General features: G+C 62.9%; 101 protein-coding genes and 1 riboswitch (2 of these 102 only partly in view). Of the genes, 45 read left to right on the forward strand and 56 right to left on the reverse strand.

What is annotated here, in order from left to right; translation table 11 throughout:
• A protein-coding gene (locus BLS41_RS22080) for an ATP-dependent DNA ligase (RefSeq protein WP_074768686.1) crosses the window boundary here: on the reverse strand, positions 1–335 show its start. Its footprint begins 1,342 nt before the window's first position; 335 of the gene's 1,677 nt are visible here — the first part of the coding sequence; its start codon is at positions 333–335; the stop codon falls past the left edge of the window.
• Complete coding sequence (locus tag BLS41_RS22085) at positions 332–1,444, reverse strand: ligase-associated DNA damage response exonuclease (protein WP_143026340.1); 1,113 nt, start codon at positions 1,442–1,444, stop codon at positions 332–334. Before BLS41_RS22085 ends, BLS41_RS22080 begins: the two co-directional genes overlap by 4 nt.
• Positions 1,445–1,701: 257 nt before the next feature.
• Between BLS41_RS22085 and BLS41_RS22090 the strand changes: the two genes are divergently transcribed.
• The 5 genes from BLS41_RS22090 (at position 1,702) to BLS41_RS22110 (ending at position 8,355) form a co-directional block, all read left to right on the forward strand.
• On the forward strand, positions 1,702–2,604 hold the full coding sequence (locus tag BLS41_RS22090) for a YihY/virulence factor BrkB family protein (protein ID WP_074768688.1): 903 nt from the start codon (positions 1,702–1,704) through the stop codon (positions 2,602–2,604).
• 58 nt (positions 2,605–2,662) lie between these two features.
• Entirely contained in the window at positions 2,663–3,475 is an 813-nt protein-coding gene (locus tag BLS41_RS22095; RefSeq protein ID WP_074768690.1) for an alpha/beta fold hydrolase, read from the forward strand.
• A gap of 13 nt (positions 3,476–3,488) precedes the next feature.
• Entirely contained in the window at positions 3,489–5,810 is a 2,322-nt protein-coding gene (locus BLS41_RS22100) for a hybrid sensor histidine kinase/response regulator (RefSeq protein WP_253189729.1), read from the forward strand.
• Between the two features lie 148 nt (positions 5,811–5,958).
• On the forward strand, positions 5,959–7,044 hold the full coding sequence (gene zapE, locus BLS41_RS22105; RefSeq protein WP_074768694.1) for a cell division protein ZapE: 1,086 nt from the start codon (positions 5,959–5,961) through the stop codon (positions 7,042–7,044).
• A gap of 225 nt (positions 7,045–7,269) precedes the next feature.
• On the forward strand, positions 7,270–8,355 hold the full coding sequence (locus tag BLS41_RS22110; RefSeq protein WP_074768696.1) for a hypothetical protein: 1,086 nt from the start codon (positions 7,270–7,272) through the stop codon (positions 8,353–8,355).
• 82 nt (positions 8,356–8,437) lie between these two features.
• Here BLS41_RS22110 and tkt read toward each other — a convergent pair whose 3' ends face one another.
• The 3 genes from tkt to BLS41_RS22125 all read right to left on the reverse strand — a co-directional run bounded on the left by tkt (position 8,438) and on the right by BLS41_RS22125 (position 11,864).
• The gene (gene tkt / locus BLS41_RS22115) at positions 8,438–10,516 is read right to left on the reverse strand and encodes a transketolase (protein WP_074768698.1); all 2,079 of its coding nucleotides are present in this window, start codon (positions 10,514–10,516) and stop codon (positions 8,438–8,440) included.
• 365 nt (positions 10,517–10,881) lie between these two features.
• Positions 10,882–11,427, reverse strand: a complete 546-nt coding sequence (locus BLS41_RS22120; RefSeq protein WP_074768700.1) for a cupin — start codon at positions 11,425–11,427, stop codon at positions 10,882–10,884.
• Between the two features lie 176 nt (positions 11,428–11,603).
• Positions 11,604–11,864: a hypothetical protein gene (locus BLS41_RS22125; RefSeq protein WP_074768702.1), complete on the reverse strand. Its 261-nt coding sequence runs from the start codon at positions 11,862–11,864 to the stop codon at positions 11,604–11,606.
• Positions 11,865–12,030: 166 nt separating this feature from the next.
• Between BLS41_RS22125 and BLS41_RS22130 the strand changes: the two genes are divergently transcribed.
• On the forward strand, positions 12,031–12,267 hold the full coding sequence (locus BLS41_RS22130; protein ID WP_074768704.1) for a hypothetical protein: 237 nt from the start codon (positions 12,031–12,033) through the stop codon (positions 12,265–12,267).
• Between the two features lie 78 nt (positions 12,268–12,345).
• Here the strand turns inward: BLS41_RS22130 and BLS41_RS22135 are convergent, their stop codons facing one another.
• The 5 genes from BLS41_RS22135 to BLS41_RS22155 form a co-directional block, all read right to left on the reverse strand.
• On the reverse strand, positions 12,346–12,591 hold the full coding sequence (locus BLS41_RS22135; protein WP_074768706.1) for a DUF6723 family protein: 246 nt from the start codon (positions 12,589–12,591) through the stop codon (positions 12,346–12,348).
• Positions 12,592–12,938: 347 nt separating this feature from the next.
• Entirely contained in the window at positions 12,939–14,225 is a 1,287-nt protein-coding gene (locus tag BLS41_RS22140) for a c-type cytochrome (protein ID WP_074768708.1), read from the reverse strand.
• A gap of 2 nt (positions 14,226–14,227) precedes the next feature.
• Entirely contained in the window at positions 14,228–15,847 is a 1,620-nt protein-coding gene (locus BLS41_RS22145) for a GMC family oxidoreductase (RefSeq protein WP_074768710.1), read from the reverse strand.
• Positions 15,847–16,329 (reverse strand): sugar dehydrogenase complex small subunit, encoded by a 483-nt coding sequence (locus BLS41_RS22150; protein WP_074768712.1) that lies wholly within the window; start codon positions 16,327–16,329, stop codon positions 15,847–15,849. Before BLS41_RS22150 ends, BLS41_RS22145 begins: the two co-directional genes overlap by 1 nt.
• 267 nt (positions 16,330–16,596) lie before the next feature.
• The gene (locus BLS41_RS22155; RefSeq protein WP_083380045.1) at positions 16,597–17,682 is read right to left on the reverse strand and encodes a porin; all 1,086 of its coding nucleotides are present in this window, start codon (positions 17,680–17,682) and stop codon (positions 16,597–16,599) included.
• 562 nt (positions 17,683–18,244) lie between these two features.
• On the opposite strand from BLS41_RS22155, the gene BLS41_RS22160 reads away from it, so the two are divergent.
• Both BLS41_RS22160 and BLS41_RS22165 read left to right on the forward strand, forming a co-directional pair.
• The gene (locus BLS41_RS22160; RefSeq protein WP_074768716.1) at positions 18,245–19,489 is read left to right on the forward strand and encodes an AAA family ATPase; all 1,245 of its coding nucleotides are present in this window, start codon (positions 18,245–18,247) and stop codon (positions 19,487–19,489) included.
• 5 nt (positions 19,490–19,494) lie between these two features.
• A complete protein-coding gene (locus BLS41_RS22165; protein ID WP_074768718.1) occupies positions 19,495–21,264 on the forward strand; it encodes a cobaltochelatase CobT-related protein in 1,770 nt (589 codons plus the stop codon).
• 36 nt (positions 21,265–21,300) lie between these two features.
• Here BLS41_RS22165 and BLS41_RS22170 read toward each other — a convergent pair whose 3' ends face one another.
• Together BLS41_RS22170 and BLS41_RS22175 are read right to left on the reverse strand one after the other, a co-directional pair.
• Positions 21,301–22,134, reverse strand: a complete 834-nt coding sequence (locus BLS41_RS22170; RefSeq protein ID WP_074768720.1) for a class II glutamine amidotransferase — start codon at positions 22,132–22,134, stop codon at positions 21,301–21,303.
• Positions 22,135–22,173: 39 nt separating this feature from the next.
• Positions 22,174–22,851: a MarC family protein gene (locus BLS41_RS22175; protein WP_074768722.1), complete on the reverse strand. Its 678-nt coding sequence runs from the start codon at positions 22,849–22,851 to the stop codon at positions 22,174–22,176.
• A gap of 370 nt (positions 22,852–23,221) precedes the next feature.
• On the opposite strand from BLS41_RS22175, the gene BLS41_RS22180 reads away from it, so the two are divergent.
• The 4 genes from BLS41_RS22180 (at position 23,222) to BLS41_RS22195 (ending at position 27,261) form a co-directional block, all read left to right on the forward strand.
• Entirely contained in the window at positions 23,222–23,437 is a 216-nt protein-coding gene (locus tag BLS41_RS22180) for a DUF3311 domain-containing protein (RefSeq protein ID WP_074768724.1), read from the forward strand.
• The gene (locus BLS41_RS22185; protein ID WP_074768726.1) at positions 23,434–24,906 is read left to right on the forward strand and encodes a sodium:solute symporter family protein; all 1,473 of its coding nucleotides are present in this window, start codon (positions 23,434–23,436) and stop codon (positions 24,904–24,906) included. The genes BLS41_RS22180 and BLS41_RS22185 overlap by 4 nt, the downstream gene beginning before the upstream one ends.
• A gap of 293 nt (positions 24,907–25,199) precedes the next feature.
• Positions 25,200–26,771: a glycogen synthase GlgA gene (glgA, locus tag BLS41_RS22190; RefSeq protein ID WP_074768728.1), complete on the forward strand. Its 1,572-nt coding sequence runs from the start codon at positions 25,200–25,202 to the stop codon at positions 26,769–26,771.
• A 100-nt stretch (positions 26,772–26,871) separates the two neighbouring features.
• Positions 26,872–27,261: a VOC family protein gene (locus BLS41_RS22195; RefSeq protein WP_074768730.1), complete on the forward strand. Its 390-nt coding sequence runs from the start codon at positions 26,872–26,874 to the stop codon at positions 27,259–27,261.
• 136 nt (positions 27,262–27,397) lie between these two features.
• On the opposite strand, the gene BLS41_RS22200 is transcribed toward BLS41_RS22195, so the two are convergent.
• Positions 27,398–28,231, reverse strand: a complete 834-nt coding sequence (locus BLS41_RS22200; protein WP_074768732.1) for a phytochelatin synthase family protein — start codon at positions 28,229–28,231, stop codon at positions 27,398–27,400.
• A 191-nt stretch (positions 28,232–28,422) separates the two neighbouring features.
• On the opposite strand from BLS41_RS22200, the gene BLS41_RS22205 reads away from it, so the two are divergent.
• The 3 genes from BLS41_RS22205 to BLS41_RS22215 are packed head-to-tail and all read left to right on the forward strand — an operon-like array spanning position 28,423 to position 29,904.
• Positions 28,423–28,698 carry a metal/formaldehyde-sensitive transcriptional repressor gene (locus BLS41_RS22205; RefSeq protein WP_074768734.1) on the forward strand — a complete coding sequence of 92 codons (276 nt, stop codon included), beginning with the start codon at positions 28,423–28,425 and terminating at the stop codon, positions 28,696–28,698.
• Positions 28,699–28,711: 13 nt separating this feature from the next.
• Positions 28,712–29,710: a CDF family Co(II)/Ni(II) efflux transporter DmeF gene (dmeF, locus tag BLS41_RS22210; RefSeq protein WP_074768736.1), complete on the forward strand. Its 999-nt coding sequence runs from the start codon at positions 28,712–28,714 to the stop codon at positions 29,708–29,710.
• A 2-nt stretch (positions 29,711–29,712) separates the two neighbouring features.
• Positions 29,713–29,904, forward strand: coding sequence for a DUF1289 domain-containing protein (locus tag BLS41_RS22215; RefSeq protein ID WP_083380046.1), 192 nt, complete (start codon positions 29,713–29,715; stop codon positions 29,902–29,904).
• On the opposite strand, the gene BLS41_RS22220 is transcribed toward BLS41_RS22215, so the two are convergent.
• Complete coding sequence (locus BLS41_RS22220) at positions 29,899–30,975, reverse strand: GGDEF domain-containing protein (protein ID WP_253189806.1); 1,077 nt, start codon at positions 30,973–30,975, stop codon at positions 29,899–29,901. The genes BLS41_RS22215 and BLS41_RS22220 overlap by 6 nt on opposite strands.
• Positions 30,976–31,021: 46 nt before the next feature.
• The gene (locus BLS41_RS22225; protein ID WP_074768740.1) at positions 31,022–31,816 is read right to left on the reverse strand and encodes a hypothetical protein; all 795 of its coding nucleotides are present in this window, start codon (positions 31,814–31,816) and stop codon (positions 31,022–31,024) included.
• A gap of 481 nt (positions 31,817–32,297) precedes the next feature.
• On the opposite strand from BLS41_RS22225, the gene BLS41_RS22230 reads away from it, so the two are divergent.
• Positions 32,298–33,365: an aromatic acid exporter family protein gene (locus BLS41_RS22230; RefSeq protein WP_074768742.1), complete on the forward strand. Its 1,068-nt coding sequence runs from the start codon at positions 32,298–32,300 to the stop codon at positions 33,363–33,365.
• Between the two features lie 35 nt (positions 33,366–33,400).
• On the opposite strand, the gene BLS41_RS22235 is transcribed toward BLS41_RS22230, so the two are convergent.
• Entirely contained in the window at positions 33,401–33,760 is a 360-nt protein-coding gene (locus BLS41_RS22235) for a cupredoxin domain-containing protein (RefSeq protein WP_171910289.1), read from the reverse strand.
• 33 nt (positions 33,761–33,793) lie between these two features.
• Positions 33,794–34,738 (reverse strand): metallophosphoesterase family protein, encoded by a 945-nt coding sequence (locus BLS41_RS22240; RefSeq protein WP_074768744.1) that lies wholly within the window; start codon positions 34,736–34,738, stop codon positions 33,794–33,796.
• Positions 34,739–35,073: 335 nt separating this feature from the next.
• Between BLS41_RS22240 and BLS41_RS22245 the strand changes: the two genes are divergently transcribed.
• Positions 35,074–35,820 carry an SDR family NAD(P)-dependent oxidoreductase gene (locus BLS41_RS22245; protein ID WP_074768746.1) on the forward strand — a complete coding sequence of 249 codons (747 nt, stop codon included), beginning with the start codon at positions 35,074–35,076 and terminating at the stop codon, positions 35,818–35,820.
• Positions 35,821–35,920: 100 nt separating this feature from the next.
• Here the strand turns inward: BLS41_RS22245 and BLS41_RS22250 are convergent, their stop codons facing one another.
• From BLS41_RS22250 to BLS41_RS22265, 4 genes are all read right to left on the reverse strand, one after another.
• Positions 35,921–36,943 (reverse strand): aldo/keto reductase, encoded by a 1,023-nt coding sequence (locus BLS41_RS22250; protein WP_074768748.1) that lies wholly within the window; start codon positions 36,941–36,943, stop codon positions 35,921–35,923.
• A gap of 117 nt (positions 36,944–37,060) precedes the next feature.
• Complete coding sequence (locus tag BLS41_RS39115) at positions 37,061–37,204, reverse strand: hypothetical protein (RefSeq protein ID WP_171910290.1); 144 nt, start codon at positions 37,202–37,204, stop codon at positions 37,061–37,063.
• Between the two features lie 106 nt (positions 37,205–37,310).
• Positions 37,311–37,949: a glutathione S-transferase family protein gene (locus tag BLS41_RS22260; RefSeq protein WP_074768752.1), complete on the reverse strand. Its 639-nt coding sequence runs from the start codon at positions 37,947–37,949 to the stop codon at positions 37,311–37,313.
• Positions 37,950–38,361: 412 nt separating this feature from the next.
• Complete coding sequence (locus BLS41_RS22265) at positions 38,362–38,976, reverse strand: HAD-IA family hydrolase (RefSeq protein ID WP_074768754.1); 615 nt, start codon at positions 38,974–38,976, stop codon at positions 38,362–38,364.
• Between the two features lie 176 nt (positions 38,977–39,152).
• Between BLS41_RS22265 and BLS41_RS22270 the strand changes: the two genes are divergently transcribed.
• A complete protein-coding gene (locus BLS41_RS22270) occupies positions 39,153–40,241 on the forward strand; it encodes a TIGR03118 family protein (protein WP_074768756.1) in 1,089 nt (362 codons plus the stop codon).
• 35 nt (positions 40,242–40,276) lie between these two features.
• Here the strand turns inward: BLS41_RS22270 and BLS41_RS22275 are convergent, their stop codons facing one another.
• Complete coding sequence (locus BLS41_RS22275; protein WP_074771111.1) at positions 40,277–41,251, reverse strand: hypothetical protein; 975 nt, start codon at positions 41,249–41,251, stop codon at positions 40,277–40,279.
• A 637-nt stretch (positions 41,252–41,888) separates the two neighbouring features.
• On the opposite strand from BLS41_RS22275, the gene BLS41_RS22280 reads away from it, so the two are divergent.
• On the forward strand, positions 41,889–43,334 hold the full coding sequence (locus BLS41_RS22280; protein WP_074768758.1) for a purine-cytosine permease family protein: 1,446 nt from the start codon (positions 41,889–41,891) through the stop codon (positions 43,332–43,334).
• Positions 43,335–43,419: 85 nt separating this feature from the next.
• Here the strand turns inward: BLS41_RS22280 and BLS41_RS22285 are convergent, their stop codons facing one another.
• On the reverse strand, positions 43,420–44,583 hold the full coding sequence (locus tag BLS41_RS22285) for an epoxide hydrolase family protein (RefSeq protein ID WP_074768760.1): 1,164 nt from the start codon (positions 44,581–44,583) through the stop codon (positions 43,420–43,422).
• A 300-nt stretch (positions 44,584–44,883) separates the two neighbouring features.
• Between BLS41_RS22285 and surE the strand changes: the two genes are divergently transcribed.
• Complete coding sequence (surE, locus tag BLS41_RS22290) at positions 44,884–45,663, forward strand: 5'/3'-nucleotidase SurE (protein ID WP_074768762.1); 780 nt, start codon at positions 44,884–44,886, stop codon at positions 45,661–45,663.
• Between the two features lie 63 nt (positions 45,664–45,726).
• Here the strand turns inward: surE and BLS41_RS22295 are convergent, their stop codons facing one another.
• Both BLS41_RS22295 and BLS41_RS22300 read right to left on the reverse strand, forming a co-directional pair.
• A complete protein-coding gene (locus BLS41_RS22295) occupies positions 45,727–46,572 on the reverse strand; it encodes a DUF4148 domain-containing protein (protein WP_074768764.1) in 846 nt (281 codons plus the stop codon).
• Positions 46,573–47,062: 490 nt separating this feature from the next.
• Entirely contained in the window at positions 47,063–47,962 is a 900-nt protein-coding gene (locus tag BLS41_RS22300; RefSeq protein ID WP_074768766.1) for a DMT family transporter, read from the reverse strand.
• A 373-nt stretch (positions 47,963–48,335) separates the two neighbouring features.
• Here BLS41_RS22300 and BLS41_RS22305 point away from each other — a divergent pair, with 373 nt between their 5' ends.
• The 3 genes from BLS41_RS22305 to BLS41_RS22315 all read left to right on the forward strand — a co-directional run bounded on the left by BLS41_RS22305 (position 48,336) and on the right by BLS41_RS22315 (position 51,915).
• The gene (locus BLS41_RS22305; protein WP_253189730.1) at positions 48,336–50,651 is read left to right on the forward strand and encodes a PA14 domain-containing protein; all 2,316 of its coding nucleotides are present in this window, start codon (positions 48,336–48,338) and stop codon (positions 50,649–50,651) included.
• A 172-nt stretch (positions 50,652–50,823) separates the two neighbouring features.
• Entirely contained in the window at positions 50,824–51,225 is a 402-nt protein-coding gene (locus tag BLS41_RS22310; RefSeq protein ID WP_074768770.1) for a GFA family protein, read from the forward strand.
• Positions 51,226–51,336: 111 nt separating this feature from the next.
• Positions 51,337–51,915 (forward strand): alpha-ketoglutarate-dependent dioxygenase AlkB, encoded by a 579-nt coding sequence (locus BLS41_RS22315; RefSeq protein ID WP_074768772.1) that lies wholly within the window; start codon positions 51,337–51,339, stop codon positions 51,913–51,915.
• Between the two features lie 123 nt (positions 51,916–52,038).
• Here BLS41_RS22315 and BLS41_RS22320 read toward each other — a convergent pair whose 3' ends face one another.
• The 3 genes from BLS41_RS22320 to BLS41_RS22330 all read right to left on the reverse strand — a co-directional run bounded on the left by BLS41_RS22320 (position 52,039) and on the right by BLS41_RS22330 (position 54,069).
• Entirely contained in the window at positions 52,039–52,674 is a 636-nt protein-coding gene (locus tag BLS41_RS22320) for a carbonic anhydrase (protein WP_074771112.1), read from the reverse strand.
• 526 nt (positions 52,675–53,200) lie between these two features.
• A complete protein-coding gene (locus BLS41_RS22325; RefSeq protein WP_074768774.1) occupies positions 53,201–53,524 on the reverse strand; it encodes a DUF4148 domain-containing protein in 324 nt (107 codons plus the stop codon).
• A gap of 284 nt (positions 53,525–53,808) precedes the next feature.
• Positions 53,809–54,069 (reverse strand): DUF1488 family protein, encoded by a 261-nt coding sequence (locus BLS41_RS22330; RefSeq protein ID WP_074768776.1) that lies wholly within the window; start codon positions 54,067–54,069, stop codon positions 53,809–53,811.
• A gap of 218 nt (positions 54,070–54,287) precedes the next feature.
• Between BLS41_RS22330 and BLS41_RS22335 the strand changes: the two genes are divergently transcribed.
• Complete coding sequence (locus BLS41_RS22335) at positions 54,288–55,781, forward strand: MDR family MFS transporter (protein WP_074768778.1); 1,494 nt, start codon at positions 54,288–54,290, stop codon at positions 55,779–55,781.
• A 30-nt stretch (positions 55,782–55,811) separates the two neighbouring features.
• On the opposite strand, the gene BLS41_RS22340 is transcribed toward BLS41_RS22335, so the two are convergent.
• Together BLS41_RS22340 and BLS41_RS22345 are read right to left on the reverse strand one after the other, a co-directional pair.
• The gene (locus BLS41_RS22340; RefSeq protein ID WP_074768780.1) at positions 55,812–56,933 is read right to left on the reverse strand and encodes an alpha/beta hydrolase family protein; all 1,122 of its coding nucleotides are present in this window, start codon (positions 56,931–56,933) and stop codon (positions 55,812–55,814) included.
• Positions 56,934–56,935: 2 nt separating this feature from the next.
• Positions 56,936–57,862: an AraC family transcriptional regulator gene (locus BLS41_RS22345; RefSeq protein ID WP_366486612.1), complete on the reverse strand. Its 927-nt coding sequence runs from the start codon at positions 57,860–57,862 to the stop codon at positions 56,936–56,938.
• Positions 57,863–58,072: 210 nt separating this feature from the next.
• Here BLS41_RS22345 and BLS41_RS22350 point away from each other — a divergent pair, with 210 nt between their 5' ends.
• Positions 58,073–59,614: a rhomboid family intramembrane serine protease gene (locus BLS41_RS22350; RefSeq protein WP_074768782.1), complete on the forward strand. Its 1,542-nt coding sequence runs from the start codon at positions 58,073–58,075 to the stop codon at positions 59,612–59,614.
• A 137-nt stretch (positions 59,615–59,751) separates the two neighbouring features.
• Here BLS41_RS22350 and cobM read toward each other — a convergent pair whose 3' ends face one another.
• The 4 genes from cobM to BLS41_RS22370 are packed head-to-tail and all read right to left on the reverse strand — an operon-like array spanning position 59,752 to position 63,676.
• Positions 59,752–60,480, reverse strand: coding sequence for a precorrin-4 C(11)-methyltransferase (cobM, locus tag BLS41_RS22355; protein ID WP_074768784.1), 729 nt, complete (start codon positions 60,478–60,480; stop codon positions 59,752–59,754).
• A 60-nt stretch (positions 60,481–60,540) separates the two neighbouring features.
• On the reverse strand, positions 60,541–61,278 hold the full coding sequence (locus BLS41_RS22360) for a cobalt-precorrin-6A reductase (protein ID WP_074768786.1): 738 nt from the start codon (positions 61,276–61,278) through the stop codon (positions 60,541–60,543).
• The gene (locus BLS41_RS22365) at positions 61,275–62,426 is read right to left on the reverse strand and encodes a cobalt-precorrin-5B (C(1))-methyltransferase (protein ID WP_074768788.1); all 1,152 of its coding nucleotides are present in this window, start codon (positions 62,424–62,426) and stop codon (positions 61,275–61,277) included. Before BLS41_RS22365 ends, BLS41_RS22360 begins: the two co-directional genes overlap by 4 nt.
• Positions 62,426–63,676, reverse strand: a complete 1,251-nt coding sequence (locus tag BLS41_RS22370; protein WP_074768790.1) for a bifunctional cobalt-precorrin-7 (C(5))-methyltransferase/cobalt-precorrin-6B (C(15))-methyltransferase — start codon at positions 63,674–63,676, stop codon at positions 62,426–62,428. The genes BLS41_RS22365 and BLS41_RS22370 overlap by 1 nt, the downstream gene beginning before the upstream one ends.
• Before the next feature lie 84 nt (positions 63,677–63,760).
• Positions 63,761–63,939, forward strand: a riboswitch (cobalamin riboswitch).
• Between the two features lie 90 nt (positions 63,940–64,029).
• Here BLS41_RS22370 and cobG point away from each other — a divergent pair.
• Genes cobG through cobJ form a run of 4 tightly spaced genes read left to right on the forward strand, consistent with a single transcriptional unit; the run spans position 64,030 to position 68,733 of the window.
• A complete protein-coding gene (cobG, locus tag BLS41_RS22375) occupies positions 64,030–65,487 on the forward strand; it encodes a precorrin-3B synthase (RefSeq protein WP_253189731.1) in 1,458 nt (485 codons plus the stop codon).
• Positions 65,480–66,106 (forward strand): precorrin-8X methylmutase, encoded by a 627-nt coding sequence (locus BLS41_RS22380; RefSeq protein WP_074768794.1) that lies wholly within the window; start codon positions 65,480–65,482, stop codon positions 66,104–66,106. Before cobG ends, BLS41_RS22380 begins: the two co-directional genes overlap by 8 nt.
• Positions 66,107–66,838, forward strand: a complete 732-nt coding sequence (locus tag BLS41_RS22385; RefSeq protein WP_074768796.1) for a precorrin-2 C(20)-methyltransferase — start codon at positions 66,107–66,109, stop codon at positions 66,836–66,838.
• A complete protein-coding gene (gene cobJ / locus BLS41_RS22390; RefSeq protein WP_253189732.1) occupies positions 66,826–68,733 on the forward strand; it encodes a precorrin-3B C(17)-methyltransferase in 1,908 nt (635 codons plus the stop codon). The genes BLS41_RS22385 and cobJ overlap by 13 nt, the downstream gene beginning before the upstream one ends.
• A gap of 58 nt (positions 68,734–68,791) precedes the next feature.
• Here the strand turns inward: cobJ and BLS41_RS22395 are convergent, their stop codons facing one another.
• Both BLS41_RS22395 and BLS41_RS22400 read right to left on the reverse strand, forming a co-directional pair.
• Positions 68,792–71,416: an AAA family ATPase gene (locus BLS41_RS22395; protein WP_074768798.1), complete on the reverse strand. Its 2,625-nt coding sequence runs from the start codon at positions 71,414–71,416 to the stop codon at positions 68,792–68,794.
• Positions 71,417–71,426: 10 nt separating this feature from the next.
• A complete protein-coding gene (locus BLS41_RS22400) occupies positions 71,427–72,575 on the reverse strand; it encodes a metallophosphoesterase family protein (protein WP_074768800.1) in 1,149 nt (382 codons plus the stop codon).
• Between the two features lie 284 nt (positions 72,576–72,859).
• Between BLS41_RS22400 and BLS41_RS22405 the strand changes: the two genes are divergently transcribed.
• The 4 genes from BLS41_RS22405 to BLS41_RS22420 all read left to right on the forward strand — a co-directional run bounded on the left by BLS41_RS22405 (position 72,860) and on the right by BLS41_RS22420 (position 78,486).
• A complete protein-coding gene (locus tag BLS41_RS22405) occupies positions 72,860–74,143 on the forward strand; it encodes a DUF445 domain-containing protein (protein WP_074771115.1) in 1,284 nt (427 codons plus the stop codon).
• Positions 74,144–74,325: 182 nt separating this feature from the next.
• Positions 74,326–76,281, forward strand: a complete 1,956-nt coding sequence (locus BLS41_RS22410) for an AI-2E family transporter (RefSeq protein WP_074768802.1) — start codon at positions 74,326–74,328, stop codon at positions 76,279–76,281.
• Between the two features lie 251 nt (positions 76,282–76,532).
• Complete coding sequence (locus BLS41_RS22415) at positions 76,533–78,239, forward strand: FAD-dependent oxidoreductase (protein WP_074768804.1); 1,707 nt, start codon at positions 76,533–76,535, stop codon at positions 78,237–78,239.
• Positions 78,240–78,276: 37 nt separating this feature from the next.
• Positions 78,277–78,486: a hypothetical protein gene (locus tag BLS41_RS22420; RefSeq protein ID WP_074768806.1), complete on the forward strand. Its 210-nt coding sequence runs from the start codon at positions 78,277–78,279 to the stop codon at positions 78,484–78,486.
• 66 nt (positions 78,487–78,552) lie between these two features.
• Here the strand turns inward: BLS41_RS22420 and BLS41_RS22425 are convergent, their stop codons facing one another.
• Genes BLS41_RS22425 through BLS41_RS22435 form a run of 3 tightly spaced genes read right to left on the reverse strand, consistent with a single transcriptional unit; the run spans position 78,553 to position 81,606 of the window.
• A complete protein-coding gene (locus BLS41_RS22425; RefSeq protein WP_074768808.1) occupies positions 78,553–79,533 on the reverse strand; it encodes a 2-dehydropantoate 2-reductase in 981 nt (326 codons plus the stop codon).
• A gap of 38 nt (positions 79,534–79,571) precedes the next feature.
• On the reverse strand, positions 79,572–80,363 hold the full coding sequence (locus BLS41_RS22430; protein WP_074771117.1) for a class II aldolase/adducin family protein: 792 nt from the start codon (positions 80,361–80,363) through the stop codon (positions 79,572–79,574).
• A 43-nt stretch (positions 80,364–80,406) separates the two neighbouring features.
• Positions 80,407–81,606 carry an amino acid aminotransferase gene (locus BLS41_RS22435; protein ID WP_074771116.1) on the reverse strand — a complete coding sequence of 400 codons (1,200 nt, stop codon included), beginning with the start codon at positions 81,604–81,606 and terminating at the stop codon, positions 80,407–80,409.
• Between the two features lie 251 nt (positions 81,607–81,857).
• Here BLS41_RS22435 and BLS41_RS22440 point away from each other — a divergent pair, with 251 nt between their 5' ends.
• Positions 81,858–82,814, forward strand: coding sequence for a LysR family transcriptional regulator (locus BLS41_RS22440; RefSeq protein WP_074768810.1), 957 nt, complete (start codon positions 81,858–81,860; stop codon positions 82,812–82,814).
• A 4-nt stretch (positions 82,815–82,818) separates the two neighbouring features.
• Here the strand turns inward: BLS41_RS22440 and BLS41_RS22445 are convergent, their stop codons facing one another.
• From BLS41_RS22445 to BLS41_RS22465, 5 genes are all read right to left on the reverse strand, one after another.
• Complete coding sequence (locus tag BLS41_RS22445; RefSeq protein WP_074768812.1) at positions 82,819–83,637, reverse strand: helix-turn-helix transcriptional regulator; 819 nt, start codon at positions 83,635–83,637, stop codon at positions 82,819–82,821.
• Between the two features lie 96 nt (positions 83,638–83,733).
• Positions 83,734–84,861: a hybrid sensor histidine kinase/response regulator gene (locus BLS41_RS22450; protein ID WP_074768814.1), complete on the reverse strand. Its 1,128-nt coding sequence runs from the start codon at positions 84,859–84,861 to the stop codon at positions 83,734–83,736.
• Between the two features lie 9 nt (positions 84,862–84,870).
• Positions 84,871–85,527, reverse strand: a complete 657-nt coding sequence (locus BLS41_RS22455; protein ID WP_074768816.1) for a chemotaxis protein CheB — start codon at positions 85,525–85,527, stop codon at positions 84,871–84,873.
• 10 nt (positions 85,528–85,537) lie between these two features.
• Positions 85,538–86,383, reverse strand: coding sequence for a CheR family methyltransferase (locus BLS41_RS22460; protein ID WP_074768818.1), 846 nt, complete (start codon positions 86,381–86,383; stop codon positions 85,538–85,540).
• Between the two features lie 44 nt (positions 86,384–86,427).
• The gene (locus BLS41_RS22465; RefSeq protein WP_074771118.1) at positions 86,428–90,006 is read right to left on the reverse strand and encodes a response regulator; all 3,579 of its coding nucleotides are present in this window, start codon (positions 90,004–90,006) and stop codon (positions 86,428–86,430) included.
• 283 nt (positions 90,007–90,289) lie between these two features.
• On the opposite strand from BLS41_RS22465, the gene treA reads away from it, so the two are divergent.
• Positions 90,290–92,098 carry an alpha,alpha-trehalase TreA gene (treA, locus tag BLS41_RS22470; RefSeq protein ID WP_074768820.1) on the forward strand — a complete coding sequence of 603 codons (1,809 nt, stop codon included), beginning with the start codon at positions 90,290–90,292 and terminating at the stop codon, positions 92,096–92,098.
• Positions 92,099–92,222: 124 nt separating this feature from the next.
• Here treA and katE read toward each other — a convergent pair whose 3' ends face one another.
• From katE to BLS41_RS22485, 3 genes are all read right to left on the reverse strand, one after another.
• On the reverse strand, positions 92,223–94,334 hold the full coding sequence (gene katE, locus BLS41_RS22475) for a catalase HPII (RefSeq protein ID WP_074768822.1): 2,112 nt from the start codon (positions 94,332–94,334) through the stop codon (positions 92,223–92,225).
• Positions 94,335–94,479: 145 nt separating this feature from the next.
• A complete protein-coding gene (locus BLS41_RS22480; protein WP_074768824.1) occupies positions 94,480–95,376 on the reverse strand; it encodes a MipA/OmpV family protein in 897 nt (298 codons plus the stop codon).
• A 373-nt stretch (positions 95,377–95,749) separates the two neighbouring features.
• A complete protein-coding gene (locus BLS41_RS22485) occupies positions 95,750–96,640 on the reverse strand; it encodes a LysR family transcriptional regulator (RefSeq protein WP_074768826.1) in 891 nt (296 codons plus the stop codon).
• A gap of 135 nt (positions 96,641–96,775) precedes the next feature.
• On the opposite strand from BLS41_RS22485, the gene BLS41_RS22490 reads away from it, so the two are divergent.
• Both BLS41_RS22490 and BLS41_RS22495 read left to right on the forward strand, forming a co-directional pair.
• Positions 96,776–97,501, forward strand: coding sequence for a pirin family protein (locus BLS41_RS22490; protein ID WP_074768828.1), 726 nt, complete (start codon positions 96,776–96,778; stop codon positions 97,499–97,501).
• A gap of 86 nt (positions 97,502–97,587) precedes the next feature.
• A complete protein-coding gene (locus tag BLS41_RS22495) occupies positions 97,588–98,001 on the forward strand; it encodes a DoxX family protein (protein WP_074768830.1) in 414 nt (137 codons plus the stop codon).
• An 85-nt stretch (positions 98,002–98,086) separates the two neighbouring features.
• On the opposite strand, the gene BLS41_RS22500 is transcribed toward BLS41_RS22495, so the two are convergent.
• The 4 genes from BLS41_RS22500 to prpR all read right to left on the reverse strand — a co-directional run bounded on the left by BLS41_RS22500 (position 98,087) and on the right by prpR (position 104,049).
• On the reverse strand, positions 98,087–99,241 hold the full coding sequence (locus tag BLS41_RS22500) for an alkane 1-monooxygenase (RefSeq protein WP_074768832.1): 1,155 nt from the start codon (positions 99,239–99,241) through the stop codon (positions 98,087–98,089).
• A 306-nt stretch (positions 99,242–99,547) separates the two neighbouring features.
• Complete coding sequence (gene ahpF, locus BLS41_RS22505) at positions 99,548–101,137, reverse strand: alkyl hydroperoxide reductase subunit F (protein WP_074768834.1); 1,590 nt, start codon at positions 101,135–101,137, stop codon at positions 99,548–99,550.
• Positions 101,138–101,305: 168 nt separating this feature from the next.
• Entirely contained in the window at positions 101,306–101,869 is a 564-nt protein-coding gene (gene ahpC, locus BLS41_RS22510) for an alkyl hydroperoxide reductase subunit C (protein WP_074768836.1), read from the reverse strand.
• Between the two features lie 137 nt (positions 101,870–102,006).
• Complete coding sequence (gene prpR, locus BLS41_RS22515) at positions 102,007–104,049, reverse strand: propionate catabolism operon regulatory protein PrpR (protein ID WP_253189733.1); 2,043 nt, start codon at positions 104,047–104,049, stop codon at positions 102,007–102,009.
• A gap of 167 nt (positions 104,050–104,216) precedes the next feature.
• On the opposite strand from prpR, the gene BLS41_RS22520 reads away from it, so the two are divergent.
• From BLS41_RS22520 to BLS41_RS22535, 4 genes are all read left to right on the forward strand, one after another.
• Positions 104,217–105,098, forward strand: a complete 882-nt coding sequence (locus BLS41_RS22520) for an isocitrate lyase/PEP mutase family protein (protein ID WP_074768838.1) — start codon at positions 104,217–104,219, stop codon at positions 105,096–105,098.
• A gap of 550 nt (positions 105,099–105,648) precedes the next feature.
• Positions 105,649–107,088 carry an MFS transporter gene (locus BLS41_RS22525; protein ID WP_074768840.1) on the forward strand — a complete coding sequence of 480 codons (1,440 nt, stop codon included), beginning with the start codon at positions 105,649–105,651 and terminating at the stop codon, positions 107,086–107,088.
• Positions 107,089–107,123: 35 nt separating this feature from the next.
• Entirely contained in the window at positions 107,124–107,558 is a 435-nt protein-coding gene (locus BLS41_RS22530; protein ID WP_074768842.1) for a GNAT family N-acetyltransferase, read from the forward strand.
• A 369-nt stretch (positions 107,559–107,927) separates the two neighbouring features.
• Complete coding sequence (locus BLS41_RS22535) at positions 107,928–108,602, forward strand: cation diffusion facilitator family transporter (protein WP_074768844.1); 675 nt, start codon at positions 107,928–107,930, stop codon at positions 108,600–108,602.
• Positions 108,603–108,698: 96 nt separating this feature from the next.
• On the opposite strand, the gene BLS41_RS22540 is transcribed toward BLS41_RS22535, so the two are convergent.
• Positions 108,699–109,583 carry a 2OG-Fe(II) oxygenase gene (locus tag BLS41_RS22540; protein WP_074768846.1) on the reverse strand — a complete coding sequence of 295 codons (885 nt, stop codon included), beginning with the start codon at positions 109,581–109,583 and terminating at the stop codon, positions 108,699–108,701.
• A 104-nt stretch (positions 109,584–109,687) separates the two neighbouring features.
• Entirely contained in the window at positions 109,688–110,167 is a 480-nt protein-coding gene (locus BLS41_RS22545) for a nuclear transport factor 2 family protein (protein WP_074768849.1), read from the reverse strand.
• Between the two features lie 246 nt (positions 110,168–110,413).
• On the opposite strand from BLS41_RS22545, the gene BLS41_RS22550 reads away from it, so the two are divergent.
• The 3 genes from BLS41_RS22550 to BLS41_RS22560 all read left to right on the forward strand — a co-directional run bounded on the left by BLS41_RS22550 (position 110,414) and on the right by BLS41_RS22560 (position 113,040).
• Positions 110,414–110,716, forward strand: a complete 303-nt coding sequence (locus BLS41_RS22550; RefSeq protein WP_253189734.1) for a type 2 periplasmic-binding domain-containing protein — start codon at positions 110,414–110,416, stop codon at positions 110,714–110,716.
• Between the two features lie 225 nt (positions 110,717–110,941).
• On the forward strand, positions 110,942–111,565 hold the full coding sequence (locus BLS41_RS22555) for a hypothetical protein (RefSeq protein ID WP_253189735.1): 624 nt from the start codon (positions 110,942–110,944) through the stop codon (positions 111,563–111,565).
• 125 nt (positions 111,566–111,690) lie between these two features.
• Positions 111,691–113,040, forward strand: coding sequence for a DUF2325 domain-containing protein (locus BLS41_RS22560; protein WP_074768855.1), 1,350 nt, complete (start codon positions 111,691–111,693; stop codon positions 113,038–113,040).
• A gap of 49 nt (positions 113,041–113,089) precedes the next feature.
• On the opposite strand, the gene BLS41_RS22565 is transcribed toward BLS41_RS22560, so the two are convergent.
• From BLS41_RS22565 to BLS41_RS22575, 3 genes are all read right to left on the reverse strand, one after another.
• The gene (locus BLS41_RS22565) at positions 113,090–113,485 is read right to left on the reverse strand and encodes a winged helix-turn-helix domain-containing protein (protein ID WP_253189736.1); all 396 of its coding nucleotides are present in this window, start codon (positions 113,483–113,485) and stop codon (positions 113,090–113,092) included.
• Positions 113,486–113,534: 49 nt separating this feature from the next.
• Complete coding sequence (locus BLS41_RS22570; RefSeq protein ID WP_074771120.1) at positions 113,535–114,077, reverse strand: nitrogen fixation protein NifQ; 543 nt, start codon at positions 114,075–114,077, stop codon at positions 113,535–113,537.
• Between the two features lie 157 nt (positions 114,078–114,234).
• Positions 114,235–114,723 (reverse strand): molybdopterin-dependent oxidoreductase, encoded by a 489-nt coding sequence (locus tag BLS41_RS22575; RefSeq protein WP_074768859.1) that lies wholly within the window; start codon positions 114,721–114,723, stop codon positions 114,235–114,237.
• A 207-nt stretch (positions 114,724–114,930) separates the two neighbouring features.
• Between BLS41_RS22575 and BLS41_RS22580 the strand changes: the two genes are divergently transcribed.
• On the forward strand, positions 114,931–115,343 hold the start of the coding sequence (locus BLS41_RS22580) for an NHL repeat-containing protein (protein ID WP_074768861.1). It continues 514 nt past the right edge of the window; only the first 413 of its 927 coding nucleotides appear in the window; its start codon is at positions 114,931–114,933; its stop codon lies beyond the right edge, outside the window.

The raw sequence follows: 115,343 nt of genomic DNA on the forward strand, positions 1-115,343 counted from the left end.
AATGTCAGCACGCGTTGTTCGATCCATTGCGTGAGGCCCAACTCCGAACTACGCTGAGCGGGCGGCAGGATATGAGCGATGGTTTCCGCCAGATCGCCCACCGCGTGATACGACTCCTCGAATAACCACGGCGGCAAGCCTGCGCGTTCACGAGCGATTTCGCTCAGCAAACGCGTCGGCACCGATTGACGCGGCTTGCCGCCCGCGAGGAAATACGACGCCCACGCAGCGTCTTCCGGCTCGGCCACGTCGAAGTAACTCGTGAGCGCTTCGAGTTTGTCGTGCGTCGAAGTGGTGGCATCGAGCGCGGTGTAGAGGGCGGCGAAGCGCTTCATGTGTGACTCGCCGCCGAGGTGTCTGCGCTCGTCGGGGTTTCGTCGGCACCCGCCGCATCGGCTTCGACCGTGTCGTCTCCGTATTGCGTTTCAAAAGCGCCTGCCTGCAAGCCCTGTTCGCGCAACCATCGCACCATCGGCTCCACGGAACCATGGGTGACGATCACGCGTTGTGCGCCGGTCGATTGAATCGCTGTTTGCAGACTGGGCCAGTCGGCGTGATCCGACAGAACAAAACCACGGTCGACACCGCGTCGCCGCCGCGCGCCACGCAGACGCATCCAGCCGGAGGCGAAGGCGTCGCTATAGTCGCCGAATCGCTTGAGCCACGCGCTGCCCTGCGCGGACGGTGGCGCGACGATCAACGCCTGCCTGAACACGGCCTTGTCTTTTGCGGCGACCTCGCTGACCAGACCCACTGGCGGCAAACGCACACCCGCGTCCCGATACGCGCGATTGAGCGGCTCCACGGCGCCATGGCAGAAGATCGGCCCGATCGCCGAGTCGACGCTCGCCAGCACACGCTGCGCTTTGCCGAACGAGTAGCAGAACAGCACAGATGCACGCCCCTCGGCCGCGTTATGACGCCACCATGAATCGATACCATCGAAGACGACTCGCGGCGCATCCCATCGATAAATCGGCAAGCCGAAAGTCGATTCGGTGATAAACGTATCGCAGCGCACGGGTTCGAACGGGTCGCAGGTCGGATCGGGATCGAGCTTGTAATCGCCCGATGCCACCCATACACGTCCCTCGTGCTCGATCCGCACTTGTGACGAACCGAGCACATGTCCGGCGGGATGCAGCGAAACGACCGTGTCGTTGATCGCGAGACGCTCGCCATAGGGCAGCGTTTGCAACGTGATGCCCGGCAAACGCGAGAGCAGCACATTGGCCCCGGCGTGGGAAGCAAGGTAATGCCGATGCCCGAAGCGAGCGTGATCGGAATGGGCATGCGTAATGACGGCGCGTTCGACCGGCCGCCACGGGTCGATATAGAAATCACCGGGCGGGCAATATAGGCCCTCGGGTCGAGCGACGACGAGGTCCGCGGCAAGTTCCGCCTGGTCCGGCACGATGTTCAATGGGTGTTCCAGCGAGTCCATCGGCGAATTCCACAGGTTGGCCGCACAGCGCCGGTCGAAGCGGGCGAATCGCGTAAGAGGAACTCACGCATTCGAACGCCCGTTCGCAGGCCGACGCACAACCCAAGCAAACTGCATTCCCGTTAGCGGACCGGGAACAGAAGCCGCAGGAAAAAGGCAGCCTGTCTGTGGCTGCGTTCTTGCTTGCGGTATAAAGCAGGCAGGCGCGTCGATACGGGCTGCAATCCGGCAATCCCCGACTCGCACCGCGAGGCTCCATGCAAATCATCCTCGACCAGCATGCGTTATATGTGGTGAAACATCCCGGCCGGTTCCTGTTGCAGACGCTCAAGGCATTCCGCGCGAACCAGGGGTTACTGCTGGCCGGCGCGGTCGCGTATTACGCTTTGCTGTCTATCGTACCGCTGCTGATTCTGATCGTTATCGCGTTGTCGCGGGTCGTGCCGCAGCATGTATTGCTCGCCGCGCTCGCGCATCTGCTGCGATGGCTCGTGCCGGGTCAATCGAACGCGCTGGTGCAGGAACTGGCGAATTTCCTCGAGCATCGCGCGGTGATCGGCTGGGTGCTGTTACTGACGATGATCTTCTTCAGTTCGCTCGCCTTCACGGTGCTGGAGAATGCGATGTCGCTGATCTTTGTGCATCGCGTAGCGGTCCGTCGGCGCCACTTTCTGCTCTCCGCTTTGCTGCCATATTGCTACATCCTGTTTCTCGGCATCGGCCTGCTGATCGTCACGTGCGTATCGAACGCGCTCGAAACCATCGGCGCGGAAGGCCTCCAGTTATTCGGCCTGCATGTTTCGTTGCAGGGACTTTCGCGCGTCGTGCTCTATCTGCTAGGACTTGCTGGAGAGATTTTTGTGTTGACGTCGGTATATCTGGTCATGCCGGTCGGTCGACCGACGATCAAACGCGCGCTCTTTGGCGGCATCGTCGCGGCGGTGTTGTGGGAGATCACGCGGCACGTGCTGGTCTGGTATTTCGCCACGTTGTCGCAGGTCAGCGTTGTCTATGGATCGTTGACGATGGCCATCGTGATCCTGCTCAGCCTTGAATGGCTCGCCACGTTGCTGTTATTCGGCGCGCAGGTGATATCGCAATACGAGCGCTTCGGGCACGAGCCCGTTCAGGCGGCGCAACCAGAGATTAAAACCGGTTGAGCGGAGATGTTCTCGCCTGCTGTAACATCCCGGTAGACGCAGAACTCAGGACTCGACGATGAGCAGCACGAGCATTACCCGGCGCAATAGCGTGCAGGTTTCCGGCAGCGGCAAACGGACCATGGTGCTGGCACATGGCTTCGGCTGTGACCAGAGTATGTGGCGTTATCTCATACCCTCGTTTCATGATGACTACCGTACGGTGCTATTCGATCATGTGGGCAGCGGTTCATCCGATCTATCCGCCTACGATGTTCGGAAATACGACTCTCTCGATGGCTACGCTGACGACCTGATCGAAGTCATTCGCGAAGTAGGCGGCGAACCGGTGGTGTTCGTCGGTCATTCGGTCAGCGCGATGATCGGGCTGATCGCGAGCCTGAAGCAGCCTCACCTGTTCACCGCTCATGTGATGGTGGGTCCGTCACCGTGCTACGTGAATGACGGCGACTATATCGGCGGGTTCTCGCGCGAGGACATCGACGACCTGCTGCACACGCTCGAAGGCAACTACCTCGGCTGGTCGAGCAATATGGCGCCCGCCATCATGGGCGCGCCGGAACAACCGGAACTGGGCATCGAGTTGACCAACAGCTTCTGCCGCACCGATCCCGAGATTGCGCGCCAATTCGCGCGCGTCACCTTTCTGTCGGATCACCGTCCGAATCTCGCGCGCAGCACCACGCCCACGCTGATCCTGCAGTGCAGCGACGACATCATCGCGCCGTGCTCCGTCGGCGAATACATGCACCGCATGATGCCCGCCAGCACGCTGCACGTGATCGAGAACGTCGGCCATTGTCCGCATCTCAGCTCGCCGCATGCCAGTTCGGCGGCCATCATCGATTTTCTTGCGCCGATGAGCGTGTAACGCGATGCATAGCATGGACCCCTCGCCGCTACCCGCCGACACGTTGTACGAGCACGCAGCCTGTGGTCTGCTCATCGCCGACGCGGGCGGCCGCATTCAGCGCGTCAATGCCACCTTGTGCGGCTGGCTTGGCTATAGCGCAGACGAACTCGCCGGCGCCAAACTGATTCAGGATCTTCTGAGCGCGGGCGGCAAGGTGTTTTATCAGACGCACTGGGCTCCGCTTCTGCAGATGCAAGGGTCGGTGGCCGAGGTCAAGCTGAACCTGATGCACCGCGACGGCCATATGGTGCCGATGCTGCTCAACGCGGTGCGCCGTCGTCATGGCGAGACGATTTATCTCGAAGTGGCGATGCTGATCGTCGCAGACCGGCATCGATACGAGCAGGAACTGCTGCTTGCACGGCGTAACGCCGAGGCGTCGGTGGCCGCGCATCAGCTTGCGCAAAAAGAGCTGCAGGAAAGTCGCGACGTGCTCAGCCTCGCCATGCGCGGCGCGCGCATGGGCGCCTGGTCACACGAGCCGAAGTCGGACAGATTCTGGTGGAGCCGCGAACTCGAAGCGCTCGCCGGTTACGCCGAAGGACGCTTTTCGAGCATGCCCGGCGGCTTCTTCGACCTGATTCACCCGGGCGATCTGAGCGCGCTCAACGAGGCCGTCGATCATGCGGTTGCGACCGGCGACGACTACGTCGCCGAATTCCGCTTCATGCATGCGAGCGGTGACTGGTGCTGGATGGAAGGCCGCGGCCGCGTGACCTACGACCGCCAGGGCGAACCGGCCACCATCTACGGGCTCGGTATCGACATCACCGAGCGCAAGGAAGCGCAGACCGTGCTGCTGCGTCAGGCGGCGATTTTCGAACACCTGAGCGACGCGATCGTCATCACCGATCTGCGCGGCAATATCACCGACTTCAATGTCGGCGGCGAACGCATGCTCGGTTACCGCACGCGCGAGATTCTGGGCCAGCCCGTGTCGATCTTTCATCCGCCGGAAGACGCGCTACGCATTCGCCGCGAAGCGTTTGCCGCGCTCGCCAGCGAGGGCACGTGGCGCAGCGAATTGACTTTCGTGCGACGCAACGGCTCGCGCGGTGTGTGCGAAACCGTCGTCAAACCGCTGGCGAACGCACGTGGCGATATCTACGGCGCGGTCTGCGTGATTCGCGATATCACTGAGCGCAGGCGTGCCGAGCAGCAATTGCAGCGGCTCAATCTCGAACTGTCGAAAGCCGATCGGCGCAAGGACGAATTTCTCGCCACGCTCGCGCATGAACTGCGCAATCCGCTCGCGCCGATGCGTAACGTGCTGGAGATCCTGCGTTTGAAGGAATTCGCGGATCCGCAATTGAGCTGGTCACGCGATGTGTTCGACCGCCAATTGCAGCATATGACGCACCTGGTCGACGATCTGCTCGAAGTGTCGCGCATCACTCAGGGCAAGCTCGAGTTGCGCAAGCAGCGGCTCGAACTCGCTCGTGCAATGCAATCGGCAATGGAAGCTGCGCGGCCGAGCGTGCAGGCGTCGTCGCATCATCTGAGCGTGACGCTGCCGCGCGAGCCGCTTTATCTCGACGCCGACCCGACGCGCCTGTCGCAGATGATCCTGAATCTGCTGAACAATGCAGCCAAGTACACGCCGGCCGGCGGCAACATTTCGCTCGCGGCCGAACGCGAAGGTGACGAAGCGGTGATCATCGTGCGCGATTCGGGCATTGGCATTCCGCGTGAGCATCTGGATAGTGTGTTCGAAATGTTCTCGCAACTCGCCCCGGCGTTGGACCGCTCGCAAGGGGGACTCGGCATCGGTCTCGCGTTGGTACGCGGCCTGGCTGAACTGCATGGCGGCAGCGTCGCCGCGTTCAGCGGCGGCCCGGGTACGGGCAGCGAATTCGTGATTCGCCTGCCGGTGTCGCAAACCGCCGCCGCACCTGCTGACGACGCCGCGCCGGAATCGTCGCACGCAAGCGGCTTACGCGTGGTGATCGTCGACGACAACGCCGACGCCGCCGACAGCCTTGCGATGGTGCTCGAGCTCGAAGGCCACGAAGTGCGCACGGCGGGCGACGGTATCGCGGGCCTGGCATTGATCAATGAATTCGCACCGCAGGCGGTGATTCTCGATATCGGTTTGCCGTTGCTGAACGGCTATGAAGTCGCGCGACGCATCCGCGTCGATCATCGCGACGCCGGTATTCTGCTGATCGCCGTCACCGGCTGGGGGCAGCAGCAGGACAAGCAAACTGCTGTCGCCGCAGGCTTCGATCATCATTTCACCAAGCCGGTCGATCCGCGCGAATTGCAGAAGGTGCTGACGCGGCAGCGGGTTTGAGCGTTAAGCTCGCTGTTAAAATGGCGCGCTATTTGCAAGCCATCGCCGCACGCAAGTCATCACATCATGTCCAAGCTCACCGCCATTAGTTCTATCAATTCTGTCAGCGTCCGCGCCATGGCGTCACTTGCGGGCATCGTCGTTGCCCATGTTTGACGAAGCGCAGATTACGCGCGCGCTGGCCGCGCGAGGGATTACGCCCGATCCGCGTCAGCGCGACGCTATCGAGGCGCTCGTTACGCTAGTCGGCGCCGACGAGGCGCGCCATCGCAACAGGTCGCGCGCGGCGTCCGCGCTGCAAGGGGTGTATTGCCACGGGTTGCCGGGGCGCGGCAAAAGCCTTGTCGTCGATACCGCCTTCGAGTTGGCAACCTGTAGCAAACGACGCCTGCACTTCCACGAATTTCTGCGTGAGATGAACCGGCGGCTCGTGAGCGAGCCGCGCGGCGACGATCGTTTGGGCTCGGTGTCGCGGCAGTGGCTCGACGGAATCGAACTGCTGTGCTTCGACGAATTTCACGTGCACGATATCGCCGATGCCTTCCTGATGGCGCGCTTTCTCGATACCGCGATCAGCCAGGGCACGCGCATTGTCCTCACCTCCAACTACGCGCCAGACGCGTTGTTGCCGGACCCTGAATTTCACGAACGCTTTCTGCCGACCATCGGGCAGATCAAACGCGGCTTTACCGTGATTCATTTCGACGGCGCGCGCGACTATCGGTTTGGCGGCGAGCAGGCGCAGGTGCCGCGTTTTTTCTCCCCACTCGATTCATCGAGCCGCGACGCGCTGCGGCGAATTTTCGCTATGCACGAAGGCGATCAGAGCGTGGAGCCCGTCACCCTCAGTGCCGCGGGACGGCCGCTCGCGGCACGCGCGGCAGGCGCCTGCGTGCTGTGGGCCGACTTCGACGATCTGTGTCTGGCAAGCCGTTCGCACCTCGATTATCTCGATCTTGCGGAACAGTGGAGCGGCTTGATCGTCGATCATCTGCGCACGGAGCGGCTCGCGAAACCGCAGGTGTTGCAGCGTTTGATCTGGCTGATCGATATTTTCTACGACCGCAAACGCGCGCTGTTCATTGCATCCGATCATCCGGTCGAGGCGGCTTTGAGCGGCCTCGAAGGCGCGCATGATCTGTCGAGAACGTTGAGCCGCCTTGCTGAAATGCAGTCGCGCGCTTATCGCAGCACGCTCGACGATGTGGGCGACATGTCGAACCAGCCCGCGTGAGATTTTTCGGTCTGGATACGCGGCAACGAAAGCGCGATTCGTGCAAATCTTGCAATGCAGCGGAAAATCCTGCGCGCGCGATTTGATTCCAGAATCGCGCCCAACGCCCTATTCATCAGCTGAAAGACAACATTCGCGACGACCGCGCGCCGCGCGGGAATGCGCCCTGCTACCGCCGTTGCGGGCTCATTCATCAGCGGATTAGCATCCGCTCTCATCGTTGCCATGATCAGAACAGCTTCTGTTGCTGCGGCGCTATGCGCGGCTTGCGTTACGTCCGCTTGCGTCCACATCGGACCCGCCCGCCTCAAGGCCGATCAGGTCGACTACGCGCGCGCGTTGGGCGACGCGAAAAAGCGCGAGATTCTCGCTGCCGTAATCGGTCTGCGCTACGGCGATGCCCCCGCGTTCCTGACCGTCAGCAGCATCATCGCGGCTTACACGTTCGACACCACCGCCGGCGCGACGGCCAACGCAGGCTCCGGCAGCATGCCCAACTACGCGACGGCGACGGGCAGCGTGTCCTATTCGAATCATCCGACCTTCACGTTCACGCCGACCACCGGCGAAGCGTTTGCGTCCGCGTATATCCGGCCGCTCGCGCCATCGCTTGTTTTGCCGCTTGCCGAAGGCGGTATTCCTATCGACCTGCTGTTGCGCATCACCGCGCAATCGGTCGGCGGTTTGCAGAACGGCAATGCACTGGGCGGCGAGAACAGCGCTGGCGCGCCCGGCTTCTTCGAACTGCTGCAAGCTCTGCGACGGCTGCAAATGGCCGGCGAGTTGAATGTCGAGTCGCGACAGGGAGACGGCAAAAATGCACCGATGGGCGTCTTCCTGGCGATGGGCGCGACCACCAGTGGCGAGTCGCCGCAAACGGCCGCCGACCTCGCGCATGTGCGCAAACTGCTGCATCTGTCGGCGAATACGCGGACCTATGAGCTGGTGTACGGCCCGTCGTCGACTTCGCAAAAGGGCGACAGGATTCCGATGGTCACGCGCTCGGTGCTCGGCATTCTGACCGACCTCGGCGCACAGGTGCAGGTGCCGGTCGAGCGTATCAGTGATGGTTCGACCAAGCCTACCGTGGGGTTGATCGGCGGAGAAACACGGCCGACGATCATCATTCATTCGGGCAAGGCCGCGCCTGACAATGCATACGTGTCGATTGCTTATGGATCGTCGACATATTGGGTGGAGCGCAACGACTTCGATTCGAAATATGCGTTCACCGTCGTGCAGAATCTGATGGCGCTGGCTGAAGCCGACACCAGCAGTAAAGCGCCGGTCGTCACGATTCCGGCGAATTGATCCTGTAAAAAAGCGGCGGTTCCAGTTTCCCGAAACCGCCGCTCTTGCATAAAACACCTTGTTTCAGGCGCTTATCTGCACGTCACTTCGACCTTGACTCAACCCGGGCGATCTGCTGCTTCGCTGCCTCGTACACATGTTCCGGCGTGAAGCCGAACTTCTTCTTCAGATCGGCAAGTGGCGCGGACGCACCGAACGTATGCATCACGACCTGCGCGCCGTGCCGCCCCACATAGCGGTCCCAACCGAGCGTACCGGCCTGCTCGACAGCGACGCGTGCATCCACGTCCGATGGCAACACCGAATCCTGATACGCGTCGTCCTGACGCTCGAACACGTCCCATGACGGCATCGACACGACTCGCGCCGCAATGCCCTCGCCTTTCAGCTTCTCGTACACGTCGACACAGACTGACAGTTCGCTGCCTGTGGCCATCAGGATCACCTGCGGCTTCTTGCCGTCGGGTGCGTCGGCGAGAATATACGCGCCCTTCTGCACGCCGCTCGCCGCCGCGTAGCGACTGCGGTCCAGCGTCGGCAACGGCTGGCGCGACACGACGATGCACGACGGCCGATGCGGCTGCGACATCGCCACCCGCCATGCTTCGGAGACTTCATTGGCATCGCCGGGACGCAACACGGTCAGACCCGGCACGCCACGCAGCGACGCCAGTTGCTCGATCGGCTGATGAGTCGGTCCGTCTTCGCCGACGCCGATCGAATCGTGTGTGAACACGTAAATGGCGGGCACTTCCATGATTGCCGAAAGGCGGATCGGCGGCTTCATGTAGTCGCTGAAAATCAGGAAAGTCGAACCGTACGGGCGCAGATTCGACAACGCAAGTCCATTTACCGCCGCGCCCATCACGTGTTCGCGAATTCCGAAATGCAGATTGCGGCCACCGTAGTTATCGGCTTCGAAACTACCCGCACCTTCGAATTTCAGATTGGTTTTCGTCGACGGCGAGAGATCGGCCGCGCCGCCGATCATCCACGGAACACGCGCGGCAATGGCATTGAGCACCTTGCCCGACGATTCGCGCGACGCCACGCCCTTCGGGTCCGCTTCGAAAACGGGAATGTCGCTGTCCCAGTCCGCCGGCAATTCATGCGCTTCGATCTGCGCGAACTCGCGGGCGAGTTGCGGATGTTGCTTGCTATAAGTGTCGAGCTTCGCTTGCCATTCGGCGCGCGCCGCCTTGCCGCGTGCGCCGATGCCCTGCGCGAAACGTTCGTGCACGCCGTCCGGCACGTAGAAGAATTTATCTTCCGGCCAGCCGTAGAACTTCTTCGCGAGCGCGACCTCTTCCACGCCGAGCGGTTCGCCGTGTGCGGCGGAGGTGTCCTGCTTGTGCGGCGCGCCCCAGCCGATGATGCTGCGAACGACGATCAGCGTCGGCTTGTCCGTCACGTTTTTCGCTTCTGTGAAGGCCTTTTCCAGCGCGGCGGCGTCGTTCGCGTCGTCGACATGCAGCGTATGCCAGTGATAACCGCGAAAGCGTGTTTCCACGTCGTCGTCATAGGCAAGGTCGGTATGGCCTTCAATCGTCACGCGATTGCTGTCGTAAATCCAGATCAGATTCGACAGTTTCAGATGACCCGCCAGCGACGCGGCTTCGTGCGAGATACCTTCCATCATGTCGCCGTCGCCGCACAGCGCATACACGCGGTAGTCGAACAGCGACGTATCCGGCTGGTTGAAACGGTTTTCATACCAGCGCGCCGCCATCGCCATGCCCACGCTATTGCCGAGTCCCTGTCCGAGCGGACCGGTGGTGGTTTCGACGCCGGTGGTCATCCGATACTCCGGGTGGCCGGGCGTCTTGCTGTCGAGCTGGCGGAAATGTTCGATGTCGTTCAAAGAGACGGCTGGGCCGCCGGTCGGCTTGCCATGTTCGTCGACCGCCTTGACGTTGGCGAGATGCAGCAGCGAATACAGCAGCATCGACGCGTGTCCGACCGACAGCACGAAGCGGTCGCGATTCGGCCAGAGCGGCTCGTCGGGGTCGTAGCGCAGGTGGTTCTGCCACAGATGATAGGCAACCGGTGCCAGTGCCATCGGCGTTCCGGGGTGCCCGGAATTGGCCTTTTGCACAGCGTCCATCGACAGCGTGCGGATCGTATTGACGCACAACTGATCGAGGGCGGGATCGTTTTGCATGGAAGCACTCCTTGTTCGGCGGTTGGGAGAGTGACCGGGAACGCAGCGCCTCGCACTCAATCGCAATGCGCGAAGTATTGGCGTTCGGCAGCGTGAGAGCGAACCCGGCAAACCGTGTTGATGGGGAACAACGCAAGAGAGACCGCAGCAAGACTTCAAGATGATGCGCCGATGCGCGCAAACCTGCACTGCGCTTTACATATCGCATGGGTGGATGCGCTGCACGAGTCATCGTTTGATGAGGGAGCTTTCAGTACGCTTGCGAAAAGCCTTTTTTAAAGGGTAAAAATGATGATGACGCGCTATGCCGACAGCCGCGCTCACTCCTGCCTTAAGGCATCCGAAGCGCACGATTCGTCGCGTCGTCAGGCTGCATGCAGCCAATGTTCGACAAGCGGTCCGTGCACACCATCGACAGGATCGGTTGCAGGAAATGGCAGCGCCTCCATGGTGGCGAGTTCGTCCGGTGTCAGCGCCTCGCGGCGAATGTCCCACTGCTGTCCCTCCGGGTAACCCGCCACCACCTTGAAATGCCGCGCGAACGATTGAAGACAGTGGCCGGTTCCCGCTGGCAGCAACAAGGCGTCGCCCGCCGTAATGGTGACGACCCGGCCGCCCGGCCCGCCGACGATCACCTGCGCGGAGCCGTCGGTCACGCCCAGCACCTCGTGCGCGCTGGCGTGGAAATGGTGGTAATCGAAAATGCCGTCGCGCCATTGCGGTGGCCACTCGTTCTGCTCGAACAACAGTTCGAAAGCTGCAGCGAGGTCGCCGCTGTCCGGTAACAGTGCCCGGCGATAAATAACAACCGGCAATTTGCGGTTATTCGGCACCCAGTCGTGCGGGGGCAACATGAAAACTTCATGGCTGGTCTGAGCCGCTTCGAATCCGTGCTTCGAATCGTTGTACATGTCTGGCTCCTGTTTCTGACACTGCGCCTGCTTCTCTTACCGTCGATGCGACGCGTTGATTCGCCGCGGCGTTGGCCTCTACCGCGCTGGTCGATGCTCGCGGAAATATCAGGCACGCGACTGCAGCCGCCGTCTCTGCAGCGGCGCATAAACCGCGCCTGGGCCGCAAAAAACCGTTAGCCTTTGCGTTGCGATTCGCGCCCGCCGCCGCCCGGAGGTTCGGCATGCTCGCCCGTGCCGAGCGGCACTTCGGCGCTATGAACCGGACGCTCATCCGAACGCGGAGGATTAGTGGCCTTATCGACGCCCGTCTGCACAACCGGCTCGATTCCGAGCGGGCTGGGTTCCACGTAGTGGGTTCCACTTGGCTTGTTGCGCGCTTTTACTTCAGGTGAAACATTTTGCGCGTCGAGATTTTTGCGGGGTTCGTCCTGCATGGCGCTCTCCTTTTTCGTAGGGACGTTATCGATGCAGCAACATCCGGTCCCTCTCCGCCAATTCGCGTGATTTCAGGACACGCGTGGGTTGAAACGAAAATGTGGGCACGTCCGTTGCGGACCTGTTATTGACGGTCCAGACCATACTTGTAAAAAGGAGAACATCATGACGATGACCACCATCAGGGTCTCCGACACCGAGGTTCAGGTAGAACGAACCCTGTACACGTTCGCGAAGAAAGATGACGCCGACGCGTTCCAGCGATGCCTCGCCGATACATCGATCGACAATTGTTATCGGAGCTACCCGCCGTTGACTGCACGGCCGACTGTACCCGACGAACATCCTGACGACCCCAGCCGGGGTAGCACGATTTCGCCATCGCTAGGCGGGATGATTTGACTAAACGGATGTGCGGTTTCTGAATTGGAGTACCGTGCGCGGCATCTGGCAGACCAGGCCGCGCCGCTCAGCAACCCGTCACTTTTCCGGCGACGCACGATCGGCCGCGACGATATTGCGGCCATAATCGACTGCCGCGCGCCGCGCCTCGTCCGCAGTTGCATACGGCCCGATCTCAGGCGCACCGTCGAACGGGAACAGTATTTTCCTGTCAGCTTTTCTGATGACCTTCAGCCCACCTACGTATCGGCCGTCGCCGGTTCCGTGATAGCTGGCGAAAATTTCGAAGTCATCGTCAGCAACGTCGGACTTATGTCGCGCCATGTTCCCTTTCCCTATTCTCTTTTGCCCGCACTGGTTAGTACGCCACTGCGCGCATCCGGTATGAGTGTGCAATGCGTGAAGCCGAATCTGCGTCACGCGTTGACCGGAGTCGAGCAATACGCGTTCCACGCATGAAAACGTGCGTATCCAGCGGGAAAAATGGAAGATGGAGTTGAGGCGAACCCACACAGGACGCCGGTCAGGAAGTACGGCGGACTATTGAAAAGAGGTGGAACGGAAAGTGAATCAGGCGCGGTGTATCACGCGCGATCGGCTGATCAGACTTCGGCGAGAATAAAAAAGGCGGGCAGGACCAATGCCCTGACCGCCTAGTCACATCACCGGACTCAGCGCAACTTCGCGACGTCCTGCGCACTCACTCGCGTGGACGCAGGATTGCCGAACTGCGTGGTTACATAGTTGGTCAACGCGGCGATCTGGTCATTGCTCAACTGCACGGCAAAGCCCGGCATGCCGACATCGCTGTTCGACGTGCTCCGATGCACCCCATGCAGAATCACCTGCATCAGGTTGTTCGGATTCGACGCGCCCACCGTCGTGTTGTGCATCAGCGGCGGATAGTAGCCGTCCGGTGTGCCCTTGCCGACCGCCTGGTGGCAACTCGCGCAATTGCCGAGGAAGAGCCGCGCCGGGTCGATCGACCCTTCGCTCATCGCCACGCCACGCAGACGCGTCACGTCGGTCGCCGGTTTGCCCAACGAGCCGCGCGGCTGCTTGCTGCCGTCTTCCACGGCCGGCACGGTGCGAACGTAGGCCGCGATGGCGGTGACGTCGGCATCGGTCATCTTCGAGAAGCTGTGCTCGACCGCCTCGCCCATCGGCCCTGCTGCGCCGCCCAGACCCTGTACGTGTCCGGTTTGCAGATACTGCTTGAGTTGCTCGGGCGTCCACGTACCGATGCCGCTATTCAACGACGACGTGACGTTGTACCCCTCCCATCCCGCCAGCACCGAACCGCTCAGGAATCCGCTGCCGGATTCATCGAGCGCCACTTCCTGCATCGCAAAACCGCGCGGCGTGTGGCACGTGCTGCAATGCGCGAGACCCTGCACGAGATACGCACCGCGATTCCACTCGACGCTCTGGTTCGACTTGTCCTGATACGGTCCGCTCTTGAGGAACATCGCGTTCCATGCCTTCAGCGGCCAGCGCATGTTGAGGGGCCACGGAATGTCGCTTTGACGCGTGGCCTGCTTCACGGGCGCCACGCCGTAGCGGAAGTACGCGAACAGCGCCTTCACGTCGTCATCGCTGATCTTTGCGTACGACACATACGGCATCGCCGGGTACAGGTTGTGCCCGTCCTTCGATACGCCTCTGCGCAACGCGCCGTCGAAATCTGCGAGCGTCCAGTTGCCGATCCCCGTTTCCGGGTCCGGCGTGATGTTGCTCGAATAGATCGTGCCGAGCATCGGCACCTTCAACGGCAAACCGCCGGCAAACGGTCTGCCTTGAGCGGTCGTATGGCAGGCCATGCAATCGCCGGCTGTCGCCAGATATTCACCACGTTTGATCAGCGCAGTGTCGTTGCTGCCGCCTGACGCATCGGCATGCGCAAGAGAAGGCAGCGCAAACGCAGCGGCGAGCATGCAGAACAGAGTTTTCTTCAGCATGGTCAGACCTCCTTCTTCAACTGGTCGGCCATACGAAGCGCAAGTGCGGCGATGGTCAGCGTCACGTTGACGGTGCCCACGGTCGGCATGGTTGCGCTGCTGGAGATGAACAGGTTCGGGTGATCGAACGTACGGCAATGCTTGTCGACCACCGAATCGCGCGGATCGCTGCCCATGATCGTCGCGCCGGTGATGTGGTTGTTCGGTGCAAATTCGTCCTGATATTCGATCTCGGTGCCGCCGAGAATCTTCGCGGCGGTGGCGTACACCTCACGCGTATGCACCGCGCCACGCTTCACGTAGTCGTCGATCTGATAGGTGATTTCGGGACGCGGAATACCGATCGCGTCCTTCTCGGTCGCGCTCGGCACGATGCGGTTGACCGGCTGCGGCAGGATTTCGTGGAAGCAGTCGAACTCGACGAAACGCGCGGAGCGGTCGCGAATCTGCGCGTCGAGATCGGCGGCCTTGATCAGTTTGCCCTGCTTGAAAATCTTCGCCGACTCCGTATCGATGCGCGACATGTTCGACAGGTGGATCTTTTTGGCCGACTCTGTCGAACGGAACGCGCCGTCGCGAAAGCCGATCAGCGACGTCATTTCCTGCGGGCCACGGCCGGGCCACAGCTTTTCGTCCGCGTAGAACGTGACGCCGGTGCCGGGGTGATCCATCAGATTGCGGCCGACCATGTCGGAGCTGTTGCCCACGCCATGCGGAAAATCGGCGCTGGTGGACATCAGCATGATCTTCGGCGTCTCGATGCCGTTCGCGGCCAGCACGAAATAACGGCCCTCCACGCGATGCTCGACGCCCTGCGGATCCTTGTACAACGCGGCGGTGATGCGTTTGTCCGGGCCGACGTCGAGCTTGAACACGACCGCGTTTTCGATCAGCTTCGCACCCGCGGCCTCGGCCTTTTCGACGTGCACGATGCCGTTGTACATCGCGCCGATCGGGCAAATCGGCATGCAGTTGTTATTGCCGCAGCAGGTCGGGCGGCCGTCGTACGGACGGCTGTTGCGCGCGACCGGTTCCGTCACGACATTGAAGTGCGGATCGTACGCGTTGAGCTTGCTCTTGATGACCTGCTCGTTGTACGAGATCGGCAGCGGCGCCATCGGATACGGCGCACTGCGCGGCGAACCGAGTTGCTCGTCCGAGGGGCCCCATACACCGAGTTCCTCTTCGGCGCGCTGATAGTACGCTTCGAGTTCTTCGTACTCCATCGGCCAGTCGCGGCCCACGCCGTAGACGGTCTTCATCTTGAAGTCGTTCGGCATGAAGCGCCACGCCGACGCCGCCCAGTGCCACGTCGTGCCGCCCACCGCGCGAATGTACTGCGAGTTGAATTTGTGCTCGCCCTTCAGGATCAGGTAATTGTTCGGCGGACCGTATTCGGGATGCGGCGCCCATGCCGTGGACGGATACGGCGCGGAGTTGTCCGACTTGTCGAACTGATTGCGAAACCGCTCGACGGTTTCCCAGCGCGGCATGCGCGGCCCGGCTTCGAGCAGGATCACGGACTTGCCCGCAAGCGCCATCTGATGCGCGACGATCGCGCCCGCGACGCCCGAGCCCACCACGACGACATCGGCTTGTTCGGTCTTTTGTGCGTCGGCCATTAGTCTTGCCTCTCGACGGGTTTCTGCGCCCAGTAACCGGGCTGATTGGCGCAATACGAACGGATCACCAGCGTGTCGGAGACCACGGTGTACATCAGCGCCTGCTCGTACGTAATCACGGTGTTGTCGACCGTGCCGAGATACCAGGCTTCCATGATCTTCAGCGCGAGCGCCTGTTGCGCGTCGTCGGCGGAACCGGCGATCAGCGCGCTGGCCAGCTTCGGCAACTGCTGCGCGAGATCAGGCGTTGACTTCTGCAACGCGGCCAGCAGACGCGCGCCGACATCGCGATCGAGACCGTTCTTCGCGGTCAACGATTGCGACAGGGTCATGAACGCGTCGAGCGGCGGCGCCGACGCATCGTCGGCGATCGCCTTGAGCGCGAGCGAACCGGTGAGACCGGCCATCGTCAGCGCGAGTGCGCCCTGCAGCCAGCGACGGCGGCTGATCGACGACGCTTCACCGAGCGTGCCTGACGACATCCCCAGTGGGGATCAGTCGTGAGAGTCTTGTGGAGTCAATTTTTTTATCCCTTTTATCCCTTGTGAGGCGTTTTTCAATGCTTGCTGCCTGCACTGCATCGGGTCATACACCAGCCAGTACAACGGACGATGCAGCAGCAACCACGCGCGACTTGTGATCCCGTTGTTGCTGTCGGCCTGTGCCACCTGCGCGATGGGCCGGCCTGATCCGGTTGTGCTTCTACTGCGTTATTACCGTGTCACTACGACATCAAACAATGCAATCCGTCAAAACTGATGCAGCATCCCGACATACGCGCCGGTTTGCGACTCACCCACCAGCGGACTCGTGTTGCTCGTCGAATCGCGCGGCGACGCTTCGAGCGAGAAATTCGAATTGCTGCCATTGCGCACATAGCCGACCGTGCCGTACAGGAAGGTGCGCTTGGTGATGTTGTAGGTGGTACCGAGCACGTACATCATCGCGTGACCGGCCGGGTCGTGCGCGACGTCGCCATCGCCTTCTCCTACATGAATGTAGTAGCCGCCTGCCGTCACCGCCCAGCGTTGCGGGAAGTTGTAGGTCGCGCCGAGCCAGTAGTGATCGGCGGTATCGGCGACACCGGCGGGCGAGTCCGGCGCCGAGTAATGCGTGTACGCGCCCTGGACGATCCACGAATCGAAATGCGCCTTGGCGGCGACGAAATATTCGCGCGATGCCTGGAAGACGTTGCTGAAGCGGCCGTTGCTGTCGCGCAGTTCGTCGTAGATGCCGCGCGCGTCGAACAGCGGCGAGTGATAGCTCAGCATGATGCCGTCCGAGCGGCCGAATTCGCCGGGCGCACCGCTATTGAACGAGCCTGGCTGGTTACCGAATGAATATTGACCCTGCACGTCGAAGCCCCAGAACACCGGGCTTTTGTATTCGACGTTGTTGCTGGTCTGCTGCCAGTTGCGGCCACGCACGAGTGACGCCGACGAAAACGCCTGCTGCACGAACGGGTCGAATTCCCACACGCCGTCGCTGTCGATAAAAAGATTACGGCCAGCCTGCAACGTGCCCCACTGCTCGCTTTTCAAACCGACGAACGCGCGCCGCGACCAGAGCCGTCCGCCGCTGGTCGTGCCGTCCATCACCTGCAAACCGGTTTCGAGGTTGAAGATTGCATTGAGGCCGCCGCCGAGATCTTCGTTGCCCTTGAGGCCCAGCATACTGGTGCCCCAATCGCCGCCTTCCGCGCTCCAGCGGCTCGAACTCCCGCCTGCGCCGTCGTTGATGTGATTCAGATATTCCACGCCTGCGTCGAGCCGGCCATACAGGCTCACGCTGGTTTGACCATAGGCCAAAGGACTCGCCACCGCCAGGGCTGCCATTAATTTTTTAGATAGTCGCATTGTTTTGCCGGGAGTTTTTTTCTGTCGCAATGTGAGGCAAAGCGGAGTGCTGCTGAAACCAGACTACTTGACGCGCGCTCCACATGAATCCCTGTCGCGGACTGCAAACGGAAAGGCTATGAGACTTTTCAAAACCCGTTGCGCCGATTGCACCGACCGTGCGCTAACGGCTGGCTAAACGGCTAACCGGTTGTGAACCCATACTGAATTCGCGGCTTAAGGGGCGCCCGGTTCATCCAGGAATCGAACCTGTGCCGGCTTCAATTCAAGGTTGGCTGCATCACGTGATGTTGTAAAACTACATCCGCCAGGCGGTCGAACTATAAGGGGATACACGCTTGATAACCTATCCGTTTGACGCAATAAACTTTTGCGGACGATAAACTCGACAACGAAAAAGCCAGCACGCAATCGGCGTGCCTTGAAGCGCATTGGCGAAGAAGTTTGGAAGCTACCCAAGATAAGATAGTCGGTCCTTTGGCATCAGCCAAATCGAAATGCCACGCTTGTCACTCACTCCCTGACGATCCACCTTGCTGCGATGAACGCGCCCGAACTGACCGAAGACGAAAACCTTGGCCGCCTTGGCATGTACCAACGCGCAACGGACAGCGGCGTGGAATGGTGGCGCGTCAGCGTGGCCGATCGCCCTGAGACCTATCGGCTGGAACATGGTGTCGACCACGCCAACGGCCGCGGATCGGTCGATATCGATCTGGTGGTCGATGCGGAAAATCTGCGCGCGAAATTGAAGAAATGGCGTCGCGAGGGCTTTGCGATCGACGCTGACAATATTGAAAGCGAACAGAGCGCAACGGAACGTGTTGCATTCATGCCGGAATTGCAGCGCGTCGCGACGCTCGCCGCAGCGGCGAAGCAGAAGCTCAAGCTGAATGAAGACGGTGTCGAGACAGTCCGCATCGGCCACCTCGACGTGCCGTGCGGCGCAGACGGTCCGCTCGTGCCGCGCCTGAATCCGGCCTATCTGTTTTCCCAGCGCTTTAACGACATCGTCGAAGACATTGTCGAGAACCGGCGCGTGATGCTGATCGGTCACACCGGCGCGGGCAAAACCAGCCTGATCGAACAGGTCGCGGCGCGCTCGCGGCACGGCGTGTTGCGCTCGAACATGAACGGGCAAACCACGGTGGGCGATTTCGTCGGCTTCTGGACAGTCAAGGGCGGCGAAACATTGTGGGTCGATGGCGTGCTGCCCACGGCGATGCGCGAAGGCCTGTGGCTGATCGTCGATGAAATCGATTTCGCCGAACCGTCGATTCTCGCCGCGCTCACCGCCGTGCTCGAACCGCACGGCCGACTCGTGCTGAAAGAGAAAGGCAACGAGATCGTCGCGCCGCATCCGTCGTTCCGACTCTTCGCGACCGCGAACGCGGTGGGCGCGATGAGCCAGTTCCGTCATCTGTATCAGGGCGCGAATCTGATGAACGAGGCGTTTCTGGACCGTTGGCGCGTGTATCTGCTCGACTATCTGACGCCCGCCGAAGAAGCCGACGTGTTGCTGCGAACGCTATCGCCGAATATGACGCGCCCGCTCGCCGCGACGCTCGCAGCCATCGCCGCCGACTGCCGCGCGGCGTTCGCGCGCGAAGACCTGTCGAGCGCATTCTCGACGCGACGCCTGCTCGACTGGGCAGAACTGATGATGCGCACCGGCGACCCCGAGCGCGCAGCGGGACCGGCGATTTACGCAAAGGTCAGTCCCGAAGATGCGGCGTTGATTCGCGGCATCATCCGCCATCACATTGCACCGGCCGGTTCGGAGTGAGCGCGATGCAGGCCGCGCGCGGAGTCCGCAACACGCGAGAAGCGCGCAATACGCGTGATACGCGCGGTTTCGCGTTCGAATCGACGCTCGGCAAAGTGGCTCGCGTGCTCACCGGACAATACGGCGTGAGCGTCGTATTCAGCCCGGACGGGCCGCGTGTCGAGCCCGGCCGCATTGTGATTCCCGATTACGAACCCGACGGCGAGGTCGAACGCGACGTGCTGGTCGGCTATCTGGACCTGCTGGTCGCGCGCGCCAAACACGCGGCGCTGGATGAACTCGACGCGCTGCCTGCGGGCGTCGCCGCGAATCTCGCCCAGGTGATCGACGATCGCCGTGTGTGCGGACAACTGCTCGACGAGTATCCCGGTGCGCGCTGGTTCATCGGTAAATTGCGCGAGCATGCTGCGGAACGGGTGCGGCAACGCTGGCCGGCCATGCATTGGCGCGACCGTCTGGTGTGGCTGGTCGAGCGCACGCTGTGGGACGAAGCGCCGACCCGCAGCGAGGCGGTCCATTCGCTGCTGGCCGCGTTGCACGCGTCGCAGGACCTGCTGCACGACGCGCGCGGCAGTCGCTCGACCCGCGAGAGCATCGCGGCCGCGCAGGCGCTGGTGGCGCGTGTCAGGGCTTTGTCGGCGGGAGACGTGAACAGCATGATGTTCACCGCCGATGCCATTGAAGATATCGACACGGAATCGGCCGCGTCGGCCTCATTCGACGAAACCAGCGTGCCCGGGCACGACAGCGCCGCCGCGCCACCGTCCGACCGAAGCACTGGCGCACAGGCCGACAGCGCGGTCGGCATGGGGCAGACGCTCGCCGACGCGGCGCAGCCGTCTTCCCGCTCCGAAGGCGAAGCGGGGTCGGTCGCGACGAACCCGACGCGCGCGCGGCTGTCCATTCCGCTCGCTACCGAATTCGACGTCGTCACCGATCTCACCGGTCAGGGCGACAGCGCGACGTGGCGCGCGTTGAAAGCCGCAGCCCGCGCCGATACCGCACCGCTCAAGGAAAAACTCGAACGCGCGCTGAGCGCCGACGAGCGCATCCGCTGGCGTCGCGAACAGGAGCGCGGCGAGATCGACCGCACCGCGCTGGCGAAGCTCGCGACGTCGCCGGGCTACCGCACGCCGTTTCGCACGCAGCGGGCCGCCAAGGGACGCGATGTCGCGGTAACGCTGCTGATCGATCGCAGCGGCTCGATGGCCGGGCGCAAGATCGAACTTGCGCGCCTTTGTGCAACCGCATTGTGCGACGCGCTCACGCAGCTATCGTTCGATTGCGAAGTACTCGGTTATTGCTCGGTCGAATCGCCTGCCATGAAGCAGCTTTATGAACGCCAGCTTGCGGCCGGTGCGGATTTACGGCGTTACAACCGGTTTGTCGAGCGACTCGATCTGAAGGTTTATAAACGCTTCGGTGCAGTCGATCTCAGCGGTATCGCGGAAATCGACTGCGGTCATGAGAATCCCGATGGCGAAGCGCTCGCGTGGGCCGCAACGCGCCTCGCGGATCACCAGGCGGAGCGGCGCATCCTGATGGTGTTTTCCGACGGCTACCCGTCCACCGGCGACGGCGATCCGCAAGTGCTGCGCCATGACCTGCGGGAGCGCGTGGCGGCAATCGGCAAGCGCGGCATCGAACTGGTCGGAATCGGCGTGCTGACCGACGCCGTCGAGGATTTCTATCCGCATAACGTGGTGGTCAGCCGCCTCGCCGAGTTACCGTCGACCGTGTTCTCGGTATTGAGCTCGATGCTGCTGACCCGATAGCGCCGTTCAGATACAGCGCTAGTTTCGTAATGCTGGCTACGCAGCTTGCGGCTTGAACGGATATCGCTCGATCTCTCCGCCGCGCGCGACCACTACCGTGCATTCTGGAATCTCTTCCCAGAACCCCGGCAAATCCCCTAGCGGCTCCGACAGCACCAGAAACGCGTTCTCTCCCGCCGCGACGATGCGCGGATCGTCCGGGTACAACTCGTGCAGATGATGAAACGACGTACTGTGAAACAGCGAGCGCGACTGCCCTTCGCTCGAATAACGGACGGCGACGATCTGCTCGCCATCGGTCGCGCAGACCGTCATGTTCAGCGGTTGCTCCACGCCATGCCTGCGCCCGGTTTCCTCGACAAACGCGACCATCCGTTCGAGCGCCGTAACGGGCGCCAACTCCAGACCAAAGGTCAGCGCGAGAAAAAACAGCACTTCGGAATCGGTCGACCCTTCAATGGACGGAAACAGATCGGGGTCGATCGCGACCATCAGATCGCGGCGCACGGACGGATAGTTGCGCACCAGCCCGTTGTGCGCGAACAGCCAGCGTCCGTAACGGAACGGATGACAGTTGGTTTCCTGCGACGGCGTGTCGGTTGCCGCGCGAATGTGCGCGACGAACAGCGGCGCGTGAATCGCACGCGCGGCTTCCCGCAGATTGCGGTCGCTCCACGCGGGTTGAATACAGCGGTAGCGGAATGGAATGTCGGTCGGATGACCGTACCAGCCGATTCCGAAGCCATCGCCATTCGTGGTGGTATGGCCGAGCCGCGAATGCAGGCTCTGATCGATCAGCGAATGTTTGGTATTGAACAGCACCGTTTCGAGCTGAATCGGATTGCCGGTATAAGCAAGCCAGCGGCACATGGAGCGTCTCCTTTATAAACAGACGGCGTGCCGCGCCGGCTATTTGACCACCGGCGGCATCGTCGCGATTGGGATCAGGAATTCGGACACACCGGTCAGGATAATCTGCACGCCGATGCAAAGCAGCAAAAACGACGATACGCGCATTGCGACCTTGGTTCCTTCGACCCCGAGGTATTTGGCGAACACCGCCGCGCGGCTGTAGACCAGATAGACCGACACCGCGACCAGCAGCGAGATCACCACCGACGCAATGCTCGACGTCACGAACTCCGACAGCTTGTGCGTGCGATTCGCGGTCAGCGCAACGGCGGTCGCGATCGAGCCAGGCCCGGTGGTTAGCGGAATCGTGAACGGGAAGAACGCCTTGGACCTCGCGCTCTCCGCATCGACGCGCTTGACGTTCGACTGATCGATCGGCTGCGTGTCGGGCGCATTGAGCATCTGCCAGCCGCCGACCGCCACCGCGAGCCCCCCGCCGATGCGCAGCGCCTCCATGGAAATACCGAAGAAATGCAGGATCGGCGTGCCGATAAAAAACGCCACCAGCAGCACGATCATCGCGTTGATCGCGATTTGCCGCGCGAGCGCGGTGCGCTCCTCGGTGGTCAGCGATGCAGTCCGGTCGAGAAAAACGAAAGCAATGCCAATGGGGTTGATGATGCTGATCAACCCGGTGAAGCCAAACAGAATGTCCGCGATCAGACTTGCGACCATATGCGTTTTCCGTGTCGGGCCGCGCTCCGGGTGGCATCGCTGATGCCGCTCATTGACCCGGGACGCCACGCCATGTTGATGAACCAGACCGCTTGACGCAATCCGGACAATGCTCGCGCTGCGTGGCCAGATGATATCGCGCCGCGCCAGCCAAAGCCGCAAAAAGCCGGACTTCAACCGGGACCCCATGGCCCGCTGCGCCCCGCGCGCCGCCTTGCGGTGCAGCATCGTGATGCAAAAGGATGTACTCGCAACTTTCAGAAAGCCTACACTTTTTTGACTGACTTTACGTACCTGAAGTATCGGGAATAAAGTCCTCAACGAAGCCGCACTTTCAACGAGACTTGCTCACTGGTTCGAGGAGTTGCCCATGTTGCTTCGTGTACTTGCCGCGCTGCCTTTCATCGGCATTCTGCTCGGCATTCCGTTTGTCAATCGCGTCGAGCCACTGGTGCTCGGCATGCCGTTTGTGCTGGCCTGGATCGTCATGTGGGTGGTGCTGAGTTCGATCATCATGGCGATCATCTATCGTCTGGACCCGACCAACCGCGAGCTGGCTGTCGATAACGAAGAGGTCCGACCATGAGCGCACTCGTCATTATTGCGGCCGTCACGCTGTTTGCCCTGTTCCTCGGCGTGCGTGCGCGCCGTGGTCACGACATGAGCCTCGAACAGTGGAGCGTGGGTGGCCGCAGCTTCGGCACCGCCTTCGTGTTCCTGCTGATGGCCGGTGAAATCTACACGACCTTCACGTTCCTCGGCGGCAGCGGCTTTGCGTATGGCAAGGGCGCGCCGGTCTACTACATTCTCGCGTACGGCACACTTGCCTACATTCTGTCTTACTGGATGCTGCCGCCAATCTGGCGCTACGCGAAAAAACACCGGCTCGTGTCGCAGCCGCATTTCTTCTCACGCAAATACGACAGCCCCGCGTTGGGCACGCTCGTCGCGCTGGTCGGCGTAGCGGCGCTGATTCCGTACCTCGTGCTGCAGCTGAAAGGGCTCGGCATCATCGTCGCCACCGCTTCGTATGGCGCTATCTCGTCGACAGCGGCGATCTGGATCGGCGCGTGTGTCGTGACCGCCTACGTGATCGTCTCCGGCGTGCGCGGCTCCGCGTGGAATTCGGTGGTGAAGGATCTGCTGATTCTCGCCATCGTGCTGTTCCTCGGTATCTACCTGCCGATCCACTATTACGGCGGCTTCAGCGACATGTTCCGCGCGATCGACGCCGCCCGCCCCGGCTTCCTGACCTTCCCGGCGCGCGGATCGAGCGTGACGTGGTTCCAGTCGACCGTGCTGCTGACGGCGCTCGGCTTCTTCATGTGGCCGCATACGTTCGGCTCGATCTTCACCGCGAAGGACGAGCGCATCTTCCGCCGCAACGCGATGGTCTTGCCGCTGTATCAGCTGATCCTGCTGTTCGTGTTTTTCGTCGGCTTCGCGGCGACGCTGCGGGTGCCGGGTCTGAAGGGCGCCGATATCGACCTGTCGCTGTTCCGGCTGTCGTTGCAGACTTTCGATCCGTGGTTCGTCGGCGTGATCGGCGCGGCCGGCATTCTGACCGCGCTGGTGCCCGGCTCGATGATCCTGACCTCGGCGTCCACGCTGCTCGCTAACGACGTGTATCGCGGCATGGTGAACCGCAATGCCACCGACGCCAGCGTCGCACTGCTTGCACGCGTGCTGGTGCCGGTGGTCGCGCTGGTGGCGGTCGGCTTCACGCTGCACGGCGGCGAGACGATCGTCGCGTTGCTGCTGATGGGTTACAGCTTCGTCACCCAGCTTTTCCCGGCGGTGATCTGCAGCCTGTTTCCGCACAACCGTGCGACAAAACAAGGGGCGTTCTGCGGGATTCTTGCCGGGGTCGCCGTCGTGACGCTCACGACCACGATGAAACTGAGCGTCGGCCAACTCATGCCGTTCCTGCCCGACGCGTTGAAGGACGTCAATATCGGCTTCCTTGCGCTGGCGGTGAACGTGATCGTGTTCGCGGCGGTCAGCGCGGTGACGCAACCGCATCCGGTGGAACAGACGCACGCGCCGGTGCATTGAGCTTTAATGCGAATCCTTGACGGATGCGCCAAAGGGGCCGTTCGCTTTAAGCGACGGCCCCTTTTCCGTTTATGCGGCATCGTTATATACAGTCAAATCTACACACGAATGAAAAAACGCCTCGGTTTGTAGCGGCGTTTTAATCCCCTGATGTCCCTCCCCGCACTGCAACACAAACCCCGCCCGCACAGCAAAATAAGAACTCGTCCCCAGGCACACCCCTTGCTGTTTCTTCGCGCTAGCGAATCCATCGCACTGTGCAAGTGCAAAAAATCCCGTCCTTGGGGGCCACTTTGTCGCTCAACGTTCTTCTTGTCGCTTCCGAAGCAGTGCCGCTCGCCAAATCCGGCGGCCTCGGCGACATGGTCAGTGCCTATGCCGCCGCGTTGCGCGATGCCGGCGTCGACGTCTCGATCCTGATGCCCGCTTATCCGGCCGCGCTCGAAAGCGCTGTCGACGTCACTTACGTGGCACGCATGACCGGCCTGCCCGGCGGCGATGCGAAGCTGCTGCGCGGCTTCATGCCCGACAGCGGCGTGCCCGTGCTGCTGCTGCAGATGGATCATCTGTTTGCGCGCGAAGGCCTGTACCGCGATCCGCAAGGGCGTGATTATCTCGACAACCTGACCCGCTTCGCGTCGCTTTCTGCCGCAGCCGTTCGCATCGCGCGTGGCGTGCGCAATGTGAAGCGCCCCGACATCGTGCACGCGCACGATTGGCATGCAGGGCTCACGCCGCTTTATATGCGGCTCGCAGGCGTCGCCGCAAAAAGCGTATTCACGATTCACAACCTCGCGTTCCAGGGCAACCATCCGCTGGCGATGGGCGGCTGGATCGGCGTGCCGCCCGAACTGCTCGCGCCCGCGCTGACCGACGAGCGCAGCATCGAGTTCTACGGGCTACTGAGCATGATGAAAGCGGGCATCGTCCACGCGGATCGTGTGACGACCGTCAGCGAGCGCTATGCCCGCGAGATCCTGACGCCGCATTTCGGCTACGGCCTCGAAGGCGTGTTGCAGGCGCAGGCGGACAAACTGTCGGGCATTGTCAATGGAATCGATATGGCGGCGTGGAATCCGGCGACCGACGAGTTCATCGCGCGCCCCTATTCTGTCGACGACACCGCTGGAAAACAGGCCTGCAAGCGCGAACTGCAGCAGGCATTCGGTTTGACGCGCGATCCGTTTGCGCCGCTCGTCGCGATCGGCAGCCGCCTGACCGAACAGAAACTCGCGGACGTGGTGGTGCGTGCACTGCCAGCGCTGCTCGAACAGCATCCGCGTTTGCAATTCGCGATTCTCGGCCAGGGCGAGCGCGATCTCGAACGGGCGTTGCAGGAGTTGGCGGCGGCGTGGCCTGGACGTGTCGGCGTGCAGATCGGTTACGACGAGACGCGCGCGCACATGCTGCATGCGGGCGCGGATATTCTGCTGCACGGCAGCCGTTTCGAGCCGTGCGGACTGACGCAGCTGTATGCGATGCGTTACGGCACGATTCCGGTGGCGTCGCGCGTGGGCGGCCTTGCGGACACCATCGTCGACTACTCTCCCGCCGATGGGCGCGCGGAAGATCGTGCGACCGGCTTCCTGTTCGACGGCGAATCGACCGGCGACGTTACGCACGCGCTCGGACGCGCGTTGGCGGCATTCGCGCAGCCGTCGTCATGGCATGCGTTGCAGCGCAACGCGATGAGCCGCGACTCCGGGTGGAATTCGTCGACATCGAACTATCTGGCGCTATACGCCGATCTGGTCGATGCGCGTCCGGCACTGCGCGATACGCGCGTGCGCAAGACGCCGGTTCGGGCGCGGGCTTCTGCTGGAGCGCGGGCAACTGGCGTGGAAGAGATGGTGCGCAGCGCGTGATTGATGCCAGTGAGCGGGTGCAGTAGCCGCGCGTCCGACGCGCCGCATTGCCCGTAGCGCGTTATGCTTGGCGGCACATCCATTCTTCGCGGAGTCGCTGATGCAGTCGCCTGTTCTCCGGGTCGCCCGTCCCACCAATGACCTGCGCAAGATCGCGCATTTCTACACGCACGGACTGGGCTTCGACGTACTTGCCCGCTTCGAGAATCATGCCGGTTTCGACGGTATCGTCCTCGGTCATGCGGGCTATTCCTGGCATATCGAATTCACGCATCAGCATGGCGTGACGGTCGCGCGAGCGCCGACCGCAGAACATCTTCTGGTGCTGTATCTGCCCGAGCACGCAGCGTGGAGCGCCGCCGTCGAGCGGCTGGAAGCGCTGGGCGTCACCGCGTGTGAATCGGAGAACCCATACTGGGATGTTCACGGTAAAACGTTCGAAGACCCGGACGGTTACCGGATCGTTTTACAGCATGCAGCGTGGGGTTGAAGGTTTGCATTCACGTGAATCGCACATACCGGTTCGAAGACCCGAACAGGCAGCCTGATACGTTCGCTGCCATCGTTTATCGAATGAACCGGCGCGAATAGTTCGTCGAGCGGCACAACGAAGACACACGCCGGATTCAACCGGCACGTTTACCGACAATCACCAGTCCTCGCGACAAGCCGCTCACGCTATCGACCGCCTGCGCCGCCGCGTAAAGTTGCGCGACCGGCACCCACACGGCCGGATACTTGTACCTGGCGACATCGAGTAGTAACGCGCTGTCGCTCGCGGCATCGTAAGCGGCGAGCGGCGACCAGTGACCGCCGCCGGTTTCACCGATCTCCACCCGCCTGAAGTTGAGCAAAACAAAGCGGTCGTGACGAGCCGCCGTGTCGCGAATCAGGTCGCGGAACCGTTCGAGCGACAGGTCGCTCGCGTGGAATGTCTCGACATCGACCGGAAAACTGCGCAGCGCGGCGCCGAGTTGATCGAGCGTCATGCCCTCTTTCGATACCGTTGCGGCGTTGGCCACCTGCGGGTCGATGATGCGAAAGAAATCCTGCTGCGAAAAGAACGGAAAATCCGGATACAGGCTCGACTCGGGCCGACGAACGCCGAGCGCATTCAACACCATCACCGACGACGCCACCGAGCAATACGCTTCGTTGCGCTGCGTTTCGAAGTACTGCGAAAGCGGCCAGTACGACTGCTGGTACGCCGACGACATAAGCCGCTTCTGGCCCGTGGGCTGCGCCAACGCGATAAGGTTGGGCGGGACGGGCAAAGGCCCGTCGGCGGAGCGCGTCGATTGATTCGGGTTTTGAGCGGCAAGCGGATTCGCGGCTTGCGCCTGGCTCGCAACGGGCGGCACGGGAGACACCGGTGCGCACGCGGCCAGCGCCACCACCACAGTCGCGATCCACGCGAACCTCATGCGCCTCATGGCGCGCATCGATGAATATCTGGACATTGCCCCTTCCGCTACGAATGAATCCGGCATGCATGCGCCCCTCGTGCCGTCCCGGATCGGGCCGGCGAGCTTCGGTTTTTTAACACGAAACCGATTTTCGCGTGCATGTTTGCCCTCGTAGTCACCGGGGGATTAATCGACGCGCATAGTCAATGTTATATACTCCCCGGGGGTATATCGGAGAGATGGTCATGGGCCACACCATTCGTGAAAAACAGAAGCTGCTCAACCGCGTGCGCCGCATCAAAGGCCAGGTCGAGGCAATCGAACGGTCGCTGGAAAGCGAGCGCGGTTGCGCCGACGTGCTTCAGCAGATCACCAGTTGCCGGGGCGCGATGAACGGGCTGCTGGCGGTGGTGCTCGAGGACCACATCCGCAATCATCTGGTTGACGCAACCACTGAGGATGAACACCACGGCAGCGCCACCGAGCAACTCATCGACGTGGTTCACAGTTATTTCAAGTAGACGCGAGGCAGCCATGAGCAACTCCGATCACGCCGCCACCCGCGCGGCACACGATCACAACTTTCTGGGCGCCGCTCACGAACAGAACGAACGACGCACCTGGGCCGTGATCGCGCTATGTTCGGCGATGATGATCGCCGAGATTGTCGGCGGCAGCCTGTTCGGCTCGCTCGCGCTGATCGCGGACGGCCTGCACATGTCCACGCATGCGGGCGCGATGCTGATCGCAGCGCTCGCCTACACGTATGCACGCAAACATGCGAACGACTCGCGCTTCGTATTCGGCACGGGAAAGCTCGGCGACCTCGCGGGATTCACGAGCGCGATCGTGCTCGCGATGATCGCGCTGCTGATCGGCTATGAAGCCGTGATGCGATTTCTGACGCCGGTGTCGATTCGCTTCGGCGAAGCGATTCCGATCGCGGTGGCGGGCTTGCTGGTGAATCTGGCGAGCGTGTGGCTGCTGCATGGCGGTCACGATCATCATGAGCATGGGCATCATGCGCATCACCACCCGCACGATCACGACCACGAGCATGCTCATGCTCACGCCCATCCAACCCCCAGCGACGCGGCGCATCGCGACCACAACATTCGCGGCGCCTACATTCACGTTATCGCGGACGCTGCGGTATCGGTGCTCGCGATCATCGGCCTCGTGCTCGCCCGCGCGTTTGGCTGGCTGTGGATGGACCCGCTTGCGGGTATCATCGGCGCGCTGGTGATCGCCAACTGGTCGTACAGTCTGATGCGCGACACCGGTGCGATTCTTCTCGACATGAGCCCCGACCAGCGCATGACCGAAAACGTCCGTCACGCGATCGAAGATACCGGCGACAAGGTGCTCGATCTGCATGTATGGCGCGTCGGGCCAGGCCACATGAGTGCCGCGATCTCCGTGACGACAAGCGAAGCGCGTCACGATTCGCGGTTTTATCACGCGCTGCTACAACGATTCAACGGACTTTCGCACGTCACCGTCGAAGTCAATCCAACCGAAGCGATTATCTGAACATGGCAATTCAATCTCCGTGCATCGACATCTGCAAAATCGACGGCACCTCGGGTTTCTGCATCGGCTGTCTGCGTACACGCGACGAAATTCGCGAGTGGAAAAACGCGGAAGACGCCCGGCGTCAGCAGATCATCGATGCATGCGCGGGGCGCACGGCAACGCTGCCGTCCACCGCAAGCTCTGCGTCATAACACCGCCGGCCGCCCTGCTGCGGCCACGAATGCGTAGCCATTCTTGCCGCTGCGTTTGACGTGATACATCGCGTCGTCGGCAGCGGCGACCAACCGGCGGTAATCGTCGACGAGGTCGGGAAAGCTCGCTATGCCGATGCTCGCGCGCACGTGACCGATGCCCATCTGCTCATCGGTATGGACCACGCAGGCAATCAGACGCAGCGCAATGTCGGCGAGCTCTTCTTCGCTCGTGAACGCCCGGATCAGCACCGCGAATTCATCGCCGCCGATCCGCGCCACCACATCCGCCTTGCGCACCGACTCGCTAAAACGCGTCGATACCGCGATCAGAAACTCATCCCCGGCGCGGTGCCCCAGCGAATCGTTGACGTGCTTGAAGCCATCCAGATCGATATACAGCACCGCGATTTTTTGAATCGCCGTTCTACCTGGCGACGGCGTCGCGGCCTCATCGAGCGCGGCTAGAAGCTTGCGGCGATTCGGCAAACCGGTCATCGGATCATGCAGCGACGCGCGCTCGAATTCATGCGACTGACCGGCGAGTTGCCGGTTGCGTTTCGCGTACATGGCGACGGCCGTGATCAGCATGCAGAATAGCAACGCGGCCAGCGCGATCAGCGTGCGTGCAATGTGGATGGTTCGAACCCGCACGTCCGCGCTATCGGCATCGCGCTGCGCGCGCCAGTACGCCGATGCGCTGCCGAGTCGCGCATCCGTGTCGGCGGCGCTGGCATCGAAGGATAAAGCGGACGATACGGCTTGCGGCACCGCGGACGGACTCGCCTTCACCAGTGCCGCCAGCGATGCAAGACGGCGCTCCAGTTCCGCGCGCGCGTCACGATAACCTTGCGCGTCGGACGGGTGATCGACGGGGAGTTGCTGCCAGATTCGAAGCTGGTCACGGGCACTTTCCGCGCGCGCGACCGTTTCGAGAACGAGCCCCGCGTATTCCTGCTTCAACTGGTCGGAAAAGACCATTCGGATCTGCGTCGCCAGATACACGAGGCCGACCAGCAGACACAGCAGCGAGGCGACGGCTACCGTCGTGGGACCGGGCCGCAAGCGCATCGCCGGGGCGCTGCCGCGATTCGCACGCAAGAACTGACGCGCGCGCTCACGGATGGGAGTAGATATCTTGCTGCTGCGGGTTTGCGCCGCCATGCTGTCGATAGCTGACGCGCCGGAAGAACAGGCTCATCCGCGCGAACAGGGTGGTTGGATGGCGGGCGTTCTGTTTCCCGTTCAGCCGTGCGTTTTGTTGCGTATCCGGCGTCGCGGCACGGCGGTCCTGTTGACCGGCGCGGCTGGTTTTCAGTGTGCGGCTGGAAGAGGATGACGCTGCGTTGGAATCGGTCGATCCGGTCACTCGGCGGGTCGAATGGAGCGAAGGCGTGGTTGACGCGGAGGCGGTGGACGCAGCGGGCGCGATGAGGCTGGTGTCGTCGGGACCGGCCGGTGCAATCGCAGCCGACTGCGCCCGCGCAACCTGTCCCGACCAGACCGCCTGCTGACTGCCCTCTTCGATCTGTTGGCCCGGGTTGCTGCTGCCTGCCGGTTCGCGCGCGGCTTCGGTCGCCGAAGTATTTCCGATTACGGGCAACGCCTCCGTTTGCGCCGAAACTATCTGTCTGACTGGTTGGCTGTTCGCCGCTGCTGGCGCGCCCAAAGACTGCCGCGCGCTCGCCATGGCGTCGGCATACGCCTGTTGATCGTGTTCGAACCAGACACCATAGGCGACCGTTCCGACCACCCCCAACGTCAGCGCGCTGGCCGCCGTCACACATAACGCAAGGCGGCTGAAGCGCGGCGCGGGATCGCGCGTGTCGTTTGCGTCGCGCAAATCCTCAGCCGGGAAATCGGCCTGAGCGCCGTTCGCTTCGGATTGCGGCAAATGGGTGTCGTTAAACATCGCAATACGCTCCGTAACACTCCCGTCTGATGACTCATCAGACTTTCATCACACGATTCGCCAGGTCGCTACAAGCATTGCTAAAGCAATGTAACTCGCGCACTGCCCGCCGACAATACACCTTGGCGATGCTTTAAACGCTACGGCGCGCTGCGGATTGATGTGGGCAAAGTCCGGTAAAAAATGCAGCGCGGCGTGGTGCGCGATGAAAGGCACTGGATCAACACTGGCGCGTTTTTACAGACAAAAACATGCGATCGATCGCTACGCAAATTCGATTGCCCGGCCCCTGCCCGCCCTTCGTCAAATCTGCCTATCACCGCTTCAAAGCCACTTCAAAGCCGCTTTAAACGCCCAAACCCTCGCGAATCGTCTGCGGAACCTGTACTGTTCAGAATTTCCGTAACAGTGCGCACGTGGCGCAAACGCCACGCCGGGCCGCGAGCGGATTCCGCTTGCTGTCATCGGTCTGCCTACCGACATGTCGAACGTCTATCACCACAAACCGCTCACGCCGTTTCGCCGCGCTCTCGCGCGTTTTTCCCTCTCCGAACCCGCGAAATACACCAAGCTGGCGCTCGGTCTCTGGATCGGTTTCGCGATCCCGTCACTACTGGGTTTTCCCGAAGCTGCCGTATCGCTGGCCGGTTCAGCGATGCTGACGCTGGCGCTCGGAAGCTCGATTTCGGCGGCCCGCAGCTACTTTTACAAGCGCGTTCTGTCCAACGTCGTGGCGATGCCGCTGGGCACGCTGCTGATCTGGGCGACCGCGCCGCACCTGTGGCTCGGCGCATTGCTGCTGCCGTTCGTGATCTTCGCGATCGTCAGCTTGCGGCCTTCCGTGTTCCAGATGACCAGCATCACCGTGCCGATGACGCTCGTTCTCTATACCGGCGAGCACATCTCGCTGGTCGAACAGCGGTTGATCGGCGTCGTGCTGGGCATGCTGCTCGGTTTCATCATCCAGCAGGTCGCGTTCCCGCCCGATCACGGTTTCTGGGCGAACACGCTGGTCAACGATGGCAATGAAGAGTCGACAGACACGCTCGCGCAGCTCGCCGCGGGCGACCTCGAGCGTGCGCAACTCAAGCCGGCCACCGCGAAATTGCGGGTGCTCAGCACCAACCTCAAACAGGCGCACACGCTGCTGAAAACCGACATCGAGCAGGCCTGGGTTTCTCCGCACCTCAAGCGCAACCGGGTACGGGGGCCACTGTTCGCGTGCTATCAGGAGACCTTCGATTCGCTGGTCAATTTCCTCGAAACCATGGACACCTTTCACGACCAGTTCGCCGCGCTCGACGCGCCGTGGCGTGAAGCTTTTCTCGCCCGGCTCGCGCGACTCGTTGCGGCGCACCGGCAACTGGCCGAGGCGGCCGACCTGCGCGAGGAGCGTCCGCCGCTGTCGGCACCGCCGTTGCAGATGGAAGAGTTGAGTCATCTGATCCAGGACCTTCCCGTCACCAATGTATTCACGAGCGTGTACCTTGGTCATTTGACGGGTTACGGCATTCTGCTGTGCCGTCTGAGTGAATTGCATACCGCCTGACGTTAGTCCGCAGACGGTCCGCACTGGTAATCCGCTCACTGCACCGTGATCGTTTCCTTCATGTTCGGATGAATGCCGCAGAACACGTTGTAGACGCCGGGTTTGTCGAACTTGTACTGGTACGAGTCGTTCTGATCGAGCGCGGCGGAGCGGAACATGCCGGCGTCGTTGACGACCGTATGCGGTTCGCCGTCGAGATTCTTCCAGGTCACGGTCGAGCCGGCCTTGATCGTCAGCGCCATCGGCGAGAACATGAAATTCTTGATGACGACCGCGCCCGGCGTTTCGGCGCGTGCCAGTGGCAATACGATGGTCGTCGTCGCAACCGACACAGCGACAGTCGCTGCGCGTCCCAGCAGATAGATCCACGTGCGGTTGAAGAAATTAGTTTGCATGACTGATCTCCGGTATTAAAAAAATGGCTGATATCAAACCAGCGTGGTGTCGGCCAGCGTCGCTTTCAGCGGATGCTCCGCGATGCTGATACGCGTGACACCCAGCATTTTCGGAAGCTGATCGCTTGCGACGGTGAGCGGCCCAGGGCCGGTGCCGTTGCCCGCTGTCGGCTGCGGGTACGCGGTTGAACGCGCGGTGTGAAACGTGATGTTGCCTTCCACCTTCGAGACAATCTGATGAATGTGGCCGTTGAGCACCGTCACCGAACCGAAGCGCTTCAGATAGCTCATCGCCTGACCCGCGTCACCGGTGCCCCATCCCCACGGTTCGTAGATCGTCCACATCGGCATGTGGGCAAAGACGACGATCGGTGTGCTCGATGAGCGTCCCTTGAGATCATTTTCAAGCCAGGCCAGTTGCTCGTCTCCAAGCCCCCCCAGGCCGTTCGGCTTGAAGTGCATCACGTTGACGAGACCGACAAAATGCACGCCCTGATGATCGAAGCTGTAGTAGCCCCGGTTATCCGATGCCTGGCCGAAGCGTTTGAAGTATTCGGTACCGGGGCCGTCGGTCACGTCGTGTTCGCCGGGCACCGTGTGCAGTTCGGTGATGTTCAGACCTGACATCAACTGCGCCGCCAGATCGAACTCAGAGGCTTTGGACAGATGCGTGATGTCGCCGGTGTGGAGGGTCAGCGCCGGCTTGACGGGCATCGCGTTGACGTACTCGATGGTCTGCTTCAGCGTGCCCGCCACGTCCGGGTTGGCTTCCTTGTTGAAGCCGATATGCGAGTCGCTGATCTGCAGAAAGAGCGGCACGCCCTTGCTTGCCGCCGATGAATTCGCGTCGGCCGCCAGCGCCAGTTCGACCGGCGTGAGCACGCCACCGGCCAGAACGAACACGGTGCCCAGCCCGCCGAATGCGAGGCACTTCAACGCGCCGCGACGCGCGGGATCGAATGAATGATGTGATGACATGTTGACCTCAAGATGAAGACTCGCAGGCCGGCTGCGGGTTAGTCCGGCGGCCCTTCGCGACTCGGTTCATCAGGCAGGACTGGGGTCGGCCGGGTTTTATTCCGGCTTTTTTGCGGGCCAGGGTTTTCTCTGGTCCGTCTGGCCAGACGTTTTCTTTCCCGACTACGAAACATGCCTGAAAAGCATGCCCACCCACTTATAAAGTCTTTTTCTTCCGATCAGACAGCCTCTACATTTCACTCAAGGCAGATGTTTAGAGCAGATCGCAACCCACTGAATCACTCGCGAGACGCTCTGCCCCATACCGCAAACACATACCTATCCAGGAGTTGAAAATGGACCAGCCTGTCATCCTGATTACCGGCGCACTTACCGGCATCGGTCGCGCCACGGCCTTTGCCTTCGCCACCAGCGGTGCAAGACTTGTCGTCTCGGGACGTCGTGAAGCCGAAGGCAGGACGCTCGAAAAGGAACTGCGCGAACTGGGTGCGGACGCACATTTCATCCAGGCCGACGTGCGTCGCGACGAAGAAGTCGCGAATCTCGTCGATCAGACCGTGGCCCGCTTTGGCCGCATCGATGCCGCCGTCAACAATGCGGGCACCGAAGGTCAGCCGGGCGCGATCACGAACCAGACCGCCGAGAGCTACAGCGCGACCTTCGACACCAACGTGCTCGGCACGTTGCTCAGCATGAAACATGAGCTCCGCGTGATGTCCGCGCAAAAGAGCGGCAGCGTGGTGAATATTTCGTCGACCTATGGTCATGAAGGCGCAGCGTTCGCGTCCGTGTATGCGGGCAGCAAACATGCAGTCGAGGGGATGACGAAATCGGCGGCGCTGGAAGTCGCGTCGCTTGGCGTGCGGGTCAATGCCGTCGCGCCAGGACCGACAGACACGGGCATGCTCGACCGCTTCACCGCTACGCCGGAAAACAAGGCGGCGCTCGCCGCGACGGTACCGCTTGGGCGTATCGGCAAGCCCGACGAAGTGGCCCGCGCGGTTCTGTTTCTGGCATCGGACGCGGCGTCGTTTGTGACGGGGCAGATCGTTTCCGTCGATGGCGGCAAGACCGCCGGTTGATCAGCAAACAGCGTTCGTCGTAGCGATGCATCGATGAGTTGTCTGTGTGCGAACCGTCTATCGTCATAGGCGGTTCGCTATCCGTCGAATCGCCGGTTCGCTATCCACTAACCGCCGCAACGATCCGCGCACGCATTGCCGGATCAGGCAACGCGCCCGAACCCGCGCGAGCATTGTCGGCCATATATTGCGGACGCCCTGTGCCGGGAATTACCACCGTCACCGCAGGTTGCGCGAGCACGAACTTCAGGAGTATCTGCGCCCAACTCGTGCAGCCGATTTCCGCCGCCCACGCAGGCAGCGGCGTTTTGCCGACTCGCGCGAGCAAACCGCCGCCGCCAAAAGGCTGATTGATCACCACCGCAATCCCGAGTTCGGCGGCGAGCGGCAAGATGCGCTGCTCGGCCGCGCGGTCATCTGCTGCGTAGTTGATCTGGACGAAGTCTGGCTTTTCACTGCGCATGACGGCCTCGACTTCATCGAATGCACTCGATGTGTAGTGCGTAATGCCGATATAGCGAATCCGCCCTTGCGCTTTCCATTCGCGCAATGTGGCGAGTTGCGTGCGCCAGTCGAGCAGATTATGAACCTGCATCAGATCGATACGCGGTTGCTGGAAGAGACGTAGCGATTCTTCCATTTGCGCGATGCCCGCATCGCGTCCTGTGGTCCAGACCTTCGTGGCAATGAAGGCTTTACTATGGGCGTCGAGTTGCGTGAGCAATGCGCCGGCGACCGCTTCCGACGAGCCGTACATCGGCGATGAATCGATCACCGAGCCGCCCGCTTCGAAGAGAATCCGCAGGACGTCGGCGAGTTGTGCACGCGCGGCAGGGTCGTTGCCGACATCGAAGGTGCGCCAGGTACCGCAGCCGACCATGGGCAATCGCTCGCCGGTTGATGGGATCACTCGTTGACCGATGCGAGGCAACGCGGGGCTGGCTGCTTGCGATTGCAGTTGTGATTGTGGTTGCGGTTGCGACGAAGCCGGAGCTTGCGCCTGTGCCGATACCCACGCCGGTAAAGCAAGCGAAGCCGGCAAGCCGATCGCCGCCCTCCTTGCCGCGCGCAGAAAACGCCTTCTGGCAAGGCTCGGCGCGTCGTCCTTCAACGAAAATGCCATAACGTGCCCTCGATTCGCGAGCGGTATAGTGAGTCTGCACGATACGGCAATTCGGCGCGATGCGCCGGAGAGAACATCGGCGATGCGATTCGAAAAGCACTCGAAGAAATCCAGTCTCTATTTGAAGACATGCCCACAGAACGGCAGACTGCCGGCTTGCGTGAAAACCGCAGCCGATCCGATGCGCGCGTCCAGCGCGAACCGGTCGGCGGCCACTGCAGAGCTGGCCGCCGCAGCAATAGCGATGACCGCAATCGCCATACGCCGCCACCATTTCGCGCGACCGCCAGCGGCGTCCGACACGCTACGCCAACTCGCGAGAAGAGTCATCGTCAGTGCAACGATTGCGCAGCACATGAGCGGCCTCTCACGCATTCATCGCAGCATACGCGGGTCGCGCGGGAAACGGATTGCGCCATGCGTCGAGTGAATTCAGCTGATCGTGCCAGCGCAGTACTTCGGCAAATTCGCCGACCGGCATCGCCGCGTCTTTCGCGTAGGGCAACGTGATGCCCACGGAGAAATCCGCGACCGACATCTCATCGCCCAGCAACCACTTGCGTCCCTTGAGATGCTGATCGAGCACCGCTGCATGCTTGCGATAAAACCCTTGCGCCTCGGCCACTTTGGCTTCGTCGGGCGCGCCCATTCCGGCCCACGGCTTGATGATGTACTCGAAGTAAAGCGAGCCCCCATGCCGCAAAAGATGCTGACTGTTCCAGCTCATCCAGCGCACTACGTCGATCTGCTGGTGAGCGTTGCGCGGCCAGAGGCCCGACTCGGTCCGCTGTGCCAGATGGCAGAGAATCGCATCGGCCTCCCAGAGACTTCGTTCACCGTCGACAAGACATGGCGCCTTGCCATTCGGATTGATTGCCAGATAATCCGGGCGGGCCTGCTCGCCTTTTCCTAGATCGACGAATACGTATTCGATTGGTAATCCCAGGTATCCGGCAAGCGCGCAAGCCTTGCGGGGCGACAAAGTTTCGGCGTAGTAGAGCTTCATCTTTCGACCTCGGTTCGTGGTGGTGTGTAGCGAATAAGCACTGAAACAGGCTGAATTAGTCTTGCCTCACTCCTTTTTCATTCCGACAGGATCAGCAAGCCGGTCGGGACTCGCGGACCAGAAGCGCTCATAGCGCCTTAATCAGGTCATCGCTTCTTACATCGGGCGGCAAACGGGATGGCCCGCGTGATCAGACCCACGTCGTCCAGCACGTGGAGGTCGAGCCGCTTGATGACCGCAAGCCGCTTGAGCGGAAACGGCTACCCGATTTCTTTCACCGACAGGCCCATCTAGCGTTCGAGCTGCCGTAGTGGCCACAAACGTTGAAAACTTGCGATCAGGTTGACTGAATCAAGACTTCACCATGTGGTGAACTATAGTCGTTGAACGAACGAGGTCAAGCTTTTTTTGACTACAGCAATCCGTAGCGAATCAATTCTTCCGACAGACCTGCGGCGTCGATAAACCGGTATCCCTGCAGGCCCACGTCGATCGCGCCGGTTACATTGGCTTGGGTATCGTCGATAAAAAGTGTTTCGGCGGCGCTCGCCCCGAGCTGATCGAGACAGCCGAGATAAGTTTGCGCCGCCGGTTTCGCCGCGCCGAACGACGCCGACGAATAAACGTGCGAGCCGAACAGCCGTGCGACCGGCGGATTCAGATAGTCGATGTGATCGGTGAACAGGCGGCAATTGTTGGTGAGCACGGCAATCCGCTGCGTCGCAGCGACTTTGGCGGCCAGCGCGAGCACTGGCTCGTTCGGCGTAATCGACGCGTGGCGCGCGGCCAGCCATTCCGCGCGAGTGATCGGATAGTTCAGCAGCGCGGCCAGTTCGAGCAGATATTCGTCGTCGCTGATCTCACCTGCGTCGGCCCGTGCTTCGAGGCCCGAACCCCAGATCGCGTAACGGACTGTCTCCGCGCTCCGCCCGGTGGACGTCGCCAGATGATCCACCCGCGCAGCGCGGTCGTAGTGCGAGAGAACGCCTTCCATATCGAACAGAACCAGCGTGATGGATGTACTCATGCTGTCGGCCTCGTGACGAACGTTTTGCCGCTCCTATTGTGCATCGACATATCTCTGCTGCCATCGGGCAAAAAATTGCGCGCTGGCCTCAACGATTTTTCGATGTGACGGAATAAAGCCACGACGCCGTGCGTTCAATAACCGCAACGACCATCGGTCATCAGGGAGGTGCGGCCATGAAGTCTCTGCTTACGGTATTCGGCGCCATCGCGAGCGGCGCGGCGCTGATGGGTCTTGTCGCGTGCGGCGGCAGTTCGGGATCGATCAGCATGCAGCAATCTTTTACATCGACGATGCTGGTCTCCGATGGATCGGTCGCTGCCGCGCACACCGACGCCAATCTGAAAAACGCGTGGGGCGTCGCGTTCAATCCAAAAGGTTTCGTCTGGGTCGCCGACAACGGCACCTCGCTCGCCACGCTGTATGACGGCAATGGTGTGCCGCAATCGCTGGTAGTCAGTATCCCGAATGGAACGAATGGCGCGGCGAATCCCACCGGCATCGTGTTCAACGGCACGACGGATTTCAGCGTGACGCAAGGCGGTAAAACCGGCGTGGGCGCCTTCATCTTTGCGGGCGAAGGCGGCACGATCACCGCGTGGGCACCGGCCGTTCTCCCCACGACAGCAAACGTCATGTACGACGACGGCAGCGGCGGAGCCGTCTACAAAGGACTCGCGCTGGCCAGCAACGGCGGCGCCAACTTCCTGTACGCAACCGATTTTCATAACAACAAGATCGACGTATTCGACAAGAGCTTCACGAAGATTTCTCTGCCCGGCAAGTTTCAGGACCCGTCGATTCCAGCAGGCTTTGCGCCATTCGGCATTCAGGCAATCGGCGCAAAACTGTTCGTCACTTACGCAAAACAGGATGCAGCCGCGCATGACAATGTCGACGGCGCAGGCCTCGGTTTCGTCGATATGTTCGACACCACCGGCAATCTGCTGATGCGCTTCGCCAGCGCGGGTCCGCTGAATGCGCCGTGGGGCATCGCGCAGGCACCGGCAAATTTCGGGCGCTTCAGCGGCGATGTGCTGATCGGCAACTTCGGCGACGGCAAAATCAATGCGTTCGATCCAGCCAGCGGGCAGTTGCTCGGCGCGGTCAATCTGTCCAACGGCAGCGACTTTGTTCAAGCGGGATTGTGGGGGCTGGCCTTCGGTAATGGGCTCAGCAATCAGCCTGTCAATACGCTGTTTTTTGCTGCGGGGCCGAACCACGAAGCCAACGGACTCTATGGTCGCATCGACGTGAAGATGTGAAGATGTGAAGCGCGGCGCTTAAATAGCCAACCCGTCTAGCTTTTTGCTCCGCGCAACGCGTAGGCGGAAAGCATCGCAACGCGCGCGCCGCTCAACATCCTGACGATCCGTTTCGCTGCGTGACGCATGCGCCCGCGCAGATGCGCGACGCGCATATGGCGCCAGAAACGGTCGGGCACGAATTCGACGAAGCGCGCTTCTTTTTCCAGCAAGGCTTTGCTGCCCGGCAAATGGACAAACGAGCAGCAGCGGAACCACCGCAAATCGCGATAATTGTTGCCCGCCCAATGACGCCCCACTGCCTGGTACGCGCCGACTTCGATCAGCACCTGCCCTTCGTCGGCGAGCGAATTGAGCGCGGCGGAAATAAAGGCTTCGTCGCCGTGATGCTTGAGCTGGTCGCTCTCACTGAGGTAGCGCGCGTAACTGGCTCGCGCGCGCGGCACCAGGCGGCGCAATGAAGCGGCCGTGGCGAGCAGAAACTCGCCACCGTACCAGCGTGGATTTCTGAGCCGCCGGTCCGCGACGATCTCCAGATCGGCAACCACGCGCTCGCTGCCGTACGCGGGAAACACCTGATCCGAAATATCGAATACACCGAGGCCCGCTTCGGCACATCGCTCGATCAGTTCGCCGTCGAGCGGCAACAGCGCGACCATGTCGGCATCGAGTAAAAGCAGCATGGTGTCGGCCGGCAGGCTTTCGGCCACCTGGTCCATCAGATCGAGTTTGAAATGCGCGGCGTAAAACGGCGTGTTCTTCGGCAACTCGATCGTCGCGGTGAGCGTCGCGACGGCCGGCCGGTTCTCCGGCCGCATCGTTTCGAGCCGTTGCGCGACGAGCGCCGGTGCGTTGGTCATGATCGTCAACGTCGGCATGCCTACCTGCCGCAAGCTGTTATTCAGGCAGATTGCCTGACTCACGTACGACAACGGGTCGCGATTGGTCGAGTTGGGACCCGGCTTCACGTCGACGTCGACATAAACGAGAGTGCAAGGAAAAAGATTCACGTTGCTCCTCACCACGCGTGAGCGACGGTTCGCTTTTCCAGCGCTGCCGTGACGGTCAATCAGTTGATCGAGTGGTCCTTCGCGCGGCGAGCAGACGTCCGCGCAATGCGCTGATGCGCGGCGATGGAGTCGGATGATCCGGGCGCGCAGCATCAGGTATGGACAATCGTTTCACGTCCTTATATTGCGTTTCCGCCAAAACTCAGCGAGTCATAACGTGGCCCTTTTGACCGGCATCGCGTGATGATGCTTCTCGCAATTATTGCTGCGGCATTGTTGAGCGGGAGCGATGGGGTGTGTTCATCGAGCGATGAGTAGCAAGTTATAGCTACCTTGTCTAGACAAATTTAGTTCAGCGTCGCCGACTAAACTCTCCTTCCGTCTGCCATAAAACCTGAAAATTCTCATCAAATGTAAGCTTTGCAAGCAAACTTTGATAACCCAGACCGCATAGCCATGCTCGGGTAAACGACTAAAAAAGTCGACTTGTATAGACATTTTGGCTGCCTTAAAGTCCTACCTGATTGTGAGCCTCTGCCCCGCGGCTCCGGTCTCGGGAGACCCGCGAAGTCAGCCGGTCGATTGTCTGAATCTGACGGCGCGCGTGAACCACCTGCGCCGGGCCAAGAGGATTTTCATGTCTGCATCCCAGGGCGGAACGCGCGAGCGCGGCATCGCCGAGCGCCGCACCATCGACTACATTCCCGACGCCGAACGTCACGGCAGCGTCTTCAGCCAGTTCACGCTGTGGCTCGCGGCCAATTTGCAGATCACGGCGATCGTGACCGGCGCGCTTGCCGTGGTGCTCGGCGGCGATGTGTTCTGGTCGCTGGTCGGCTTGCTGATCGGGCAACTGATCGGCGGCGGCGTGATGGCGCTGCACGGCGCACAAGGCCCGCAACTCGGCCTCCCGCAGATGATTTCCAGCCGCGTGCAGTTCGGCGTCTACGGCGCGGTCATTCCGATCGTGCTCGTATGTCTTATGTACGTCGGCTTCTCGGCAAGCGGCTCGGTGCTGGCGGGACAGGCCGTCGCCCAGTTGCTGCACGTGAAAGACGCGCTCGGCATCGTCGCGTTCACCGCGGTAATCGTGGTGTTCACGGTGATCGGCTATCGCGTGATTCATCTGGTAGGGCGCGTTGCCAGCGTGATCGGCGTGATCGCGTTCGTCTACATGTTCGCGCAGTTGCTGATCGGTCATGACATTTCGGCGCTGCTCGCGAACCGCCATTTCACCGTGAGCAGCTTCCTGCTCGCGATGTCGCTTTCCGCGTCGTGGCAAATCGCATTCGGCCCGTACGTAGCCGACTATTCGCGTTATCTGCCGCGCAGCACGTCTCCGCGTAAAACGTTCTGGGCGATCGCGGCGGGGGCGATCATCGGCGCGCAGGTGTCGATGGTGTTCGGCGTATTCGCCGCCGCGCTCGCGGGCAAGCAGTTCTCCGGGCACGAGGTGTCGTTCGTGGTCGGCCTCGGCGCGACCGGCACGATCGCCGCGCTGCTCTACTTCGCGATTGCGTTCGGCAAGATCACCATCACGACGCTCAACGCGTATGGCAGCGTGATGTCGATCGCGACCGTGGTCAGCGGCTTTAGCGGCGACCAGAAACTATCCGCGCGCAGCCGTCTTGCGTACATCCTCGGCATGGTCGGTATCGCGATGTGGCTCGCGCTCGCAGGACGTCACGCGTTCCTGAAGGAATTCTCGTCGTTCATCCTGTTCCTGCTGGCGTTTTTTACGCCGTGGAGCGCGATCAATCTGGTCGACTACTACTTCATCACCCGCGACCGCTACGACGTGCCCGCGCTGTACGATCCGGACGGCCGCTACGGACGCTGGAACATGACCGGCATCGTCGTGTATGTGATCGGCGTGCTGGTGCAGTTGCCGTTCATTTCCAGCGCGTTCTATACGGGTCCGCTCGTCGACGCGCTCGACGGCACCGACATTTCGTGGATCATCGGCCTGATTGTGCCCGCCGTGCTGTATTACGTCGCGGCTCGCCGCAGGAGCCACGAAGCGCCAGCGCATCTGATTTTGCCTGCCGAGGCAGCACGGGTTGCCGAATTCGTTTCGAAGTAACCGTTCATCCTGCGCGGCGCGAGCGATTTGCGCCGCCGTCAATGCGTGCTTCAATCCGCATCGCGCTCCACCTTCAACTTTCCCGCTACCCTTTCAACCCACGTAGCGGCCTAAAAAACCGCCGGATCTCGGTCGCGAGCAAGCCGGGTTTTTCCATCGCCGCGAAGTGGCCACCGCTCGGCATGTCGGTCCATTGAACGACATCGAAAGTTCTTTCGACCCAGCTACGCGGCGGATGACTCAGTTCCTTTGGGAAATGCGCGAAGCCGAGCGGCGGCACGACGCGCGGCGCGCCGGTGAAACGCATCGGCTGCAAGCGGTTTTCCCAGTACATCTGCATGGACGTGCCGATGCTTTGTGTGTGCCAGTAGAGCGAGATATTGGTCAGCAAATCGTCTTTGGAAAACACGCTTTCGATGTCGCCGTTGCAATCGCTCCACGCACGAAACTTTTCGCCGATCCATGCGGCGAGCCCGACCGGCGAATCATTCAGCGACGCGGCCGCCGTTTGCGGTTTGGTGGTATGCATGTGCGCATAACCGCCTTCCAGCGCGGCCCACTCGAGCTTCTCGCGCAGAAAATTTTCTTCCGCCGCGGTAAGAGGTTTTTGCTCTGCGCCGATCGCCGGTTCGTACGAACTGGGCAGGAAGTTCAGATGAATGCCGTCGACAACCTGCGGATGCCGCGCCGCCAGCGCAACCGACACGCCTGCGCCGATATCGCCGCCCTGCGCGCCGAAACGCTCATAGCCAAGACCGCGCATCAGCGATACCCACAGATCCGCCACCTGAAACGCGGACGTGCCGCCCTGCGCGGGAGCCGCCGAAAACGCGAAGCCGGGTAGCGACGGCACGACGACGTCGAATGCGTCGGCGGGATCGGCGCCGAACGAACCCGGGTCGCAAAGCTGGTCGAGCAGCGCGTGAAACTCGAAGAACGAGCCAGGCCAGCCATGCGTGACGACGAGCGGATAAGGCGCCATCCCCACGCCGCGCCGATGCACGAAGTGCACGCGTTGCCCGTTCACATCGGCGATGAACTGGGCTTGCTGGTTCAGCTTGCGTTCAGCCGCGCGCCAGTCGAAACGAGTCGCCCAGTAGTCAGCGAGTTCGCGCAGCCACACGGAGTCCGTGCCCTGCTGCCACGCGGGAGACGGCGTGGCCGGCGCCCAGCGCGTCGCGCGAATCCGCTGACGCAGGTCGTCGATATCCTGATCGGGAATGGCAATCTCAAACGGTTCGATCTGCATGACGGTTGTTCCGGATCGCGGTGACGGGTGACGCGTGCGGCGCTTGCGGCAGCGGATCACGACGGCATCCGGCCCGAGGCCACACACGCGGAAAACCGCATGGTACGCGCGTCGCACGCACTCTGCGTCGCGCGCTTGCGGACCAAACAGAAAAGCCCGCAAATTGCGGGCTTTTCTGCTGTATGGGTGGCTCGTGCCTTCTGCACCCGCCGCGCCGCATGTCCGTCTGCCGTCACAATCTCGCCATTCGCCGGATAATGCCCGTTCCATTCCGTTACCCACCGAGAGGAGATTGCTGCGATGTCCGCCTATGAATCCAGAGTGCCGCGCGTGCTGTTGACGAACGACGACGGTATCGACGCCCCCGGCCTCGCCGTGCTCGAAGCCGTCGCCGCCGAAATCGCCGACGAAGTCTGGGTCGTCGCGCCCGAACACGATCAGAGCGGCACGTCGCATTCCATCAGCCTGCATTCGCCGTTGCGCGTCAGCCGCCAGGGCGAACGCCGCTTTGGCGTGGCCGGCACGCCCGGCGATTGTGTCGTAATGGGCGTGCGTCATCTGATGCGCGACACGCCGCCCACGCTGATCCTTTCCGGCATCAACCGCGGCGGCAATCTCGGCGTCGAGACCATGTTTTCGGGCACTGTCGGCGCGGCGATGACCGGCTTGCTGCTCGGCCTGCCGTCGTTCGCGTTGAGTCAGACGTTCAGCGACCGCGACAACGTGCGCTGGGACACCGCACGCGCGCTCGCGCCGGGCGTGATCCGTCAGTTGCTGGCGGTCGAACACGCGGTGCCCACCTGCCTGAACATCAATTTCCCCGATGTCGATGCAGCGGCTGCCGGTCCGCTCACGCCGACCCGGCAAGGCGTCGGTCTGGTCGAAGATATCGACGTGCTGCCGCAGGTAGACCCGCGCGGCATCGCGTATCACTGGCTGCGTTTTCAGCGCGGCAAGCGCGCGAACGATCCCGATAGTGAAACGGCTGTGGTGGCGTCGGGCTGCGTGTCGGTGACGCCGCTCGCGTTCGATCGCACGGACGAACCGACCTTCGCGCGGCTCGCGGCGTCGTTGCGATAACGGGGCACGGCCGCCGTGATGCAACGGTCAGCGAACGTGGACTCGCTCGCCGTTGTCGTTGCGTCAGGGGCGCGGTGCGATCGTCAGGCTAGGCGCACCGCCCGGTCCCGCAGGGTCCGGATTTCCGAACGCTGGGAGGCTGCCGTTCTCACGCGCGCGAGCAATCTCCTCGCGAACCTGCGCACGGGTCTTCGGACCATCCGTCTTCAGTAATGGGGCGCTCGGCACAGTGGTTTGAACGACCGGCGGTAATACAGCTTGCGCGGTCATCTCTGGCTGGGGTGTCGATGGCACCGATTGAACGGACGCCGCCGCCGTTTGCGTCGACGGCGGCATGGACTGCGGTTCGGAACTGGACGCGGACTGCTGCAACAGCGGCAATGAATTGACCGCAGCAGGCGCGCCGGGCCCATGCACCACCCTCATGCCAGGCGACGCATACGCGGATTCACTCGCCACGGGCACCTCACCCGCAACGCCCGCAGCACCCGCACTGACACCACCCGACTTCGCCACCACAGCCCCCGCATTACGCCGACTCCTGGCATAACCCGCAGCGCGATTCGAATACTCGCGAGACGCTACTTGCGGGGCGCGCGAATGTTTGCCGTCCGGTGCCGAAGACGACGAGGTCAGCACCGGCTTTTGCGCCGACTCAGCGGGTGGCTTGTCCACCTGCGCCGGAGCAACCGCGCGCTGCTCCTGATCCGCGCGCTCCTGAATTTCTTTCTGCAACTCGACAACCTGCTGATCGTCCCGGTGCGCGGCGCTGATCGCGTTCAACTGCGCCCGCGCCGCCGCCACGTCGTCGCGTAGCAAACTATTGCGCGCCGCCTTCAGGCTGTTTGCCCGCGCCGCAGGCGAGTCGCTGCGACCGTCGACCGGCGCAGACCTGACCGTGCCGCTCATCGTATTGCCCTGCCCTGACGCCCGCGTGCCTCCGCCATGCGTGACACCGAGATCGTCCGAGGGCAGCCATTCTTCGTCGGAATGCGAGACGTAAGCTCCGACTCCAATGGCTACAGCACCGACGACAAGACCTGTGAAGACTATCTTTCTGGGTTCGCTATACAAAACGTGTCCCCCTTCCAGTAGTTGACGTGCACGTCTGACACGACGCAAACGCGCTCCGATTTCATCAGAGGGTTAGCAGGGATCGGTTGATGCCTCTGCACGGCCGCGCCAACAGGCCGGTAACTCACGTACGAAAGTGTGAGCGACCTGGATGCGTCCGAATCCGGATTGCGCGGCGTGAGGCTGTGAAACGTCGGATTACGCAGACCGCTTGTCCGAATCCGCCAGCTACGTTCGTACGAATGGAACGATGATTGGAACTGCCAATCAATCGTCGTACGTTCACGCGCATCGGCCCGTCCTGTTGAAACCGCAAAGCCTGTGCCTATACCAGCGGCCCTTCTTCCTGCTTGCGGCGCACCGCGACCGCGATCGAACTGCCGACGATCAGCGCGACACCCAGCAGCGACATCGCCCCGATCGTCTCGCCCCACACGACGTAGCCGAATAGCGCGGCCCATACGATGCTCGTGTAGTTGTACGGCGCGAGCGCGCCCGCGTCGGCCTGGCGGAATGCCATCGTCATCAGTAGCTGGCCGGCGGTGGCGAATGCGCCGAGCAGCGCCATGATCGCCAGCGCGTTGAACGACGGCGTGCGCCACGCAAACAGCAGCGACACGCCCATCACGAGCGTGCCGACCACGGTGAAATACAGCACCGTGGTGCCGGAATCGTCGGTGGCGCGAATCCGCTTGATCTGGATGATCGACAGCGCGCCGAAGAACGCGCTCGATATCAGCAGAACCGGGCCGAGCCAGCTCGAATGCGAGCCGTCCGGGCGCACCACGAAGAGCACGCCGATGAACCCGATCGCAGCCGCGAGCGCATCGCGCGGCTTGAGCGTTTCCTTCAGCAGCAGCGGCGCCAGCACGATCACGAGCAGCGTCTCCGAATAGACGATCGCCACGGCTTCGCTGAGCGGCATATACGGCAATCCGGCGAAGAACAGACCGGACGCGCCGAGCAGTGTCAGCGCGCGCAGGGTCTGCCCGCGCACGTCCATCTGTCTGAAACGTGTGGCGAGCGGTTTGCCGCGCAGGCATATCGCGACGGCGGGGATCAGGCCGAACAGCATGCGGAAGAACGTCACTTCGTTGGCGGGATAAGCGAGCGCGACGGATTTGGCGAGCGCGTCGACCAGCGCGAAGCAGAACATCGACAGAAGGATCAGCGCGATGCTGCGCAGCGGCACGGCGTTGTGACGGACGGCGGTAATGGGCGGCATGAGCTTTCCTGGAAGCGCGCAAAGCAGCGCCTTGCCCGGGTGCGTAAATGTCGCGTGGCTTCGCGTGAAGCTCACCAGGCAGGGGAGGCACGATCGACAGTCGGAAAGCGGATTATGCCCGCCATCGTCTGAAGATTCGCTTGTGCTCCGGCAATCTATTCATCGCGCATCCCGACTGCGCCCGCAACCTCTCGCGCGTAACGCGTCGCCGCCCTTCCCGCAATTGCGGGTATGTCCCGATACAGGTCCGCTGAACTAATAATATTATTCATATCGATTTCCGCATCCATACGTTAGAGGCTCATGTCTTCTAGCTGTATGTGAATCTAATAATAATTATGACCATCATAAGCGGGTACATCAGGAGATGAAGGTGCGCAATTACTTTGTGCTGGCCACGCTCGCCATGCTCAGTGCATGTGGCGGTAATGACGGTTCGTCCAACCCGTCCGCGTCTGCGGACAAGCAGGTCAACGCGGTCGACGCGTCGGCGGCGTCCACCGCGTCGGCAGCCGCTGCGGCTTCGGCGGCGGACGCGGCCAACGTCCAGAGCGAATTCAAGGCCGCGAAAACGGTCCCGCTGGGCATGAAAACCACGACCCCGCCGCTCGTGATCGCCGATCCCACGTTGAACCTCGCGGCCTACACGCCGCCCGCACCGCCCACGCCGGTATCGTCGACCACCCTCTCCTTCGGCGACTTCACCAACTTCCTCGCCCCCGGTTCGACCCAAGGCTGGGGGCCAGGCACCAGCAACGCCAGCATCACGATTCCCGCGCCGCCGACCAACGGCACCGGCGCGGGCGACAAAACCGTGGCGCTAGCCAGCACGTACGCCACCGCATCGTATGAAGCGGACGTGACGGTCAGCGCGCCGGTCGGCACGGGCGCGGCGAACGCGGGCTTTCTTGTCCGCACGACCAACCCGACGGCGGGCGGCCCTGACAGCCTGACCGGCTACTACATCGGCTTCGATACCGGCACGCATTCGGTCGTCGTGGGCCGTGAGAACAACAACTGGACGAATTTCATCGCGTATCCGCTGAGCACGGTGGTCGGCGGCAGCACGCACCATCTGAAAGTCACGACGAGCGGCAATGCGATTACCGTCGACGTCGACCAGCAGCGCGTGATCAGCGTGAACGATGCGACCAACGCGCTGCCCGCCGTGTTCCAGTCGGGCAGCTTCGGGCTGCGGCGCTTCGGTGTCGGCGCAACGTTCAGCAACATCAAGATCCAGACGTACCCGACCGTAACTTCGCCGAGCTTCGATTTCTCGAAGGTGGTCGGCGCGGTCTATACGCCGTCGAATGCGGTCAACGCAATCGATTTCTGGGAAAACTACGACCCCGAGATCGTCAATCGCGAGCTGTCTTACGCGCAGACGTACGGCATGAATACGATCGCCGTGTATCTGCATTACCTCGTGTGGGCCAACGATCGCGTGGCATTCCTGAGCAAGTTCGAGAACCTGCTGAAGATCGCCGCGCGTCACGGCATCAAGGTCTCGCCGATCTTCTACGACGACTGCTGGAACCCGACGCCGCAGTATGGCCCGCAACCCGCGCCGGTCTGGGGCGTGCATAACAGCCAGTGGGTGCAGTCGCCGGGCACGCCCGTCGAACAGGCTTATTTCCAGCCGAGCGCGTCGAATTCCGCGGTGACGTACAAGCAGAGTCTCGCCAGCTACATCACCGATTTCGTCGCGCCGCATCGCAACGATCCGCGCATCATTTTCTGGGAAACGATGAACGAGCCGGGTTGCAGCGGCAACGGCGCGCTGCAGGAAACCCGCGCCGTGCTGATGAACGACGCGCGCATCGCGATCCAGAATGCGGGTGCAACCCAGCCGATCAACGCGCCGCAAGTGCAGGAAGACGAAGGCACGTACTTCTCCGACTTCTACGCCTTCCATCCGTACGGCAATCCGTACACGGGACCGGTGAACGGCAACAGTGTCAGCGCGCTGAACTCCGAAACGCTGCAACGCGGCTTTACCGGCACGGCCGGGCAGACCATGCCTGGGATCGTCGCGAACTACGGCGGATCGACGGGCTTTATCGTGTGGGAGCTGATGATCGGACGCACCAATACGCGCTTCCACTGGGGCCAGGTGCCGAGCGCGCCCGCGACGGTGGAGCCGGCGGTTCCGTTCCAGGGCACCATCTACCCGGACGGCCATCCGTGGCAGACCTCGGAAACTCAGGCGCTCACGGGCGGCTTCAGCGTGAAACTGCCGGTGCTGCAAGTCGGCTACTACAACGATCCGACCTTCAACAGCGCGCCCGTCAAGACGTCGATTACGCCGATGATCGACTTCGATCTGAACACCGAGCGCGGCACCGATTCGCCTGATGCGTCTGCGGGCGTCAACGCGTCCAACTACGGCGTGCGCTGGACCGGCGCGATCAAGGCGACGCAGGACGGCACGTACACGTTCACGATCAACAGCGACAACGTTGCGCGTCTGTGGATCAATGGCGTGAAGGTCATCGACAAGAAGAGCGGGTCGCAAGGCACGGTGAGCGGCAAAACGTGGCTGGCGGCGAAGCAGCGCGCGTCGATCAAGGTCGAGTACGTGCACGGAACCGGCGCGGCGAGCATGCATCTGCTGTGGTCGAACCCGGCTGCGGATAATCCGGGCGTGCTGAAGATCGTGCCGTCGGATTCGCTGGTGGCGTCGGACTGATCGAACTGATCGACGCGACGAAGTAGCTATCTGGCGAAATGAGCCGGCCGGTGGTCCTCAGGGGCTGCCGGCCGGCTTTTGCGATTGATGCCCGGGTTGTCGCGTTCGTCGATAATTAGATTTGCTATTGCCCCGACAATGCGCGAACGCGCCCTCTTCTTACGACTCAGCCATGAAACCCGAGCTTGCCGGCAGATGCCTTTGCGGCGCGGTGCACTACGCCGTGAAAGACGAATTTGTCTATGCAAAGAACTGCCATTGTTCGAGATGCCGGCGTGCGACCGGCTCGGCGTTCAAGCCGTTCGCGGGCATTGAGCGCGACAAGCTGCGCGTGACGCAGGGAGACGACAATCTGCTGATTTTCGGCGGCGAACAGGCGTCGCATAACGTGCATTGCAAGACTTGCGGCAGCCTGCTGTTTTCAGTAGTTCGCGATGGGCAGTTTGTGCACGTCACGTTGGGCACGCTCGACGACACGCCCACGCTTCAGCCCACCGCGCATATCTTTGCCGGTTCGAAGGCGCCTTGGTATTCGATAAACGACTCATTGCCGCAGTTCGACGAATTCGATTGACCGCCGGGCAGCCCGAAACACTGTATAAAAACACAGTATAATGAGCGGACGCAGCCGCCCTGCTTTCGTGGTCTTGTCGGGCGCGCAACTTTCCGCTCACCGGACCAGACCATGTCGTCGCAGCAAGCCCTTTTCGCCCCTGAGCCGGTGTCGCTCGTCCACGACGTGGAAGGCGGCATCCGCTACCTGCCTGAACTGATTCCCGCCGATGTCGCGCAGCGGTGGTTCGATCAAACGCACCGGAACATCGGCTGGCTTGCGCAGCAACGCATGATGTACGACCGCGAGGTGGCTGTGCCGCGTCTGCTCGCCACGTTCGCGCTGGAATCCGCCGATCTTCCCTCCGATTTGCAGCAGGCATTCGAATCGGTTCGCGCGCTGGTCGGCGCACCGTTCAATCGGGTTGGACTGAATCTGTATCGTGACGGCAGCGACAGCGTCGCCCCGCACAGCGACAAGACCGACAAGCTGGTGCCGGGTCAGCCCATCGCCATCGTCTCGCTAGGCGCGAGCCGGCGCATGTCGATCCGGCCCAAGGGTGGTGGCCGGTCCGTGCATATCGAACTGGAAGCGGGAAGCTGCCTCGTGATGAGCTATGCGTCGCAATTCACGCACGAGCATGGAATTCCGAAGGTGGCGGGCGTCACGGAGCCGCGTATCAGTCTCGCGTTCCGGTGTTTTCAGAGCTGAGCCTGCGTGCAAGCGCTAAGCAGCGAAGGTCGCCGCTTACGGCGTACGGGCAACGTGCGGCTCTCGCCGCACACACGTCACCCAGATCATTACCGCGTAACCACGCCCCATCCGCCCAGCGGCTTACCCCGCAAAAATTTCCGGATTGTCCACCAGCGGCAAGAACTTGCCGGTGCGGCCATCAAGCGCGAGCATCACGCCGCTTTCGATATCGAAGATCCAGCCATGCAGTTGCAGCTTCTTGTTCGCCAGCCCGACCGCCACCGACGGATGCGTGCGGATATTGCCCAACTGCGCGATCACGTTGTCCTTCACCAGAGCGTCGAGGCGCTCGGCATCCGAATCGTAAGTACGTGCCGCGTTGATGGCTTTGGCGGCATCCGCGTGACGCAGCCAGCCTGCCACCGCCGGCAGATGATCGAGGTTCATGCAGGTCGAGATCGCCGTCATCGCGCCGCAATTCGAGTGGCCGCAGATCACGATATCGTGCACGCCCAGCACCGACACCGCGTACTCGACGGTCGCCGACACGCCGCCCGGTTCCGGCCCATACGACGGCACGATGTTGCCCGCATTGCGGATCACGAACAGCGCGCCCGGCTCGACCTGCGTCAGCAGTTCAGGCACGACGCGGCTGTCCGAGCACGTGACGAACAGCGTGCTCGGACTTTGCGCGGTCGACAGACGTTTGAATAACGCGATCTGCTGCGGAAACACTTCGCGTTGGAAGCGGATAAAACCTTCGATGATTTCCTGCACGATGTTCTCCAGACATTCGATGACCGGGCTCACAACGCATGCAGATGGCAACTGCACGGCATGCCTGCTCCCGTTTTGGAGGGACTATACCGTAAGCCGCGAGCCAATTGGCATCGCCTGGATGTTCGGCGTAAGCGTCGGCGTGCCGCTATTTTCATCGAGTGCGGGTGTCGAAAGAAAAAAACCCCGGCTGTTTCCAGCCGGGGCCAACTCTCTCGCTCGCACACCGGAAGCCGTGCGTGCGGTGCTACTTTAACCACGTCGATGAAGCGGATACAGACGCCGCTGTGGAAGAGTCCTTTGCAACCCGGCTCGAATCCCGATGCAGAGCCGCTAGCGTTGCGCTAATGCGCGTGAAATCAATAAACGGCTGGCGATCCCGCCGCTAAATCAGCCAGATCCCGCCACCGCACACACGCATAAGCGCAACACAACGACGGGCATCGAAACTCGTCACCGTGCATCCGCTTCCAACATTTCCGTGCTTGAAACCTCGCGGATGAAACCCGTGCGTAAAACCGTTTTATCAACGGCTGTACATCGCATTCCAGTCGGCTTTGGAAACGGCCGGATGGCCGCTGCCGCTTTCCGACGAACCCGCGACGCTGCCGCCATAAGCGCTCGTGCCGACGTTGTTTTGCGCGGCCACACGCGCTTCTGCCGCCTGGATCGCTGCGGGATAGTGAGCCTGGTCGCCGTCACCGACGCGATAGCCGGCCTGTTCGAGCTGAACCAGTTCCGCGCGCACCTGCTCGCGGGTAATACGGGTATTCGATTGCGATTGAGCGAAAACCGTGGCCGAAGCGGCCAGCGTAGCGACAACGACAACACCCTTGATCAACGACTTCATGATGAAAACAAGCTCCAGTTATTGATGGTTCGCGGCGCTTCGAAGCTTTCCTTCGAATGACTTTCAACGCGACCGCTGAACGCAATATAGGCGTCTGCCCGTCATAAAATAACGGCTGCTGGTCGAAGGGATTGTTGCTGGATCTGGAGAAATCGCTGTAAAGCGCGGCCCAGTGGAAGTGAGCCTTGAGATCCGGTCCGGCGCGAAACGCACCGGCCCCCGCTCAGATGAACGCCTGAAGCGAGGCGCGGTCCGGCGGCCTCAGGCGAAATTGAAATCCTGCGTCAGTTGAAATCGCCGGTTTCGAGTTCCACCGATTTCCCCCCGTTTCTTTCGAGCACCCGCCGCGTAGCATTTTCAATCCGCGTACGGTTTGCCTCGAAGGTCCCCACCAGATTGTGCGCCGATGGGCCTTCGTTGCCGAAATGGTTATTCAGCGCATCGAGCGACACGCTGCACCAGACATCGGCTCCATCAACATTGGCCTCGAAGGCGACGCGCGCCGCTGCCACTACTTCGCGGCGTCCGGTGAATTCGATCCTCATAATGATCCTCCATGTGTCGAAAGGAAGCCTCGAACGCGCAAGCACTGTGCCACGCAAGCCGCGCTCCGCCTGTGAAGCCGGAGCGGACGGTGCCAGGCGCGCATTCTCCGCAAGGTGCATACTCCATTCCGGCCGCCTCGTGCGGCCGCGCTGATGCGTCCGGGCTCCTCCTTTCGAGCCGTCCAACGCACCCAACATACCGATACTAACCCCACCCCATGTCCCGCAGCCCTCAATCGTCGCGCGCTCCCGTGATTGCCGCCGTCATGGCTTCGATGGCGATGGTCGCCATCGAAGCCACCATCGTTTCCACCGCCATGCCGCAGATCGTCGCCCAACTCGGGGATCTGCATCTCTACAGCTGGGTGTTCTCGTCGTTCCTGCTCACGCAGACCGCGATGACGGTGGTGTTCGGCAAGCTCGCCGATCTGTACGGGCGCAAGCCGGTCGTACTGGCGGGCATCGCGATCTTTCTGATCGGCTCGGTGCTCGCCGGCTTTGCGTGGTCGATGCCCGCGATGATCGTGTTCCGCCTGATCCAGGGCGTCGGCGCGGGCGCAATCCAGCCGGTCACGCTGACCATCGTCGCCGATCTCTACCCGGCTCACGAACGCGGCAAGGTGCAGGGCTATCTCGCGAGCGTGTGGGCGATTTCGGCGGTCGTCGGGCCGATGGTCGGCGGCTTCATCATTCACAACATGTCGTGGGCGTGGATCTTCTGGATGAACGTGCCGATCGGCCTCGCGTCGGCGGCGGGCTTCATCGTGTTCCTGCGCGAGTCGGAGCGGCACGCGCGTCCGTCGATCGATTTCGGCGGCGCTGCGCTTTTCATGGCGGCGATCGCCGCGTTGATGATGGCCCTCACCTACGCGGGCGACGACGACCTCGCGAAAGCCTCGCTCGCGGGCGCCGCGTTCGCGCTGTGCGTCGTGTTCTTCGTGATGCAGGAGCGCCGTGCGGCCGAGCCGATGATCTCGTTCGCGCTCTGGAGCCGCCGCCCGATTGCCGCGTGCAACGGCTCGACGGTGCTGTCCGGCATGATCCTGATGGGCGCCACCACCTTCCTGCCGATGTACGTGCAAGGCGTGTTGCACCGCTCGCCGGTGATCGCCGGTCTCGCGCTGACGATGATGACGGTCGGCTGGCCCGCCGGCGCGACGCTCGCGGCGAAGTCGTTCCCGCGGCTCGGCTTGCGGCGCATCCTGATCGGCGGCAGCGCGTTCGTGCCGCTCGGCGCGCTGTTGCTGCTGTTCCTCGCGCCGGGCGGCTCGCCGCTGATCGCCGCGTTCGGCTCGCTGATCATGGGCTTCGGGATGGGCACGTCGAGCGTCAGTTCGCTGGTGCTGATCCAGGAGATCGTCCGGGTGGACGAACGCGGCAGCGCGACCGCATCGAATCTGTTTTCGCGCAATCTTGGCAGCACGTTGGGGGCGACGCTGTTCGGCGCGGTGCTGAACTTCGGGCTGAGTCATTCGCGCGGCGCGGCGGTGGTCACGTCGGATCAGTTGAAGGCGCTGCTGCAAAACCAGGTGACGGATCTCGGCGACAGCGATCTGATCCGGCTCGTGCTGCATCAATCGCTGCATCTGACGTTCGTGTCGATCTTCGTGATCGCGCTGTTCGTGGTCGCGTTGCTGACGTTCGTCCCGGCGATCAGCATCGGGCCGGGCAAGAAAATGCCGATCGAGGCGCTGTCGCCGCTGGAGGATTGAGCGCGGCGGCTATCGGCTCGACGCTTCAAGCTACGGCGAGGTCGCGGGCAGCGTACCCGCGAAAAACTCCACCGCCTGCGCGGCCGTGCGTGCATGAATCGCATCGCGGTCGACACCCGGGCCGTCCTTGCAGATCATCGCGAGACGCTCGGCGGCATCCGGCAGACAGGTGTCGAGAAACGTGTTGTGCGATGCGCCCGGCAGCATCGTGACGACGGCCTGCGGCAGCAAACCGGCTATGCGGTGAATGTTGGTGTCGACCGGCGCGATCCGGTCGTTTTCTCCCGCCACCAGCGATACGGGAATCGTCACGCTGTCGAACGAATGCTGGTCAAACGCTTCTCCCAGCGCGGGCGCAATCGCAAACACCGCCTTGATACGCGGATCGCGGTACGACTCGCCGGAGCGCGCGCGGGATGCCCTCGTCGCGGGCGACAAAGTGTCGTGCGTCACGGCCTTGTCGGCGGCGTCGGCGCCGATCTGCGCCATTTCCGGCGGATGGCAGATCGCATCGGCTTCCGGCGACGTACAGAAGCGCTCGAATGCCGCCAGATTCGTGCGTGCGCCCGCCAGTTCGAGCACCGTGTATCCGCCGAGCGAAAATCCCACCGCGCCGATTCGCGCGCGGTCGATATGCGGGCCCAACTGCGGGTCGGCGAGTACGCCATCGAGCACTTCGCTCGCGTCGGTCGCGCGCTCCCACCAGAGCATGAAACCGTCGAGCGTCAGCGGCTCCAGCGCGCTATTGCCCGGATGATTGACGCCCGCGACGATAAATCCCTGCGCGGCGAGCGCCGCGCCCAGCCAGTCGAGGCTGTCCGCGCTGCCGCCGGTGCCGTGCGACAGCACCAGCAGCGGATAACTCTGGCGCGCGTGCGCAAGCGGCGCGTTGTCCGCCACCGGATGCCCTTTGAAAATCGGCTGACCGGGTGCGCCGATATCGTGGGCCGTCTCCGGCACGGCGGGATCGACCGGATACCAGATGCGGGTCACCAGCGCCTGGGTCTGAGCGCCGCGCCAGTGACGCGCCACTGCCGGATGAAACACCCGCACCGTCTCGCCCACATGCAGGGCAACCGGATCGGCGACGCCTGCCGCCGGCAACGCGATTCCTATCCCGAGCGCCAGCAACGCGCAGCATCGACGCAACATGATCAGTCCTTGCACAGAGGGATCATCAGATCGGTGACGCACGTGTGCTGCGCGCCGTCGATCAGCGGATTGCGATACCACTCGAGCGCCGGCCGCCGGTCGCGCGTATAGCCGCTGTGCGGGAGCCAGCCGCCATAGAGCGCCCTGAAGGTCGGCGCGATCAGCGCGTACGGGCCGACCAGCCGATGCACCGCATACAGTCCGCCGTCGAGCCGCATCGACGTGACACCGTCGACGGAAACCGCAGCGGGACTGGCGACCACGCCCGCGTGATACTCAAAGCCGCCGTTCACGCCAGCCGCGCGCGTGCAGATGCCGATGCGCTGGTCCGTGGACGCGCTCTGCTCGCTACACACCAGATGAATCAGGCGGCGAAAGGTCTGGCCGATTGTCCCGACCGGCCCGTCGTGCCGCACGCAGAGCACATCGACCGGTGCGATCTCGGCGAGTTCGATCGAAGGCGATTCGTCTGCCGACGTTCCACTTTCATTCGCGCTCGCTTCTGAAGCAGCGTTGGCATGGCTGGCATCGTGACCGGCGCCGCCGCTGCGAGTGCGCCGGTCTGCAACACCGCCCGCCAGATGCCGCTGCCGCGCCCTGAATTCGCTCGGACTGACACCCGTGAAGCCGCGAAACGCGCGCGCGAATGCCTGCGGACTGTTGTAACCCGCGTCGTGCGCGACGGCGGTCACCTGAGCGGACGCATCGGTGAGCCGCTGCGCAGCCTGAGCGAGCCGCAGGCGCTGCACCGTTTCGACCACGCTCTCACCGGTCAACGCCCGATAGATTCGATGAAAGTGATAAGGCGAGAGATGCGCGAGCGCCGCCAGGCTTTCGAGCGTGTGCGGCGCACCCGGCTCGAGCAGAATCGCCTCGACCACGCGAGCGATACGTCGACGGTAATCGTGTTCGGTGCTGGGCTTCATCATGCCGATAGGATAACGGCCTGGCCCCTGCCGCACGTTGCAGAGCTTGCGACATTTTTGCCGCCTGTTCTGCTTTGCGCATTGCGTCCTGCATAGATTGCGGAGTTGCTTGCTGTTAGCCTGCGCAAGCAACTTGAAATCGCCACCGACTCGAATCAGAATGACGCGGCGCCCCACACGCGCATTCCAAAAAAATAGAGAGAAGGCGATCACATGGATCGTATCGACACCGCCCCGGGTGAGACAGGCCACACGTTGGGCGCATCGGCTTATGCGGACCGGCACGACATGCAGAGTTTCAGCGTGCGCTTGTCGATCAAGCCGCGGGACGCGGGCATTTTCTCGGCAAACCGCTATGCACTTCGAATAAAAAGCGAGCTGACATTCTCGGACGACGAGATCCTGCTGCGCCGGGCGAACGCGTCCGAAACGCGTAGCGTGCATCGCGACGAGGTGTTCGATATCGATTTCAACGAAGGCGTGCTGCTGTTCGATCTTCACTCGCCGCAACGCGCGATCGAACGGGTCGAACTGATACCGCGCAGTGCTGAAGATTTACAGCGCATCGTCGACTTGCTGCCGGTACGGATGACGCCCGAATTTGCCGCCCAGCGCATCGCACACAAAACCTATCGCCAGAGACTGCTCGCGTTGACGCCGGTGCCGCGAGCCACGTATGCGCTGGTCGTGCTGAACGTGCTCGTCCTGATCGCGATGGGGGTCTCCGGCATCAACGTGCTCATGCCGGACGCCGCCGAGGTGGCCAGATGGGGAACCAACCTCGGCGCCTATACGCTAAACGGCGAACCGTGGCGTCTGTTCACCGCGATCTTCGTTCACTTCGGCCTGCAGCATCTGGTGGGCAACATGATCGTGCTGTTCATGCTCGGACGCACGACCGAGCGCCTGTACGGCAGCCTGCGCTTTCTCGCGCTCTACGTGTTCGCAGGGCTGATCGGCAGCATTGCCAGCGTGCTGACGCATCCCGGTCTCAACAGCGCGGGCGCGTCGGGCGCGATCTTCGGCGTGGCGGGCGCACTGCTGATTTTCGTGCTGGTCTACCGCAGGCAATTGCCGCCGTCGGAAGCCGCGCGTTTGCGCACGTCGATGTGGATTTTCATTCTCTACACGTTGTACAACGGCTTCAGGCACAGCCAGGTCGACAACGCGGCGCACCTTGGCGGGCTGATCGGCGGACTGGTGATTGGCGCGCTGCTGGCGAGGCCGCTCGAACTCGACGCGCGTCAGCGAAACTCGTTCAGAACGGCCGTCGCGTCATGGACGGTCGCGCTGCTCTCGCTCGCAGCGTTGTCATATCCGCTGACGCATATGAGCGCATCGCGTCTCGCCGATGCGCAGTTTTCCAGGCTGATGGTCGAAGCGCGGCAAACCCAGAACAGGATGCGCGCGGACCTTATCGCGTGGCGTCATTTGCGGCTCGCGTCGCAGGTCGACCGGGATGTGGCGTCGAACCGGATCATGCGGGAAATCCTGCCGGGCTGGAACAGCATGTACGAGTCCATCAGTAGCGCGCAGATGCCGGAGGGCTCGCCGCGCGCGCCGTTGCGGCAAGCCATGCTGCGCTATATCGACGATAACCGGGAGATCTACCGCAGCCTCGCGATCATGCTGTCGCATCCGCAGGACATGGATGCTGCGGCGATGGCGCCGGTTCTCGCGCGCGCCAAGGACGCGAAGGAGCAGGCCGTGCTGATGAAGAAGCTCGAGCAGCAAGCCAGTTCGCAACCGCGATAGCGGCGTGTGTAAGCGGCCAACTTCAAATGTGCCGAACGGCGTGAAATCCGCTGACAACGCATGCTAGCCGTGACGGGCAACCGGTTGACGTCGAACGGCGGTTGCGTCAGTGCGGAAATGGCGGCTCTGCGGAGCGTTCACCCGCCCTTTGCATACAACGTCGATTCCGCGAAGCCTTCCGCAGCCAGCACGTCGCCGACCAGAATCAACGCGGTCCGCTCGATCGAAGTCGACTGCACCTTGCCGACGATATCGTCCAGCGTGCCGGTGATCTTCTCCTCATCCGGCCAGCTCGCGCGATAGATCACCGCAATCGGGCACGCGCCGCCGTAATGCGGGCGAAGCTCATCGACGATACGCGCAAGGTGCCTCACGCCCAGGTGAATCGCCATCGTCGCGCGATGCGCGGCGAGATCGCCGAGTTGCTCGCCTGCGGGCATCGAGGTCTTGCTCGCGTAGCGCGTGAGAATCAGCGTCTGCGACACATCAGGCAGTGTCAGTTCGCAGCCAAGCGCCGCCGCGCATGCGGCCGTGGCGGTCACGCCCGGCACGATCTCGTAGGGAATGTCCAACTCGCGCAGACGCCGAATCTGCTCGCCGATCGCGCCGTACAGCGACGGGTCGCCGGAATGGACGCGCGCCACGTGCTGCCCCTTGTCATGCGCGGCCTTGAGTAGCGCGACGATCTGATCGAGGTCGAGTTCGGCGGTATTGACGACCTGTTCCGCGGTGTGTCCATCGAGCACCGCAGCCGGCACCAGCGAACCCGCGTACAGGATCACCGGGCAACTGCGCACGAGGCGCTGCCCTTTCACCGTGATCAGTTCCGGGTCGCCAGGACCCGCGCCGATAAAAAACACCGTCATTCGATACTCCAGCCATTCGTTGTTCCACGCGTTCGTGTCGCCGTGGATTGTGTGTGTGTTTCACGCGCGCAATGCGTGCAGCAGATCCGCGACGTCGTCGAATTCGCGATCGGTCGCGGGCAACGCCGGACGTCGCAGCATGATCACCGGCAAGCGACGCTCTCGCGCGACCTCGAGCTTCGCTTCGGTCGCGCTGCCGCCGCTATTCTTGCTGACTACGACGTCGAACGCCTGCAACGCGAACAGCGCGCGCTCGCCCTCGAGCGTGAACGGGCCGCGCGCCGCGAGGATTCGCGCGCGCGGACTGTCCTTGTGCGACTCCAGACAGCGCACGGTCCAGAACTGATGCGGCGGAATCTCGTCGAGATGCGCGAGCGGTTCGCGTCCTAACGTGAACAGCGGCCGGCGAAACGGCGCGAGCGCGGCGACGAGTTCGTGCCAGTCGCCGACCATCCGCCAGTCGTCGCCGCTTTGCGCCTGCCAGCCAGGGCGGCGCAGCGCCCAGCATGGCACGCGGGCTGCGGCGCAGGCGCGCACCGCGTTCGCGCTGATCTGTGCGGCGTAGGGATGCGTTGCGTCGATCACGAGCGTGATCTTTTCGCTTTCGATGTAACGCGCGAGGCCCTCGCTGCCGCCGAATCCGCCGACGCGCACTTCGCACGACAAGTCCTCGGGCACCTTGCCGAGGCCCGCGAGACTGTACACGTCGGCCGGGCCGAGTTGCCGCGCGATTTTCAACGCGTCGCCGGTGCCGCCCAGCAGCAGAACCCTGACGGGTTGTGTCGTGGCAGGCGTCATCGTGCGGCTCCGATCAGATTGCCCTGGCGGTCGATCGCGAACATTTCCACGCTGACCTGCGGCGGAACGATATCGCGCGCGACGGCCAGCGCATGCCGGCAGACGATATCGCCGAGCGGCACCTGCTGCGCGTGCGCGAGCGCCACTGCCTGCTGACTCGTATTGGCCGCGCGAATCGCGGTTTGCAGAGCGTCGTCGGCACCGTATCCGGCGGCCCAGGTCGCCAGCCGTTCGAGATCGATGCTCGAATTCCGGCTATGCAGATCGAGATGCCCGGCCGCCAGCTTGCTGAGCTTGCCGAAGCCGCCGCACACGCTGAGTCGCTCGACCGGCGCGCGCTTCATATGCTTGAGCACCGCGCCGACGAAGTCGCCCATTTCGATCAGCGCGATATCGGGCAGCGCATAGTGCGCGCGCATCGCGTCCTCGCTGGCGTTGCCGGTGCAGGCCGCGAGATGCGTGTAGCCGTTCGCGCGCGCCACGTCGATGCCCTGATGAATCGACGCGATATAAGCCGAGCACGAGAACGGCCGCACGATCCCGGAGGTGCCGAGAATCGACAATCCGCCGATGATGCCGAGGCGCGGGTTCATCGTTTTCAGCGCGAGTTCCGCGCCGCCTTCGACGCCGATCGTCACTTCGAAGCCGCCGCTGTACGCATGCTCGGCGGCGAGTTCGGTCAGATGCTGCGTCATCATGCTGCGCGGCACGGGATTGATCGCCGGTTCGCCGACCGGCAGTGTCAGACCGGCTCGCGTCACGGTGCCGACGCCAGGCCCCGCGCGAAAAATCACGCCGGGTTCGGCGATCAGGCGCACGCGCGCGAAGACGATCGCGCCGTGGGTGACGTCGGGGTCGTCGCCGGCGTCCTTGACGGTGCCGGCTTCTGCAACGTCAGCGCTGCTGGCGTTGCCGGCATCTCCGGCGACATGGACGTCATCGGCGACATCGGTGTCATTGACGACGCGGCGGCAGTAGACCAGCGGCATCGGCACATGCTGGCCCTTGGGCAGCGTAATTTCCGCGACCTCGCTGACGACGCCCGCGAGCAGCAGACGCGCCGCCGCCAGCGACGTCGCGGTGGCGCAACTGCCGGTCGTGTAGCCGCTACGAAGCGGCGCGGGTTGTTCGGGTGTTTCGTCGCGCATTACGGATGATCGGTGGAAGCCGCGGGCATGTTGCCCGGGATACCCGCAGCGTGCTTCGTCACGTCGAGCATCGTGATCGGCAACGCCTGACGCCACGTATCGAAACCGCCGAGCGGCCGCGCGTCGGCCAGCGCGACGCGGGTCAGCGTGCCGCCGTGCCGGTCGCGCCACGCGATCAGCGCCGCTTCGCCTTGCAGCGTGACCGCGTTCGCCACCAGACGGCCCCCGTCACGCAGACTCTCCCAGCAGGTTTCCAGCACGCCCGGCACCGTCACGCCACCGCCGATAAACACCGCATCCGGCGCGGGCAGTCCGTGCAGCGCCTCGGGCGCGCGGCCCGCGACGAGTTGCAGACCCGGCACGCCCAATGTGTCGCGGTTATGTTCGATAAAAGCCTGCCGCTCCGGATGCCCTTCGACGGCAATCGCGCGGCAGGCGGGATGCGCGCGCATCCATTCGATCCCGATCGAGCCGCTGCCCGCGCCCACGTCCCACAGCAATTCGCCGGGCGTCGGCGCGAGGCGCGCGAGCGTGATCGCGCGCACATCGCGTTTGGTCAACTGGCCGTCGTGGCGAAACGCGTCGTCAGGCAGGCCGCAGGTCAGCGGCAGACGCGGCGCGGCTTCGTCCGCGCGGCATTCGAGCGCGATCAGATTCAGCGCGGCGACTTCGCCCGCGGGCCATTGATCGGCCCGGCCGTCGATCCGCCGCTCCAGATCGCCGCCCAGATGTTCGAGCACGACCATCCGGGTCGCGCCGAAGCCGCGCGTCGCCAGCAATGCGGCAAGCGCGGCGGGTGTGCTGCCGTCCGCGCTCAGCACGAAAATGCGCGCGCCGTCATGCAGATGCGCATTCAACGCCGCCAGCGGACGACCCACCACCGACACCGTCGCCACGTCCTGCAACGGCCAGCCCAAACGCGCTGCCGCCAGCGACAACGACGACGGCGCGGGCAGCACCCGCAGTTCGCCCTCGGGCAACTGCCGCGCCAGCGTCGCGCCGACGCCGAACAGCATCGGGTCGCCGCTCGCCAACACACACACGCTCTGATTGCGCTCGGCCAGCAACGGCGCAAGATCGAACGGACGCGGCCACTGGGTGCGGCGCGCGGCGAGTCGCGCGGGCAGCATCGCCAGATGACGTTCGCCGCCATAAATCACCGACGCCGTCAGCAAAGCACGCCGCGCGGGCCGTCCCAAACCGGCGAAGCCGTCGTCGCCAATGCCCACTACGGTCAGCCATGCCGGCATGCATCCATCCTCATTCTGAATCTTCAAATAATGCGCTGTGCCACGCCTGTCAAAGCGTCCAGCCTCGTTGCGCTGTCCGAAAAAAGGCATAATACAGCCGCCGGTGCCCTTCGGGGCCGAAGAGGGAACACAGTGCCACTGTGGCTGCCCCCGCAACTGTATGCAGCGAGTCCGCCTGCGCTGCGCGCCACTGGTTTGACCGGGAAGGCCGCGGCGGATCATGACCTGCCAGCCAGGAGACCTGCCGGCAACACTGTTCGTGCCAGCCAACATCGGGCGGGGTGTACCGATGCCGCAGCAAGCCTGACGCGGCTTGCTCGGGTTTTTGTGCGACGCTCAACCCGGTGTCCGTCTTGAATCAAGCTTCGCCCTCCCTCGTTTTGCCTCACGCGGTCCCGACACTGCGGCCTTCGGCGTGTCCGGGGCTGCTGCGCATCGTCGCCGCGCGCGATGGCGGGATCTGCCGGATCAAGCTGCCTGGCGGCGTATTGAGCGCGGCGCAGGCCGAGGTTATCGCAGGCGCGAGCGCACGGCACGCGGCCGGGGTCGTCGAATTGACCAATCGCGCGAATCTGCAGGTGCGCGGGGTGCGTAGCGGGCACGAAGCGGCGTTGATTGAGGCGCTGGTGGGTGCGGGGCTTGGGCCTGAGCCTATGCCGGGGGGTAGCGTGACCGTTAATGCGAGCGCCGCTTCCGCCGACGATGTCCGCAACGTGATGATCAGCCCCGCCGCCGGACGCGATCCTGCGGCCCTGGTCGATACGACGCAGCTGTGTGCCGAACTGCTCGCGCTGCTGCAAAGCGACACGCGGTTTGCAGCGTTATCGCCAAAATTCGCGTTGCTGCTGGATGGCGGTGAGCGGCTGGCGCGGGTCGATCATCCGCATGATGTGTGGATCGCGGCGTCGCAGGGTGTCGAGGGTGTGCGGTTCGTGTTCGGGTTGGCGGGATGCCCGCCGGAGGCTTCGGCTTTTCAAAGCGTAGCCGCGCCTCAACCGCAGCAGGTCGGGCGGCCCAACAAAGGCACAGGCCCACTCGCCGCCGTATCGCCCGCGCAAGTCCCGGCTCTCGTGCGAGCACTGCTGCACACCTTCCTCGACCTCGCCGCCGACGACGCCACCCGCATGCGTCACCTGCTCGCCACCCATGCCGTCGATACCATCCTGCAGCACGCCCAGACCTACGTCGACTTCCCGCTTTCACGCGACGCGTCGCTTGCCGGCTGGCAACGCAGCACGCCAGCCGACGCCGGCCTTCGCCTCGGCGCGCATCCGCAATGCAAGTCAGGAACATGGCACGCAGGCGGCCAACCGCCGCTCGGCCGCGTCGATGCCGATACCTTGCGCGCCCTCGCCTTGCTCGCGCGCCAGCACAACACCGGCATCCTGCACATCACCCCGTGGCAAAGCGTGCTGCTTCCCGACCTCGCGACAGACACCGTGCCCGCCGTGCTAACCGCACTGAACGCGCTCGGCCTCGCTTGCGACCCGTCGCAGCCGATCACGCGTCTGATCGCGTGCGCCGGGTCGAGCGGCTGCGCAAAAAGTCTCGCGGACACCAAAGCCGACGCGCAGCAACTCGCCGCGCAACTGCCCGCGGGCGTCGAAGTGCACCTCAGCGGCTGCCCGCGATCCTGCGCGGCCGCGCATTGCGCGCCCTACACGCTGCTGGCGGTGGCGCCCGGCAGCTACGACCTTTATCGACGCGACGACAGCGGCTCCGGTTTCGGCCGCTGCGTCGCGCACCAACTGACGATCCAACAGGCCGCCGACACGCTCGCGCGCCTGGCCCGGAGTAACACTGATGCTTGAATACATACGCGACGGTCAGGAGATCTATCGCCAGTCGTTCGCGACGATCCGCGCGGAGGCCGACCTGTCGCGCATTCCCGCCGACCTCGAAAAACTCGCGGTGCGCGTGATCCACGCGTGCGGGATGGTCGACGTGATCGACGATCTGCAATTTTCCGCCGATGCCGGCACCGCAGGCCGCGTCGCCCTCGCTCAAGGCGCGCCGATTCTGTGCGACGCGGGCATGGTCGCGCAGGGCATCACGCGAGCCCGGCTGCCCGCGGGCAACGAAGTGATCTGCACGCTCACGCAGCCGGACGTCCCCGCGCTCGCCCGCGAACTCGGCAATACGCGCTCGGCTGCCGCGCTCGAATTGTGGCGTCCGCATCTGGCGGGCAGCGTCGTCGTGATCGGCAATGCGCCGACCGCGCTGTTTCATCTGCTCGACATGCTCGATGCCGGCGCGCCAAAACCCGCGCTGATCCTCGGGTTTCCGGTGGGTTTTATCGGCGCGGCCGAATCGAAGGCGATGCTCGCGCAAGACAGTCGCGGCGTGCCCTTCGTCGTCGTGAACGGCCGGCGCGGCGGTAGCGCGATGGCTGCCGCGGCCGTCAATGCGCTCGCTACGGAGGTCGAATAAATGGCGGTGCAAGGACGTTTGCTCGGACTCGGCGTCGGCCCCGGCGACCCCGAACTCATCACGCTGAAGGCGCTGCGTTTGCTGAAAGCGGCACCCGTGGTCGCGTATTTCGTCGCCAAGGGGAAAAAGGGCAACGCGTTCAGCATCATCGAGGCGCATTTGCACGAGGCGCAGCAGCATCTGCCGCTGGTTTATCCGGTGACGACCGAGGCGCTCGAACCGCCGCTGTCGTATGAAGCGATCATTGCCGACTTCTACGATACCGCCGCAGGCGTCGTGTCCGCGCATCTCGACGCGGGCCGCGACGTGGCGGTGATCTGCGAAGGCGATCCGTTCTTCTACGGCTCGTACATGTACCTGCACGACCGGCTCGCGGCGCGCTACGACAGCGAAGTCGTGCCCGGCGTCTGCTCGATGCTCGGCGGTGCGGCGGTGCTCGGTGCGCCGCTGGTGTATCGCAACCAGAGCCTGTCGGTGTTGTCGGGCGTGCTGCCCGAGGAAGATTTGCGCCGCCGTCTCGCCGATGCCGACGCTGCCGTGATCATGAAACTCGGCCGCAATTTCGACAAGGTGCGGCGCGTGCTTGGCGAGCTTGGCCTCGCGAAACGTGCGCTTTACGTCGAACGCGCGACGATGGGCAATCAGCGCATCGTGCCGCTCGCGGACGTCGATCCGATGGCGTCGCCGTATTTTTCGCTGCTCGTCGTGCCGGGGGAAAAATGGCAAGGATGACGGCAGCGCCCGCGATCGTGATTCTCGGCGCGGGCGCGTTGGAGACTGCCCGGCGCATTCAGGCTTTGTATCGCGGACGTGGTGCGGGCGAAGGTGAACGACTCGCAGGCGAGGCTGATGTCGCGAGGACCGCAGGCGATGCGCACGCGAGTCATCTGGAAAACGCTGCAAATGCCAGCGGCTCTGCTGCTGCTTCGAACCCCGCGTCTGCGAGTCCCGCTGCTCCGCTGGCAAGCGCCGCTTGCCAGATCCACGCACTGCAAGGCCGCGTCGAGGCCGATGCCGGCTATACCGAACTCGGCGCGCATCTGTGCGAACTCTACGCACGCGGCACACCGATCGTCGCCTTGTGCGCAGCGGGCATCGTGATTCGCTGCCTCGCGCCGATGCTGTCGAACAAGGGCGTCGAGCCGCCAGTGCTCGCCGTCGCCGAAGACGGCAGCGCGGTCGTGCCGTTGCTCGGCGGACTCGCCGGCGTCAACGTGATGGCGCGCGAAATCGCCGCTGCTCTGGCCGTGGCGCCCGCCATCACGACTAGCGGCGAACTGCGCTTCGGCACCTGCGTGCTCAATCCGCCCGAAGGTTATGCACTCGCCGATATCGGGCAAGGCAAGCGCTTCGTGTCGGATCTGCTGGCGGGCGAGAGCACGCGCATCGAAGGCGACGCGCCCTGGCTCGACGACGCGCGGCTGCCGCGCTCGGAAAACGCCCGCCTCGCGATTCGCGTGACGCCGCGTGTATGGGACGGGCGTGAAGATGACCTGGTGATTCATCCGCGCAGTGTGGTTGCTGCGGTGACGGGGTTTGCAGATGCCGCTGACCGCATCGCTGCCCGCGTCCGCGATTCGCTCGATGCACACCGTCTCGCGCCGCTATCGCTCGCAGCCCTGCTGACTTCGCTGGAACACGCGTCGAACCCCGCGCTCGCTGAAGCCGCCGCGCTGCTCGACGTGCCGTTGCGCTTCACGCAGACTCGCGCTGAAGACAACGCAACGCCCGCCAGCCTGCTGCAAGCAGCCCTGCGCGTGCCGTACGAAACGCTGGACGACGACGCAGCGACAGGCATCGCGCTTGCCCTCACGCCGCTCGCGATCGATCCGCACACGATTGGCCGCGCACGAGGCCGCCTGACCGTGATCGGTCTCGGCCCCGGCAGCGCCGATCTGATGGTCCCCGCGGCCCGCGCCGCGCTCGACGAAGCCACCGACATCCTCGGCTACGACACCTACGTGAAAATGGCCGGCCCGTTGCGCGCGAGCCAGCGGGTGCACGGCACCGACAATCGCGAGGAAATGCAGCGCGCGCGGCACGCGTTCGATCTGGCGAGCGAAGGACGTTCGGTGGTGATGGTGTCGTCGGGCGATCCAGGCGTGTTCGCGATGGCCGCAGCGGTGCTCGAAGCGCTCGACGAGGACGCGTCGCAAGCGTCGCAACACCCCGCCTGGTCGGCGGTCGAACTGAAGATCCTGCCGGGTGTGTCGGCGGCCATGGCGGCGGCGGCCCAGGCAGGCGCACCGCTCGGCCACGACTTCTGCATGCTGTCGCTGTCCGACAACCTGAAGCCGTGGTCGATCATCGAAAGACGTCTGCGGCACGCGGCCGATGCCGATCTGGTGATGGCCTTCTACAACCCGATTTCGCGCGCGCGTCCGTGGCAACTGGATAAAGCGCTGGATATCGTGCGGGAATATCGCTCCGCGCAAACGGTGGTGGTGCTCGGGCGCGACGTGGGCCGCCCCGGCGGCACGCGGCGCACGCTGACGCTCGGCGAGCTGCGGTCGTCCGACGTAGATATGCGGACAATGGTGATCGTCGGATCGTCGACGACGCGGCGGTTCGGCAAAGGCAAGCTCGACGGTGACGAGTGGGTGTACACGCCGCGCTGGTACAAGTGAAAGCCTGAGCCGACGCAGGTCGGCTCAGGCCCGACGCAAGCGCATCAAGCCTGACGACTCAAGCCGCCACCTTCAGATCCTCGATTGCCCGCTGCCTTACCCCGAGGTCGTCCCACAGTTCCGGGTGGCAGGTGAACACCAGGATCTGGTGCCGCGTCGCCGCGTCGATCAGCGCGCGCTTGATCGCATCGCGACGCGCGGCATCGGTATGCACGGCGGCGTCGTCGAGCATCAGCAAGGTCGGCCTGCCCGACGCCTTCAAGAGGTCCGCATACGCCAGCCGCGTCAGAATGCCAAGCTGCTCGCGCGTGCCGAAACTCAGCGCGTCGAGCGTGTCGGCGCGGCCATGGCGATCCAGCGTCGCGGGACTCAGATCGTCGCCGAGCGCAATGCTCGACTGCGGGAAAATCCGCTTCAGATAATCCCCAAGCCGCTCGGTCAACGGCGCGCGCAATTGCGCGACCGCCGCGTCGCGCTCGTCGACCAGCACTTCGTCCAGCAGACTCAACGCGCCCGCGCGCAGGCTCAGTTCGTCCTTGCGACGCGTGGCCTGCTCGACCTGAGCCTCCAGCGCCGCGAGCCGTTCACCGAGGCCCGACGCGCCGACCGTCTCCAGTTGACTGCGCAACTGCGCGATCCGCACCTGCCGTTCGTGCTGCTCGCCGCGCGCCAGTTCCGCCGACGCGCGATAGCGTTTCGCCTCGGCCGCCGGATCGTCGAGACGCACCGCTTCCAGTTCGCGCTCGCGTCCTTCGCGCTGCTTGCGCAACGCGTCGACCTGCACCCGCTGCTCGACGATTTTCGTCTGCCATTGCGTGCGGTTGCTGCGATACGCGGCGTCGCTCAATTGCGCTTCCTTGCGCTGCAATTGAGCGGCGAGCGAGTCGGCGGTGGCGATGCCGGTCGAGCGTTTTTCCGCCGCCTGCGCGAGCACCTTGCGGGCGGCCTCCAATGCGTCGCGCGCGATCTCCGCGTTGCGCCGCGCTTCGTCGAGCGGCAATGCGGCGGACACATCGGGCAAACCCGCGAGCCGTTCATTCGACGCCTGCAAGCGAGCCGCCGCCGACGCGAGCGCCGCACGCAAAGCCTCGATGCCCTGCGGCGCATGCACGTCGAGAATCTTCGCCTGGCTTTTCTGCTGCGCAATCGACGCTTTCCACTTCTCGTGACGCGCCTGCGCGTCGCTGACCGATGTCACGCCGAGCGCCTGCAACAACTGCGCATGCGCAGCTTCGAGCGACGCCAGTTCGGACAATTGCGCGGACAGATCGGAGACGCCCGGAATCACGCGCAATTCGCCGAGTTCGCCGAGCTGGATCAGCTTTTCTTCGTCGACACGCAGCGTGCCGCGGCCAATGGTTTGCGCGCCGTTGATCGTCAACGAGCCGTTCAGGCTGTATTCGATGCGCGTCATCGCCGCTTCGGTGCGCGCGCGCAACACGGTCAACTCGCCGTCGAGCGCAGCGAGCCGCTTCAGTTTCGCCTCGTCGATTTCAAGCGATGCCGCTTCGCGCGTCGCCTCCAGCACGGCTTCGTTCGCTTTGTCCGCCGCAGCAATCGACGCTTCCAGCCGCTCGCTCTCGGTGCGATAAAAACCGCTCTGGCTGCGCAGATCGGCGGCCGTCACCGCCGCGTTCGCGAGTTCGAGCGCGCGGTTGGCCTCCGCGGATGCCTGGTCGAATTGCGCCGCGCCGCTCGCCGCCTGCGCGTGTTCGGTCTGCGCTGCGGCTACTTCGGCCCGCGCCTGATCGAGTTGCAGACGTTCGCGCGCAACTGCAGTTTCGAGTTCGACCGCGCCCTGCTCCTGTTGCAACGACAACGCCAGTTCGGCCTCGCTCACCTGCAACGACTGCGCGAGCCCCTGCACACTGCGTTCGAGTTCGGCGGCTGCGTCGGCGCGTTGCTGCGCCAGCACGGCCTTCTGTTCGTGAAGCTCCCACGGACGCTTGCGCTGCGTATCGTCGAACGCTTCCTGCAACGACGCGAGCCGCGCGATGTTCTCGTCGAACTGCTGACGCTGCTGCTCAAGCCCGTTGCGATCGTCGATCAGCCGGGTGAGCGTCGCTTCGGCTTCGGCCAGCGGGCCGGTCGCCTTCTGCGTGCGCGCCGTCAGCAGTTGACGCAACTCGCGCTGCACGACGGCGATCAACGCATCCTCGCCCGCCGATTCGCTGCTGCCCGACAACTGCGACAACGCATCGCGCAGATATTGCGCCGCGTGTCCGGTGGAATCGCGCACTTCCTGCGTGCCGCCCTGCTGCACCCACAGCAAACCCGGCACGCCCGCGTTTTCGGCCTTCAACGGCCCGCGCGCCGCCCGCGAGAAACCCAGCAACGCGGCGAGCTTGTCCTCGGCTTCGTCTTCGCCGAACACCGCCTGACCGATCCGCAATTCGCAGCGCTGACGCGTGACGAACTGCTTCGACAGCCTGCACGCCGCGCCATCCAGATTGAAGCTGACTTCGACCGACGGCTGACCGCTCGCTTTGCCCCAAGGCAGCAGATCCTTCAGATGCGAGGCTTTGTAGCGTTCGAGAAACACCGCGCGTATGGCTTCGGCAATCGTGCTCTTGCCCGCTTCGTTCGGACCGGTGAAAAGATTCAGCCCCGGCTGCAGATCGTCGATGACGATCCGTCCAGTGAACTGCTTGAACTCCTGAATCGCGATACTTTCCAGCTTCATTCAAACCTCTTCATGCGGATGCGGACGTGGAGCCGCGCGGCAATTCACGTTGAAAACGCGCCAGAAGCAACAACGCCTCGGCCGCGCGCCGGACCTGCTGCGGATCGGACTGCGGGTCTTCCTGCAGCCCGCGCAGACGCGCCACCACTTTCGCCAGATAACCGCTTTGCGCGCCGAGTTCGGCGAGGTCGGCGGCGGTGGGCAGCACTTGCAGGCCGCTCAGATCGACCCGCAGCGCCCGCACGCGTGCACGGGCTTCTTCGACCGCAACGTGGATCGCTTCGGCGTCCGCCAATGCGGTCGTGCCGCTCACACTCACACGCAGCACGTCGTGGCTGCCCAACGCGGCGAGGCGCGCTTTCAGCGCATCGACATCGGTCGACACGGAGATCGTTTCATCCCATCTGTGCCATTGATATTGGCCGACCCGCACCGCTTCGACCTGCGGCACGGCGCCCGGCTCGCTCAGCGTGACGTCGAGCATGAAGCCCGGGTCGTTCGCGCGGAAACGGTCCTGCTCGTGCGTGCCCGCGTACCACGTGCGTTCGTCGACGCGAAAATGGCCGTGCCAGTCGCCCAACGCGAGATAGTCAAGACGCGCGCTTTGCGCACGCGTCGGCGCAATCGGATTCGACGAGTCGATCCCTTCCTGCAGAATGCCGCTGACGCTGCCGTGCGCCAGCCCGATGCGGTGATAGCCGGCCGGCGTTTCGGTGGTGTCGAAGAAGCCGGTGGTGTCGTCGTAGGTGATGCGTTGCGTGAGCGGCGCGCACAGCAGCGCGCAACGGCTTTCTTCCAGCAGAACGACGCCGGGTTCGAGCGCGAGTCGCACATTCGGCGTCACGCAATTGAGACGCTGCGCGCGAGTCCAGACGCTCTCGACGAGCGCCGCGTCGTGATTACCCGGCAGCATGATCCACGGCCCGGAAAACGCCTGCAACGCACCGAACAGACGGCGGATCACGGTGTCGGAAACCGTTTGCAGATCGAATACGTCGCCCGCGACCAGCACGGCGTCGACCTTGCGCGCGGCCGCTTCTTCGGCGATACGGCGCACCGTGTCGAAACGCGCCTGCGCGAGATGGGCGGCTTCATCCGGCTCGAACTGGCCGAATTGCGTGCCGATCTGCCAGTCTGCGGTGTGCAGAAACCTGATCACTGTGCCTCCAGTCTGTTCAATTGCATCGTTGCTTCCTGCATCGGGGGAACTGCATGGCGCATGCGGCCTCACAGTCTGACCGTGGATGTTACCGTGCTCACGCGGCAAAGATAGTCCCGTTATGGTCGCCATACAGGCACAACCCAGGCCCGACCCAGGCACAACCCAGACACGACCCAGGGCGCGAGGCCACGCCAGCGGCGCTACACTCGCGTTTGCTGGCCGTGCGCCGAGCGACGCGCAACGATTCCCGCGATCCAACCGGTCGCCCCAACCCGCCGCCGATGAACAAGACACTCGAACTGAAGAAGGCCAAGCGCACGCCGTTACTGCTGCTGCTCGCGGCCGCATGCATTTTCGTCGTGACCGCGTTCATGCCGCGCGGCTTCTGGGTGGACGGCATCAAGGCGGTCGCCGAGGCGGCGATGGTCGGCGCGCTGGCCGACTGGTTCGCGGTGGCGGCGCTGTTCCGGCGCGTGCCGATCCCGCTCGTCTCCGCGCACACGGCGATCATCCCGAAGAACAAGCACAAGATCGCCGACAACCTCGCGGTGTTCGTGCAGGACAAATTTCTCGACGTGCCGTCGCTGGTCGGGCTGATCCAGAAACACGATCCGGCGCAAAGCATCACGAAGTGGCTGAGCGAACCGGCCAACACCGCACGCCTGGGCGACTACGTCGTCAGGCTGACCGGCGGCATTCTCGAATTGACCGACGACGTGCGCATCCAGGTTTTCATCAAAGACGCATTGCGCGACGTGCTCGGCAAGGTGGATCTGTCGCAATCGATGGGCGCGATTCTCGACACGCTGACCCGCGACGGCCGTCATCAGGAATTGCTCGACGCCGGCATCGAACAGGTCGTCGCGCTGCTGCGCGAAGCGCCGGCGCGCGAGTTCATCGCCGAACGTATCGTCGACTGGGTGAAAAGCGAATATCCGAAGATGGAGAAGATCCTGCCGTCCGCGTGGCTCGGAGAAAAAGGCGCGGAAGCCATCGCGAATGCGGTTAACCGGATGCTCGAACAGATCAGCGAGAACCCGACGCATCAGCTCCGGCAGAAATTCGACGAGGCGGCGCAAAAGCTGATCGTCAAGCTCAAGACCGATCCCGCATTCCTGCAACAGGGCGAGGAACTGAAGCGCTATCTCGTCGAAGGCGACGCGTTCAGCGCCTATGTGAAGGACATGTGGGGCGAATTGCGCGGGTGGCTCAAGCGTGACCTGCAAAGCGCCGATTCGGCGCTGCATGCACGTGTGATGGCGATGGGCCAGTGGGTCGGCCGCGAACTCGCGAACGACGCGGCGCTGCGTCAGTCGCTGAACGACCATCTCGAAGACGCGGCGCGCGCAATGGCGCCGGACTTTGCCCAATTCCTCACGCGGCATATCAGTGATACGGTGAAGAACTGGGACTCGCGTGAGATGTCGCGGCAGATCGAACTGAACATTGGTAAGGATCTGCAGTACATCCGCATCAACGGGACGATTGTCGGCGGATTTATCGGGCTGCTGCTGTATGCCAGCTCGCAACTGTTCGAGTTGTTGCGCCTGCACATCGGCTCATAAGCCGGTGGAGCATCCCGCTAACAAGCGAGCTTCCGTAAGGCCGCGCATCAGCTTCGCATCAGCCAAAGCGCCTACAATTCGGGCATAGGTTTTGCTGAGGCGCTCTTGCCCGGACGACACCGTTGCATCCGCGTGCGGTTTGCATAAAGAACGACAGCGCTCCTCATTCGAAAAGTGTGTTCATGAAAATATCGTTACCGCCGCCGCATGGGCGTCCGAACCGCGTCTACCCGCCGGGCACGCCGAGCCTGCACGGTCTCGCGTCGATCATTACCGGCGTGGTGGTGGTGTGCGGGCTTTATTTCGCGCGCGAGGTGCTGATTCCGATCACGCTGTCGGTGATGCTGAGCTTCCTGCTCGCGCCGCTCGTGCAGATGCTGCGGCGCTTTCACATGGGGCAGTTGCCGTCCATTTTCATCGCGGTGCTGTTTGCGCTGGCGTCGTTGCTGGCGGTCGGCGCGCTGATCGGCGCGCAGCTGGTGCAACTGGCCGGCGATCTGCCGCAGTATCAGGTGGCGATCGAGCAGAAGATCGAAACGATTCAGGAAAAGACCGTAGGCCGCGCCGACTCGCTGATGAGCCGCGCCGCCGCGACCTTGCAACGCGTCGCGCCGTCCAAGCCGAATCCGCCGCGCCCGACCGGCCGTGCCGCGCGTAATGCGCCTGCGGTGCCGCAGCCGGTGGAAGTCCACGAGCCTGCGCCGACGCCGATGCAGCTTGCGCAGCGCGCGTTGTCGCCGGCTATTGCGCCGATCGAGACGACGTTCATCGTGCTGGTCGTGACGATCTTCATTCTTCTGCAACGCGAGGATTTGCGCGACCGGCTGATCAGCCTGTTCGGCTCACGCGATCTGCACCGCACCACCACCGCGATCAACGACGCCGCTGTGCGGCTCTCGCGCTACTTCGTCGCGCAACTCGGCGTGAATCTGAGCGCGGGCGGGACCATCGCGATCGGGCTGGCGATCATCGGCGTGCCGGGCGCGCTGCTGTTCGGCGTGATTGCCGCGCTGCTGCGTTTTGTGCCGTATATCGGCATTTGGATCGCGGCGATTCTCGCGGTCTTTCTTGCCGCCGCGATCCAGCCGCAATGGACGATGGCGGTGTATACGCTGATCCTTTTTATCGTCGTCGACGTGGTCGCGGGGCAGATTGCCGAGCCGCTTCTGTACGGTCATCGCTCGGGGCTGTCGCCGCTGGCGGTGGTCGTTGCTGCGATCTTCTGGAGCTGGCTGTGGGGGCCGATTGGCCTCGTGCTGTCCACCCCGCTGACGCTGTGTGTGGTCACGCTGGGCCGCTATGCCGATCGGCTGAACTTCCTCACGGTGCTGCTCGGCGATCAGCCTGCGCTCACGCCCGCGCAGAACTTTTATCAGCGGCTGCTCGCGGACGATCCGCACGAGGCGATCGTGCAGGCCGAGCGCTTGCTGCGCGAGATGTCGCTGATCGATTACTACGACAACGTCGCGCTCGAAGGCCTGAAGCTGGCCCGCAACGACGCGATGCGCGGGGTGCTGATGCCCGACCAGTTGCAGCGGATCAACGACGCGCTGGTCGATATCGTCGAGAACCTCGAAATCGCGGATGGATTGCCGGACCGGCTGACGCGCAGCGAGCCTGCGGATACCGCGAGTGCGCTGCTGGCGTCGGCATCGGCGGATCTGTCGGAGCAGCACGACAGCCATATCGCGGCACGTTCGCGCGAGCAGCAGGAGAGCGCGAAATCGTCGGTGCTGTGCGTGCCGGGACGCGGCGCGTTCGACGAAGTCACGACCGCGATCGCGGTGCAACTGCTCGGCCGCCACGGACTCGCGCCGATGATGGCCACCCACTCCGGCTATCGCAGCGCGCGCGCCGACGAGCCGAGCTTCAAGGACACACCGATCATCTGCATCGTCTCGCTCGATGCGCCGGAGTCGCCGCCGTATCTGCGTAACATGCTGCGCCGCACGCGCGAATGGCGGCCACGGGCGACGCTGGTGGTCGGCGTTGGCGGCTTGACTGAAGGCGGTGCTGAGTTGGGCGCGACTGGCGCGTCGCATGCAGCGCCGAGTTTTCGCGCGATGATCGAGGAATGCCAGGTCGCGGTGGGTGCGCAGCATGGGCGGGTGGCGGCGCAGGTGGGGGGTGGGGATTAGGGCGTACCGGTTTTCCCGGAGGAAGTGCAAAGGCCGCGAGCGCGTCAGCGCATCGCGGCTTTTTTAATGCCTGATTCGCCACTCCGGTTTCCAAACGCTCATCCCCGTTGTACCCAAAATGAGGACAGCGCTTCTCGCCTACTGCCGCATACTTTCTCCATCGATTCACGCCGCGTCGCATCCAGAACCTGAACAATATTCGCCGGCGTGCAATCCTCAGCATCGAAAAACAGCAACCATCGGAGACACTGGTGAGCCGCCCCTTCAAGCCCTATCCCTTTTCGCCCCGCCACTACGTCGGCGAGGTGCCGCCGCTAGTCGGGGCACACGACCCTGAAAAACGCGCGGTAGCGATTGTCGGCGGCGGCCCGGTCGGGCTGACGCTCGCACTCGCGCTGGCTCGCCATAACGTGCGCTCGGTGCTGATCGAAGCCGACGACAGCGTATGCACCGGTAGCCGCGCCATCTGCATTTCGCGGCGCAGCCTGGAGATATTCAAACGCCTTGGCGTGGTCGACGGCTTTCTGCAAAAAGGTCTGCCGTGGACCGGCGGCCGCAGCTTCTATCGCGACGCCGAAGTGTTCCGTTTTGCGATGCATCAGGATGACGAGCAGTCGTTGCCGCCGATGATCAACATCGCCCAATACCAGATCGAGCAGTTGCTGCTCGACGAGGTTGAAAAGCACCCGGATCTGATCGGGATCCGCTGGCAAACACGGGTAACGGGCATCGAGCAGAAGCCCAAAGGCGGCGCCGCACTTGTGCTGCAAACCGGCGACATCGGCTGGACGATGGACGCGGACTGGATCGTCGCGTGCGACGGCGGACGCAGCACGATCCGCGACGCGCTCGGTTTGAAGCTGACTGGCACGACCTACGAAGGCCGCTACGTGATCGTAGACATCGAACTGGACAGCGCGCGCGCCACCGAACGTCTCGCGTATTTCGATCCGCCATCGAATCCCGGCTCGACCGTGCTCGTGCACAAACAGCCGGACAACGTGTGGCGCATCGACTATCAGTTGCGCGACGACGAAGACCCCGACGCCGCCATCGCCCCGGAAAACGTGATGCCGCGCGTGCAAAGCCTGCTCGACTCCATGGGCGAGACCGGCGCGTGGTCGCCAATCTGGATCACCGTCTACAAAGCCAATGCGTTGACGCTCGAACGATACCGGTACGGCTCGGTGTTCTTCGCGGGCGACGCCGCGCATCTGGTGCCGATCTTCGGCGTGCGCGGCGCGAATTCCGGTATCGACGATGCCGATAATCTCGGCTGGAAACTCGGATGTGTTGTCAACGGCACGGCGTCGCCGGGTTTGCTCGATAGCTACAGCGACGAGCGCGTATTCGCCGCGCGCGAAAATCTGAGTTACGGAATGAAGAGTACGGAGTTCATGGCGCCCCCGTCGTTCGCCTTCGACCTGATGCGCACCGCCGTGCTTGGGCTCGCCGGGAAGCACGAGGCCGTGCGTCCGCTGATCAATCCGCGGCAGACGCATGCGATCGCGTACCTGAATTCGCCGCTGAACGCGGCGACGGACGACACGTTCAGTTGCGGCCCGAAGCCTGGCACCGTGCTGCCGGAATGCCGGCTGCTCAGGCGCGCGGACGACGGTACGAATACCGCGATCCATCTGACGGATCTTCTCGGCCCGTGCTTCACTGCGCTGCGCTTCGATGACAAAACCGCGCCAGACGACGCGTGGCTGCAATTGCAACGAACATTGGCAGACCGGCGTATCAAGTTGCAGACGGTGAAGCTGACAAAAATCGACATGCCCAACATGACATGCCCACATGCAATCGATCAAACCGGCCGCCTGCACGAGATGTTCGACGCCACACCCGGCACCGTCTACCTGATCCGGCCCGATGGTCATGTGCTTGCCCGCTGGCGCAACGGCAATGCGCAAACCGTACTGCACACGCTGACCGCTACGCTGGCTTGCCAATAATCCGACGGATCGAACGCATTAGAAAGGACCTCACCTCATGACCGATAGCGATCTCGACCTCGTCTACACGACGCTCTGTCAAACCCTCACCGCCGAAGGCGAGGCGCAAGCCCCGCTTTATCTCGCACGCCTCGCGCTGCTCTGTATGACCGAATTCGACGACCCGCAACGGGCATTGTCGTTGATCGAAGCGGCGAAATTGCCTGCGTCGACGGAAGTCGCGGCAGTCGCTGCGGGAGCGCCGTAACCAGCAAAAAGCCGCCGTGCAGCAATTGCACAGCGGCTTCGCGACCCATCCTCAACCTTCAACCAGTTACGCCGGATACAACCCCAACGTCCGCGCATGCAAACGCGCGAGACCGAGCAGTGCGTCCGTGAACGGCGTCGGCACTTGCGTCAGTTGCCCGAGTTCGCGCACCGCGCCCACCAGCGCGTCCAGTTCGATCGCCTTGCCCGCCTGCACATCCTGCAACATCGACGTTTTCATCGCGCCGAGCTTCAGCGTGACTTCGTGACGATCTGCCGGGTCCTGATTGATCGGAATGCCGAAACGTGCGCCGATTTCCTTGGCCTCCAGCATGATGTTCGTGACGAATCCTCGTACGAGTTCATCGCCGAGAATCCGGTCGGTCGTCGCGCCGGTGATCGCGCTGACCGGGTTCATCGTCATGTTGCCCCACAGTTTGTACCAGACGTCGCGCTGGATCTGCGCAGACATCGTCGCGTTGAAGCCCGCTGCGACCAGTGCCGCGGTCAGCGCCTCGACGCGTGCGCTCGGCTGCCCCGACGCCTCGCCGAGAATCAACCCGTTGCCCTGATGATGCCGTATCACGCCAGGCGCATCGACGAGACAGCTTGCATGCACCACGCAGCCGACTGTCTGCGCGCCCGGAATGGCCGCGGCAATCGCGCCGTCGGGATCGATCGACTTCAATCGCTGGCCCGCGAAGTCGCGCCCGAGTCCGTCGCAGAACCACCATGGCACGCCATTCATCGCCGTCAGCACGATGGTTTCCGGGCCGAGCAGCGGCGCAATTTGCGCGGCCACCGACGCCATCGCCGGCCCCTTGACCGCGACCACGACGAGATCCTGCACGCCGAGGTCCGCAGGCTTTTCGCTGGCGTTCACCTTCACCGTGCGCGTGACATCGCCTTCGATCAACCGCAAGCCGTCACGTTGCAACGCGGCAAGCGTCGCGCCTCTCGCCACCACGCCCACTTCGTGACCGGCCTGCGCGAGCCGCACGCCCATCCAGCCGCCAATCGCGCCCGCGCCGTAAATAACCACTTTCATCGCTTCGATCCTTGAACTTGTAGTCAGTGAATTCGCTGTCAATCCCGGTAGCTTGCGTCGATGCGATCCACGCGCCGCACCAGCGCATCGAACACATCCTGACCGGCGCCGTGACGAGGGTCGAACTGCAACGCGTCGCGCGAACAGCGAATCGCCACCTCTTCCGGCACGGGCCGCGCGCGTCCCATCGAGAACGTCGCCATCTGGATTTCGCACGCGCGATTGAGCGTCCACAACACCGCAAAAGTTTGCGGCAACGTGTGGCCCCACGCAAGCAGCCCATGATTGCGCAGGATCACCGCCTGTTTATCGCCGATATGTTCGAGCAGACGCGGCCCCTCCTCCGCATGCACGGTGATGCCCTCGAAATCGTGATACGCGATACGGTCGTGCAATTGTGCGCTGTAGAAGTTGGTCTGCTGCAAGCCGTCTTCCAGACATGCGACGGCCACGCCCGCCGTGGTGTGCGTGTGCATGACGCAGTGCGCGTCCGGCAAGCCTTCGTGAATCGCCGCATGCACGACGAACCCCGCCGGATTCACCGGATACGGCGAGTGATCGAGCACCCGACCGTGCGCGTCGATCTTCACGAGATTGCTTGCCGTCACTTCGCTGTAGTGCAGTCCGAACGGATTGATCAGGAACTGCCGCTCGCCACCGCTCACGCTGGCGGGAACGCGCAACGTGATGTGGTTGTAGATCATCTCGGTCCAGCCGAGCATGTCGAAAATCCGGTAACACGCGGCCAGTTGCACGCGTGCCTGCCATTCGTCCGGGTGCATCGCGTGATGCTTTTGCGGGCTCGCCGGTTGTGGTTCGAGGGTGCTCATCAACGTCTCCATGTTTATAGTCTCGCGAGCCCGGGTGCGGGCCTTATGCGCCCGACACCACCGCCGCGATCGACGACGCCACATAACCGGCGTTGCGTGCATTCAGGCCCGCCACGCACATGCGCCCCGAGCGCAGCACATACACCGCGTATTCGCTGCGCAAGCGCTCGACCTGTGATTCGCTCAACCCGGTGTAGGTGAACATGCCGCGCTGTGCGACGTAACGCTCGCGCATCACTTCATCGACCCGGCCCGCGAGGCCCGCGTGAATCGTGCCGCGCATGGTAAGAATGCGCTCGCGCATGGTGGCGAGTTCGCTTTCCCATGACGCGCGCAGCGTTGAATCAGCGAGCACGTTGGCTACAAGCCGCGCGCCGTGAGTCGGCGGATTGCTGTAATTTGCACGTACCGCCGACATCAATTGTCCCTGCACGCGCCCCGCCTCTTCCGCGCTTTTGCACACCACGCTCAACGCGCCGCAGCGCTCGCCATACAGCGAGAAATTCTTCGAGAACGAATTCGCGACGATCATCGGCACGCCTGCGTCGGCGAGCAGACGCACGCAGGCGGCGTCTTCTTCGAGACCCGCGCCGAAACCCTGGTACGCCATATCGACGAACGCGATCAGCTTGCGGCGCTGCAAGACAGGCACCAGTTCCGTCCATTGCGCCGGACTCAGGTCGACACCGGTCGGGTTATGGCAGCACGCGTGCAGCAGCACGACGCTCTGTTCCGGGAGACCCGCGATCGTGTCGATCATGTCGGCGAAACGCAGGCCGCCCGTTTGCGCGTCGTAGTACGGATAGGTGTTGACCGTCAGCCCTGCACCTTCGAACACGACGCGATGATTTTCCCAACTCGGATCGCTGATCCACATCTGCGAGCCGGGGAAATAGCGCTTCAGGAAGTCCGCGCCGACCTTCAGCGCACCCGATCCGCCCAGCGTTTGCAGTGTGGCGATGCGGCCTGCGGCACGCGCTTCGTTATGTTCGCCGAACACCAGCGCCTGCGCGGTGTCGCGATAGAGCGGCAAGCCCGCCATCGGCAGATACGAGCGCGGGCCGATCGAATCGAGCAACGCGGTCTCGGCACGGCGCACGGCATCCATCACGGGCAGCTTGCCTGCATCGTCGAAATAGATGCCGATGCTCAAGTTGACCTTGTTGGGCCGGGGATCCAGTTGGAAGTCTTCGTTCAGGCTCAGAATCGGGTCGCCTGGGTACGCGGGAATGTGGTCGAACATGACAAGTCCTTGAATGCGGGCTTCGGCCAAAACGGTCGCGAAGCTGTTTTGATGCTGTCTCTATGCGATTTTAACGAGGTCTGATCGCAACCTGCCTTTGAACGGACCTGCCTTTCACAACGCCTGGAGCGACGTGGAAGTCTAAGCGCGTTTGGCCGTACGCGTCGATTTGCACGAGTGTCGGTCAACGTCGCTTTGCACACAATCAATCGATTTTTCACGATTGTTAAGTTTTTCTTTAGAATCGAACGATGCCACTCACTCGCGTCACCATCCGTCAATTCGAGGCGTTTCTCGCCATCGTCGATCTGCATAGCATCGGTGCGGCGGCGGAGCGGCTCGGGCTGACTTCGTCGGCGGTCAGCCAGTTGCTGGCCGACCTCGAAACGGAACTCGGTTTTCGCCTGTTCGACCGGACCACGCGGCGCGTCAATCTGTCGAGCGCGGGGCAGGATTTTCTGTCGTCGGCGGAATCGGTGTTGCGCTACGTGCGCGCCGCCGCGCAATCCGCCGACGATATCCGCAATCGCGCGGCGGGTATCGTGCGGGTGGGCGCGCCGCTGGTGCTGGCCGCCACCGCGTTGCCCGCCGCGATCGCCGACTATGGGCGCGACAAACCGAAGGTGGTGGTGCGTATCTGCGATACGGTGGTCGAGCAACTGGTGGAGCGAGTCGAAAGCGGCGACGTCGATCTCGCCATCGGCCCCGACCGGCAAAGCGGCACACGCGTGCGCTGCGAACCGGCGTTCGCCAGTCCGTGGGTGATGTGGTGCGCGCCGACGCATCCGCTCAACACGCGACGTCGCGTGCAGTGGCAGCATCTGCGCGACGTGCCGATTGTCGCCACGGGCCGCGACCACGAGCGCGCGGTCGGGCAAATGCTCGCCAATCTTCCGGTGGAGGCCCGCATCATTCCGGTGGATGTGGTGGACAACGTCACCACGGCTTTCGGGCTCGCCGCGCAGGGACTGGCCGTCACGCTCGCGCCGGCCTACGTCGCGCCGCTCGCGCGCACGTTCGGGCTGGTGATAAAGCGCATCGTCGATCCTGAAACGATCCGCGAAGTCTGCGTGTATCGCTCGACGGAACGCGCGCTGTCGCCGCCCGCCGACGGCTTTGCGGAATTCATCGCACCGTGGCTGAAGCGTTGGGATCGCGAAACGCAGGCTTTTGCGCGGCAGCGCAATAAAAACGGCGGCCCGGAATGACGGCTTAGGTTCGCTCCGGCGTCGAGCACAGCGCGAACAACTGCCGCTGATTCGAAATGCCGAGTCGCGCATAAGCGCGTTTCTGATACGTGACGACACTCGCCGGTTTGACGCCCATTCGCAGCGCGATTTCAGCAGCGCTCGCGCCTTCCAGCACACCGCGCAGCACATCGAGTTCGCGCGGCGTGAGCGCCGGACATGCGCGCCGAACCCGCGACAGCATCGCCACCGCCGGTCCCTGCTGATGCTGTCCATTAAGTGCGTAGTGGCTTTTAGCGGCGTGCGCGAACAGATGCGCGACGCTCTCAACCTGTTCGAGTTCGCGCGGCGCAAAGTTGCCGTATGCGCTGTCACGATAGAAATTGATCGACAGCCAGACGCCGTCGACGGGTTGCGCAAGTAAGGACAGCCGGTCCGATACATTAGGCTGCGCGTAACAGGCCGCGCGATACGCTTCGTTTTCGATCTCCGCGCTTTGCTGTTGGTGCAACAACAGCGTGTCGCGAGATTGCGTGCCCGACGTGCGGCCGATAATCGCCCGATTGCCGTCGAGCGCATAAAAGTGCGTCGCGTAACGCTCGGCGACGTCGCGCAAAAAGCGGCCGCCGCGATGATCCGCCGCCGACACCGTACGCGGCCGCGCGTCGAATTCATAGGCGAATACAGTGCATTGCGAAACCGGCAGCGTATCGCCGACGGTTGCCAGCATGCTTGCCGCGAGCGCATCGGCGTCGGCATGCGAGATCGCCATGACGAGATCGGTCGCACGCGAGGTGCTGATCTGAGCGCTGCGGTTAGGTGGAGCGATGCGCCATGAACGCATGATGGGATTCTTCGGCTCGCGCTAAGTGGATTGATTCCGGCAAGCGTAGCACAGCGGCACTTGCGCAATCGGCGGCCGCAATGCCGCCCCGCGCTGCTACTTGCGTGTGAAGGAACCGCGTTGCAACGTCACCATTCGCGGCAATTCAATGGTGAATACCGTGCCAGTCGTGTCGTTCGATTCGACGCCGACGCTGCCGCCATGCATCCGCGCAATCTCCTGCACGATATGCAGGCCGAGCCCGAGCCCTTCACGCGGACGTCCACCGTTGGTGTTCGGCCCGAATGCCTTGAACAGATGCGGAAACACTTCGGACGGAATCGTGCCCAGATTGGACACTTTCAGCCGGACCGAATCGACCGAATCGCCATCCACTTCGACGCCGATATCGCCACCCGCCGCGCCATGATGGAGCGCATTGCTAACCAGATTCGACACGGCTTGCCACACGAGATCCGTGTCCCACGCGCCCGACGTATTGCCGCTGCTGGAAAACACGATCCGCTTGCCGTTTTCGCGCGACGCGAATTCGTCGATCACCGACCGGCACAAAGTCGCCAGTTCGATCGAGCGCGGTTGCAGCGGCAGGCGGCCGCCTTGCAGCCGCGCCAGATTCAGTAACTGATCGACCATGCGCGCCATGCGCAGCGAACTGTTCTTGACCCGCGCCGCAACGGTCACCGACTGCTCGTCGGCGGCCGTGCGCATCAGGTATTCCGCCGACGCCAGCACCGCGCCGAGTGGCGTGCGCAGATCATGACTCAACACCGCCATCAGCATCTCGTTGGCTTCGAGCATCTGACGCGTGGTCACGAGTTGCGCGGCAAGCTGGCGCTTCTGCTGTTCGAGCTGCACGAACACATCCACCTTCGATTGCAGAATGCGCGGATCGAACGGCTTGTACAGAAAATCGACCGCGCCCGCTTCGTAGCCGCGAAACGTGCGCGACGCGTCCTGCGCGGTCGCCGTCAGGAAGATGATCGGCACGTGCGACGTGCGCGGACTGCCGCGCATCAATGCGGCGAGTTCGAAGCCGTTCATGCCGGGCATGTTGACATCGAGAATCGCCAGCGCGACTTCGTGCTTGAGCAGCAGGTCGAGCGCCGCAGTTCCCGAGTCGGCCACCAGCACGGCAAGGTCCGGCCGCGCCAGCAACGCTTCGAGCGCGGTGATGTTGTGGACGATGTCGTCGACGATCAGGATGTTCACGGGTGGATTCGTCATGGCATCGGGTCAGAAAGAGGCTGGCAGCGCGGCAAGCCGGCGAGCCATAGTTTCAGGATTGTAGATAGAGTCGGCTGCGCCGCGTTCGATCGCGGCGCGCGGCATTTCGGGAGAACTGGCGCTGTCGGGTGTCTGCACCCACGCCGTGCCGCCCTGCGCCCGGACGCGCCGGAGGCCTTGCACGCCGTCGTCGTTCGCGCCCGACAGCAGGATCGCCAGCAGACGCTCGCCATACACCGCCGCCGCCGACTCGAACAGCACGTCGATCGAAGGCCGCGAAAAGCGCACGGCGGCATCGGTCGACAACGCCACGGTGCGGTCCACTTCCACCAGCATGTGATAGCCCGGCGGTGCAACCTGCACGCGCCCCGGGGCGATGAGTTCGCCGGCATCCGGCTCCGTTACCGGCAGCGCGCAGCGATGCGCGAAGGCCTGCACCAGATAGCTCGGCGAGTCGGGCGGCAGATGCGTGACGATCATCACGGCCGCGCCGAAACGCGCGGGCAACGCACCGAGCAGCACGTTCAGCACTTCGATCCCGCCCGCCGACCCGCCGATCACGACGAGATCGTAGGTGCGCGGCTCAGCGGCGCGCGGCTCAGCGGCGCGCGGCTCAGCGGCGCGCGGCTGGGAATCGGTAGACGGGTTGAGCATTGAGCGAGTCATGATGACCGTGCTAGCGCTTCTGATAAATGCGTTCGCCTGGACGGAATTCGTCGAACGCTTCGTAATGACGCGAAAAACGCAGACTTTCCTTGCTGCCCAGGCCGAGAAAACCGCGCCGTACCAGCGCATTTTCGAACAGACCCAGCGCGCGATCCTGCAAACCGCGATCGAAATAGATCAGCACGTTGCGGCACGACACCAGATGCGCTTCGAGAAACACTTCGTCGGTGGAGAGGCTGTGATCGGCGAACACCACGCGGTCTTTCAGCGAGCCTGCAAAGCGCGCGCCGCCATACGCAGCATGATAGTAGTCCGACAACGACCGCTTGCCGCCGGCGGCCAGATAGTTCTGCGTGAAGCCCTGAACCCGGTCGAGCGCATAGATGCCGGACTCGGCGCGCGCGAGCGCGTCGGGGTTGATATCGGTCGCGTAGAACAGTGTGCGCTCGGTCAGACCTTCCTCGTCGAACAGGATTTTCAGCGACCACAGTTCTTCGCCCGTGCTGCATCCCGCCACCCAGACCTTGATCGACGGATAGGTGCGCAGACGCGGCAACACATGTTCGCGCAGCGCGAGAAAATACGCGGGATCGCGGAACATGTCGCTGACCTGCACCGTCAGGTACTGGAACAGCCGCGAGAACTCGTCGCCGTGATGCATGATGCGGTCCTGCAACTGCGACAGCGTCTTCAGCCCGAACTCGTCCAGCGCCTGCGACAAGCGGCGCCGCAGCGACGACATCGCGTAGTGCCGGAAGTCGTGCTGATACTTGAGGTAGATCGCCTCCAGCAGCAATTTCAACTCGATGTCGAAATCGCTCATGCGTTGCGGCGCGTCATATTCGGACTGATTCATGGGTTCGGGTTCGTACTGCCTGTTCCAGTTTTCTGACTACCGCATTACCGTTGACGCAGCCACACGCGGCAGAGCGCGACGAGCTTGTCCACGTCGATCGGCTTCGACACGTAATCGTCCGCGCCCGCTTCGAGACAACGCGTGCGGTCGTTCGCCATCGCTTTCGCGGTCAGCGCGATGATCGGCAGATGCGCAAAGCGCGGATTGCGGCGAATCTCGCCCATCGCGGTGAGGCCGTCCATCTCCGGCATCATGATGTCCATCAGGATCAGATGCACTTCGGGGCCGGTTTCGAGCGCCTCCAGCGCTTCGCGGCCGTTGCGTGCAATCTGCAACGTCGCGCCGAGCGGCTCCAGCACGTGCGACAGCGCGAAGATATTGCGGACGTCGTCCTCGGCGAGCAGGATCGTGCGGCCCTCGAACGCGTTGTCGCGCTGACGCACCGTGCGCAACATGCGCTGCTGCTCGGGCGCGAGCGACGACTCGACGCTATGCAGGAACAGCGTCACCTCGTCGAGCAGACGTTCCGGCGATTTTGCCCCCTTGATGATGATCGATTTCGAATAGCGGCGCAGGCGGTGCTCTTCATCATCGGAGAGCATGCGGCCCGTGTAGACGATCACCGGCAGCGATGCATGCGCGGTGTTCGACGCAAGCCGCTCCAGCAGGTCGTAGCCGGTACCGTCGGGCAGCGCGAGATCGGTGACGACGCAATCGAACGAGAACTTCGACAGGTACTCGAGCGCTTCCGACAACGTCGCGACGGCGACGATCTCGGTGTTGTCGCTCTGCAGCAGCGCCCGGATACTTTCGCGCATCGGCCCGTCGTCCTCGATCACGAGCACGCGTTTGAGGCGCTGCTGCAAACGCGCTTCGAGCCGGCGGATCGCGGCTTCCATCGTGCTGCGCGCGGTCGGCTTGAGCGTGTAGCCGATCGCGCCGAGGTGCAGCGCCTTGTCGGCGTGGTCGGTGGCCGACACGATATGGATCGGGATATGCCGCGTCGCCGGATCGTTCTTGAGCCATTCCAGCACGGTCAGACCCGAGCGGTCCGGCAAGCCCACGTCGAGCAGCACCGCCGCCGGGCACATGTCGCGCACCAGTGCGAGGCCGCTGGCGGCATCGCTCGCGTGAACGAAATCGAAGTCGAGTTCATGCGTCAGATCGCGCAGGATTTCGGCGAACGCGAGATCGTCTTCGACCGCGACGATCAGACGGCCCACACGGGTGCGATTGTTACGGTCGTCGGCAATCGGGCCGCTGGTGCTCTCGGGCGCGTTGCCTGCTGTCAGGCCGTTGGCGGGCGTGATCACCGCGGTCTGGACACTGGCGGACGGCGTATGGATCAACAGCGGCTCCGGGGCCGCCTGGAAGGCGGCAGGCGCGCTGGCAAGCGGCCTGGCCGCGATGACCGACGGCGCGGGCGCGGACGACACCGGCGCTGCCGTACCGTGCCCCGTTGCAGCCAGCGCGGCTTCACCGTCCAGCGGCAGCCACAGCGTGAACACACTGCCCTTGCCGACTTCGCTCGCGACGGTGATCCGGCCGCCTAGCAGACGCGAGAACTCACGCGAAATCGACAGACCCAGCCCACTGCCCCCGTATTGACGGCTGGTCGAACCATCGGCCTGCTGGAACGCTTCGAAAATCATCTCCAGCTTGTCGGCAGCGATTCCGATGCCGGAATCGCGCACGTCGATACGCAGCATGTTGTCTTCGGCGGGCGCCACCGCCAGCGCGACTTCGCCGTGCTCAGTGAACTTCACCGCGTTCGACAGCAGGTTGCGCAGAATCTGCGTGACACGCTGACCGTCGGTGACGAAGGTGTCCGGCGCACCCGGCAAACGGTCGAATGCGAGGCGCAAATGCTTTGCACCGGCCAGCGGTTTGAACATTTCTTCAAGCGATTGCAGCGTCGCATCGATCGACACCGTTTCGAGTTCGACCGTGACCTGTCCCGCCTCGACTTTCGACAGATCGAGAATATCGTTGATCAGCACCAGCAGATCGCTATTCGATGCGTGAATCGTTTCCGCGTAGCGCACCTGCTCTTCGGTGAGATTGCCGGTGCGGTTCTGCTGCAACAGCCGCGCGAGAATCAGCGAACTGTTCAGCGGCGTGCGCAATTCGTGCGACATGTTGGCGAGGAATTCGGACTTGTAGCGGCTCGACTGTTCGAGACGCGCGGCGTTCGCCGCGAGGTCGTCCTGTGCGCGCAGCAGATCCGACTTCTGACGCTCCAGACGTTGCGCATATTCCTCGAGTTGCACGTTGGTCTGTTCGAGTTCGGCCTGCTGCGCTTCGAGCCGCGTTTGCGATTCCATCAACGCACGGCCGCGTTCTTCCAGCCCTTCATTCGAGACGCGCAGTTCTTCCTGCTGCACCTGAAGCTCTTCGTTCAACTGCTGGGTTTCTGCCAGCGCGTCCTGCAAACGCTCGCGATACAACGCCGCCTCGACAAAATCGCCCATGCTGTTGGCGACCAGTTCCATGAACTCCTGGTCACGTGGCGTCAACTCGCGGATAAAGCCCAGCTCGACCACGCCGTTGACCTGACCATCGTTTTCGATCGGCAGGATAAGCAGGCTTTTAGGTGCACTTTTGCCGGTCGCCGACACGACTTGCACGTAGTTGTCCGGTACGTCGCGCAACACAATGGCGCGGCGCGCGGCGGCCGCCTGGCCGACCAGCGTTTCGCCCTCCTCGAAACTGCGCGCGGCAGCCTGCTCGCTTTCGCGGCTGAAACCAAACGCGGCGATGCGGCGCAGCGTACCGTGCTGTTTATCGCGGACGTAAAGCGCGGCGACGGCCGCATCCAGATATTGGGCAAGGAAGTCGAGCATCGCGCGACCCACCAACTGCGGGCTGGCCAGGCCGACGACTTTTTCGGCCAGCAGGCGCTGACCGGAGCGCAACCAGACCTGTTCCTGCAAGACCTCCGTTTGCTCGGCCTGCTGACGTAATACGCCGTCGTAGGTGGACGAGAGGCTCAGCAGTTCGCGGCGCCCCATCCACGCGAGCAGTGCGCTCACGATCAGGCTGAACAGCAGGAATACGCTCACCAGCGTGGTCGTGACCCGGCGCGTGGCTTCGGCGCGGTCCTGGCGCAGATGCAATTCGACATCGAGAAATTCGTCGAATTCGCGGCGCGTTTCGTCGAATTCGATTTTGCCGCGCCCGCTCGACACCGCCGCTTCGAAGTTCTGATTCCGGCGACGCGAGTCGATCATCTCCTCGGCGTAACGGCTCCAGCGCTGCTGGATCGCCTGGATCTGCTTGAGCCTTTCGACTTGCGGCGGATTGTCGGCGACGGCCTCCTGCAGCGTTTCGATCTGCGCCTTGAATTTGGGGCCGCCGGTTTCATAAGGCGCGAGAAAACTCTCGTCGCCCGTGATCAGAAAACCGCGCATCGACGATTCGCGATCGACCGCGAGACGCAGCATTTCATTGGCCTGACCGATCACGCGCTCGGAATGCTCGGCCCAGTTCATCGTCGACACGAGATAGGCGATCAGCCCGAGAAACACCGCCATCGTGACGAGCCCGACACCCAAAGGCAAAGCTATGTTGCGGCGGATGATGCTGCGAAAACGATTCTGGTCGACGGCCTGCGATGCGGTCATTTTTTCTGTCTTCGGCATGGCGAATCAAATCGATTCGGAATATTTTTCGGATTTTCGCGCGATTTTTTTGTCGCTCTCTATGGGCCGTCATCATACAGGATGAGGTTTGTTTTTGAGATGCTGGTGCGCCCGGTTAGGCTTGCTGGGCGGGCTATTGCCGATGTACGCAACTTTGCGCGGCGGATGCGGGTCAATCATGTGAAGAAGCATTTACGCCGTCCGGCTTGCTGAATCGTCGGACCAGTTTTGACTGTTAGCGCCTTCCACTCCCAACCGGTAGCCGATGCCTTCTCAAGACCTGCTCTGCCTTTCCCGCGCCGCCACGCGCACTGTTCTCGCCGCCGCCATCGCGTGGCACGTTTCGCTGGCCATCGCGGACCAGCCTTCGCCCGCCGCCACCTCCGGCATCACGCACGTCGCCGTGCACGTCGAGCCGCCTACGCAGGCGTCACCGGTCGTGGCCGTGCCGCCGTCGGAGCAATATCCGGCGTTATATCGCGACGTGCAGCTCGCGCATCTGTACCCCGACAGCAAGACTTTCGCGGACATGGTTCCACTAGCGCCGCCCGCGCAAATCGCCGCCGCTTACGACGACGCGAAGCAGCAGCCGAACTTCAACCTCGCCGATTTCGTAAAGAAGAACTTCACGCTGCCTGCACGCACCGCGAAAGCGTACGTGTCCGATCCGAACCAGAGTGTGGTCGATCACATCGATACGTTATGGAACGTTTTGCGCCGCGAGCCGGATGCGACCGCGAGTCCGTGGTCGTCGCTGCTACCGCTGCCGTATCCGTACATCGTGCCGGGGGACCGTTTCGACGAAATTTATTACTGGGACTCGTATTTCATCATGCTCGGTCTCGAACAGAGCGGGCAGCATGCGCTGGTAGTCGACGAATTGAAGAACTTCGCGACCTTGATCGACCGCTACGGCCATATTCCGAACGGCAACCGCACTTACTATCTGAGCCGCTCGCAACCGCCGTTCTTTTCGCAGATGGTCCGGCTCGTCGCGGAGAAAGACGGCGACGCCGTCTATGCGCAGTATCTGCCCGAATTGCAGCGCGAATACGCGTACTGGATGAACGGCAGCGAAGGGCTGCCCGCCGGTCACGCGAGCCGCCATGTCGTGCGTCTCGCGGACGGAACGTTATTTAACCGCTACTGGGACGAGCGCGCGACACCGCGTGACGAGTCGTATCGCGAAGACGTGCTGACCGCGCAGCAGACGCCGCAACGCGATTCCGCGGACCTATGGCGCAATTTGCGGGCAGGCGGCGAGACCGGCTGGGATTTCAGCTCGCGCTGGTTTGCCGACGGCAAGACGCTGGCCACCGTCGACGTGACTTCGCTCGTGCCGGTCGATCTGAACAGCCTGCTGGTCGATCTGGAGCACACGCTGGCGAAAGCTTACCGGATGCGCGGCGACGTCACGCACGCGGAGAACATGGAGCAGCGCGCGGCCACGCGTGCCGACGCGATTCGTCGCGTGTTGTGGGACCCGCAATTGCAGGCGTTCGGCGATTACGATTTTGTGAATCGCACGTTGACTCACCGGCTGACGGCGGCGACCGTGTATCCGCTATATACGGGCGTAGCCAGCCGCCAGCAGGCGAAGGCGGTGGCCGCGACCGTGCAACGCGAATTGCTGCGTCCGGGCGGGCTTGCGACCACGCAAGTGAATAGCGGTCAGCAATGGGATGCGCCGAACGGCTGGGCGCCGCTGCAATATCTGGCCGTGCTGGGTTTGCGGCGGTATGGCGAGTCGGAACTGGCGCGCACCATCGCGACGCGCTGGATCAGGACCAACGTCGATTATTACCAGCACACGGGTAAGCTCGTGGAGAAATACGATGTCGATGCAGCGACGCCGGGTGTGTCGGCGGGAGGCGGCGAATATCCGTTGCAGGACGGCTTTGGATGGACCAACGGTGTGCTGCGCGCACTGCTGGTGATGTATCCGCAATCGGCCCAGGCCGCGCGGCCCAGCGATATTCCCGAGGGGCCGGCGGGGGTGTCGGCTGCGGCGGCATCGGCGGCGGCCGCGTCTAAAAATACGCACCGGCTGCGTGGGACGCGGGTGAATCCTTAGGCGCGGTTCGCGCGGCTGACTTCGCACTGCCGCGGTCGTGCATAAAAAACTGGCCGGTCTGAACAGCACCGGCCAGTTTTACTTCAGCGTGTCACTTCCAGAGCACTCAGACCACTCAGGCAAATTACGCAGGCACCGATTCCGCCTGCGCCGCACGCGACCACACGCGATGCTGCTCAGCGGCCTGGATGAACGCCTTGAGCACGTCCGTCGCCTTCTTGTCGTCACCCGTGAATACGCCGTCCGCATTGTCCGGCAATTGTGCGGCCACTAGCACGTCTCGCCCCGCACCGATTGCCGCGATCGCCTTCAGATGCTTGAACGCTTCAAGCACAAAATGCCGTGCGTCTCCCGATTGCGCCAGCACCTTCGCGCCCGCATCGCCGCCGACTACGATGACCGCGTCGAACATGATCGAAGGCAGGCCGGCAATCGTCGCATCGGGCGCCATGCCGTCGATGGCAGCCAGTGTCGGCGCAATCAGCATCGGCGCAGCGCCCTCGCCCTGCAGCGCCTGCTGAAGCTTTCTAATCGCCGCGCCATCCGAACCGGGCGCGGCCAGCAACGCAATCTTGCGAGTCTTGATACCCGGCTGCACACGATTGAGCAGGCTCAACGCAGGCGACTCCTTCGGACCCGCCAGCTTCGCCGTCCCCTTCTTCGGCGCAGGGAGACCCAAACCTTCGGCAACTTGCGCCGCCAGGCCGGCATCGAAATTCGCAAGAATCTCGTTGACCACGCGAGCGCGTATTTCCGGCTTCGTCACTTTGCCGAGTTCGAATTGATACGCCGCGGCGATATGGTCCTTCTCCGGTTGCGACATGCTGTTATAGAACAGCGCGGCCTGCGAGAAATGATCGGCGAACGACTCGCTGCGCACGCGAATCTTCGTGCCTTCCACGCGCTCCTGATAACTTTCGAAGCCGCCGTCCGACGGCGCGGGATCGGTTTCCTTAGGCCAGCCGCCGCTCAGCGAATTCGGCTCATACGAAGCCTGCCCGACATTGATTGTCTGCCGATGCATCGCATCGCGCTGATTGTTGACATATGGGCATACCGGACGGTTGATCGGAATCTCATGGAAATTCGGTCCGCCGAGGCGGCTGATCTGCGTATCCGTATAGGAAAACAGGCGCCCTTGCAGCAGAGGATCGTTCGAGAAATCGATACCCGGCACGACATGGCCTGGATGGAACGCCACCTGTTCAGTCTCGGCGAAGAAGTTATCCGGATTGCGATTGAGCGTCATCTTGCCGACGATTTTCACCGGCACCAGTTCTTCAGGAATCAGCTTGGTCGGATCGAGAAGGTCGAAGTCGAACTTGTGCTCGTCTTCTTCCTCGACAATCTGCACGCCGAGTTCAAACTCCGGGAAGTCACCCCGTTCAATCGACTCCCACAAATCGCGTCGATGAAAATCCGGGTCTTTGCCCGCAAGTTTCTGCGCCTCATCCCATAGCAGCGAGTAAGAACCCAGTACCGGACGCCAGTGGAATTTAACGAATCGCCCTTTACCCTCGGCATTCACGAAGCGGAACGTATGAATGCCGAAGCCTTCCATCGTGCGCAAGCTGCGGGGAATCGCACGGTCTGACATGGTCCACAGCACCATATGCGCGGACTCGGGCACGAGCGATACAAAGTCCCAGAAGGTATCGTGCGCGGAACCGCCGGTCGGCATTTCGTTCGGCGCTTCCGGTTTCACCGCATGCACGAAGTCCGGGAACTTGATGGCATCCTGAATAAAAAACACCGGCATGTTATTGCCGACCAGATCGTAATTGCCTTCCTGCGTGTAGAACTTCACCGCAAAGCCGCGCACGTCGCGCACGGTATCGGCGGAACCACGCGGACCTTGCACCGTGGAGAAGCGCACATAAACGGGCGTCTGCTCCGATGGGTCCTGCAGAAACGCCGCCTTCGTGTATTCGCTCATCGACTCGTAAACCTGAAACACGCCGTGCGCCGCCGAACCGCGTGCATGCACGATGCGCTCAGGAATACGTTCGTGATCGAAGTGCGTGATCTTTTCACGCATGATGAAATCTTCAAGCAGAGACGGTCCGCGTGGACCGGCGCGCAACGTGTTCTGGTTGTCGGAAATCTTGACGCCCTGATTGGTTCTCAGCGCTTCACCGTCCGGCTTGACGCGAAATTTTTCCAGATCCTTCGATTTCGGATCACCAGCCTGCGCGTTCTTTGCCGCGGGCTTCTGCGAATTCGTTTTTCCTGCCATGGGGATCGACTCCTTGTGTTCTGGCGCGCCGTTGAAAAGCCGGTTTGACGCGCAACAAGAAGTCAGCAAGCGATATACCCGCGCGTACGCGAACGCGCAGCGCGGGTTTGATACAGAAGCCTTACCAGCAGGAAAACGTGTTACGTCAGAAGCGATAGTTGATGGAGATATCCGCCACGCCGGTCGCCTTGCTGCGCGTAATCGGACTGTTGCCCGCGCTGCCCACCAACTGTTCGAAAGCGCCGTCTGCGGTCGCGAACCAGTGCTTGTTGAACAGCCAGACCGCGCTGATCCCGAAGCCCACCGATTTGAATCCGGCACTCGCGTGATACTGCTGATACTGCGAGTGCGCAGCCTGAGTCTGATTCACGCCGAACCAGCTGTTCATATAGTTCGAGTCGGCCAGCGACACGTTCGGCCCCGCGAACCAGAAGAACTGCTTCGTGCTGCCCGGCATCGGCATATACGCACCCAAATCGCCGATCCAGCCATTCGATCCGCCGAAATAGCGCCGCACGTCCGCTCGCAGCACGAGCGGGAAGTCCTTCGAAATGACGTATTCGGCCGCGAGTTTGAGACCCGGCGCCGCGTTGATGTTGCCGAGTCCGTTCAACTCCTGCGGATCGTCCTGCGCGCGTCGGCCGAGATCGTAGACGGCGGCAAGACTCGCGCGCCAGTTCTGGCCCTGCGCGAAATTGACGCCGAAACCTTCGCCGCTCGACAGGAAAAACAGATCCTTGTAGCGCACGTCGATACTCGGGCCGGCCACGATGTGATAACGATCCGAGCCTTCGAAGCGCGGCTGGAACGAACTGGCCGCGCCAAGACGCACTTGCCAGTCGGGAATGGTCGGCTGCCACATCTTCTGCAATGGGATGCCAACCGAGTATTGCCACTCACCCAATGGCGAAGGCGTTTGAGCCGAAGCCGAGGCCGGCAGGAAGGCGATGCCGCCGAGGGTCGCTGCAACCAGAGACGTTGCCGCGATGCTTGTTTGTTTATTGCGAAGCTGGCCGCCCCGCTTTCTACGGCTGTTCAACACCAGAAGCCTCCGATTTCGCGTATCGCGAAAGGGTTAGAGTCGCGCGCCGAGGTTCATCGCGGTTGAAATAGCCGGGGAACTCGAGGCGCTGCTGTGTAAGGCACGTAATTTTTTCAACGATCGACACGCGTTATCTGGACGAGAACCGCTTCATATTGGCTGACACCCGCCTGACAGCGCTTTTTGTATGAACAGGTTCATGCGCAAGATTTGCCGACAGAGGCCTATGTGCAAAATTTGCGCCAAGGGATTTGAAGGAATGTTCGGGTGGCTGCGTTGAGAACATCAATTCGCGGATCGGGCCGCGGTACGCGTTAAGGCACGAACCCCTGCCAACGCCTACACACGCGCCACCCCACGCCACGCGAAAAATTTAAACCGCGAACTGCTTCCGCAGTTGCGCGCGCAGGAATTCGACGAATGCCCGTATCGTCACCGAGCTTTGCCGATGCTGCGGATAAACCGCGTACACGCTGGTCGCGCCCGGCAGGAAGTCTTCGAGCACGGGCATCAGTTGCCCGCTCCTGAGCGCATCGGCGACGATGAAATCCGGCAGCCGGACAATGCCGAGCCCCGCCACCGCCGCATCGCGAATCAGATCGCCATTGTTAGCGCGCAACGGTCCGTGAACCTCAACCCCTTTCACCGTCCCGTCGACGACAAAATCCCAGCTGACCGCGCCGCCGTGCCCGTAAAGCAGACACGCATGACGCGCGAGATCCGCCGGGACCGCCGGCTTGCCGCGACGCCTTGCGTAACCGGGGCTGCAACACGCGACCATCCGCACGTCGACCAGTTTCTGCGCGACCAGCGTGGAGTCGGGCAATACGCCGATGCGGATCGCCATGTCGAAGCCTTCGCCGACCACGTCGACCGTGCGATCGCTCAATTCCATGTCGAAGCGCACCTCGCCGTTCTCGCGCAGAAACATCGCCACCAGCGGCGACAGATGCATCATCCCGAACGACATCGGCGCGCTCACACGTAACAGCCCGCGCGGCCCCGCGCGTCGCAGCGACATGGCCTGCTCGGCATCCTCGACTTCACCGAGGATGCGCCGCGCGCGCTCGTAGAACTCCTGCCCGAGTTCGGTCACCGCCAGCTTGCGCGTATTGCGGATCAGCAGTTGCACGCCGAGCGCTTCTTCCAGCGCCATCACGCGTCGGCTGACGAACTGCTTGGACAACGAGAGCCGGCTCGCTGCGGCGGTGAAGTTACGCGCGTCGACCGTGGCGACGAAGATCCGCATGTCTTCGAGTTGCATTTATTGTCCACTCCATGGTGACAGTGTTTCCAATTTAGCATCGATTATATCCATCCGGATTGACCTACACTGTCGTTCATGGATCGCGGACAAACAAACAACTGCCCGGATCGCACAACCCAAGGAGAGAACAAGATGCTCGAAATCAGACACGCCAATCAACGTGGCCGCGCCGAACACGGCTGGCTTAGCTCGCGTCACACGTTTTCCTTTGCGCACTATCACGATCCGAAGCAGAACGGCTTCTCCGACCTGCTGGTGATCAACGACGACCGCGTCGCACCGGCTCAGGGTTTCGGCAAGCACCCGCACCGCGACATGGAAATCTTCTCGTACGTGCTGGAAGGCGCGCTCGAACATAAGGACACGATGGGCACCGGCTCGGTGATCGTGCCCGGCGACGTCCAGTTGATGAGCGCCGGAACCGGCGTGGCGCACAGCGAATACAACCATTCGAAGACGGAGCCGGTCCACTTCATGCAGATCTGGATCGCACCGGGCGAGATGGGCACGACGCCGCGTTACCAGCAGCGGCATTTTGGTGCGGACCAGAAGCGTGGTGCGCTGCGCCTGATCCTGTCACCGGACGGCGCGAACGAATCGCTGGTAGTGCAGCAGGATGCGCGGGTGTATGCAGGTCTGTTCGACGGCGATGAGACGGCGCGGCTCGAATTGGCGAGCGACCGGTATGCGTATGTTCAGGTGGCGCGCGGCAAGGTCACGGTGAACGGCGTCGAGCTGAATGAAGGCGACGGTGCGCGAGTGCGCGGAGAAGAAGCGCTGACCTTCACGCAAGGCCACGATGCAGAAGTGCTGGTGTTCGATCTGCGAAACATCGAGACATCGGCGATGTGGGCTTGAGTTGCCTGCTGGTTTAAACATGATTCGCCGGCTTTCGATGCCGGCGAATCACTCTCCTTCAATACCTGAATCATCGATAAAAAATCATGCGCTACACACTGTTTGAAAACCAGAAAGACGCGGTCATTCTCGTCGCCCGCATCCTGTTGATGGTGCTGTTCGTCATGTTCGGCTGGTCGAAACTGACCGGCTTCTCCGGCACCGTCGCGTATATGACATCGACTGGCGCGCCTGTGCCCGAGTTGTCGGCGATCATCGCCGTGGTGATGGAATTCGTGGTCGGCGTCGCACTCGTGGTGGGCTTTTACACGCGGCCGCTGGCGTTGGTACTCGCGGTTTATACGCTTGGCACCGCGTTCATCGGGCACCACTACTGGAACATGACCGGCGCCGCGCAATACGACAACATGATCCACTTCTACAAAAACATCAGCGTGATCGGCGGACTGCTGCTGTTGTGCGTGACCGGTGCAGGCAAGTACTCGATCGACCGGCGTTAAAAGTACTCGCATCGTTTCAGTTAAAAGCCGCGTGGCATCGAAAGATGCCACGCGGCTTTTTTGTTTTGCCGTGATATACGCGCAACTATCCCGCGAATTCCGCCAGCACACGCTCACGAATCGCAGGCCTGATATTCGACTGCATCATGTTCCCGCCATAATGCGCGACGACCCGCGGATTCATCACGCGAAACCATAACGGCGGGACATACGCGAGCATGATCATCGTCGCGTAGCCGGACGGCAATTGCGGCGCATTGTCGAAATGACGCAGCGCCTGAAACGAGCGAGTCGGATTCGCATGATGATCGGCGTGGCGCTGCAACTGGTACAGAAACAGGTTCGTCACGACGCGATTGCTGTTCCACGAATGCTGCGGCTGACAGCGCTCATAGCGGCCGCTCGCAAGCTGCTTGCGGCCAAGTCCGTAGTGCTCGAGATAATTGACCACTTCGAGCAGGGACGCGCCATACACCGCCTGGATCAGCAGGAACGGCAGCACCTTCAGGCCGAATAACGCGATCGCCGCTCCCCACAACACCACCGTCATCGCCCATGCGTGCAGCACTTCATTGCGCCACGTCCACGGCGATTTGCCGAGGCGTTCGAGCCGGTGCTTTTCGAGCCGCCACGCGGACGCAATGCTGCCCGACACCGTGCGCGGCAAAAATGCCCAGAACGACTCGCCGTAGCGCGCGCTGGCCGGATCGGCGGCGGTCGCCACGCGCACATGATGACCGCGATTGTGTTCGACGAAAAAATGCCCGTACGCGACCGGCGCCAGCGTAATTTTCGCGAGCCATCGTTCGAAGCGGTTGGTCTTGTGGCCGAGTTCGTGCGCGGTGTTGATCGACACGCCCGTCGCCGCACCGAGCGATAACGCAAAGCCCACGTAGTCGTACCAGACCAGCGTACGCGTTGCGACAATCCATAACGCGCCGAAGAACGACGCGTATTCGGCACACGTCGCGAGATAGACGATGCGGCGGTAGTAGCGCTCTTTCTCCAGCGTGGGAACGACGTCGTCGGGCGGATTGCTGGTGTCGTCGCCGATCAGATAGTCGGCCACGGGAATGATCGTGAAGACGAAGATCGGCCCAAACCACCAGAAGATGTGCCACCCGGTGGACAGCGCGAGCCACGCAGCGTGCAAAGGCAAAGTGATCGTGAGCGCGCCGAGCAGCCACAAGTAGCGCTTGCTATCGGTCCACCGGTCGCGGGCCGCATCCGTTGTCGACATTGTCTCCCTCCTTTTTTATCGTCCGACACGTCGCAAGTTTGCGCGGGCGAACGTTTTCTAACTCCCAGATTTATATGGTCTGACGCGACGGATAGCCAGAGAATCCGGCCAGGTGAGAGTCTCCAAACAATCGCCTCGCAAAGCGCGCATATGTCACGCGGTTCGAGCGGGCGAATGAAACAGGCGTTGGATGACGTGTTGCAGCGCACATTGCGTGCATGCGGGCGGAAACGCGAAAGCAAATAAAAACGGCGGCCCGCAGGCCGCCGTTCGATACAACAACTACCACACTACCGGATACTCGAATCAGACAGCTTCCGCTTCCGCCACGCTGACCGCTTCCACTTCTTCGCTATTGCGGATCAGGTGATCGAATGCCGACAACGAAGCCTTCGCGCCCTCGCCCACTGCAATCACGATCTGCTTGAACGGGACCGTGGTCACGTCGCCGGCGGCGAACACGCCCGGCACCGACGTCGCGCCGCGTGCATCGACGACGATCTCGCCGTGCTTCGACAACTCGACCGTGCCCTTCAGCCATTCGGTGTTCGGCACGAGACCGATCTGCACGAATACGCCTTCCAGTTCGACCGTTTTCACTTCTCCCGAACGCAGGTCCTTGTAGACCAGACCGTTGACCTTCTTGCCGTCGCCGGTGATTTCGGTGGTCTGAGCCTGCGTGACGATGGTTACGTTCGGCAGGCTGCGCAGCTTGCGTTGCAGCACTTCGTCGGCACGCAGCGTCGCGCCGAATTCGAACAGCGTCACTTCGCGGACGATACCCGCGAGGTCGATTGCCGCTTCGACGCCTGAATTGCCGCCGCCGATCACTGCGACGCGCTTGCCCTTGAACAGCGGGCCATCGCAGTGCGGGCAGTACGCTACGCCATGATTGCGGTACTCGCGCTCGCCCGGCACGTTGATCTCGCGCCAGCGCGCACCGGTCGCCAGAATCACGGTCTTCGCCTTCAGCACCGCGCCATTCGCCAGACGCACCTCGTTGATGCGCCCCGGGATCAGCGCTTCGGCACGCTGCACGTCCATGATGTCGACTTCATACGTCTTCACGTGCTGTTCGAGCGCCGTCGCGAACTTCGGCCCTTCGGTTTCCGTCACCGAGACAAAGTTTTCGATGGCGAGCGTGTCGAGCACCTGACCGCCGAAGCGTTCCGCGACGACACCCGTCGCAATGCCCTTGCGCGCCGAATAAATTGCCGCCGCCGCACCCGCCGGGCCGCCGCCGACGATCAGCGTGTCGAACACCGGCTTCTTTTCCAGTTCCTTCGCGGCACGCGCACCGGCGTTGGTGTCGAGTTTCGCGAGGATTTCCTTCACACCGCTGCGGCCCTGACCGAACACTTCACCGTTCATGAACATGGTCGGTACCGCCATGATCTGGCGCGCTTCGACTTCGTTCTGGAACAGCGCGCCGTCGATCGCCACGTGGCGGATGCGCGGGTTGATCAGCGCCATCACGTTCAGCGCCTGGACGACTTCCGGGCAGTTCTGGCATGACAGCGAAAAATACGTTTCGAACTGATAGTCGCCGTCGAGATTGCGGATCTGTTCGATCACTGCATCGTCGAGTTTGACCGGGTGGCCGCCGACCTGCAGCAACGCGAGGACGAGCGACGTGAATTCATGTCCCATCGGAATGCCCGCGAAGCGGATGCCCGTATCCTTGCCAGGCTGGCTGATCGAGAACGACGGCTTGCGTTCGCTATCGCCACGGCGTTCGATGACAGTGACACGTTCCGACAACGTCGCGATATCGTTCAGCAATGCCAGCAATTCCTGCGATTTCGCGCTGTCGTCGAGCGAGGCGACGATCTCGATAGGGTTACTAACCTTTTCGAGGTACGTTTTCAACTGGGTCTTGAGGTTGGCATCAAGCATGGCGATTCGATTCCGTGACGTGGGTGTTGGGTTCCCGGCGCCGCACGCCGTCCGGGTAGGACGGGTACGGCCCGGGGACGCGCGAATCGCTGCATCAAGCGATTCGCACGGTACTGCCGATGCGCTGTGAAGCGCTTACTGCTTCGGGTCACTTTGGACCGTCGGACCTTAGATCTTGCCGATCAGGTCCAGCGACGGGGTCAGCGTGTCTGCGCCCGGCGTCCACTTGGCGGGGCAAACTTCACCCGGGTGCGATGCGACGTATTGAGCAGCCTGCACCTTGCGCAGCAGTTCGCCTGCGTCACGGCCGATACCGTTGTCGTGCACTTCCGACAGCTTGATCTCGCCTTCCGGGTTGATCACGAACGTGCCGCGCAGTGCCAGGCCTTCTTCTTCGATCAGCACGTCGAAAGCGCGCGAGATTGCCAGCGTCGGATCGGCGATCATCGGGTACTTGATCTTCTGGATCGTGTCCGACGTGTCGTGCCATGCCTTGTGCGTGAAGTGCGTATCGGTCGACACGCTGTAGATTTCGACGCCGAGCTTCTGGAATTCGGCGTAACGATCGGCCAGGTCACCCAGTTCGGTCGGGCAAACAAACGTGAAGTCGGCCGGATAGAAAACGAAAACCGACCACTTGCCCTTCAGGCTTTCTTCAGTGACGGTCACGAAATCGCCGTTGTGATAAGCCTGTGCCTTGAACGGTTTGACTTGACTGTTGATGATCGGCATTTGCTGAGTCCTCTTTCTGGGTGGTTGGAAAGTGGAGTCAGTATCTCAGACGACGCTTAATAGGTAAAGCGGATTGTTTTAATCATAGCGATAGTCTGACACTATTTATTTCGGGCGCGGCGCCTATCGCACCGGTATCAGTCCTTCAGAAGCCGCCAGAGCGTCGTGCGGCCGATGCCCAGCGCCCGGCTTGCCGCGGCGCGATTGCCGCCCGCCAGTTCGAGGGCGTGGAGCGCCTCGTCGCGGGTCGGTGTGGCCGGGCGGCCGGTCTCGCCGCGTGCAATGGAATGTAAGCCGTTCGCCACCGGTTTGGAGCGATGCAGCACTTGCGTCATCCGTCCAAATTCGGGGAATACCGCTTGCCAATCCTGCGGCGTGCTGCCAGCGGCTATGTCACTGCCGTCGCTGCCGTCCAGATAAATCGCGGCGCGCGCCAGTAGATTTTCCAGTTCCCGCACGTTGCCAGGCCACGCGTAGTGCTCGAAAAGCGGTGCAAGAAACCTGAGCACCTGGCCAGGCGCCGCATCCGCAAGACCATATTGGAGCGTGTTCCGGCTTAACAAGTGGCGCGCCAGCGGCTCGATATCGTCGCGCCGTTCGCGCAGCGGCGGCAATTCTATCTGAAGCAGATTAAGACGAAAATACAAATCCGCGCGAAACGCCCCCTGCCCGACGAGCGCATGCAAGTCTCGATGAGTCGCGGCGATAACCCGCACGTCGACCGGCGTAGCGCGTCCCGAACCGAGCTTCATCACCTCGCGTTCCTGCAATACGCGCAGCAGCCGGCTCTGCAGCGCAGGCGGCATTTCGCCGATTTCATCGAGAAAAATCGTGCCGGTGTGGGCGATTTCGAACAGGCCCGGCTTGCCGCCCCGGCGCGCGCCGGTGAACGCGCCCTCCTCGTGGCCGAACAGTTCGCTTTCGATCAGGCCCTCCGGCAACGCCGCGCAGTTGAACGCGACGAACGGATTGCCGCGCCGCCGGCTCGCGTTATGGATGCCCTGCGCGACCAGCTCCTTGCCGGTGCCGCTTTCGCCGGAGAGCAGCACGGTGGCATCGTGCGCCGCGCCCGCGCGCGCGAGGCGGCGCACCCGTTCGAGCGCCGCCGACGCGCCGATCAGATCGTCCAGCCGATGCCGCGCGACCAGATGCTTCGGCCGCTGGCTGGTGCGCAGCGTGCGGTCGATCCGTTGCGCGACCAGCGCGTCCTGCGCCGTCACCACCGAGCCGGAGCGGATACCCTGCTCGACGATCGGCATGCAGTTGACGATCAGCGAGCGCGCGCCGATCTGCTCGATGCGCTCCTCGATCGGCTGATCGCGGGCCAGTGTTTCGCGCAGCAGCGGTGCGACGGCGCGGGCCACCTGCGCGGGCATGTCCGGTTCGCGATCCGCGTTCGTCGTCGATGGATTCAAACCCAGCAATTCGAGCATCGCCGGGTTGACGGCTTCGAGTTGCCCCGCCTCGTCGAACGCGGCGACGCCATCGCGCAGATGCGCGACGATCGTGTTCAGCCGCACCCGCTTCGACTCTTTCTGACGACTCACACGCGCCAGTTCGACCGAGCGCTCGAACGCCTCCTCGACCGCGCCGAGCGAGTACAGAAATACGCTCTCCAGCCCCGCCTGCTGCGCGACATCGCAAGCCATGCCCGGGCCGATGATGACGCTGCAACCGTCGGCGGCGAGCTGGTCGACCGCTACTCGCACTTCGTCGATGGAGCGGTAAGCGTGCTGTTTCAGCCCGATGTTCAGCCACGGCGTCAGATCGGCGAGTTCGTGTGAAATCGTTTCGTGCAGCACCAGGCCGACCCGCGCGCCGGGCCACGTGGTGGTGGCGCGCGTGATCGCGCTCAGCACGTCGAAGCCGTTCACCTTGACCATCACGACCGGCACGCTCAGGTGTTCGCGCAGATACGCACCGTTCGATCCGGCGGCGAGCACGACGTCGACCGCGCCGGCATCCACGTAGGTCTGCAACGCGGCGACGGCCGCGCCGTAACCCTCGCGCACTGAAAAGAACCGGGCGCGGCCGGCGTAGCGCGGCGCGACCGTCTCGCAAAGCGACTGCAGGCGGCTGATACTCACGAGAGCGACGCCCGGCCGGCCGGGATCGAGATTCGCAACAGACGACGTGAAAGTGGACAACGCGGCGCTCCGGCTGAATTTGAAACGTTCCATGAAACGTTTCATGGAACAGCAGGCTTATTTTGCCACGAACGCATTGGGCCACCCTTCACGCGCCAAGCTACTGATTTGCCGGATAAAGCATCGAACTGCCGCCCAATGGCACGCTTCCTGCAAAATATCTGCCACTGTCTGGCAATCACTCTTCTGGAGACACTCACATGACCACCACTGCCGCCCGCCGCGCCGCGTTCCGCGCCAAAGTCAACGAACGCCAGGGCCTGCTCGTGCCCGGCGCGTTCAATGCAATGAGCGCGCGCGTGATCGAGGACGCCGGTTTCGAAGCGCTTTACATCACCGGCGCGGGCGTCACCAATATGTCGCTCGGCCTGCCAGATCTGGGCTTCATCGGACTCGCGGAGGTCGCCGAACACACGGCGCGGATTCGCGATGCGGTCGCGCTGCCGCTGATCGTCGACGCCGACACGGGCTTCGGCAACGCGCTGAACGTGCGGCAGACCGTGCGCGTGCTGGAGCGCAGCGGCGCGGACGTGATCCAGTTCGAAGACCAGGTCATGCCGAAAAAATGCGGCCACTTTTCGGGCAAGGAAGTGGTCAGCGCGAGCGAGATGGTCGGCAAGATCCGCGCGGCCGTCGATGCCCGCGAAGACGGCAATCTGCAGATCATGGCGCGCACCGATTCGGCGGCCGTGCACGGCATCGAAGACGCGATCGAGCGCGGTCACCGGTTTATCGAGGCAGGCGCGGACATTCTGTTTATCGAAGCCACCGAATCGCTGGCCGACATCGAACGTCTGCCGTCGCTGTTCGACAAGCCGCAGTTGATCAACATCGTGATCGGCGGCAAGACGCCGGTGCAATCGCGCGAGGCGCTCGCGAAACTCGGTTACGGGATCGTGTTGTACGCAAACGCGGCGCTGCAGGGCGCGGTACTCGGAATGCAGCGCGCGCTCGGTTCGCTCAAAGGCAACGGACGGCTCGACGAAGACGCGACGCTGGTCGCGCCGTTCAGCGAACGTCAGCGACTGGTGAACAAGCCGCTGTATGACAAGCTGGATCGCGAGTACGCGGCGAAGGACTGAGTTGTAAGCAAGGGAAAGGCGGCGGGTTCGGTTGTCGGCGGCGTGGTGTGACGCTGGCCGTCGCGGCTCGCCGCTTTACCGTTTTTTTCTCGGCGACTTCGCCGCGCATGACGTGCTCACGCACTCGCTCACCCGCTCGGCGACTCAGCAAAGCGCCCAGGCGCAAGCAGCACCTCGTATCACAGACAGCGGGAAGCCCACCCCACACGCGACTCGTCGCCGTCAGTTCCGAACACCATCAGCCCGCTTCGAACACGGGCGGCATGCGCCATGCATGCCCTCCCGCACGGTATGGCGCGATTTATTGCGTTACGATTCAGTCCTGACGATGCACTGTCACGCGATCACCGCCTCGCGTGCGCCTCAATCTCCGTTTAAATCCAAGCCAGTTAGCACGCTGCAATCCCGTCGCACGTCCGCCTGCACGGACGCCGGAAATACGTTATCGAAAGGTAGTCGCAAGAATCATGATGTTCACTTCACCGCGCGCAATCCGTCGCCACGCCCGCCACTTCGCCGCCCCCGTCCTCGTTGCACCGAGGGCCGCGCAATGACCGGCGGCAACACACGCAATTCGCATGTCGGCTGGCTGCCGTATATCGTCGCGGCCACTTTCTTCATGGAATATCTCGACACCACGGTGATTGCCACCGCGCTGCCGCAGATGGCGCACTCGTTCGGCGTCGGCCCCAACAGTCTCAGTCTCGGCATGACCGCCTACATGCTGGCGCTGGCGATCTTCATCCCGGCCAGCGGCTGGGTCGCCGACCGCTGCGGCTCGCGCACGGTGTTCTTCAGCGCGATCGGCGTGTTCACGGTGGCGTCGGTGCTGTGCGGACTGTCGCAGAACGTGTTCGAGTTCACCGCCGCGCGACTGCTGCAAGGCATCGGCGGCGCGATGATGGTGCCGGTGGGCCGGCTGATCGTGGTCCGCAGCACCGAGAAGAGCAAGATGATGCAGGCGATCTCGACCATCACATGGCCCGCAATTGCGGCGCCGGTGGTCGGGCCGCCGGTGGGCGGCTTCATCACCACTTACGCGTCGTGGCGCTGGATCTTCCTGCTGAACGTGCCGTTCGGCCTCGCCGCGATGGCGATCGCGCTTGCGCTGGTGCCGAACCTGCGCGGCACCGACCGCAAACCGCTCGACGTGGTCGGCCTGCTGCTCAGCGGCACCACGCTGACGGCGATTCTCTACGGCGCCGAACTCGCGAGCCAGCCGGGCACCAATCCGTGGATTGCGGGAGCCGTGATCGTCGGCGGATTGCTGATGGGCGTGGTCACGTTCCAGCACGCGAAGCATCATCCGTATCCGCTGATCGATGTGTCGACGCTGAAGATTCCGACCTTCTCCGTCACCGTCGTGACCGGGTCGTTCACGCGCATCGGCATCGGCGCGGTGCCTTATCTGATGCCGCTGCTGTTCCAGGTGGGCTTCGGATTGTCCGCGTTCCGCTCGGGCCTGCTGCTGCTCGCGAGCGCGCTCGGCAACCTCGGCATGAAGGCGTTGACCACGCGCATTTTGCGACGCTATGGTTTCCGCATGGTGTCGATCATCGACGTCACCGTGGCCGGGATTTTCATCATCGCGTGCGGGCTGCTGACGCCGGACGTGCCGCTCGCGTTCGTGCTGATCGTGGTGTTCGTGTACGGCGTGGCGCGCTCGATGCAATTCTCGACGCTCGCCACACTCGCCTACGCCGACGTCGCGCAGCCGCAGATGAGCGCGGCCAGCACGTTGTGGAGCGCCGCCGCGCAGATGACGATCGGTCTGGGCATCGCCTTCGGCGCGGTGTCGTTGCGCGCAGCCGCATTCTTCAACGGCGAAACGACGGGTCGCGTCTTTACGCTCGACGACTTCCGCCTCGCGTTTCTGTTTGCCGGTGTGCTGACGCTGGTGTCGGTGTTCGGCTACATGGGCCTTGCGCGCGATGCCGGGCAGAGCATCGGCGGCGGCTCGCGCGGCAGCGAAGGTCCGGCGAAAGGCTGAAGGTTTTTTTATCGACGCATCACACGGGGGACGGAATGCAAACGCGTGAACTGACGATATCGGACGATAAGAGTGCGCTCGACATCGAGATGGTTTATACGTTTCTATCCCAGCAAACGGCCTGGGCCAAGGGGATGCCGCGCGATACGTTCGAGCGGGCCGTCGCCGGCTCGCTATGTTTCGGCGGATATCTCGACGGCACGCAGATCGCGTTCGCGCGCGTCATCACCGACTCGGCGACTTTCGCGTACCTGTGCGACGTTTTCGTGCTGCCGGAGTATCGCGGACAAGGTCATGCATCCGCGCTGCTGAAGCACGTATTTGCCAGCCCCATGCTGAAGGGGCTGCGACGAATCGTGCTGGTCACGAGCGACGCGCATCACGTGTATGAACCGCATGGCTTCACGCAACTGGCGAACCCGGAGCGTTATATGGAGTTGCACAAGCCGGACGTTTATCAGGCGGCTTGAGCGGCGGCAGCGGCTTCCAGACTGGGTGGAAAGACTGGACGAAAGACCCGCGATAACCGCACTCGGTCTGCGAACTGCGGCTACCTTGTGCGGCCTACACACGCATCCCACGCATCCCACGCATCCCGCCGCTTGTCTCTCGCGCCAGCAGCGCACAAACCTGGCCAATACCCCCGATGCAAGCGCCCTAATGGACGCATCCCCCGCGCATCCCCACTGCGCACCAATCATGACGATCCCCCCGCTGTCATCGGACTGCAACTTTCGGCAGGTAACTTGCTGCGACAAACAGAAACCGTTCCCAGCCCATGCCCCAGTCTATCGAGCGTGACAGCCGCCACCGCCGTGCAGTTCTGAGCGGCGGCCACCTTGTTTAAGGCCGCCTCCGCCAGCGCGCTGCTCAACGCGTTTCTCTCGTCGATGCAAATCGCGCTCGGCCTCACCGCGAATTCGGACGGACTGTTCGCCGACGGCATCCACACCCTGAGCGACCTCGCCGCCGACGCCGTCGTGCTGATCGTGCTGTACCTCAGCGCAAGACACGTAAGCGCGAAAGCGCGCAACGGACGCAACCCCCACCATGCACACAACGCCGACAACAGCGTCGAGCAATCGCTCGCGTCGCTGTTCATCGCGGCGGTACTGATCGTCACGGCAATGGAAATGCTGTGGAGCAGCGCATCGCAGACATCGACGTTGACCGGCAGCACCGCCATGCATATCGGTGCGCTCGCGGTCAGCAGCTTCGTCATGGTGACCAAGGAAACGCTGTTTCGCTACCTGCGCGCGGAAAGCCGCCGCACCGGTTCGTCGCTGTTGATGGCAAGCGCGATGCACGCACGCGTCGACGCGGTGTCGGCGCTCGTTGCGACGTTGGGTCTCGCCGGCAGCCTCGCCGGTTTGCCGATGCTGGATCAGATCGCGGGCGCGGCAATCGGCCTGATGATCATGCGGATGGGATACGCCACAGGCCGCAGCGCATTGAAGCAGTTGTTCGCGGGTTCGTCGACTGGCAATGCCGCCGCCGGTCAGACAGCCGATTAACGCGAACAGGCGGGTGGAAGAGACGCGATGTGCGCGTCGATGAAAGCATCGATTAGCGAACGAAAACGCGCATGAACAGGCGCATGAGCAGGCGCATCAATAAGCACGCTCACGCATCCACTTCGTCATGATCCACTTGTCGCCGTCGAGCACCGGCGCGCCGCCATGCAGGGTCAGCGGATCAAGTTGACGCTGGCCGTTCAGATAGCGGAAGTACACCGCCCCGCCCTTGTTCGCCGCCACCGACATGCCCGCTTCAGGAAAAATCGTTTCGCCGCCGTCAGGAACGTCGTTCAGATAGATCACGAGCGTTGCCACGCGCTGGCCGCCCTGCGCGGTATGCACGGCGCTGCCGGGTTGGTCGGGCGGAAAATAATCGAAATGCGGGCGATACTCGCCGGTCGTGCCGTAGTGCAGGATCTGCAAACCTTCGCCATTTTCGACCGGCCAGTTCATCAGCGCCGCGATACGCCTGTCGAGTTTCTCGATGAACTCGTCTTCGCCACGCTGATACCAGATGCCTTCGCTGGTCCGGTTGCGGATCACATCCTCCTTGCCGGTGGCGGGATTGACCGTGGTAGACCGTTTCAGCCGATGCCGAGAGCGCTCGATCATCTCGTCGCACTCTTGCGCCGACAGCACGTCGGCGAACACGATCACCTGCGGGCGCTCGCAACGCATCAGCACGCGGACATCGCGATCATGCGCGCGGATCACGTTGCCGCGCGCGACCGGCGGATCGTCGTATTGATAGGTTTGAGGAACCGCCTCGGCGAGCACCGCTTCGGTTGCGTTCATCGCCGAAACAGAAGCCGACACCGCATCCGCCGGATCACGGCCAAACGCGTTATGTACTGCGACGCTCGCGGCATTGGCGGAGAAACCCGCGCCGACCATCGATTCGATCATCGACTCGGGACTGCAACCGCGCGTCACGTTGCTGCTCAGCCACTCTTCCCACGCGGCATCGACTACTGGCATGGCTTTCCTCGCTGGTCTGCCTGAAGAAATACGAAGCTAACCGGTTCAATCATAACAAGTGCAACACGGCGCTCCGTGCAACGGATCCGCCCCGCTCACCCCGTTCAGTCTCGCGTTTCCCGATTGCGATACAGCGCGAGACCCCGGCGCGCCTGTGCTCGGATTGCGCGCTGCACGAGCGGCGACCAGCCGAGCAACGTGCCCCGCAGGCCCATTGCCTGGCGCAGCCATTGGTAGAGGCTGAAGTTGTCGCGATGCTCGACGATCAGACCGTCGCGAAACACGAAACGGGCATCGATCTCGTTGATCACCTGACGCCCGGTCTGGCTGAACAGATAGCTCGCCACCCAATGCGCGCGGCCGGTCTGGTCGTCGGCTTCGACGCCGCCGAACGTCAGCGAAAACGCCTGCGCGCGCGCCACCAGCAGGCGCCACATGTCGCGCGCCTCGTCGCCGCGAAGCTCGCCGAAAGCGGGATCGCTGAAGACGACGTCGTCGGCATAGCAGGCGATCATGGTCTCGGCATCGCGGCGCTGGAAGGCGGTGTAAAAACGTTCGATCAGGTCGGTGTTCGGATGGCTCATTGTTGTCGTGTGGTGCGTTGCCAGGATGCCGCAAGACGCGGCTGGAAAAAGCGTTCGCCCGCATTTTACGGCGAGCTTGCAGCACACGATATCGGAAAACGGCGCAAACCGGGCACGTCTCGGTGATGTCGCTCACTATCTGCTCGACTCCGCCTACGTGAGCCCGCCGATGCCGGTCGACGACGGTATCCAGGCCGCCACCGTGCCGCGACCGGTTCGTTATCGCGATGCATCAGGCTCGCGCAGTTGCGGGACCCATGTTTCGTGCCGCCGGAACAGAAAGCGGGCACTTTCGAACTCGCGCGACGCGGGCGCTGCTCCACCCGGCTCGGCCCGCCCCCCCCCAGCACGCTCGCGGCGGTGCTCGCGTGCTTGTCGCCCGGCGGGTACGTGGCGGTCGGTCCGCATACGCTCGCCGGCCGCATCGCGTTGCCGGGGGCCGGCACGCCGATCCCGTCGGAAATCACGATTGCGTTCCGAAAATACGAACGGGCACCGGCCGTCAAAGCGTTTCTCGACTTCGCCCGACGCCCCGAAACCGCTACCTGAAACCCTTCCCACACCGCGCTTACTCCTTCCCGGTTCAACACACCGCTCGCCTTTCGTTATATCCTGTCGAATATCACGGTAGGCTTCGTAGAGCCCGGAAAGCCCGTATTTATTGGCTTTTCGGCCCGCGCGCATCCCGTGCGGCGAAGCAAAACAGACCAGCAGGAGCCAGCAGCAGTGCGCAGTCGATCCCCTTTATCCGATCCCGCCAGGCGCGGTCGACAGGTGGCAAACGAGATTTCGTCGACCATCGTCGCCGTGAAATCAGCGTCCGAACGCGGCCGGGCCGAGTCGATCCGCGATGTGGTCGACGCGTACCGGCGCCTTTACGGCAGCGTGCAGCGCTTCGTGCTGATGCTGACCGGCGACCAGTTGAATTTCGCGGCGGTCGGCACGACCGGCTCGCACTCGCTGAACCAGTTGCTGTCGATCCTCGCCGACCACGCAAAAGCGGCGTCCTTCGCGCGTTTGCGCGACCTGAAAGCCGCCATCGAAGACGCCCGTTCCGCCGAGCAACTGCGCGACGCGATTTTCTCGGACGCCTCCAGCAACGATGTGTCCGCGTTGCGCAAGGTCGTGACGGAACTCGAACGGCTCGACGCCACCTTCGTCGGACTGTGCGTCGGGCATGTGCTGGAACAGCATGCCCGCGCGGATAGCAGCGACGCAGCGGCAGGCGCGGCTCGACTCACACTTGCCCGAGCCCGACGACGCGCCACGGCGACAGCGACGAACGCGGCGGGCAAGCTGCCGGGTGCATCCGTCAGCGCTAGCGCCGGTGTCGAAGCCACCGCGAGGCCGCGCAAAGCGCGCACCGTCGAACCCGAGCTTGCGCGCTTACCCGACTAATCGACATGGCCGCTTATGAGCGCTTTTTTTTACCGCCCGCTATATCCGCTGATATATATCGACGGTACGGCAAACGCGCACGGCCGACACAACCTGCCTGACGCCGAACCGGATTCGAGGTCATCATGAACACGCCCCCGTTTCGTCTCGCCCAGCCGTCACGTCTGAAACTCTCCGGCGACGAACTCGCCGGCACAGGCCTGAGCAGCGTCGCCGATCCTTGCTGCACGCCCGTCAAGGCATCGCTGACAAACACCAAACGGCGCGCCCGCCTGTCCGAGCTTGACGGGCATCTGCATTGCTCGATCATCGGCACCTGTCTGAGCACGCACGAGTTGCGCAAGCTGGTGCCCCGATTCACCGGACTCGACCGCCGCGACGCGAGCGATCTGGAGATTCATCACTCGGCGGTCGAACTGGCGATCGAAGGCGGCGCGGCCGCCAAGGCGCTCCACAAGCTGCTGGACGAGCACTATGCGGGCGCGGTGCGCCGTTTCGACAAGGCCGCCGACGACGTCGATCTTCTCAAGCTCTGGGACGAAGCGCTGAAAAACGGCGACATCCCCCCGGCATATTGGGCCTTGATGACGCATCCGTTTGCGACCATGCCGGTTCGTCAGAAGGCGTTCGGCGACTTGCACATGCTGTCGCACCTGGTCGGCGCGGCCAATCGCGCGGATATTCGCCGGCTGGTCGCGCTGGAAGAAGAAAACGCCGCGCTGAAGGAAAAAGTGGAGCGGCAACAAGTCCGTCTGCGTGAACTCGGCACGCAGCACGAAGCGACGATTGCTGCACTGAACGAACAGATCGCGCAGACCTCTCGCCCGCGTCTCGTCGATGCCGTTGCCGGTGACGTCGAAGCGGAAATGCAACGTCTGCGCGACAGACTGGACGACGCCGATCAGCGGATCGCGCTGCATACAAGCCGCCGTGAGGCTGCCGAACAACGCACGCTTCAGGAACAGGAAGCCGCGCTTGCGTTACGCAAGAGCCACGATCAGGCGCTGGCGCTGCTCAAGCTGGTGCAAAGCGAATGCGACGCACTGGAACGCGCAACCGTCGATGCCGCGGATGCCGTCAGCGGAACCGGCGCGCGCCGGGCGAGCCTCGACAGCGTGCACGGCAAGCGGATTGTCTACGTGGGCGGGCGGCCTGGTTCGAACTCGGCGCTCAAGCGTCTGGTGGAAGCGGCCGGCGGCGATCTGGTGGTGCACGACGGCGGCGTCGAAGACCGTAAAGGGCTGCTTGCCGCTGCGCTGCCGGGGGCGGATATCGTCGTGTTTCCAGTGGACTGCATCGACCACGATTCGATGAATACGCTCAAGCGGGTTTGCGAGCGGCATCAGATCGACTATCACCCGTTGCGCACCGCGAGCGTGGCGAGCTTCGTCGAGTTGATGGCCCGGCTGCATCCCGAGCATCTCGCTCAACTTGGCACTGCGCCGCCCTCGGCGTTCTGTTTGCGGCACGGTTGAGTGCGTGGCGCGGTGAGCCGCCGCGCACCGTCGCCGAAACGTTTGACCTCTAGCGGATCAGCCGCGTCAACTCGGCGATCTGCTTCGCGCAACTGCGCTGCGCTTCTTCTTCGACATCGCGATACAAACGGACGATGGTCTCGCCCACCGGCGTGAGCGTGCAGCCGCCGCCACTTTGGCCGCCCTGCTCCGAATGCGTGGCCGGAGATTTGAGCGAGCGGTTCAACTCGTCGATCAGCAGCCACGCTCGACGGTACGACATGTCGAGGCTCCGCGCCGCCGCCGAAATCGAACCGTGTTCGCGCACGGCTTCAAGCAGGTCCACTTTGCCGGGCCCGAGCGCGACCGCGTCGCCATTTCGGATACGCATTCTGAAGCGCACTTCAGGGCGTGTTTTAGGCGATTTCGACGCCGGTGCGGGTTTGGTTTTGAGGGTGTCAGCCATGCGCGAAAGCATACACGAACGGCCTCGCGCTGCCATCCTGGCCGAACGGCTACGGGCGTTGCTGCGGGAAGCAGTGGGCGTAGTCTTCGCAGCCCGGACAGCCGGGTGCGGGACCGGGCGCGAGACCCAACGAAAGCGCACGTTGCCCTGCGAGGAATTTTTTCCAGCGAAGGTTCGCGACATTCAACGCAACGAGTGTCGGGAAATAGCGCGTCAACATCCACGTGACTTCGTCGCGGCCGGCCAGGCCGAGGTCGCGCCACAGATGATCGGGACGCAAACAGGCGTGGGCGATGATGGTAGCGAGATCGCGTGCGTCTCCGGCATCGACGGCGGGGTTTGCGTGGGTCAGCAATACCGCGTGAAGGGTGCGGACGAAATCGGCGTGAACTTGCACGGCGGTGTCCGTTGTAAGCGGTGACGCAGGTGCGGCTGCGCGCGCGAAATGCCGCGAAAGCAGCGCGCCCCACTCACCCGGTTGCAGGCCGAGCAGCGCAAGTTCGTGGCGCACGTCACGCTCGGCGATCAGTTTGGCGAACAGTTGGGTGTCGGCGGAATTCGCGTTGCCTGCTGCGCGCAACCACTTCTCCATGCACGCGGCAACTTGCGGATCGGTCGGCCAAACTAACGGCCCGGCCACGGCAAACGCGGCGGATCCAGCAGCAGATTCGAATGAAAGCGGATCGTCAGACATGAACAGACGCGGCGAAAAACAAAGGCTCATATTAAGCCCGCGTCACGCCAGCGCGCTAACCCAACGGCGCGAGAACCTGCGCCTCGATCCGCGCAAGCCGCTTGACGTGGCGAGGCGCAGGCAAAATGTCCGAACCCGAGAACAGAATCGGCGCGCCGTCCTGCGCATCCAGCGCGCGGCCGCCGCACTCGTAAGCGACCAGCACGCTCTCGCCGACCGGCGTATTGAAAAGTTCATGCCACGAGAACGTCACGACATAGCCGTCGTGCCCCACGGCGACGAACACGGTTCGCTTGAACTCACCTGGAATGGCGTTGGGCAGACCCGCTTCCTCGATCAGCGTAGTCAGTCGCACCCCGCGATACGGCTCAACGCTGCGAATAAACCGGTTGGTCGTATAGCAGCGCAGATCGAACGGCGTCGCGACGATGCTTTCGTAGCGCCGCAGTTGATCAAGCCCGATCGACAGCGAACGCTGGAACCCCCCGCTCAGGACAAGCGCGCCGTCGACGGCGGGCGCGGCAATCACATTCACAGTATCCATAGACGGTTATCTCCTGCATCGACGCGTAATGCGGTCTGTTCATTCGCTATACCCGTGTGTATATTACGCTGCGCTGGCGGCATCGGTAGGCAACTGCGCCGATACGCAATATATCGCCGCGCATATCGGCAACCGGACCGGCCTCCGCATTGAGCGCCGGCGGCACGAGCATGTGCGGCACACGGCCGACGCCGTTCAGGAGATCCCATGCGCCTCTCACTTTCGCTGCAACGCACCGCCCGCCTCGCGCTCGCGACCTGCGGTCTGATCGCCGCACTGACCGGATGCGCCGGCAACAAGCCCGCGAACGCGCCGCAGCGTGTGCCGGTGAGCGCGACAGCGAACGGCATCGCGGTGCGCGTCGCGGACGGCGCCGTCTTCATCACCGACGATCAGGCCAGCAGCGTGCTGGCGTCGTCCGACGCGCACGCTTTTGCGCACTTCGCGAGCGTGCCAACCGTTTCGGGTCAGCCGACCGGCCTGAGCCAGTTGAGTTTCACCGACGACGGCCTGCTGATGATCGCGCGCTTCGGCTTCGGCACGGCGAGCGCGGTATTCGGCATCGCGGGCGCGGATCAGATCACCGCATTCACCGGCCCCGATCCGTTGCGCCGCCGCCT

This window comes from Paraburkholderia fungorum (assembly GCF_900099835.1).
Lineage (GTDB): Bacteria > Pseudomonadota > Gammaproteobacteria > Burkholderiales > Burkholderiaceae > Paraburkholderia > Paraburkholderia fungorum_A.

Coding starts and splice junctions, on each gene's coding strand:
- BLS41_RS22085 (WP_143026340.1), bottom strand. CDS start 1,444: ATGGACTCGCTGGAACACCCATTGAACATCGTGCCGGACCAGGCGGAA.
- BLS41_RS22090 (WP_074768688.1), top strand. CDS start 1,702: ATGCAAATCATCCTCGACCAGCATGCGTTATATGTGGTGAAACATCCC.
- BLS41_RS22095 (WP_074768690.1), top strand. CDS start 2,663: ATGAGCAGCACGAGCATTACCCGGCGCAATAGCGTGCAGGTTTCCGGC.
- BLS41_RS22100 (WP_253189729.1), top strand. CDS start 3,489: ATGGACCCCTCGCCGCTACCCGCCGACACGTTGTACGAGCACGCAGCC.
- zapE (WP_074768694.1), top strand. CDS start 5,959: ATGTTTGACGAAGCGCAGATTACGCGCGCGCTGGCCGCGCGAGGGATT.
- BLS41_RS22110 (WP_074768696.1), top strand. CDS start 7,270: ATGATCAGAACAGCTTCTGTTGCTGCGGCGCTATGCGCGGCTTGCGTT.
- tkt (WP_074768698.1), bottom strand. CDS start 10,516: ATGCAAAACGATCCCGCCCTCGATCAGTTGTGCGTCAATACGATCCGC.
- BLS41_RS22120 (WP_074768700.1), bottom strand. CDS start 11,427: ATGTACAACGATTCGAAGCACGGATTCGAAGCGGCTCAGACCAGCCAT.
- BLS41_RS22125 (WP_074768702.1), bottom strand. CDS start 11,864: ATGCAGGACGAACCCCGCAAAAATCTCGACGCGCAAAATGTTTCACCT.
- BLS41_RS22130 (WP_074768704.1), top strand. CDS start 12,031: ATGACGATGACCACCATCAGGGTCTCCGACACCGAGGTTCAGGTAGAA.
- BLS41_RS22135 (WP_074768706.1), bottom strand. CDS start 12,591: ATGGCGCGACATAAGTCCGACGTTGCTGACGATGACTTCGAAATTTTC.
- BLS41_RS22140 (WP_074768708.1), bottom strand. CDS start 14,225: ATGCTGAAGAAAACTCTGTTCTGCATGCTCGCCGCTGCGTTTGCGCTG.
- BLS41_RS22145 (WP_074768710.1), bottom strand. CDS start 15,847: ATGGCCGACGCACAAAAGACCGAACAAGCCGATGTCGTCGTGGTGGGC.
- BLS41_RS22150 (WP_074768712.1), bottom strand. CDS start 16,329: ATGTCGTCAGGCACGCTCGGTGAAGCGTCGTCGATCAGCCGCCGTCGC.
- BLS41_RS22155 (WP_083380045.1), bottom strand. CDS start 17,682: ATGGCAGCCCTGGCGGTGGCGAGTCCTTTGGCCTATGGTCAAACCAGC.
- BLS41_RS22160 (WP_074768716.1), top strand. CDS start 18,245: ATGAACGCGCCCGAACTGACCGAAGACGAAAACCTTGGCCGCCTTGGC.
- BLS41_RS22165 (WP_074768718.1), top strand. CDS start 19,495: ATGCAGGCCGCGCGCGGAGTCCGCAACACGCGAGAAGCGCGCAATACG.
- BLS41_RS22170 (WP_074768720.1), bottom strand. CDS start 22,134: ATGTGCCGCTGGCTTGCTTATACCGGCAATCCGATTCAGCTCGAAACG.
- BLS41_RS22175 (WP_074768722.1), bottom strand. CDS start 22,851: ATGGTCGCAAGTCTGATCGCGGACATTCTGTTTGGCTTCACCGGGTTG.
- BLS41_RS22180 (WP_074768724.1), top strand. CDS start 23,222: ATGTTGCTTCGTGTACTTGCCGCGCTGCCTTTCATCGGCATTCTGCTC.
- BLS41_RS22185 (WP_074768726.1), top strand. CDS start 23,434: ATGAGCGCACTCGTCATTATTGCGGCCGTCACGCTGTTTGCCCTGTTC.
- BLS41_RS22195 (WP_074768730.1), top strand. CDS start 26,872: ATGCAGTCGCCTGTTCTCCGGGTCGCCCGTCCCACCAATGACCTGCGC.
- BLS41_RS22200 (WP_074768732.1), bottom strand. CDS start 28,231: ATGTCCAGATATTCATCGATGCGCGCCATGAGGCGCATGAGGTTCGCG.
- BLS41_RS22205 (WP_074768734.1), top strand. CDS start 28,423: ATGGGCCACACCATTCGTGAAAAACAGAAGCTGCTCAACCGCGTGCGC.
- dmeF (WP_074768736.1), top strand. CDS start 28,712: ATGAGCAACTCCGATCACGCCGCCACCCGCGCGGCACACGATCACAAC.
- BLS41_RS22215 (WP_083380046.1), top strand. CDS start 29,713: ATGGCAATTCAATCTCCGTGCATCGACATCTGCAAAATCGACGGCACC.
- BLS41_RS22220 (WP_253189806.1), bottom strand. CDS start 30,975: ATGCGCTTGCGGCCCGGTCCCACGACGGTAGCCGTCGCCTCGCTGCTG.
- BLS41_RS22225 (WP_074768740.1), bottom strand. CDS start 31,816: ATGTTTAACGACACCCATTTGCCGCAATCCGAAGCGAACGGCGCTCAG.
- BLS41_RS22230 (WP_074768742.1), top strand. CDS start 32,298: ATGTCGAACGTCTATCACCACAAACCGCTCACGCCGTTTCGCCGCGCT.
- BLS41_RS22235 (WP_171910289.1), bottom strand. CDS start 33,760: ATGCAAACTAATTTCTTCAACCGCACGTGGATCTATCTGCTGGGACGC.
- BLS41_RS22240 (WP_074768744.1), bottom strand. CDS start 34,738: ATGTCATCACATCATTCATTCGATCCCGCGCGTCGCGGCGCGTTGAAG.
- BLS41_RS22245 (WP_074768746.1), top strand. CDS start 35,074: ATGGACCAGCCTGTCATCCTGATTACCGGCGCACTTACCGGCATCGGT.
- BLS41_RS22250 (WP_074768748.1), bottom strand. CDS start 36,943: ATGGCATTTTCGTTGAAGGACGACGCGCCGAGCCTTGCCAGAAGGCGT.
- BLS41_RS39115 (WP_171910290.1), bottom strand. CDS start 37,204: ATGGCGATTGCGGTCATCGCTATTGCTGCGGCGGCCAGCTCTGCAGTG.
- BLS41_RS22260 (WP_074768752.1), bottom strand. CDS start 37,949: ATGAAGCTCTACTACGCCGAAACTTTGTCGCCCCGCAAGGCTTGCGCG.
- BLS41_RS22265 (WP_074768754.1), bottom strand. CDS start 38,976: ATGAGTACATCCATCACGCTGGTTCTGTTCGATATGGAAGGCGTTCTC.
- BLS41_RS22270 (WP_074768756.1), top strand. CDS start 39,153: ATGAAGTCTCTGCTTACGGTATTCGGCGCCATCGCGAGCGGCGCGGCG.
- BLS41_RS22280 (WP_074768758.1), top strand. CDS start 41,889: ATGTCTGCATCCCAGGGCGGAACGCGCGAGCGCGGCATCGCCGAGCGC.
- BLS41_RS22285 (WP_074768760.1), bottom strand. CDS start 44,583: ATGCAGATCGAACCGTTTGAGATTGCCATTCCCGATCAGGATATCGAC.
- surE (WP_074768762.1), top strand. CDS start 44,884: ATGTCCGCCTATGAATCCAGAGTGCCGCGCGTGCTGTTGACGAACGAC.
- BLS41_RS22295 (WP_074768764.1), bottom strand. CDS start 46,572: ATGAGCGGCACGGTCAGGTCTGCGCCGGTCGACGGTCGCAGCGACTCG.
- BLS41_RS22300 (WP_074768766.1), bottom strand. CDS start 47,962: ATGCCGCCCATTACCGCCGTCCGTCACAACGCCGTGCCGCTGCGCAGC.
- BLS41_RS22310 (WP_074768770.1), top strand. CDS start 50,824: ATGAAACCCGAGCTTGCCGGCAGATGCCTTTGCGGCGCGGTGCACTAC.
- BLS41_RS22315 (WP_074768772.1), top strand. CDS start 51,337: ATGTCGTCGCAGCAAGCCCTTTTCGCCCCTGAGCCGGTGTCGCTCGTC.
- BLS41_RS22325 (WP_074768774.1), bottom strand. CDS start 53,524: ATGAAGTCGTTGATCAAGGGTGTTGTCGTTGTCGCTACGCTGGCCGCT.
- BLS41_RS22330 (WP_074768776.1), bottom strand. CDS start 54,069: ATGAGGATCGAATTCACCGGACGCCGCGAAGTAGTGGCAGCGGCGCGC.
- BLS41_RS22335 (WP_074768778.1), top strand. CDS start 54,288: ATGTCCCGCAGCCCTCAATCGTCGCGCGCTCCCGTGATTGCCGCCGTC.
- BLS41_RS22340 (WP_074768780.1), bottom strand. CDS start 56,933: ATGTTGCGTCGATGCTGCGCGTTGCTGGCGCTCGGGATAGGAATCGCG.
- BLS41_RS22345 (WP_366486612.1), bottom strand. CDS start 57,862: ATGATGAAGCCCAGCACCGAACACGATTACCGTCGACGTATCGCTCGC.
- BLS41_RS22350 (WP_074768782.1), top strand. CDS start 58,073: ATGGATCGTATCGACACCGCCCCGGGTGAGACAGGCCACACGTTGGGC.
- cobM (WP_074768784.1), bottom strand. CDS start 60,480: ATGACGGTGTTTTTTATCGGCGCGGGTCCTGGCGACCCGGAACTGATC.
- BLS41_RS22360 (WP_074768786.1), bottom strand. CDS start 61,278: ATGACGCCTGCCACGACACAACCCGTCAGGGTTCTGCTGCTGGGCGGC.
- BLS41_RS22365 (WP_074768788.1), bottom strand. CDS start 62,426: ATGCGCGACGAAACACCCGAACAACCCGCGCCGCTTCGTAGCGGCTAC.
- BLS41_RS22370 (WP_074768790.1), bottom strand. CDS start 63,676: ATGCCGGCATGGCTGACCGTAGTGGGCATTGGCGACGACGGCTTCGCC.
- BLS41_RS22380 (WP_074768794.1), top strand. CDS start 65,480: ATGCTTGAATACATACGCGACGGTCAGGAGATCTATCGCCAGTCGTTC.
- BLS41_RS22385 (WP_074768796.1), top strand. CDS start 66,107: ATGGCGGTGCAAGGACGTTTGCTCGGACTCGGCGTCGGCCCCGGCGAC.
- cobJ (WP_253189732.1), top strand. CDS start 66,826: ATGGCAAGGATGACGGCAGCGCCCGCGATCGTGATTCTCGGCGCGGGC.
- BLS41_RS22395 (WP_074768798.1), bottom strand. CDS start 71,416: ATGAAGCTGGAAAGTATCGCGATTCAGGAGTTCAAGCAGTTCACTGGA.
- BLS41_RS22405 (WP_074771115.1), top strand. CDS start 72,860: ATGAACAAGACACTCGAACTGAAGAAGGCCAAGCGCACGCCGTTACTG.
- BLS41_RS22410 (WP_074768802.1), top strand. CDS start 74,326: ATGAAAATATCGTTACCGCCGCCGCATGGGCGTCCGAACCGCGTCTAC.
- BLS41_RS22420 (WP_074768806.1), top strand. CDS start 78,277: ATGACCGATAGCGATCTCGACCTCGTCTACACGACGCTCTGTCAAACC.
- BLS41_RS22425 (WP_074768808.1), bottom strand. CDS start 79,533: ATGAAAGTGGTTATTTACGGCGCGGGCGCGATTGGCGGCTGGATGGGC.
- BLS41_RS22430 (WP_074771117.1), bottom strand. CDS start 80,363: ATGAGCACCCTCGAACCACAACCGGCGAGCCCGCAAAAGCATCACGCG.
- BLS41_RS22435 (WP_074771116.1), bottom strand. CDS start 81,606: ATGTTCGACCACATTCCCGCGTACCCAGGCGACCCGATTCTGAGCCTG.
- BLS41_RS22440 (WP_074768810.1), top strand. CDS start 81,858: ATGCCACTCACTCGCGTCACCATCCGTCAATTCGAGGCGTTTCTCGCC.
- BLS41_RS22445 (WP_074768812.1), bottom strand. CDS start 83,637: ATGCGTTCATGGCGCATCGCTCCACCTAACCGCAGCGCTCAGATCAGC.
- BLS41_RS22450 (WP_074768814.1), bottom strand. CDS start 84,861: ATGACGAATCCACCCGTGAACATCCTGATCGTCGACGACATCGTCCAC.
- BLS41_RS22455 (WP_074768816.1), bottom strand. CDS start 85,527: ATGACTCGCTCAATGCTCAACCCGTCTACCGATTCCCAGCCGCGCGCC.
- BLS41_RS22460 (WP_074768818.1), bottom strand. CDS start 86,383: ATGAATCAGTCCGAATATGACGCGCCGCAACGCATGAGCGATTTCGAC.
- BLS41_RS22465 (WP_074771118.1), bottom strand. CDS start 90,006: ATGACCGCATCGCAGGCCGTCGACCAGAATCGTTTTCGCAGCATCATC.
- treA (WP_074768820.1), top strand. CDS start 90,290: ATGCCTTCTCAAGACCTGCTCTGCCTTTCCCGCGCCGCCACGCGCACT.
- katE (WP_074768822.1), bottom strand. CDS start 94,334: ATGGCAGGAAAAACGAATTCGCAGAAGCCCGCGGCAAAGAACGCGCAG.
- BLS41_RS22485 (WP_074768826.1), bottom strand. CDS start 96,640: ATGCAACTCGAAGACATGCGGATCTTCGTCGCCACGGTCGACGCGCGT.
- BLS41_RS22490 (WP_074768828.1), top strand. CDS start 96,776: ATGCTCGAAATCAGACACGCCAATCAACGTGGCCGCGCCGAACACGGC.
- BLS41_RS22495 (WP_074768830.1), top strand. CDS start 97,588: ATGCGCTACACACTGTTTGAAAACCAGAAAGACGCGGTCATTCTCGTC.
- BLS41_RS22500 (WP_074768832.1), bottom strand. CDS start 99,241: ATGTCGACAACGGATGCGGCCCGCGACCGGTGGACCGATAGCAAGCGC.
- ahpF (WP_074768834.1), bottom strand. CDS start 101,137: ATGCTTGATGCCAACCTCAAGACCCAGTTGAAAACGTACCTCGAAAAG.
- ahpC (WP_074768836.1), bottom strand. CDS start 101,869: ATGCCGATCATCAACAGTCAAGTCAAACCGTTCAAGGCACAGGCTTAT.
- prpR (WP_253189733.1), bottom strand. CDS start 104,049: ATGGAACGTTTCAAATTCAGCCGGAGCGCCGCGTTGTCCACTTTCACG.
- BLS41_RS22520 (WP_074768838.1), top strand. CDS start 104,217: ATGACCACCACTGCCGCCCGCCGCGCCGCGTTCCGCGCCAAAGTCAAC.
- BLS41_RS22525 (WP_074768840.1), top strand. CDS start 105,649: ATGACCGGCGGCAACACACGCAATTCGCATGTCGGCTGGCTGCCGTAT.
- BLS41_RS22530 (WP_074768842.1), top strand. CDS start 107,124: ATGCAAACGCGTGAACTGACGATATCGGACGATAAGAGTGCGCTCGAC.
- BLS41_RS22540 (WP_074768846.1), bottom strand. CDS start 109,583: ATGCCAGTAGTCGATGCCGCGTGGGAAGAGTGGCTGAGCAGCAACGTG.
- BLS41_RS22545 (WP_074768849.1), bottom strand. CDS start 110,167: ATGAGCCATCCGAACACCGACCTGATCGAACGTTTTTACACCGCCTTC.
- BLS41_RS22560 (WP_074768855.1), top strand. CDS start 111,691: ATGAACACGCCCCCGTTTCGTCTCGCCCAGCCGTCACGTCTGAAACTC.
- BLS41_RS22565 (WP_253189736.1), bottom strand. CDS start 113,485: ATGGCTGACACCCTCAAAACCAAACCCGCACCGGCGTCGAAATCGCCT.
- BLS41_RS22570 (WP_074771120.1), bottom strand. CDS start 114,077: ATGGAGAAGTGGTTGCGCGCAGCAGGCAACGCGAATTCCGCCGACACC.
- BLS41_RS22575 (WP_074768859.1), bottom strand. CDS start 114,723: ATGGATACTGTGAATGTGATTGCCGCGCCCGCCGTCGACGGCGCGCTT.